The 114781-nt window shown below is 47.5% G+C and carries 119 protein-coding genes, 1 tRNA gene, 1 other RNA gene and 2 riboswitches (2 of these 123 running past the window's edge); of the genes, 94 read left to right on the forward strand and 27 right to left on the reverse strand.

The features are described from left to right. Positions 1 to 346 carry the 3' portion of a FixH family protein gene (locus BBI11_RS05390; RefSeq protein WP_068461284.1) on the forward strand. 107 nt of this gene lie to the left of the window's left edge, so only the last 346 of its 453 coding nucleotides appear in the window; its start codon lies beyond the left edge, outside the window; it ends in the stop codon at positions 344 to 346. Positions 347 to 439: 93 nt separating this feature from the next. Here the strand turns inward: BBI11_RS05390 and yhfH are convergent, their stop codons facing one another. Next, positions 440 to 565 carry a protein YhfH gene (gene yhfH / locus BBI11_RS16230; protein WP_069577479.1) on the reverse strand — a complete coding sequence of 42 codons (126 nt, stop codon included), beginning with the start codon at positions 563 to 565 and terminating at the stop codon, positions 440 to 442. Between the two features lie 141 nt (positions 566 to 706). On the opposite strand from yhfH, the gene BBI11_RS05400 reads away from it, so the two are divergent. The 7 genes from BBI11_RS05400 to BBI11_RS05430 all read left to right on the forward strand — a co-directional run bounded on the left by BBI11_RS05400 (position 707) and on the right by BBI11_RS05430 (position 9994). Beyond that, positions 707 to 1699 (forward strand): lipoate--protein ligase, encoded by a 993-nt coding sequence (locus BBI11_RS05400; RefSeq protein ID WP_068461288.1) that lies wholly within the window; start codon positions 707 to 709, stop codon positions 1697 to 1699. Positions 1700 to 1770: 71 nt separating this feature from the next. Beyond that, positions 1771 to 2475, forward strand: a complete 705-nt coding sequence (locus BBI11_RS05405; protein ID WP_068461289.1) for a response regulator transcription factor — start codon at positions 1771 to 1773, stop codon at positions 2473 to 2475. Further along, a complete protein-coding gene (locus BBI11_RS05410; RefSeq protein WP_068461291.1) occupies positions 2475 to 3482 on the forward strand; it encodes a sensor histidine kinase in 1008 nt (335 codons plus the stop codon). The genes BBI11_RS05405 and BBI11_RS05410 overlap by 1 nt, the downstream gene beginning before the upstream one ends. Beyond that, positions 3479 to 4252 (forward strand): ABC transporter ATP-binding protein, encoded by a 774-nt coding sequence (locus BBI11_RS05415; RefSeq protein ID WP_068461292.1) that lies wholly within the window; start codon positions 3479 to 3481, stop codon positions 4250 to 4252. Before BBI11_RS05410 ends, BBI11_RS05415 begins: the two co-directional genes overlap by 4 nt. Continuing rightward, positions 4224 to 6161 (forward strand): FtsX-like permease family protein, encoded by a 1938-nt coding sequence (locus tag BBI11_RS05420; RefSeq protein ID WP_068461294.1) that lies wholly within the window; start codon positions 4224 to 4226, stop codon positions 6159 to 6161. Before BBI11_RS05415 ends, BBI11_RS05420 begins: the two co-directional genes overlap by 29 nt. Before the next feature lie 139 nt (positions 6162 to 6300). Next, the gene (locus tag BBI11_RS05425) at positions 6301 to 7854 is read left to right on the forward strand and encodes a fatty acid--CoA ligase family protein (RefSeq protein ID WP_068461296.1); all 1554 of its coding nucleotides are present in this window, start codon (positions 6301 to 6303) and stop codon (positions 7852 to 7854) included. Positions 7855 to 8014: 160 nt separating this feature from the next. Further along, positions 8015 to 9994: a S9 family peptidase gene (locus tag BBI11_RS05430; protein ID WP_068461298.1), complete on the forward strand. Its 1980-nt coding sequence runs from the start codon at positions 8015 to 8017 to the stop codon at positions 9992 to 9994. A 43-nt stretch (positions 9995 to 10037) separates the two neighbouring features. On the opposite strand, the gene BBI11_RS05435 is transcribed toward BBI11_RS05430, so the two are convergent. Next, a complete protein-coding gene (locus tag BBI11_RS05435) occupies positions 10038 to 10814 on the reverse strand; it encodes an enoyl-CoA hydratase-related protein (protein WP_068461300.1) in 777 nt (258 codons plus the stop codon). Between the two features lie 100 nt (positions 10815 to 10914). On the opposite strand from BBI11_RS05435, the gene BBI11_RS05440 reads away from it, so the two are divergent. Then, on the forward strand, positions 10915 to 12531 hold the full coding sequence (locus BBI11_RS05440; RefSeq protein WP_068461302.1) for an ABC1 kinase family protein: 1617 nt from the start codon (positions 10915 to 10917) through the stop codon (positions 12529 to 12531). A gap of 205 nt (positions 12532 to 12736) precedes the next feature. After that, positions 12737 to 13102 carry a YhjD family protein gene (locus tag BBI11_RS05445; protein WP_068461304.1) on the forward strand — a complete coding sequence of 122 codons (366 nt, stop codon included), beginning with the start codon at positions 12737 to 12739 and terminating at the stop codon, positions 13100 to 13102. Here the strand turns inward: BBI11_RS05445 and BBI11_RS05450 are convergent. Then, positions 13099 to 13653 carry a competence protein ComK gene (locus BBI11_RS05450; protein ID WP_068461306.1) on the reverse strand — a complete coding sequence of 185 codons (555 nt, stop codon included), beginning with the start codon at positions 13651 to 13653 and terminating at the stop codon, positions 13099 to 13101. The genes BBI11_RS05445 and BBI11_RS05450 overlap by 4 nt on opposite strands. Positions 13654 to 13829: 176 nt before the next feature. Here BBI11_RS05450 and BBI11_RS05455 point away from each other — a divergent pair, with 176 nt between their 5' ends. The 4 genes from BBI11_RS05455 (at position 13830) to BBI11_RS05470 (ending at position 20400) form a co-directional block, all read left to right on the forward strand. Further along, positions 13830 to 14069 (forward strand): IDEAL domain-containing protein, encoded by a 240-nt coding sequence (locus BBI11_RS05455; RefSeq protein ID WP_058381274.1) that lies wholly within the window; start codon positions 13830 to 13832, stop codon positions 14067 to 14069. A gap of 201 nt (positions 14070 to 14270) precedes the next feature. Further along, a complete protein-coding gene (gene uvrB / locus BBI11_RS05460; protein ID WP_068461309.1) occupies positions 14271 to 16253 on the forward strand; it encodes an excinuclease ABC subunit UvrB in 1983 nt (660 codons plus the stop codon). 6 nt (positions 16254 to 16259) lie between these two features. Next, positions 16260 to 19142 carry an excinuclease ABC subunit UvrA gene (uvrA, locus tag BBI11_RS05465; protein ID WP_068461311.1) on the forward strand — a complete coding sequence of 961 codons (2883 nt, stop codon included), beginning with the start codon at positions 16260 to 16262 and terminating at the stop codon, positions 19140 to 19142. An 82-nt stretch (positions 19143 to 19224) separates the two neighbouring features. Beyond that, positions 19225 to 20400, forward strand: a complete 1176-nt coding sequence (locus BBI11_RS05470) for a DUF4097 family beta strand repeat-containing protein (RefSeq protein ID WP_068461313.1) — start codon at positions 19225 to 19227, stop codon at positions 20398 to 20400. Positions 20401 to 20443: 43 nt separating this feature from the next. On the opposite strand, the gene BBI11_RS05475 is transcribed toward BBI11_RS05470, so the two are convergent. Further along, positions 20444 to 20992, reverse strand: a complete 549-nt coding sequence (locus BBI11_RS05475) for an N-acetylmuramoyl-L-alanine amidase family protein (protein ID WP_068461315.1) — start codon at positions 20990 to 20992, stop codon at positions 20444 to 20446. Between the two features lie 165 nt (positions 20993 to 21157). On the opposite strand from BBI11_RS05475, the gene hprK reads away from it, so the two are divergent. The 20 genes from hprK (at position 21158) to BBI11_RS05575 (ending at position 38020) form a co-directional block, all read left to right on the forward strand. Then, positions 21158 to 22084 carry an HPr(Ser) kinase/phosphatase gene (gene hprK / locus BBI11_RS05480; protein ID WP_068461317.1) on the forward strand — a complete coding sequence of 309 codons (927 nt, stop codon included), beginning with the start codon at positions 21158 to 21160 and terminating at the stop codon, positions 22082 to 22084. Between the two features lie 21 nt (positions 22085 to 22105). Beyond that, positions 22106 to 22918 carry a prolipoprotein diacylglyceryl transferase gene (gene lgt / locus BBI11_RS05485; protein WP_068461319.1) on the forward strand — a complete coding sequence of 271 codons (813 nt, stop codon included), beginning with the start codon at positions 22106 to 22108 and terminating at the stop codon, positions 22916 to 22918. Positions 22919 to 22937: 19 nt separating this feature from the next. Further along, on the forward strand, positions 22938 to 23873 hold the full coding sequence (locus tag BBI11_RS05490) for a nucleoside recognition domain-containing protein (protein WP_068461321.1): 936 nt from the start codon (positions 22938 to 22940) through the stop codon (positions 23871 to 23873). Next, positions 23870 to 24523 (forward strand): pyrophosphatase PpaX, encoded by a 654-nt coding sequence (gene ppaX, locus BBI11_RS05495; protein ID WP_068461324.1) that lies wholly within the window; start codon positions 23870 to 23872, stop codon positions 24521 to 24523. The genes BBI11_RS05490 and ppaX overlap by 4 nt, the downstream gene beginning before the upstream one ends. After that, entirely contained in the window at positions 24520 to 25032 is a 513-nt protein-coding gene (locus BBI11_RS05500) for an acyltransferase (RefSeq protein WP_068461327.1), read from the forward strand. The genes ppaX and BBI11_RS05500 overlap by 4 nt, the downstream gene beginning before the upstream one ends. 139 nt (positions 25033 to 25171) lie before the next feature. Then, the gene (locus BBI11_RS05505; RefSeq protein ID WP_068461328.1) at positions 25172 to 26335 is read left to right on the forward strand and encodes an ATP phosphoribosyltransferase regulatory subunit; all 1164 of its coding nucleotides are present in this window, start codon (positions 25172 to 25174) and stop codon (positions 26333 to 26335) included. Further along, positions 26328 to 26954, forward strand: coding sequence for an ATP phosphoribosyltransferase (gene hisG / locus BBI11_RS05510; protein WP_068461330.1), 627 nt, complete (start codon positions 26328 to 26330; stop codon positions 26952 to 26954). The genes BBI11_RS05505 and hisG overlap by 8 nt, the downstream gene beginning before the upstream one ends. Beyond that, a complete protein-coding gene (gene hisD, locus BBI11_RS05515) occupies positions 26951 to 28234 on the forward strand; it encodes a histidinol dehydrogenase (protein ID WP_068461333.1) in 1284 nt (427 codons plus the stop codon). Before hisG ends, hisD begins: the two co-directional genes overlap by 4 nt. Next, positions 28231 to 28818 carry an imidazoleglycerol-phosphate dehydratase HisB gene (gene hisB / locus BBI11_RS05520; protein WP_416383654.1) on the forward strand — a complete coding sequence of 196 codons (588 nt, stop codon included), beginning with the start codon at positions 28231 to 28233 and terminating at the stop codon, positions 28816 to 28818. Before hisD ends, hisB begins: the two co-directional genes overlap by 4 nt. Further along, positions 28815 to 29444: an imidazole glycerol phosphate synthase subunit HisH gene (gene hisH, locus BBI11_RS05525; RefSeq protein WP_068461334.1), complete on the forward strand. Its 630-nt coding sequence runs from the start codon at positions 28815 to 28817 to the stop codon at positions 29442 to 29444. The genes hisB and hisH overlap by 4 nt, the downstream gene beginning before the upstream one ends. After that, positions 29437 to 30165 carry a 1-(5-phosphoribosyl)-5-[(5-phosphoribosylamino)methylideneamino]imidazole-4-carboxamide isomerase gene (hisA, locus tag BBI11_RS05530; protein ID WP_068461336.1) on the forward strand — a complete coding sequence of 243 codons (729 nt, stop codon included), beginning with the start codon at positions 29437 to 29439 and terminating at the stop codon, positions 30163 to 30165. Before hisH ends, hisA begins: the two co-directional genes overlap by 8 nt. Then, entirely contained in the window at positions 30159 to 30911 is a 753-nt protein-coding gene (gene hisF, locus BBI11_RS05535; protein ID WP_068461338.1) for an imidazole glycerol phosphate synthase subunit HisF, read from the forward strand. The genes hisA and hisF overlap by 7 nt, the downstream gene beginning before the upstream one ends. Then, positions 30908 to 31531, forward strand: a complete 624-nt coding sequence (hisIE, locus tag BBI11_RS05540) for a bifunctional phosphoribosyl-AMP cyclohydrolase/phosphoribosyl-ATP diphosphatase HisIE (RefSeq protein WP_068461341.1) — start codon at positions 30908 to 30910, stop codon at positions 31529 to 31531. Before hisF ends, hisIE begins: the two co-directional genes overlap by 4 nt. Positions 31532 to 31616: 85 nt before the next feature. Further along, a complete protein-coding gene (locus BBI11_RS05545) occupies positions 31617 to 33143 on the forward strand; it encodes a tetratricopeptide repeat protein (RefSeq protein WP_068461343.1) in 1527 nt (508 codons plus the stop codon). Positions 33144 to 33210: 67 nt separating this feature from the next. Further along, positions 33211 to 34170, forward strand: a complete 960-nt coding sequence (trxB, locus tag BBI11_RS05550; protein ID WP_068461345.1) for a thioredoxin-disulfide reductase — start codon at positions 33211 to 33213, stop codon at positions 34168 to 34170. Positions 34171 to 34376: 206 nt separating this feature from the next. Further along, a complete protein-coding gene (locus BBI11_RS05555; RefSeq protein ID WP_068461347.1) occupies positions 34377 to 34862 on the forward strand; it encodes an NUDIX domain-containing protein in 486 nt (161 codons plus the stop codon). Then, a complete protein-coding gene (gene rapZ, locus BBI11_RS05560) occupies positions 34855 to 35736 on the forward strand; it encodes an RNase adapter RapZ (protein WP_068461349.1) in 882 nt (293 codons plus the stop codon). Before BBI11_RS05555 ends, rapZ begins: the two co-directional genes overlap by 8 nt. A 4-nt stretch (positions 35737 to 35740) precedes the next feature. Continuing rightward, positions 35741 to 36733, forward strand: a complete 993-nt coding sequence (locus BBI11_RS05565) for a gluconeogenesis factor YvcK family protein (RefSeq protein WP_068461351.1) — start codon at positions 35741 to 35743, stop codon at positions 36731 to 36733. Between the two features lie 21 nt (positions 36734 to 36754). Then, positions 36755 to 37705 carry a DNA-binding protein WhiA gene (gene whiA, locus BBI11_RS05570; RefSeq protein WP_068461353.1) on the forward strand — a complete coding sequence of 317 codons (951 nt, stop codon included), beginning with the start codon at positions 36755 to 36757 and terminating at the stop codon, positions 37703 to 37705. Between the two features lie 57 nt (positions 37706 to 37762). Further along, positions 37763 to 38020, forward strand: coding sequence for an HPr family phosphocarrier protein (locus BBI11_RS05575; protein WP_068461355.1), 258 nt, complete (start codon positions 37763 to 37765; stop codon positions 38018 to 38020). A 58-nt stretch (positions 38021 to 38078) separates the two neighbouring features. On the opposite strand, the gene clpP is transcribed toward BBI11_RS05575, so the two are convergent. Next, a complete protein-coding gene (gene clpP, locus BBI11_RS05580; protein ID WP_068461357.1) occupies positions 38079 to 38690 on the reverse strand; it encodes an ATP-dependent Clp endopeptidase proteolytic subunit ClpP in 612 nt (203 codons plus the stop codon). 165 nt (positions 38691 to 38855) lie between these two features. Here clpP and BBI11_RS05585 point away from each other — a divergent pair. The 15 genes from BBI11_RS05585 to ssrA all read left to right on the forward strand — a co-directional run bounded on the left by BBI11_RS05585 (position 38856) and on the right by ssrA (position 52732). Continuing rightward, positions 38856 to 38927 (forward strand) — tRNA-Arg (locus tag BBI11_RS05585). 157 nt (positions 38928 to 39084) lie between these two features. After that, the gene (locus BBI11_RS05590; RefSeq protein ID WP_068461359.1) at positions 39085 to 39663 is read left to right on the forward strand and encodes a LemA family protein; all 579 of its coding nucleotides are present in this window, start codon (positions 39085 to 39087) and stop codon (positions 39661 to 39663) included. Further along, the gene (locus BBI11_RS05595; RefSeq protein ID WP_068461362.1) at positions 39660 to 40445 is read left to right on the forward strand and encodes a TPM domain-containing protein; all 786 of its coding nucleotides are present in this window, start codon (positions 39660 to 39662) and stop codon (positions 40443 to 40445) included. Before BBI11_RS05590 ends, BBI11_RS05595 begins: the two co-directional genes overlap by 4 nt. Positions 40446 to 40459: 14 nt before the next feature. After that, positions 40460 to 40690, forward strand: coding sequence for a glutaredoxin family protein (locus BBI11_RS05600; RefSeq protein ID WP_068461364.1), 231 nt, complete (start codon positions 40460 to 40462; stop codon positions 40688 to 40690). A gap of 104 nt (positions 40691 to 40794) precedes the next feature. Then, the gene (locus tag BBI11_RS05605) at positions 40795 to 41838 is read left to right on the forward strand and encodes a sugar-binding transcriptional regulator (protein WP_068461366.1); all 1044 of its coding nucleotides are present in this window, start codon (positions 40795 to 40797) and stop codon (positions 41836 to 41838) included. Further along, entirely contained in the window at positions 41839 to 42846 is a 1008-nt protein-coding gene (gap, locus tag BBI11_RS05610; protein WP_068461368.1) for a type I glyceraldehyde-3-phosphate dehydrogenase, read from the forward strand. It abuts the gene before it with no gap. A gap of 110 nt (positions 42847 to 42956) precedes the next feature. Next, positions 42957 to 44141: a phosphoglycerate kinase gene (locus tag BBI11_RS05615; protein ID WP_068461371.1), complete on the forward strand. Its 1185-nt coding sequence runs from the start codon at positions 42957 to 42959 to the stop codon at positions 44139 to 44141. A gap of 13 nt (positions 44142 to 44154) precedes the next feature. Next, positions 44155 to 44916, forward strand: coding sequence for a triose-phosphate isomerase (tpiA, locus tag BBI11_RS05620; protein ID WP_068461373.1), 762 nt, complete (start codon positions 44155 to 44157; stop codon positions 44914 to 44916). After that, positions 44909 to 46441 (forward strand): 2,3-bisphosphoglycerate-independent phosphoglycerate mutase, encoded by a 1533-nt coding sequence (gpmI, locus tag BBI11_RS05625; protein ID WP_068461374.1) that lies wholly within the window; start codon positions 44909 to 44911, stop codon positions 46439 to 46441. Before tpiA ends, gpmI begins: the two co-directional genes overlap by 8 nt. A gap of 76 nt (positions 46442 to 46517) precedes the next feature. Further along, on the forward strand, positions 46518 to 47813 hold the full coding sequence (eno, locus tag BBI11_RS05630) for a phosphopyruvate hydratase (RefSeq protein ID WP_068461376.1): 1296 nt from the start codon (positions 46518 to 46520) through the stop codon (positions 47811 to 47813). Between the two features lie 545 nt (positions 47814 to 48358). Further along, positions 48359 to 48586, forward strand: coding sequence for a preprotein translocase subunit SecG (secG, locus tag BBI11_RS05635; protein ID WP_058381240.1), 228 nt, complete (start codon positions 48359 to 48361; stop codon positions 48584 to 48586). Between the two features lie 105 nt (positions 48587 to 48691). After that, positions 48692 to 49438, forward strand: coding sequence for an alpha/beta hydrolase (locus BBI11_RS05640; RefSeq protein WP_068461379.1), 747 nt, complete (start codon positions 48692 to 48694; stop codon positions 49436 to 49438). 71 nt (positions 49439 to 49509) lie between these two features. Next, complete coding sequence (rnr, locus tag BBI11_RS05645) at positions 49510 to 51786, forward strand: ribonuclease R (RefSeq protein ID WP_068465622.1); 2277 nt, start codon at positions 49510 to 49512, stop codon at positions 51784 to 51786. Between the two features lie 47 nt (positions 51787 to 51833). Beyond that, a complete protein-coding gene (smpB, locus tag BBI11_RS05650; protein ID WP_068461381.1) occupies positions 51834 to 52298 on the forward strand; it encodes an SsrA-binding protein SmpB in 465 nt (154 codons plus the stop codon). 79 nt (positions 52299 to 52377) lie between these two features. After that, positions 52378 to 52732, forward strand: a transfer-messenger RNA (tmRNA) gene (gene ssrA, locus BBI11_RS05655). A gap of 355 nt (positions 52733 to 53087) precedes the next feature. On the opposite strand, the gene BBI11_RS05660 is transcribed toward ssrA, so the two are convergent. Together BBI11_RS05660 and BBI11_RS05665 are read right to left on the reverse strand one after the other, a co-directional pair. After that, positions 53088 to 54560: an aldehyde dehydrogenase family protein gene (locus BBI11_RS05660; protein WP_068461383.1), complete on the reverse strand. Its 1473-nt coding sequence runs from the start codon at positions 54558 to 54560 to the stop codon at positions 53088 to 53090. Between the two features lie 23 nt (positions 54561 to 54583). Continuing rightward, positions 54584 to 55324, reverse strand: a complete 741-nt coding sequence (locus tag BBI11_RS05665; protein ID WP_068461385.1) for an SDR family oxidoreductase — start codon at positions 55322 to 55324, stop codon at positions 54584 to 54586. Positions 55325 to 55715: 391 nt separating this feature from the next. Between BBI11_RS05665 and BBI11_RS05670 the strand changes: the two genes are divergently transcribed. Together BBI11_RS05670 and BBI11_RS05675 are read left to right on the forward strand one after the other, a co-directional pair. After that, positions 55716 to 57212, forward strand: a complete 1497-nt coding sequence (locus BBI11_RS05670; RefSeq protein WP_068461387.1) for a glycine betaine uptake BCCT transporter — start codon at positions 55716 to 55718, stop codon at positions 57210 to 57212. A gap of 109 nt (positions 57213 to 57321) precedes the next feature. Beyond that, a complete protein-coding gene (locus BBI11_RS05675; RefSeq protein ID WP_083389140.1) occupies positions 57322 to 58200 on the forward strand; it encodes a 5'-3' exonuclease in 879 nt (292 codons plus the stop codon). Here the strand turns inward: BBI11_RS05675 and BBI11_RS05680 are convergent. From BBI11_RS05680 to BBI11_RS05690, 3 genes are read right to left on the reverse strand one after another with little or no spacing between them, the layout of a single operon-like run. Next, entirely contained in the window at positions 58189 to 58713 is a 525-nt protein-coding gene (locus BBI11_RS05680) for a C39 family peptidase (protein ID WP_237150326.1), read from the reverse strand. The two genes, BBI11_RS05675 and BBI11_RS05680, sit on opposite strands and share 12 nt — an antisense overlap. A gap of 21 nt (positions 58714 to 58734) precedes the next feature. Next, entirely contained in the window at positions 58735 to 59193 is a 459-nt protein-coding gene (locus BBI11_RS05685; RefSeq protein WP_068461393.1) for an STAS domain-containing protein, read from the reverse strand. A 46-nt stretch (positions 59194 to 59239) separates the two neighbouring features. Continuing rightward, entirely contained in the window at positions 59240 to 59560 is a 321-nt protein-coding gene (locus tag BBI11_RS05690) for a thioredoxin family protein (protein WP_068461394.1), read from the reverse strand. A gap of 207 nt (positions 59561 to 59767) precedes the next feature. Here BBI11_RS05690 and BBI11_RS05695 point away from each other — a divergent pair, with 207 nt between their 5' ends. The 19 genes from BBI11_RS05695 (at position 59768) to BBI11_RS05780 (ending at position 78677) form a co-directional block, all read left to right on the forward strand. Continuing rightward, complete coding sequence (locus BBI11_RS05695) at positions 59768 to 62152, forward strand: 3-hydroxyacyl-CoA dehydrogenase/enoyl-CoA hydratase family protein (protein ID WP_068461396.1); 2385 nt, start codon at positions 59768 to 59770, stop codon at positions 62150 to 62152. A gap of 29 nt (positions 62153 to 62181) precedes the next feature. Next, positions 62182 to 63354 (forward strand): acetyl-CoA C-acetyltransferase, encoded by a 1173-nt coding sequence (locus BBI11_RS05700; RefSeq protein ID WP_068461398.1) that lies wholly within the window; start codon positions 62182 to 62184, stop codon positions 63352 to 63354. Between the two features lie 291 nt (positions 63355 to 63645). After that, positions 63646 to 65427 carry an acyl-CoA dehydrogenase family protein gene (locus BBI11_RS05705; protein WP_068461400.1) on the forward strand — a complete coding sequence of 594 codons (1782 nt, stop codon included), beginning with the start codon at positions 63646 to 63648 and terminating at the stop codon, positions 65425 to 65427. Positions 65428 to 66087: 660 nt separating this feature from the next. Then, positions 66088 to 66441 carry an arsenate reductase family protein gene (locus BBI11_RS05710; protein ID WP_068461401.1) on the forward strand — a complete coding sequence of 118 codons (354 nt, stop codon included), beginning with the start codon at positions 66088 to 66090 and terminating at the stop codon, positions 66439 to 66441. Positions 66442 to 66518: 77 nt separating this feature from the next. Then, on the forward strand, positions 66519 to 66899 hold the full coding sequence (gene gcvH, locus BBI11_RS05715) for a glycine cleavage system protein GcvH (protein ID WP_068461403.1): 381 nt from the start codon (positions 66519 to 66521) through the stop codon (positions 66897 to 66899). Positions 66900 to 66959: 60 nt separating this feature from the next. Next, positions 66960 to 67301 (forward strand): ribonuclease M5, encoded by a 342-nt coding sequence (locus BBI11_RS05720; protein WP_068461405.1) that lies wholly within the window; start codon positions 66960 to 66962, stop codon positions 67299 to 67301. Position 67302: 1 nt separating this feature from the next. Then, positions 67303 to 67626, forward strand: a complete 324-nt coding sequence (locus BBI11_RS05725; RefSeq protein WP_068461407.1) for a thioredoxin family protein — start codon at positions 67303 to 67305, stop codon at positions 67624 to 67626. 35 nt (positions 67627 to 67661) lie between these two features. Then, a riboswitch (SAM riboswitch) is annotated at positions 67662 to 67766 on the forward strand. Between the two features lie 90 nt (positions 67767 to 67856). After that, the gene (locus tag BBI11_RS05730; protein ID WP_068461408.1) at positions 67857 to 68882 is read left to right on the forward strand and encodes a methionine ABC transporter ATP-binding protein; all 1026 of its coding nucleotides are present in this window, start codon (positions 67857 to 67859) and stop codon (positions 68880 to 68882) included. Then, positions 68875 to 69543: a methionine ABC transporter permease gene (locus tag BBI11_RS05735; protein WP_068461410.1), complete on the forward strand. Its 669-nt coding sequence runs from the start codon at positions 68875 to 68877 to the stop codon at positions 69541 to 69543. Before BBI11_RS05730 ends, BBI11_RS05735 begins: the two co-directional genes overlap by 8 nt. Positions 69544 to 69635: 92 nt before the next feature. After that, positions 69636 to 70463 (forward strand): MetQ/NlpA family ABC transporter substrate-binding protein, encoded by an 828-nt coding sequence (locus BBI11_RS05740; protein ID WP_068461412.1) that lies wholly within the window; start codon positions 69636 to 69638, stop codon positions 70461 to 70463. 235 nt (positions 70464 to 70698) lie between these two features. Next, entirely contained in the window at positions 70699 to 71865 is a 1167-nt protein-coding gene (locus BBI11_RS05745) for a dicarboxylate/amino acid:cation symporter (protein WP_068461415.1), read from the forward strand. Positions 71866 to 71967: 102 nt separating this feature from the next. Then, positions 71968 to 72498: a hypothetical protein gene (locus BBI11_RS05750; protein WP_068461417.1), complete on the forward strand. Its 531-nt coding sequence runs from the start codon at positions 71968 to 71970 to the stop codon at positions 72496 to 72498. 199 nt (positions 72499 to 72697) lie between these two features. Then, complete coding sequence (locus BBI11_RS16460) at positions 72698 to 72853, forward strand: YuzK family famiily protein (RefSeq protein ID WP_167358148.1); 156 nt, start codon at positions 72698 to 72700, stop codon at positions 72851 to 72853. A gap of 335 nt (positions 72854 to 73188) precedes the next feature. Next, on the forward strand, positions 73189 to 73968 hold the full coding sequence (gene sufC / locus BBI11_RS05755; RefSeq protein WP_068461419.1) for a Fe-S cluster assembly ATPase SufC: 780 nt from the start codon (positions 73189 to 73191) through the stop codon (positions 73966 to 73968). A gap of 18 nt (positions 73969 to 73986) precedes the next feature. Further along, positions 73987 to 75291 carry a Fe-S cluster assembly protein SufD gene (gene sufD / locus BBI11_RS05760; RefSeq protein ID WP_068461421.1) on the forward strand — a complete coding sequence of 435 codons (1305 nt, stop codon included), beginning with the start codon at positions 73987 to 73989 and terminating at the stop codon, positions 75289 to 75291. Next, on the forward strand, positions 75291 to 76517 hold the full coding sequence (locus tag BBI11_RS05765; RefSeq protein WP_068461423.1) for a cysteine desulfurase: 1227 nt from the start codon (positions 75291 to 75293) through the stop codon (positions 76515 to 76517). Before sufD ends, BBI11_RS05765 begins: the two co-directional genes overlap by 1 nt. Further along, a complete protein-coding gene (gene sufU, locus BBI11_RS05770; RefSeq protein ID WP_068461425.1) occupies positions 76507 to 76947 on the forward strand; it encodes a Fe-S cluster assembly sulfur transfer protein SufU in 441 nt (146 codons plus the stop codon). The genes BBI11_RS05765 and sufU overlap by 11 nt, the downstream gene beginning before the upstream one ends. A 20-nt stretch (positions 76948 to 76967) precedes the next feature. Beyond that, positions 76968 to 78365 (forward strand): Fe-S cluster assembly protein SufB, encoded by a 1398-nt coding sequence (gene sufB / locus BBI11_RS05775; RefSeq protein WP_068461427.1) that lies wholly within the window; start codon positions 76968 to 76970, stop codon positions 78363 to 78365. Between the two features lie 129 nt (positions 78366 to 78494). Beyond that, on the forward strand, positions 78495 to 78677 hold the full coding sequence (locus BBI11_RS05780) for a hypothetical protein (protein ID WP_068461429.1): 183 nt from the start codon (positions 78495 to 78497) through the stop codon (positions 78675 to 78677). Between the two features lie 53 nt (positions 78678 to 78730). On the opposite strand, the gene BBI11_RS05785 is transcribed toward BBI11_RS05780, so the two are convergent. After that, a complete protein-coding gene (locus tag BBI11_RS05785; RefSeq protein WP_068461432.1) occupies positions 78731 to 79408 on the reverse strand; it encodes a DNA alkylation repair protein in 678 nt (225 codons plus the stop codon). A gap of 115 nt (positions 79409 to 79523) precedes the next feature. Between BBI11_RS05785 and BBI11_RS05790 the strand changes: the two genes are divergently transcribed. From BBI11_RS05790 to BBI11_RS05825, 9 genes are all read left to right on the forward strand, one after another. Beyond that, positions 79524 to 80384, forward strand: a complete 861-nt coding sequence (locus tag BBI11_RS05790) for a DUF72 domain-containing protein (RefSeq protein WP_068461434.1) — start codon at positions 79524 to 79526, stop codon at positions 80382 to 80384. Further along, entirely contained in the window at positions 80384 to 81214 is an 831-nt protein-coding gene (locus BBI11_RS05795; protein WP_068461436.1) for a sulfite exporter TauE/SafE family protein, read from the forward strand. The genes BBI11_RS05790 and BBI11_RS05795 overlap by 1 nt, the downstream gene beginning before the upstream one ends. A gap of 12 nt (positions 81215 to 81226) precedes the next feature. Further along, positions 81227 to 82570 carry a bifunctional metallophosphatase/5'-nucleotidase gene (locus tag BBI11_RS05800; RefSeq protein WP_068461439.1) on the forward strand — a complete coding sequence of 448 codons (1344 nt, stop codon included), beginning with the start codon at positions 81227 to 81229 and terminating at the stop codon, positions 82568 to 82570. Positions 82571 to 82641: 71 nt separating this feature from the next. Further along, positions 82642 to 82823: riboswitch (Lysine riboswitch) on the forward strand. Positions 82824 to 82933: 110 nt separating this feature from the next. Continuing rightward, entirely contained in the window at positions 82934 to 84508 is a 1575-nt protein-coding gene (locus BBI11_RS05805) for a Na+/H+ antiporter NhaC family protein (RefSeq protein ID WP_068461441.1), read from the forward strand. Positions 84509 to 84708: 200 nt separating this feature from the next. After that, positions 84709 to 86253: a sodium-dependent transporter gene (locus tag BBI11_RS05810; RefSeq protein WP_068461444.1), complete on the forward strand. Its 1545-nt coding sequence runs from the start codon at positions 84709 to 84711 to the stop codon at positions 86251 to 86253. 12 nt (positions 86254 to 86265) lie between these two features. Further along, positions 86266 to 86388 carry a methionine/alanine import family NSS transporter small subunit gene (locus BBI11_RS16340; protein WP_141705936.1) on the forward strand — a complete coding sequence of 41 codons (123 nt, stop codon included), beginning with the start codon at positions 86266 to 86268 and terminating at the stop codon, positions 86386 to 86388. 173 nt (positions 86389 to 86561) lie between these two features. Beyond that, the gene (locus BBI11_RS05815; protein WP_068461446.1) at positions 86562 to 86885 is read left to right on the forward strand and encodes a YutD family protein; all 324 of its coding nucleotides are present in this window, start codon (positions 86562 to 86564) and stop codon (positions 86883 to 86885) included. Between the two features lie 83 nt (positions 86886 to 86968). Then, positions 86969 to 87427 (forward strand): type VII toxin-antitoxin system HepT family RNase toxin, encoded by a 459-nt coding sequence (hepT, locus tag BBI11_RS05820; protein ID WP_068461448.1) that lies wholly within the window; start codon positions 86969 to 86971, stop codon positions 87425 to 87427. Continuing rightward, positions 87414 to 88187: a TIGR01457 family HAD-type hydrolase gene (locus tag BBI11_RS05825; RefSeq protein WP_083389018.1), complete on the forward strand. Its 774-nt coding sequence runs from the start codon at positions 87414 to 87416 to the stop codon at positions 88185 to 88187. Before hepT ends, BBI11_RS05825 begins: the two co-directional genes overlap by 14 nt. A gap of 22 nt (positions 88188 to 88209) precedes the next feature. On the opposite strand, the gene BBI11_RS05830 is transcribed toward BBI11_RS05825, so the two are convergent. Further along, positions 88210 to 88446 (reverse strand): YuzB family protein, encoded by a 237-nt coding sequence (locus BBI11_RS05830; protein WP_068461450.1) that lies wholly within the window; start codon positions 88444 to 88446, stop codon positions 88210 to 88212. A 151-nt stretch (positions 88447 to 88597) separates the two neighbouring features. On the opposite strand from BBI11_RS05830, the gene BBI11_RS05835 reads away from it, so the two are divergent. Continuing rightward, on the forward strand, positions 88598 to 89665 hold the full coding sequence (locus BBI11_RS05835) for an NAD(P)/FAD-dependent oxidoreductase (RefSeq protein ID WP_068461452.1): 1068 nt from the start codon (positions 88598 to 88600) through the stop codon (positions 89663 to 89665). Between the two features lie 257 nt (positions 89666 to 89922). Here the strand turns inward: BBI11_RS05835 and BBI11_RS05840 are convergent, their stop codons facing one another. Further along, positions 89923 to 90249 carry a YuzD family protein gene (locus BBI11_RS05840; protein WP_068461454.1) on the reverse strand — a complete coding sequence of 109 codons (327 nt, stop codon included), beginning with the start codon at positions 90247 to 90249 and terminating at the stop codon, positions 89923 to 89925. Positions 90250 to 90332: 83 nt separating this feature from the next. Here BBI11_RS05840 and BBI11_RS05845 point away from each other — a divergent pair, with 83 nt between their 5' ends. The 6 genes from BBI11_RS05845 (at position 90333) to BBI11_RS05865 (ending at position 93758) form a co-directional block, all read left to right on the forward strand. Beyond that, a complete protein-coding gene (locus BBI11_RS05845; RefSeq protein ID WP_058381195.1) occupies positions 90333 to 90569 on the forward strand; it encodes a NifU family protein in 237 nt (78 codons plus the stop codon). 79 nt (positions 90570 to 90648) lie between these two features. Beyond that, positions 90649 to 91011 (forward strand): HesB/IscA family protein, encoded by a 363-nt coding sequence (locus BBI11_RS05850; protein WP_068461455.1) that lies wholly within the window; start codon positions 90649 to 90651, stop codon positions 91009 to 91011. 184 nt (positions 91012 to 91195) lie between these two features. Beyond that, the gene (locus BBI11_RS05855; protein ID WP_068465626.1) at positions 91196 to 92410 is read left to right on the forward strand and encodes an NAD(P)/FAD-dependent oxidoreductase; all 1215 of its coding nucleotides are present in this window, start codon (positions 91196 to 91198) and stop codon (positions 92408 to 92410) included. Between the two features lie 59 nt (positions 92411 to 92469). Next, positions 92470 to 92970 carry an NUDIX domain-containing protein gene (locus BBI11_RS05860; protein WP_068461457.1) on the forward strand — a complete coding sequence of 167 codons (501 nt, stop codon included), beginning with the start codon at positions 92470 to 92472 and terminating at the stop codon, positions 92968 to 92970. Between the two features lie 179 nt (positions 92971 to 93149). Beyond that, entirely contained in the window at positions 93150 to 93278 is a 129-nt protein-coding gene (locus tag BBI11_RS16465) for a YuiA family protein (RefSeq protein WP_167358149.1), read from the forward strand. 150 nt (positions 93279 to 93428) lie between these two features. Beyond that, positions 93429 to 93758 carry a YuiB family protein gene (locus tag BBI11_RS05865; protein ID WP_068461459.1) on the forward strand — a complete coding sequence of 110 codons (330 nt, stop codon included), beginning with the start codon at positions 93429 to 93431 and terminating at the stop codon, positions 93756 to 93758. 49 nt (positions 93759 to 93807) lie between these two features. Here the strand turns inward: BBI11_RS05865 and BBI11_RS05870 are convergent, their stop codons facing one another. Beyond that, the gene (locus BBI11_RS05870; protein WP_058381190.1) at positions 93808 to 94281 is read right to left on the reverse strand and encodes a divergent PAP2 family protein; all 474 of its coding nucleotides are present in this window, start codon (positions 94279 to 94281) and stop codon (positions 93808 to 93810) included. Positions 94282 to 94415: 134 nt separating this feature from the next. Here BBI11_RS05870 and BBI11_RS05875 point away from each other — a divergent pair, with 134 nt between their 5' ends. After that, the gene (locus BBI11_RS05875) at positions 94416 to 95909 is read left to right on the forward strand and encodes a leucyl aminopeptidase (RefSeq protein WP_068461461.1); all 1494 of its coding nucleotides are present in this window, start codon (positions 94416 to 94418) and stop codon (positions 95907 to 95909) included. Positions 95910 to 95941: 32 nt separating this feature from the next. Here the strand turns inward: BBI11_RS05875 and mnhG are convergent, their stop codons facing one another. The 8 genes from mnhG to BBI11_RS05915 form a co-directional block, all read right to left on the reverse strand. Then, the gene (gene mnhG / locus BBI11_RS05880; protein WP_083389019.1) at positions 95942 to 96322 is read right to left on the reverse strand and encodes a monovalent cation/H(+) antiporter subunit G; all 381 of its coding nucleotides are present in this window, start codon (positions 96320 to 96322) and stop codon (positions 95942 to 95944) included. Then, positions 96306 to 96584 carry a Na(+)/H(+) antiporter subunit F1 gene (locus BBI11_RS05885; protein WP_068461465.1) on the reverse strand — a complete coding sequence of 93 codons (279 nt, stop codon included), beginning with the start codon at positions 96582 to 96584 and terminating at the stop codon, positions 96306 to 96308. Before BBI11_RS05885 ends, mnhG begins: the two co-directional genes overlap by 17 nt. Further along, on the reverse strand, positions 96581 to 97060 hold the full coding sequence (locus tag BBI11_RS05890) for a Na+/H+ antiporter subunit E (protein ID WP_068461467.1): 480 nt from the start codon (positions 97058 to 97060) through the stop codon (positions 96581 to 96583). The genes BBI11_RS05885 and BBI11_RS05890 overlap by 4 nt, the downstream gene beginning before the upstream one ends. A 6-nt stretch (positions 97061 to 97066) precedes the next feature. Then, positions 97067 to 98548 carry a Na+/H+ antiporter subunit D gene (locus BBI11_RS05895; protein ID WP_068461469.1) on the reverse strand — a complete coding sequence of 494 codons (1482 nt, stop codon included), beginning with the start codon at positions 98546 to 98548 and terminating at the stop codon, positions 97067 to 97069. Further along, positions 98541 to 98888: a Na(+)/H(+) antiporter subunit C gene (locus BBI11_RS05900; RefSeq protein ID WP_068461472.1), complete on the reverse strand. Its 348-nt coding sequence runs from the start codon at positions 98886 to 98888 to the stop codon at positions 98541 to 98543. The genes BBI11_RS05895 and BBI11_RS05900 overlap by 8 nt, the downstream gene beginning before the upstream one ends. Beyond that, entirely contained in the window at positions 98888 to 99310 is a 423-nt protein-coding gene (locus BBI11_RS05905; RefSeq protein WP_068461474.1) for a Na(+)/H(+) antiporter subunit B, read from the reverse strand. Before BBI11_RS05905 ends, BBI11_RS05900 begins: the two co-directional genes overlap by 1 nt. Then, a complete protein-coding gene (locus BBI11_RS05910; protein ID WP_068461476.1) occupies positions 99297 to 101711 on the reverse strand; it encodes a Na+/H+ antiporter subunit A in 2415 nt (804 codons plus the stop codon). The genes BBI11_RS05905 and BBI11_RS05910 overlap by 14 nt, the downstream gene beginning before the upstream one ends. A gap of 224 nt (positions 101712 to 101935) precedes the next feature. Continuing rightward, the gene (locus tag BBI11_RS05915) at positions 101936 to 103168 is read right to left on the reverse strand and encodes an MFS transporter (RefSeq protein WP_068461477.1); all 1233 of its coding nucleotides are present in this window, start codon (positions 103166 to 103168) and stop codon (positions 101936 to 101938) included. A gap of 130 nt (positions 103169 to 103298) precedes the next feature. Here BBI11_RS05915 and BBI11_RS05920 point away from each other — a divergent pair, with 130 nt between their 5' ends. Then, on the forward strand, positions 103299 to 103952 hold the full coding sequence (locus BBI11_RS05920; RefSeq protein WP_068461479.1) for a peptidylprolyl isomerase: 654 nt from the start codon (positions 103299 to 103301) through the stop codon (positions 103950 to 103952). A 41-nt stretch (positions 103953 to 103993) separates the two neighbouring features. Here the strand turns inward: BBI11_RS05920 and BBI11_RS05925 are convergent, their stop codons facing one another. Then, positions 103994 to 105163, reverse strand: coding sequence for a MalY/PatB family protein (locus tag BBI11_RS05925; protein WP_068461480.1), 1170 nt, complete (start codon positions 105161 to 105163; stop codon positions 103994 to 103996). A 90-nt stretch (positions 105164 to 105253) separates the two neighbouring features. On the opposite strand from BBI11_RS05925, the gene BBI11_RS05930 reads away from it, so the two are divergent. Then, a complete protein-coding gene (locus tag BBI11_RS05930; RefSeq protein WP_068465628.1) occupies positions 105254 to 105499 on the forward strand; it encodes a DUF1871 family protein in 246 nt (81 codons plus the stop codon). 43 nt (positions 105500 to 105542) lie between these two features. Here the strand turns inward: BBI11_RS05930 and BBI11_RS05935 are convergent, their stop codons facing one another. Together BBI11_RS05935 and BBI11_RS05940 are read right to left on the reverse strand one after the other, a co-directional pair. Continuing rightward, positions 105543 to 105758 carry a helix-turn-helix domain-containing protein gene (locus BBI11_RS05935; protein ID WP_171900955.1) on the reverse strand — a complete coding sequence of 72 codons (216 nt, stop codon included), beginning with the start codon at positions 105756 to 105758 and terminating at the stop codon, positions 105543 to 105545. Between the two features lie 101 nt (positions 105759 to 105859). Next, complete coding sequence (locus BBI11_RS05940; protein ID WP_068461482.1) at positions 105860 to 107197, reverse strand: sodium-dependent transporter; 1338 nt, start codon at positions 107195 to 107197, stop codon at positions 105860 to 105862. A gap of 118 nt (positions 107198 to 107315) precedes the next feature. Here BBI11_RS05940 and BBI11_RS05945 point away from each other — a divergent pair, with 118 nt between their 5' ends. Both BBI11_RS05945 and yugI read left to right on the forward strand, forming a co-directional pair. Further along, positions 107316 to 109877, forward strand: a complete 2562-nt coding sequence (locus BBI11_RS05945; protein WP_156889042.1) for a hypothetical protein — start codon at positions 107316 to 107318, stop codon at positions 109875 to 109877. A gap of 86 nt (positions 109878 to 109963) precedes the next feature. Continuing rightward, on the forward strand, positions 109964 to 110338 hold the full coding sequence (gene yugI, locus BBI11_RS05950) for a S1 domain-containing post-transcriptional regulator GSP13 (protein ID WP_068461486.1): 375 nt from the start codon (positions 109964 to 109966) through the stop codon (positions 110336 to 110338). Positions 110339 to 110364: 26 nt separating this feature from the next. On the opposite strand, the gene BBI11_RS16710 is transcribed toward yugI, so the two are convergent. Beyond that, entirely contained in the window at positions 110365 to 110514 is a 150-nt protein-coding gene (locus tag BBI11_RS16710) for a helix-turn-helix domain-containing protein (protein ID WP_335645552.1), read from the reverse strand. Further along, positions 110451 to 111674, reverse strand: a complete 1224-nt coding sequence (locus tag BBI11_RS05955) for an AAA-type ATPase lid domain-containing protein (RefSeq protein WP_335645543.1) — start codon at positions 111672 to 111674, stop codon at positions 110451 to 110453. The genes BBI11_RS16710 and BBI11_RS05955 overlap by 64 nt, the downstream gene beginning before the upstream one ends. A 139-nt stretch (positions 111675 to 111813) precedes the next feature. On the opposite strand from BBI11_RS05955, the gene pruA reads away from it, so the two are divergent. The 3 genes from pruA to BBI11_RS05970 all read left to right on the forward strand — a co-directional run. Continuing rightward, positions 111814 to 113358, forward strand: coding sequence for an L-glutamate gamma-semialdehyde dehydrogenase (gene pruA / locus BBI11_RS05960; RefSeq protein WP_068461488.1), 1545 nt, complete (start codon positions 111814 to 111816; stop codon positions 113356 to 113358). A 126-nt stretch (positions 113359 to 113484) separates the two neighbouring features. Then, complete coding sequence (locus tag BBI11_RS05965; protein WP_068461490.1) at positions 113485 to 114678, forward strand: ornithine--oxo-acid transaminase; 1194 nt, start codon at positions 113485 to 113487, stop codon at positions 114676 to 114678. 81 nt (positions 114679 to 114759) lie between these two features. Next, a protein-coding gene (locus BBI11_RS05970; RefSeq protein ID WP_068461492.1) for a Glu/Leu/Phe/Val family dehydrogenase crosses the window boundary here: on the forward strand, positions 114760 to 114781 show its 5' end (the start). Its footprint extends 1223 nt past the window's final position; the window shows 22 of its 1245 coding nt (coding positions 1-22); its start codon is at positions 114760 to 114762; its stop codon lies beyond the right edge, outside the window.

Here is a 114781-nt window from a genome sequence, read left to right on the forward strand (position 1 = left end):
CAATACACCAGAAACCGTTGAGCCAGGACAATCGGTTCTCTTGTCTGCCACCGTTACACAAGGCGAAGAAGCCGTCGAAGATGCAGGTGAAGTGGTCTTTGAAGTATGGCAATCGGGTCATCGGGAAAACAGTGAAATGTTAGAAGGCGCCCATACAGAAGACGGGGTGTATGAACATGGCTGGACCGTCGATGAAGAAGGGCTGTATTTTATCCAAGCCCACACGACGGCTCGCCGTATGCACGTCATGCCGAAAATGGAATTGACAGCCGGTAACCCGGATCCTGAATCAATTGTGCCTGATGACGGGGAAGATGGAGACGCCATGGAAAAAATGGGGCATTGAGGCTGGTGTCCATTTCTTTGTTGTATGTGTTGTACAACAGTTGACAGGCATAAAAAAACGGCCGGGGAAATTCTCCGGCCGTTTCGTCTTGTTTTAAAGTTCGTTACAGGTCTGGCAGTGATTGCCGTAGCACTCATGCTGCTCTTCGATTTTCTCTCCGCAAGTGGCACATTGTTTCGGGGGCAAGTTCTTGAAGAATTCGACTACGTTCTCAATCATTTCTACCAGCTCCTTTTTGTTATAGTACTGTAAGTGATAAACACAGTGTATTATAACAGTTTCTATCCGTCAACCCTAAACCGTGATTATTTTGAAAATTTCCGTTAAAATAAAGAGAGTCAATTCAAAAGGAGAGAGATCATGTATTTCGTAGACAATAAAGGCATTACCGATCCACGTATCAACTTGGCCATAGAGGAATATTTATTGAAAACGATGGATGTCGATCAAAACCCATTTTTGCTGTTTTATATCAATGAACCGTCCATCATCATTGGGAAAAACCAAAATACGGCAGAGGAAATCAATACGGATTACGTCGATTCAAACGGCATCCACGTCGTACGCCGGCTGTCAGGCGGAGGCGCGGTCTATCATGACCACGGCAATTTGAACTTCAGTTTCATCACTAAAGACGATGGCAATAGCTTCCGAGATTTCCGCAAGTTCACCGAGCCGGTCGTCAAAGCTTTGCAAGACATGGGCGTTAATGCCGAATTATCAGGGCGCAACGATTTGCTTGCTGAGGGGCGCAAGATTTCTGGCAACGCGCAGTTTGCGACAAGAGGCCGCATGTTTAGCCACGGTACGCTATTATTCGATACAAAAATGGACGAAGTCGTCTCAGCATTGAAAGTAAACAAAGAAAAAATCGAATCCAAAGGCATCAAATCGATTCGCAGCCGTGTGGCGAATATTTCGGAATTTCTGGACCAGGAAATGTCGGTAGAGCAATTCCGTGAAGCTGTGCTGCATTCAATTTTTGCTGGTGAGGAAAATGTCCGATTCTGGGAACTCACTGAGGAAGATTGGGACAATATTCACGAATTGTCGAAAGAACGCTACGCCAATTGGGACTGGAATTACGGCAAATCTCCTAAATTCAACATCAAGCATTCCCATCGTTTCCCGGTTGGAGGAATCGATGTCCGTCTGCAAGTGGAAAAAGGGCTTGTGCAGGAAGCGCATATTTATGGCGATTTCTTCGGCGTCGGCGATGTCTCAGAAATTGAACAAGCAATTACGGGTGTGAAGTACGAACGCGCAACATTGGCTGAAGCGATTGAAGGCATCGACATCCCGAAATTGCTCGGCGGCATCACGACAGAAGATTTCCTGAAGTTGATTTATTAAGATTTTTTGTGGAGCCTGCTTTCGAGCAGGCTCTTTTGTTAGAATAGAAAGAAACGAAAGGGGGAGGGAATATGAGTGAACAGCGGATATTCATCGTAGAAGATGACACGAAAATCGCGTCGCTGTTATCGGATACTTTGCGCAAATATCATTATCATGTCGAAACCGCGAAAGACTTCGACCGCATCTTGGAGGAATTCGCTGCCTTCGACCCCCATTTAATTCTTCTGGATATCAATTTGCCTTCTTATGATGGTTATTACTGGTGCCGACAACTAAGGCAGCAGACCACTTGCCCGATCTTGTTTATTTCGGCACGTTCTGGCGAGATGGATCAAGTGTTTGCTTTGGAAAACGGCGGCGACGATTTCATTACGAAACCTTTCCATTACGAAATCGTCCTTGCCAAAATAAGAAGCCATTTAAGAAGGGCTTACGGGGAATATGCACCGAAACAAGAAGAGCGTACCGTACGCGCAGGACGACTTATCTTATATATGGAGCGGCTTGAATTGCATTGCCGGGAAACGGAAATTCCGCTCCAGAAAAAAGAAAGTACGATTTTGGAATTATTAATGGCCGCTTACCCAAAAGTGGTCACTCGCGAGCAATTGCTCGAAGAATTATGGGATGACCAGGCCTTTGTCGATGAGAACACCTTGAATGTCAATATGGCCCGCGTGCGCAAAAAATTGACGGATTATGGCATCCAAAGCTTTGTTGAAACGGTCCGTGGCGCTGGTTATAGGCTGATTCTTGGCAGGGAGGAGCAATGATGCTGCGTTTGTTTCTGCGTGAACATGCCGCATTTATCGTCTTTCAACTGCTGCTTGTCGGATTCATTCTCATGCTCTACTGGCTAGATGGCTTCCGCAATACGGATACTGCCGTCTATTCATTCATCATCAGTTTATTGCTGCTCGCAAGCTTTCTCGGTGTGCGTTTTGCGATGCGCTACCGTTATTACGAACGTTTGCTCAGCGACCCACCGAATATGGAGCATGCCCTGCAGCGTGAAGGGCGCTCTGCTGAAACCGTTCAGACAGAGTTGTATACGCAAAAGCTATACCGCCTGTACCAATACGAAGTTCAGTCGCTTTATGCAGGACAGGCACGCCACCTGCAGTTCATCAATCAATGGGTGCATCAGATGAAGACGCCGCTGTCGGTCATGCACTTATTATTGCAAGAGCCCGAAGAATTGGATAAGGCCAGCATCCGCGAAGAAGTGGACCGTTTGCGGGCAGGTCTCGATACGGTTTTGATGAACGCGCGTCTTGACACATTTGAACAGGATATGCAAATCGAACAAGCATCGCTGCGCGGCATGGTGTCAGAAATGGTGACAGAAAACAAGCGCTTGTTCATTTCGCGCCGCGTTTATCCTGATATTGACATCGACGAGCGCTTTCAAGTAGCGACTGACCGTAAATGGATGAAATTCATCATCGGGCAATTGCTGACAAATGCGGTGAAATATACATTTGAAGAAAACAAGAAGTTGTACATTCAGGCCAGTTGCTCGGAAGGCACCATTACGCTGTCGGTCCGTGATGAAGGCATCGGGATTCCGCCATCGGATTTGCCGCGAGTCACCAAAGCTTTTTTCACCGGGGAGAACGGGCGCCTGAGTGGCGAATCGACGGGAATGGGGCTGTATTTGGCTCAGGAAGTGTGCAACCGGCTCGGCCATGAATTGGAAATTACTTCATCGAAAGGCCAAGGGACAACCGTCTCAATCGTCTTTCCTTATCAGGAACAGAATGTAGGGGGATCAACATGACAGTAGTGAAAATCGATGAAGTGACCAAAGTCTATGAAGGAAAAGTGACGCATCGCGCGCTGAACCAATTGAGCTTCGAAGTAGAAAAAGGAGAATTTCTTGCCGTGATGGGTCCTTCCGGAAGCGGCAAGACAACGCTTTTGAACTTGATTTCAACAATCGATTCTTTGACTTCCGGCACGGTCCTCATCAATGGCATCAATCCGCATTCTTTGGATAAAGACGAGCTGCCCTTATTCCGGCGTCGCCAACTCGGCTTTGTGTTCCAGGATTTCAATTTGTTGCAAATGCTGACGGTGGAGGAGAATTTGGTGCTGCCATTGACACTCGACGGCATGCCGATCAAAGAAATGGAGAAGCGCGTCCAGGAATTGGCAGGCAGGCTCCATTTACAACCGTTTCTCCATAAGAAGCCAAATGAAATTTCCGGAGGGGAAGCGCAGCGTACGGCAATCGGCCGCGCCCTCATCCACCGCCCGACGCTCATTCTCGCAGATGAGCCGACTGGCAACCTCGATTCAAAAGCTTCTAAAGATGTGCTCGAGCTATTGAGCGGTTTGAGTCGCGAGGAAGGGACAACCATCATCATGGTGACGCACGACCCGATTGCTGCGAGTTATTGCGACCGTGTGCTGTTCATCAAAGACGGCGAATTCTTCAACGAAATTTACGGAGATGACCGCCGACAAACTTTCTATCAAAAAATTCTCAACGTGTTATCTCTATTGGGAGGCTCCGTCAATGACCTTTCGCCAACTCGCCTTCCGTAACGTTTTCAGGAATTTGAGAAGCTATGCGGCCTTCTTATTGGCTAGCGTGTTTTCGGTTATGGTGTTTTTCATTTACTCGATGTTCATCTTTCATCCGTTATTCGAAGAAGAAGGATTCCGCGTATTAGCTGTTCGCGGCATGTTCATTGCAGAAATTGTGCTGTATATTTTTACGCTGTTTTTCCTGTTCTATTCGTTGAGCGCATTTTTACAGGCACGAACCAAAGAATTCGGGGTCTTAATGCACCTCGGGATGAGTAAGAAGCAGCTCAATAAGTTGGTGTTTTTCGAGACGATGATCCTTGGCGGCTTGTCGACCGCTGCCGGGATTGTCTTTGGCTTTGCGTTTACGAAATTCTTTTTCATGATCGGCCGCGAAATCATGCAATTGGAACAATTGCCGCTGTATTTCTCTTGGAAGCCGTTTGTGTTGACCATTGGCGCTTTCGCCAGTTTGTTCATCATCATTTCAATCATCAGTGTGTCTTTTATCCGCACAAAACGTGTCGTCGATTTGTTGGTGGGCTTTTGGAAAACTGAAGAGGAAGCGGCGTATTCACCAGCTTTATCGGCATTCGGGCTCGTGTTGCTCGGAGTTGCCTATTTTCTCGCGGCGACTGTGTCTGATCGCACCGTCTACATCATGGTCTTTATCGTTCCTCCGCTTGCGACGATCGGCACGTATTTGTTTTTTACCCATTCGATTCATACTTTTCTTCAATTGTATAAAAAGCGCCGCAGTATTTATTGGCATAAAACACGTCTCGTATCGCTAGCGGAAGCGGCGGTTAAATTAAAAGACAGTGCGCAAATGTTCTTTATCGTGACCATCGTCTCGACCGTAGCCTTCCTGACAGTCGGCACGCTTGCTTCGTTTACGTCCTATACCGCAGAATTTCGCCAAAGCAACCCGCTTGGCTTAATCTATGTGTCATTCGAGGGCAATACACTCGAACAGCAGCAAGTAAATCAATTAAAGCGTGAGCTCGAACAACAACAGCTGGCTTATACCTTGGTGCCTTTGGAAGTCAGGAGGCAGACGTCGAGCGCAAGCGGCAATGACGTCGACATCATGTCTTTGTCAGAGTTCAACCGCCTTGCAATGGCACTAGGCTATGAAGCGGCAGATCTCCAGGATGGGGAAGCGATGTTCGTGCCGTTTTCACAAGAATCGCTCCGGGAATTACAAAAAAGCTATGCAGAGACGGAATTGCTCGAAAGTGGGGTGGAGTTGAAGATTGACCGGACTTACCCGCAAGTGCTGTTCCCAGCCCATACTTTGAATGCCAATACGATTATCCTGAACAACGAAGATTTCAGTGAAATTGATGAACCGTTAATGGGCTATCCGCAAGATGCATCAGATTTCCGCTATTATGCTTTCCATGTTCCAAAGTGGACGGAGACGGTATCGATCGGCGAAAATGTCCGCTTTCCGATTAGTGAAGCGATGGTCAGCGGCAATTTTGCCGGCATTAACTATTATTTTGAGAATCCGGGATACGAATACCGTTGGTTCAAATCATCTTTCGCGCTATTGTTATTCATCGGTTTAATGGTGGCGGCAGTGTTCTTGCTCGCGGCAGGGAGCTTTATTTACTTCAAATTGTATACAGGGCTCGACCGCGATCGCAGACAATATCAATTGATGGTGCGTCTTGGCATGACCGAACGCGAACTTGGCAAAATCGTCAACCGACAGCTTGTTCCGCTGTTTTTCTTGCCGTGGGCGCTTGCACTGATTCACAGTGCGTTTGCGTTTATCTCGCTTCAGGTTGTATGGGATGAGTTTGCGGAGCTGTCTATTTTATCGGAGATGGCAATCGTTCTCGGCGGTTTCACGCTTATGCAAATCCTTTATTTCTTCTTGATCCGTTGGCGTTATGTTGCTCATTTAAAAGCTTCTTGATCTTTAAAGCCGCCAGTGGAAAATCTGGCGGCTTTTTACTGGGGATTTTTGGTGGGCAGTTGTATTGTCTGAAGATTTATTTTATAATGAAAAAAGTAAATATGAATGAGTATTCATTCAATAGAAAGAGGGATATTCAATGAATTTGGGAGAACGTGTTCACGAAATTGCACAACAGGAAGCTGGCCGAATTGCTTATACGTTCATGGGCAAAGATACAAGTTACGGCGAATTTGACCAATCGGTATCGAAATTCGCCGGGGCCTTGCAGGAACTCGGCGTGGAAAAAGGGGACCACGTCGCATTTCTTTTAAGCAATACCCCGCATTTTCTCATTTCTTTATACGCCACTTTGCGTCTCGGGGCGACAGCTGTTCCGGTTAATCCAATCTATACTCCGGATGAAATCGCTTACATCATCAACAATAGTGATGCCAAAGTGGTCGTAGCGCTCGATGCCCTATTACCGCTAGTGGAAAAAGCGCATCAAGCCTTGCCAGCAGTGGAAACGTACGTTATTTGCGAGACCGACCCATCGACTGCCGAAAAAATGGCGCAATTGCCTGAAGCAGTCAAAGGAAAAGTCCGGTCATTTACACAGCTTCTGGCAACTTCCAATGCATTCAATAAAACCGCTGAAATTGTCGAGGATGATAATGCGGTCATTCTCTATACATCCGGGACAACCGGTAAACCGAAGGGCGCGATGCTAACCCATGGCAATCTTTACTCTAACGCGCGGGACGTCGCGGAGTATCTCCAAATCTCCCCGGATGACCGCGTCGTGGCGACGCTGCCGGTGTTTCACGTATTCGCCTTAACGGTCGTCGTTAATGCACCACTTATGCAGGGTGCCACTATCGTTCTTGTGCCACGCTTTACGCCGCAAGAAGTATTCGCCGCGACAAAAGCATCCCAAGCGACGGTCTTTGCCGGAGTGCCGACGATGTTCAACTTTATGTACCAATTGCCGGATGTCGACCCGGCGGACTTTGCTTCTGTTCGCTTGGCCATTTCCGGCGGTTCCGCGATGCCTGTCGCTTTGCTGCATAATTTCGAAGACAAATTCAATGTCCGCATTTCCGAAGGCTACGGCTTATCAGAAGCTTCACCGGTCACTTGCTTCAACCCGATTGACCGCGACCGCAAAGCAGGGTCGATCGGCACTTCGATCATCAATGTCGAGAACAAAGTCGTCAATGAACTTGGTGATGAAGTGCCAGTCGGGGAAGTCGGCGAGTTGATTGTCCGGGGCCCGAACGTCATGAAAGGCTATTATAAAATGCCAGAAGAAACGCAAGCCGCGATCAAAGACGGCTGGCTGTATACAGGGGATCTCGCAAAAATCGATGAAGAAGGCTATTTCTTTATCGTCGACCGCAAAAAAGACATGATCATCGTCGGCGGTTATAACGTCTATCCGCGTGAAGTGGAAGAAGTGTTGTTCGCCCACCCGGGAATTGTCGAAGCGGCGGTCGTCGGCTTGCCGGATGCTGATTTTGGCGAATCGGTCAATGCCTATGTGGTTTTGAAAGATGATGCCGTATCTATCGAAGAGCTGCAGGAGTATTGCGCAGAGCATCTGGCGAAATACAAAGTACCGCGCCATATCGAAGTTCTCGATGAACTGCCGAAAAATACGACCGGTAAGATCTTGCGCCGTTCGCTGAAAGACCAAGCCTCGAAAAAATAATCTTGAACCGCTTTCCGCTGTTGCCGGGAAGCGGTTTTTATATGGAGAAATCCGATATCCATGTTTTAGGAGAGATTTGATTGAAAAGACAGACAATTATCGATATAGTGAAAAGGCAACTGTTCCGATAATCGAAATAGATACCCAGGAGGCTGAGCATGTGTCAAAAAAAGCTGTGGAAATAGAAGATTTACTTGAACTGGTGTCCGTGACAGACCCGAAGATTTCACCGGACGGGAAACGGGCCGTATTTATCGAGACAAAGATGGACGAAGAAGAAAATACATACCATTCCCATGTGCACCATATTTCGCTGGAAACCGGAGAAGCGACTCCATGGACCTACGGCAAAAGCCGCAATAGCCAACCGGCCTGGTCAGCAGACGGCCGCCATATCGCCTTTCTATCCGACCGCAGCGGCAAAAATCAATTGCATGTCCTGCCGGCAAGCGGCGGGGAAGCGCGCGCTGTGACGGATTTTGAAAAAGGGGTAAGCAGTTTCCGCTGGTCGCCTTGCAATAAGAAAATCTGGGTCAATGCGCTGGCACAAGACGGGAAAACATTTACCGATGCAGAACCGGATGAAGAAGAGAAGAAAAAGCCGGAACCTTACCGCACAAAGTCCATGAAATACAAAATGGATGGCAACGGGCTGGTCAAGCAAGACTTTCACCGTCAAATCGGCGTTGTGGACCTGGAAACAGAAAAAGTGGAGCAGTTGACGGAAGGGCCCTATCATTCCAGTTTGGAAGCCATTTCCCGTGACGGGACGAAATTGGTCTACGGATCGGCGAAACAACAAGATCAGGATTTCGTTTTCCGCCAGTCGCTTTATATGCGCAATTTGGAAACGGGAGAAGACACCGCCATCATCGAACAAGATGGATATTACGGGGACGCCGTATTTTCATTTGATGATGCGCGCTTGGCATTTGTCGGGCAGTCACGCATTTATGAAAATGCCACGCACACGGAATTGCATGTCTACGATACGGCCGCGCAAACGACGCAATGCCTGACAGAAGGCATCGATGCGCCGATCGGCGATTATGTCGTCGCGGATCATCAGCAAGGCGCACAGGCACCGGGTGTCGTGTGGACGAAAGACGACCATTTATACTTTCAAGTATCTACAGAAGGCGATGTGCGCCTTTATTTCGCGTCGCTTGACGGCGCGGTATACCCAGCATCACCGGAAGACGAGCATGTCTATGGGTACGATATCGCACAAGACGGCAGCTTTGCGCTGGCTGCGATCAGCGACCCGGTGTCTCCCGGTGAACTATACAAACTCGCCATTTCGACAGGAGAGCGCGTTGCACTCACTTCATGCAATGCCTCCTATTTAGAACAAACGGAATTGATTGCGCCGGAAACGGTCTCGCATATGACCGAAGACGGCTTTGGCGTCCAAGGCTGGCTCATGAAACCAAAGGGCTACGAACCAGACAGCAAATATCCGCTAGTCGTCAATATCCACGGCGGGCCCCATGCCATGTACGCGAATACATTCGTCCACGAAATGCAATTGCTCGCAGCAAACGGCTACGGCGTTTTATACGTCAACCCGCGAGGCAGCCACGGCTACGGCCAACACTTTGTCGATGCGGTACGCGGCGATTACGGCGGCGGAGATTACCGGGATATCTTGGGGGCGCTTGATAGCGTTATCGAAGGCAATGCCTGGGTGGATACAGAGCGGCTCGGCGTAACCGGCGGCAGCTACGGCGGTTTTATGACCAACTGGATTGTGTCACATACCAACCGTTTTAAAGCGGCTGTTACGCAGCGTTCAATCTGCAACTGGATTTCCTTTTTCGGGGTTTCGGACATCGGCTATTATTTCAGCGAATGGCAGCACGGGGCTGCCATGGACAATGTAGACAAATTGTGGGAGCATTCCCCGCTGAAATATGCGAAAGATATCGAGACACCGCTGTTGATCTTGCATTCGGAAAACGATTATCGCTGCCCGATTGAGCAAGCTGAGCAATTGTTCATTACGTTGAAGAGCATGCGTAAAGAAACTGAATTCGTTCGTTTTCCAGAAGCCGACCATAATTTATCGCGCACAGGAAAACCGAATTTACGTTTTGCAAGATTACAAGAGATTGTCGAGTGGATGAAACGCATCCAATAAAAAAAGCCAAACGGAGAAATATTTTCCGTTTGGCTTTTTTTGGTTAACGCCCTTTGAACTGCGGCTTGCGTTTTTCGCCGAATGCGAGCAATGCTTCTACCCGGTCTTCAGTCGGGATGGTGATTTCATAAGCTTTTCGCTCGATTTGCAAACCTGTCTGCATATCGGCGTTCATGCCGTGTTTAATCGCAAATTTGGCTTGCTGCAAGGCGATTGGGCCGTTCGCCAGAATCGAATCTGCAAATTCGCCGGTCACTTGCGCCAAATCTTCACTTTTTGCCATGCGGGTGATGAGCCCATAATCGAGCGCTTCTGCCGACTTCAGGCGACGTGCTGTCAAGATCAGCTCCATCGCTTTTGCTTCCCCGATCAATCTTGGCAAACGCTGCGTGCCGCCGGCGCCTGGAATGATTGCAAGACTCGTTTCGGTCAAGCCAAGAAGTGTATCGTCTGTGGCAATGCGGAAATCACATGCCAAGGCGAGTTCCATCCCACCGCCAAAGGCATAGCCATTGATCATGGCGATGGTCGGCTGCGGCAAGTTTTCGATGGTCGTGAACACTTCGCCAATTTTGTAAATATTACGCTTGACCTGGTCTTGCGTTAAGGTCTTGCGTTCTTTCAAATCAGCCCCGACACTGAAGGCCTTGTCGCCAGCGCCCGTGAAGATGACGACACGGATATCCGGATTGATGCGGATTGCCTCTGCCACTTGCCCAAGTTCCGCAAGCATATCGTAATTGAATGCATTCATTGCATCGGGCCGGTTCAACGTAATGAAGGCCAAATTTCCTTTTTGTTCATAATGAATCGTTTCCATATCCATCCCCCTTTGATAATCCATCCGTTAAAAACATACCACTTTTTGGACTAATCTGTCACCAAACTCTATAATGGGAACAACAGGGGGGAGCTCATTCATGAACCAGGTTACATATCTGCGTATTTACCGCATCGTTTCCATGGCGATCCGATTTTATTTGCAAGTGGCGCTTTTCCAAAGGCGCAATAGGGGCAAGTGGACTCCAGTTGTCGAACAGCGCTGGAATGAGCTCGTCACCCGCCAGGCGAAAGAATACAAGGAATTGGCGCTCAAACTGGGCGGCTTGATGATCAAATTGGGCCAATTCCTGTCAACCCGCGCGGATATCATGCCGCCGAGCTTTTTGGCGGAGCTCGAGGGATTGACCGACCGCGTGCCATCCGTGCCGCGAAAAGACATCATTGAAGTGCTCGAGCAGGAATGGAATGTCGAGCATGGCAATTATCTGGATGAACTTTCGGACCAGGCCGTCGCGTCCGCCTCCATCGGCGAAGTGTTCAAAGGGCGCTTGAAAAACGGCACCGAAGTCGCAGTCAAAGTGCAACGGCCGGGAACGGACCGCATCATCCGTGCGGATTTCCAGGCGATGCGCATCGTCATCTGGCTTGCCAAGAAATTCACCCCATTCACCAAGCAAGTTGATTTTGACCAGCTATACGTCGAAATGACCGAAACGATCGGCGCGGAACTGAATTTTGTCGGCGAACTCCAGAACGGCCGTGCTTTTGCAGACCGCTTCGCGGAAATGAACGGCGTCCACATCCCGGTGTATTACGATGAATACACGACGCGCCGCGTGCTGGTGATGGAATGGATTGAAGGGGCAAGAATTACCGATGTCAGTTTTATCGAAGAGCATGGCCTTGACCGCCATGAAATTTCGGAACGGCTGTTTATCCTGTTTTTAGAGCAAGTGCTTTATGGCGGACAGTTCCATGCTGATCCGCACGGCGGCAATATCCTATTGAAGCCCGATGGTACCATTGTGTTGATCGATTTTGGCATGATCGGCACGATTTCCGAACGCGATTCGCAGGCGATCCTGCTGATTGCAGAAGGCATCTTGTTCAAGAACTATGAACAAGTGCTCGACGGTTTGGAAGACTTGCGCTTCCTGCTGCCGAACGCAGACCGCAATCTATTGGCAGATGCTGTCGAGCGGCTCGTCGCCGCATACGAATCAAACGAATTGATGCAGATGGACAGCTTTGTCGTCGAGCGCCTGCTGCAGGACATGCAGAATATTGTCCGCACACAGCCCGTGCAGCTGCCGGCGGAATTCGCCTTTTTCGGCCGTGCCACATCGATTTTTGTCGGCGTCTTGCATGTTTTGGACCCGAAAGTCGACCTATTCGCCCTGGCGCGTCCGCGCGTACTGGAATGGGCTTCGACTAAGCGCGAAGGCAAAGGGATTTTCGGCAAGGAAGATGTCTTTCGCTGGATCCTCAATTCGACAGGGCCGGCGCGGGCATTCCCGCAAAAACTCATCAACTTTCTTGATGAGCCAGAACGCATCCGTCATTACTTAGAAAATAAGGAAGGCAGAGAACGGGAACATCAGCGAAATTTACAAAGTCGGATGTTCGCCGGCATCTTCTCGCTGCTATCATTTTCCGGCATTTCACTATCCGTATGGTTCTGGCAAGAACCGTTCCTATGGGTTTCGTCAGTCTTTTTCGTCGGGTCGCTATGGGCGTTCCGAGCTATCAGATAAAAAAACGCCTTATCGGCATGCAGGTTTCGAACCCGTATGCTGAAAAGGCGTTTTTAATATGGACATAACAGGCGGCCGGTCCTTCTGACATAGCAAAAAAGCAAACAAAATCGTTCTTTTTTAACTAGCGCCTCTTGCAATTTGCAGATTCCCGAGTAAAATAAAAATAAGAACACTTGTTCCTAATTATTGGGGGGGTGAGGATATGCCCCTGATTTCAAGGGCGGAAATAGCCGTTTTTGAGAAGCGGGTGCAATTGCCGATGGTACTCCTCATTTTAGAGCGGGATCGCGAATGGGTAAAAAAAAGTCCGTTCAAACTGAAAGCCCCCTATGTGGAATTGCTGGACCGGGCAATCGAGCAGGTAAGGGGAGATCTGGCTGAGATCATCGAATTGATGAGGGCCAATGGCATGAAGGTTAGGCGGGGAAGTAAAGACGACAATTTCTCGGAATATGTGTTTTGCTACGGCGGTTATGAAGACCATCGCCGCTATTTGAATATTCGTTTGAAAAATGCCGTTGAAGATCAATTGAGGCTTTATCTGACAACAGCCGCTCAAGCATTTTAATCGAGTGGCTGTTGGCTGCGAGGTGGAAATGCCCGTTTTGTCACATAGTTCATTCGGTGGTTGTGGACGCGCTGTGCTTTTTTGAAATAGCGGCGCAAAGAACCGGTAAATGAATGCTGGTTTCGAAGCGCAATGGGAGAGATATCAGCAGGAACGACGACACCATTGCTAAGTGATACCAAACTGCCCCGACCGCTGTCATCCGCGGCAATCAAATCGATGGCATCGAAATTGAACCAGATGGAATCCTTGTTTTTCGGAGAGTGAGTAGGAAAGAAAATCAGCGGGTTGCCGTAATACTCGCCAACAATGATCGGCGGTTTGTGTTTTACGCCAATGGCTTTTTGTGCGTAGAGTGTAGCGCTAGCGAGGGAGCCTCGATAGAAAGAGCATGACTTTGCCACGATTTTATAGACCGATTCCTCGACCAGAAATTCACTGCGGTCTTCAATGACTCGAGTCAAGAGCCGTTGGCCATCCATATACGGGAGCAACGCATATGTGTTGCTGCAAATTGTATAAGAGATAGGATATTGATTCTTCTTACCCATGAATATTTACCCCCTAAATTTACTTTACATAAATTATTATAATAAAAAATGGAAAATACACAATAATTATTTTTAGAAATAATTATTTTTTCAATCTCGTTGTAATTTTCAAAAAACTATTGCTTCTTTCTTGTTTCTTCGTGTATACTAATGAAAAGCATTCGGGGTGAAGAAGAATGGAAAACTATTATTCTTATGCTGACTTCATGAAAGCGATGGCTCAAACAAAAAAGATCACGGAAGCGGAAAAGCTATTGAATGAGATTTATTTGGATCTGTTCTTGAAGCATGTACACCGCGAACAACAGGAAACGCAATTGCTGGCACTTATCGATGAAGCCCTGGATCATAACGACCGCAAATCTTTCGACACATATACTGCTCAACTGCAAGAGTTGAAGCGGGAAGAAGAATAACAAGACCGCCCGGAGATGACTCCGGGCGGCTTTTCTATGTCTTCATTAGGTAAATGGCTCCATGAAAGAACGGGAAATTCGCCAGTTAAGGAGAGACTAAACTGAAAATCCTTAGAAAAAAACATACGTTCGCTTTTTGTTAGGGGAATTTTAGGGCATATGTTAAAGTAGAAGTAGCGAAAAACACAGGAGGACCTATCCATGAAAAAGGAATTTAACTTGCAAGCTCCTTATGAACCGGCTGGCGACCAACCGGAAGCCATCTCCCAATTGACCCAAGGCGTCATCGATGGCAAGCGGTTCCAGACTCTGCTTGGTGCGACCGGTACAGGGAAAACGTATACGATGTCGAATGTCATCCAAGAAGTAAAAAAACCGACCTTGGTCATGGCCCATAACAAGACCTTGGCTGGACAGCTTTATAGCGAATTCAAGGAATTTTTCCCCGATAATGCCGTCGAATACTTTGTCAGTTATTACGACTATTATCAACCTGAGGCTTATGTGCCGCAGTCGGATACTTTTATAGAAAAAGATGCCAGCATTAATGACGAAATCGACAAATTGCGCCACTCGGCGACCAGTTCTTTGTTTGAGCGAGACGATGTCATTGTTATTGCCTCAGTGTCTTGCATTTACGGTCTAGGTTCTCCGAAAGAATACCGGGAACTAGTCGTTTCACTGCGCAAGGGGATGGAGATCGAGCGCAATCAGTTGCTGAGAAAATTAGTCGATGTGCAGTATGAACGCAACGACATCAACTTTATCCGCGGGACATTCCGCGTACGTGGCGATGTGGTCGAAATATTCCCGGCTTCACGCGATGAGCGCTGTTTGCGTGTGGAATTTTTCGGTGATGAAATCGACCGCATACGGGAAGTCGATGCTTTGACTGGGGAAATCATTGGCGACCGCGAACACGTCGCGATTTTTCCGGCTTCTCACTTTGTGACGCGGGAAGACAAAATGGTCAGAGCGATTGAAAATATCGAAGCGGAACTCGAAGAGCGCTTGAAAGAAATGAGAGCAGAAGATAAATTGCTCGAAGCGCAGCGGCTCGAACAACGTACGCGCTATGATTTGGAAATGATGCGTGAGATGGGCTTCTGCTCCGGTATCGAAAACTACTCACGCCATTTGACCTTGCGTCCGGCAGGCGCACAACCCTACACCTTGATTGATTATTTCCCGGATGATTTCTTGTTAGTGGTCGACGAAAGCCATGTTACGCTGCCGCAAGTCCGCGGCATGTTCAACGGTGACCAAGCGCGTAAAAAAGTGCTGGTCGACCACGGTTTCCGCCTACCATCAGCGATGGACAACCGTCCGTTAACATTTGATGAATTCGAAGAACATATTGACCAGGCCGTATTCGTTTCTGCAACGCCCGGCCCTTATGAACTCGAACATACTCCGGAAATGGTAGAGCAGATCATCCGGCCGACAGGCTTGCTGGACCCAGAAATCGAAATTCGGCCTATTGAAGGACAAATTGATGATCTCATGGATGAAATTCAGCAGCGCAAAGAACGCGGTGAACGCGTCTTGGTCACAACTTTGACGAAAAAAATGTCGGAAGACTTAACGAATTACCTGAAAGAAGCAGGCGTCAAAGTCAATTACCTGCACTCTGAGATCAAGACACTCGAGCGCATTGAAATCATTCGCGAATTGCGGATGGGTGTCTACGATGTGCTGGTCGGCATCAACTTGCTTCGTGAAGGACTTGATATTCCTGAAGTGTCATTGGTGACCATACTCGATGCAGATAAAGAAGGATTCCTGCGTTCAGAACGTTCCCTGATTCAAACGATGGGACGCGCTGCCAGGAACGAAAACGGCCATGTCATCATGTATGCTGACCGCGTGACGGATTCCATGCAAAAAGCAATGGATGAGACGACACGCCGCCGGACCATCCAAGCAGCTTATAATGAAGAACATGGCATCACGCCAGTAACGATAAAGAAAAAAATCCGCGACGTCATTCGTGCAACAGAAGCAGCGGAAGAAGCGGAAGAGTATGTCAGCAAAGCGGTCGAAGGAAAGAAACTCAAAAAAGAAGATCGCGTGAAGCTCATTACTTTACTCGAGAAAGAGATGAAAGAAGCGGCAAAAGCGCTCGATTTCGAACGGGCTGCAGAGCTTCGTGATACAGTGTTGGAATTGAAAGCGGAAGGATGATAGGACTTGAAAAACCAAGAGATACGCATACAAGGCGCGCGTGCCCATAATTTAAAAAACATCGACGTGAAGATTCCCCGCGACAAACTCGTCGTCATGACCGGTTTATCCGGTTCTGGAAAATCATCACTGGCGTTCGATACGATCTATGCAGAAGGCCAGCGCCGCTACGTCGAGTCCTTGTCGTCTTATGCACGACAATTTCTCGGTCAAATGGACAAACCAGATGTCGATTTAATTGAAGGTTTGTCTCCAGCGATTTCGATCGACCAGAAGACGACCAGTAAAAACCCGCGGTCGACCGTAGCGACGGTTACAGAAATTTACGATTATATCCGACTTATGTATGCGCGGATTGGCAAGCCAATCTGCCCAAATCACGGCATTGAAATCTCGTCGCAAACAGTCGAGCAAATGGTCGACCGTTTAGTCGAATATCCGGAGCGGACACGTATGCAAGTGCTGGCACCACTCGTATCAGGGCGCAAGGGCACACATGTGAAACTGCTAGAAGACATCAAAAAGCAAGGCTATGTAAGGGTACGTGTCAATGGCGAACTGATCGACTTGGATGATAATATTTCACTCGACAAAAACAAAAAGCATTCTATTGAAGTGGTTATTGACCGCGTCATCATGAAAGAGGGAATCGCCCCGCGCTTGAGCGATTCGTTGGAGTCTGCCTTGCGCCTCGGTGAAGGACGCGTACTGGTGGACGTTATGGACGAAGAGGAATTGTTGTTCAGCGAACATCATGCTTGTCCCATTTGCGGATTTTCCATCGGTGAATTGGAGCCACGCATGTTTTCTTTCAACTCGCCATTTGGGGCTTGTCCGGAATGTGACGGGCTCGGGATGAAACTGGAAGTTGATCCGGAGCTAGTCATTCCCGATTGGGACGTTAGCCTCGCGGATCATGCCATCGCTCCGTGGCGCCCGACCAGTTCCCAATACTACCCTCAACTGCTGCAAGCGGTATGCAGTCATTTCGGAATTGAAATGGACGTACCGATGAAGGAATTGCCCGAAGACCAGGTCAACATCATCCTGCACGGATCCGATCGTGAAAAAATTCGCTTCCGTTATGAAAACGACTACGGCAAAATCCGCGACAGCCATATTTTCTTTGAAGGCGTGCTCGCGAATGTCGACCGCCGTTACCGAGAAACCAGTTCAGATTATATCCGCGACATGATGGAGAAATTTATGGGCCAGCAGCCGTGTCCGACATGCTCAGGCTACCGGTTGAAGCCAGAATCGCTTGCCGTTAAAGTGAATGACCTGCACATCGGTCAAGTGGTGGAGTATTCGATCACGGAAGCGCAAGCGTTTTTCGATAGCTTGACGCTATCCGAAAAAGACCGCCAAATCGCTAATATGATCCTCCGGGAAATTCAAGAACGTGTCGGTTTCCTCATCAATGTGGGGCTCGATTACCTGACACTGAACCGCGCATCCGGTACTTTGTCAGGCGGGGAAGCCCAGCGTATCCGTCTTGCCACGCAAATCGGTTCACGGCTGACAGGCGTCCTCTATATTCTTGACGAACCTTCCATTGGCCTTCATCAGCGTGATAATGACCGATTGATTAACACGTTAAAAAACATGCGTGATATCGGCAATACGCTGATCGTCGTAGAACACGATGAAGACACCATGATGGCAGCGGATTACTTGATCGACGTTGGACCTGGAGCGGGTGTACACGGAGGCGAAATCATCGCTGCCGGGACTCCCGAAAAAGTGATGAAAAACAAGAAGTCGTTAACCGGCCAGTATTTGAGCGGCAAGAAATTCATTCCGCTGCCAGTCGAACGCAGACAGCCGAACGACCGCAAGATTTCCATCCGGGGAGCATCCGAAAACAATTTAAAAAATGTCGACGTCGATATTCCAATCGGTTTGTTTACAGCGGTCACAGGAGTCTCCGGTTCTGGAAAAAGTACATTGATCAATGAGATCCTTTACAAATCATTAGCTCATAAATTGAACCGTGCACGCGCCAAACCGGGCCGGCATAAATCGGTAGAAGGCATTGGCGAATTGGAAAAAGTCATCGATATCGACCAGTCACCGATTGGGCGTACGCCACGTTCTAACCCAGCCACCTACACAGGCGTGTTCGATGATATCCGCGATGTTTACGCGACAACTAATGAAGCGAAAGTGCGCGGCTATAAAAAAGGGCGCTTTAGTTTCAACGTGAAAGGCGGTCGCTGTGAAGCCTGCCGCGGCGATGGCATCATCAAAATCGAGATGCATTTCTTGCCGGATGTTTACGTGCCATGTGAAATTTGCCACGGCAAACGCTATAACCGCGAAACATTGGAAGTGAAATACAAAGATAAAAACATCGCAGACGTATTGGAAATGACGGTGGAAGACGCGTATGGATTCTTCGAAAACATTCCAAAGATCAACCGCAAACTGAAAACCATTGTCGATGTCGGACTTGGTTATGTGACGCTCGGACAACCGGCGACCACGTTATCGGGCGGTGAAGCACAGCGTGTTAAACTGGCTTCGGAGCTTCATAAACGTTCTAATGGGAAATCGTTTTATATTCTGGACGAACCGACGACAGGTCTTCACGCCGATGATATTTCACGTTTGTTGAAAGTGCTTCAACGGCTAGTGGACAATGGCGATACGGTATTGACGATTGAGCACAATCTCGATGTAATTAAAACGGCCGATTACTTAATTGATCTTGGTCCAGAGGGCGGAGACAAAGGCGGTACAATCTTAGCGACTGGTACACCTGAAGACATCGCCAAAGTTGAGGGATCTTATACAGGGATGTACTTGAAGCCGATTCTCGAGCGAGACCGCGCACGCATGGAAGAATTGGTCGGAAAGGCAAGTGCCAAGAAAAGAAAGGCAAAGTGAAACTTTCCGCATGGCCAAACGTATCATTAAAGTAGACAGGAATTTCTGCTGAGGCAGGAATCCGAAGAGGAGGCCAAACGATATGCAAAGTGAAAAAGAACGCATTTTGGACATGGTTGAAAATGGCACGATCTCGGCACGTGAAGCAGTTGAGTTATTGAAAGCGGTCGACAGCGGGGAATCAGCCAATACATCGAAAGATTACAGTCGCGAAACCTACCGCAATCCGCGCGGCAAACGTGGATTCTTCCGTCCTGAGGACATGTTCAAGAAGTTTTCCAAAGACTTTTCAAAGGATTTCTCCAAGAACTTTTCCAAAAACATGTCCAAGGATTTCAACGAACTTGGCGACCGAATGATGCATTTCATGCAGACGTCCGCTGATAAGCTGAAAACGATGGAATTTGATTCGCCATTCGGTGAAGCAAGCCGTTTTGAACATACCTTTACGGAAGAAAGTGCAGATTTGCATACCATTATTGCGGATATTGCGAATGGGCAACTAGAAGTATTTCCTTCACAGGACGGGTCAATCCGTGCAGAATGCAGCATTAAAGCATTCCGTTCAGAATCACCAGAGCAAGCTAAACAGGACTTTCTGGAGAAATTCGTTTTCATTGCCGATGACCGCAAATTGCGCATCATCAGCGATATGAAAACAACGCAAGTAAATATTGTCTTGTACGTGCCAGCAGCGACATTCGAGCAAATTGTCGTTCGTTTATTCAATGGTGGTTTCACTATGAAACGCATCGATTCCGCATTGATCAAAGTCAAAACCGCCAATGGGAAAATTGACTTGAAAACGATGCAATTTGAAGAAGCTGAGCTTGAAACGGCCAATGGCCCGATTCAGATGATGGAAGTGAAGGGCCGTGAAGTTGAAGCGGAAACTTTAAATGGTCGCATTTATATCGATGGAGACATCGAAGACATTGACGCGAAGTCCTTAAACGGCAATGTCGTCGCGACGACGCGCAGCAAAGAAGCGAAGAAACTCGAAGCGAAGACTTTGGCCGGCAATGTGGAAATCTACATTCCGCAGCATTTGGCGCTGAGAGGGGAAGTCTCTTCTAATCTTGGTCGTATGGACGTTATGCTGTCGGACATCAATAGCAGTCATGAACAAGGCCAGTTTATGCAGAAAAAAATGCATTTCACGAAAAATGGGGATGTTGAGTCTGCTGCTGGGCCATTGCTCGTTTACGGTGAAACGAAAACAGGATCGATCCTGGTGCGTTATTTAACGATCGACTAAACAAAGAAAAAAGCCCAGTGGAGAATTTTCTCCACTGGGCTTTTTAGCGTTCTAGTTCCATGCAAGTGATTGCAAAACTGATGGCGCGTGCACAACGCATGCGGTAATCGGCAGATTGCAGTAGAGCTGCTTCATGACGGTGGGTCATAAATCCGCACTCGACCAAAACAGCCGGCATAACAGTATCTCGCAGCATGGCGAAATCTGCAGTTTTCAGTCCGCGGTCTTTCCGTTGCGTCGAGGCAATTAGCGAGTTTTGGAGTAGTCGGCCGAACTTCTGAGTGCGCTGTGGTGCAGTCGGGTAAATGAAAGTTTCAATGCCTTGCGCCGGACTATAGTTATTTCCGGAGGCATTCGCATGAATCGATACTAACAGCTCTGCGCCAGAGCTGTTAGCCAAGCGGGTCCGTTCTTTTAACGGGACATCGCGGTCTAATTGGTGGCTAAATAACACGATGTATCCTTCTGCTATCAGCCGCTTTTTGACTTCTTCCGCAACAGCGCTGTTAAAATGAAACTCACGCATCCTGCCATCTGGTGTCCGTTTGCCGATTGTCCCTGGCCCGTGTCCTGCATCAATGATAATCTTCATCACATATCTCCCCTTTCATTCTTTATATAGAAGGAAAGGGTGAGAAAGGGGACGAAATTCTTCAATTTCTTTTTTTCCATGTTAAAATGAAAACAAACCGACCGCAAAACAGAAGGGCTATTTGGAAGACCGAATTTTGCGCAGCAGGGGGAATGAGGGAAAACTATGGGACAAGTAACAGTGAAACAAGTGATGGAGATGTTCGGCTTGAAACTCATCAGCGGCGAAGAAGGCATCGGGCGGCATATTGCCATCAGCGATATTTCGAGACCGGGATTAGAGATGGCAGGCTATTTTACTCATTATCCAGCAAATCGCATGCAATTGCTCGGGAAAACAGAACTATCATTTTTTGCGATGCTTAAACCTGAGGAACGTCTTGACCGGATGATGAAATTGTGTGCAGAAGATACACCTGCTATCATCGTATCCCACGGCGTCGATGTGCCGGAAGAGTTGGTCATTGCCTCTTCTGAAAAACATGTGCCGGTACTCGGGACGAACATGACCACTACCCGCTTTTCCAGCTTATTAACAAACTTCCTGGAAAGCCAGCTCGCTCCGACGACAGCTGTGCACGGGGTATTGGTCGATATTTACGGAATCGGTGTGCTCATTACCGGAAAAAGTGGCGTCGGTAAGAGTGAAACGGCTTTGGAACTAGTTAAGAAAGGCCATCGCCTTGTAGCGGATGATTGTGTGGAAATTCGTCAAGAAGGCGAAAGCACGCTCGTTGGGCATCCACCAAAGCTAATTGAATACCTGCTGGAGATCCGCGGTGTCGGCATCATCGACATCATGACTTTATTCGGAGCGAGTGCCGTACGTAACTTCAAGCGTATTTCACTTGTCATTGATCTCGAGATTTGGGATCAAGACAAAACTTACGATCGTCTCGGCCTTGAGGAAGAGACCATGAAAATCATTGATACGGATGTGACGAAGTTGACGATTCCTGTACGTCCAGGACGTAACCTTTCTGTCATTATCGAAGTAGCGGCGATGAACTACCGCCTGAAACGGATGGGGGTCAACGCTGCTGAGGAATTCTCCAAGCGACTTGATGATGTCATCTCGCAAGATACAAATTAAGCGAATGGGAAGGTGCACTATATGTATTCAGTTTTAGCAGCGATCGATCCGACTGCATTTTCACTCGGGCCGATCGATGTCCGTTGGTATGGCGTCATTATTGCAACGGGCATCGTCATTGCCTTTCTTGTCGGGCAAAAAGAAATGGTCAAACGTGGGCTTCACCCAGATTACCTCACCGACTTATTGATTTGGGCGGTGCCGCTTGCCATTGTCGGCGCCCGTATTTATTATGTTCTGTTCGAATGGGAGAATTACCGGGATCAGCCCGCTCAAATCATCGCCATTTGGAACGGCGGAATCGCGATACACGGCGCGTTGATTGCTTCGGTCATTGTCGCATATGTGTTCACAAAACGACGCAATACGCCATTTTTAAAAGTAGCTGATATACTCGCACCGAGTATTTTAATCGGTCAGGCGATCGGGCGTTGGGGCAATTTTATCAACCAGGAAGCACATGGCGGGGAAGTGTCGCGTCAATTTCTGGAGAATTTATTCCTTCCTGACTGGATCATCAATCATATGTACATAGATGGCGCTTATTACCATCCGACCTTCCTTTATGAATCATTATGGAGCTTGGTTGGAATCATTATTTTGCTGCTGCTGCGCAAAGTCAATTTGGTGCGCGGGGAAATGTTCTTCTTCTATATGATTTGGTATTCGGTTGGGCGTTTCTTCATCGAAGGCATGCGTACCGATAGCTTATACGTCATCGGCGAATTGCGCGCTGCACAGCTTGTGTCGGTCATAGCAATCATCATCGGGCTCGCGTTCATCATTTACCGGCGAGTGGCCATCAAAAACCCGCCGCGCTATTTGGATAAATAACGAGGAAAGAAGAGATCGAATGTCGACAGTGAAAAATGGCTTGAAAGCCGGATTAAAGACTACGTGGTCACTCGGGAAAATCATTTTTCCGATCACTTTGCTTGTCACCATGCTGCAATTCACGCCAGTGCTGCCGTTTATCATCGACTTGGTGGCGCCGGTCATGGGGATTTTTGGACTCAGTGGCGAGGCGGCCGTACCGCTCGTGCTCGGCAATGCACTCAATCTGTATGCAGGAATTGCTGGGATTCTATCGCTTGAACTGACCGTCAAAGAAGTATTCATCTTGGCGGTTATGTTATCGTTCTCGCATAACATCTTTATCGAAACCGGCGTTGCCTTGAAAGTTGGTGTCCGGTTATGGATTGTTCTGGTGGTTCGTTTTGGTTTGGCTGCTTTGTCCGGCCTCTTGATCAATCTATTCTGGTCCGGTGGCGGAGAAGTTGCGCAATATGGATTTACACCTGAAGTCGCTGCTGCTCCAGAAACCTGGCTAGGTATTTTTATGCTGGGATTGGAAAAAGCGAGCTTTGGTGTACTCCAACTAGCGATGATCGTCATCCCGCTTATGCTGATGATTCAAATATTGAAAGATCGCCAGTATTTACAGAAAATCTCGAATATGATGGGGCCGCTCACCCGGCTGATTGGCGTCGAGAAAAATACTTCTTTGACGCTCGCTTCCGGACTGATTTTCGGGTTAGCGATGGGAGCTGGGGTCATGATCCAGGCTGTCCAAGAAGATGGCGTCAGCCGCAAAGACGCGACGCTCGCTTTTATTTTCCTGGTGGCGTGCCATGCAGTAGTTGAAGATACATTGATCTTCATCCCGCTCGGCATCCCAATCTGGCCATTATTATTAATTCGGGTCATTACCGCCCTCGCTTTAACGATATTCATTTCTTATCTATGGCGGCGGGCTGAAGACAATCGGAAGGAAGTGCTCTCTACATGAACAAAGAAATAAACACATTATTATTTGATTTTGACGGAACGTTGCTGGATACGAATGAATTAATCGTTCAGACGTTCCTAACGGTGCTCGGCGAACATTTTCCTGGTGAATATGGCCGGGAGGATGTTTTGCATTTTATCGGGCCATCACTCGAACAAACTTTTACAAATATTGCCCCGGACAAGGTCAATGAACTGAGCGACCAATACCGCCGGTTGAACCGCACACTCCATGACGATCTGGTGTCGGAATATGACGGGGTCACAGAAACTTTGCGTATGCTGAAGTCGAGAGGCTTGAAGATGGCGATCGTTTCCACCAAGCGGGAAGAAACCATTTTACATGGCTTGCGTTTGATGGGCGTTGATGATGTGTTTGATGTGTTAGTAGCATTAGATCATGTACAAAACCCGAAACCGCATCCAGAACCGCTTGAGTTGGCCCTACGTTTACTGGAAGCGGATCGGGAAGATGCTTTAATGATTGGTGACAATTCACATGATATCGAAGGTGGGAAAAATGCCGGGGTTCGCACAGCTGGCGTTTCTTGGACTGCCAAAGGAGAAGAGTTTTTAGCGAGCTTTGAACCGGACTTCATGCTGCAACATATTTCCGATTTATTGGAACTGACAAAAGAAGGCGTTAAATGAGACGCACCGAGCGTTATCCGGTCGAAGGGGCGAATTCGCTTTGGCACATCTACAAGACAGTGCCGTTCTGGAAAGTAGCAAAGAACTTCCTGGTCATCCAGACCGCTCGCTACACGCCATTTTTGCCATTGAAAAACTGGCTGTATCGGAAGTTTCTTGGCATGACTGTCGGCAAAGAAACTTCGTTTGCGCTCATGGTCATGCCGGATTTGATGTTTCCGGAACGCATAGAAGTCGGCGCTAATACCGTAATCGGTTATAATACGACTATACTCGCACATGAATACTTGATCGAAGAATATCGGCTCGGCGACGTCTTGATTGGCGACCGTGTCATGATCGGAGCAAACAGTACGATTTTGCCCGGCATCAAGATTGGAGACGGTGCTATTGTCTCCGCTGCCACGCTCGTCCATAAAGATGTACCGGCTGGAGCTTTTGTCGGCGGCAATCCGATGAAAATCATCTATACAGCCGAAGAAATGGCCGATCGACAAGCAAAATCCTGAAAGCTCAGCGCTTTCAGGATTTTTTCTGTTCTCCTTGCTTGACGGGCCAAAGCGGCTTGCGCTAAAATAAGAATCACTTTAACGATTCATCACTCTAGCGAACTAAAGTGAAATAACCGATAATAGGAAGTGTTCAACGATGACCATCGAAATGTTTGAGAAACCATTAGGCATGCGTGACGATTTTCCTGTAATTGCAAAACAAAAAGCGAATTTGAGAAAACAAGGCACTGAGCTGATTGAGCAAGCAGGCTACGAATTATTGCAGACGCCGACTTTGGAATATTACGAAACAATTGGAAGAATTTCTGCTATCTCAGATGATGCTTTGTTCAAGCTGCTCGATAGCCAAGGAAAAACGCTCGTCTTGCGACCAGATATGACTTCTCCGATCGCGCGAGTTGCAGCATCAAAACTATTGCGCGAGAAAATGCCGATTCGTCTCGGCTACTATTCTAATGTATTCCGGGCTCAAAAACGCGAAGGCGGCCGCCCTGCGGAATTCGAGCAAATGGGCGTCGAGTTGATTGGCGACGATTCCTTATACGCGGATGCGGAAGTGATCAGTTTGGCTTGGGATATTCTGAAGCAAGTAGGTGTTGGTTCCGCCCGCATTGTCGTCGGTCACACGAGACTACTTGAACTGATCTTGGCTGATTTCGGGCTGGACAGTGAACAAAGCAGCAAAGTGCGCGAACTTTTTGTCGCCAAAAACGGGGTAGGGGTGGAACAACTTTCGAGAGAACTGCCCATTTCATCAAACAAATTAGCATCGTTCTTGGCATTGATGCAGGCGACAACAGTAGCCGATTGGAAACAATGGATCAACAATGAAAATGAAGAACAAATTAAGCTCTACCACGATATGGAGCGTCTCGAAGAGTTATTCAAACGCAATGGGCTCGGGGATGCAATCACTTTTGATATCTCCTTCAGCAGCCATATGACGTATTATACAGGCTTAGTATTTGAATGTTACGGAGCAGGCAGCGGCTTTCCGCTCGGCAGTGGCGGGCGTTATGACGGCTTGATGGAGCAATTTGGCTTGCAGGTCGGTGCGACCGGGTTCGGTTTGCGGGTTGACCGTCTGCTCGAATCGGTATCACCTGAAAAAATCGAAGAACCACAAACGCTGATTTTATTCGACGAACAAAGCGAGCAGCGTGCATTTGAGAAAGCTCAGCAAATGAGGGCATCAGGAAAACGAGTGACTTTACAGTATGCACCAGCGGTACAAGCACTCGAGCCGTTTACGGACTTGTTCACCGAAGTCATCAGAGGGGAGGCGCTGGATAATGGATGAATTAACGATTGCCATGCCAAAAGGCAGAATTTTTGAGGAAGCCTATGAACTATTGGTCGGAGCTGGTTATGATTTGCCAAAAGAGCTCGACGACTCGCGCAAACTGATTGTCGAAGCACCAAACGAGAAATTCCGCTTTATCCTCGCGAAGCCGATGGATGTGCCGACTTATGTCGAGCATGGGGTTGCGGATATCGGAATTGCAGGAAAAGACGTCTTGTTAGAGCATGACCGAGACGTCCACGAATTATTGGACCTCGGCATCAGTGCTTGTTATATCGCGACAGCCGGCTTGCCGAATACCGAAATGGATGAAGTCACGCCGCGTATTGCGACGAAATATCCAGCCGTCGCTTCCCATTATTACCGCAGCAAAGGCGAGCAAGTCGAAATCATCGAACTGAATGGCTCCATCGAATTGGCACCACTGATCGGTTTGTCCGACCGCATCGTCGATATTGTTTCGACTGGGCGGACTTTAAAAGATAATGGCCTTGTGGAATATGAAAAAATTGCAGACATCACCTCTCGCCTTATCGCAAACCCGGTAAGCTATCGCTTGAAGCAGCAGCGCATCACAGAACTAGTCGATAAATTGCGGGAGCAGGTGGAGAAATGAACATCCAAAACCTGACAGGCGAATTGTCGATCCGGCGCCAATTAGCCGACTGCACCCAGCAGCAACTGCAGGCAGTAAAAGAAATCATTGAAACGGTACGGACCGAAGGCGATAGCGCTTTATTGCGCTTTGCAAAAAAATGGGACCAGGCAGACTTGTCTGCCTTAAAAGTGACCGAAGATGAAATTAAAGAAGCGGTTGAACGCTTCGATCCCCAATTGCTTGCTGACCTGACAGAAGCTGCAGACAATATCCGCAACTACCACCTTGGGCAAAAGCAACAGGGCTACCGGCATGACCGTGCGGATGGATCGTACGTTGCACAGCGCGTCACGGCCATCGAATCAGCTGGATTGTATGTTCCAGGTGGCACAGCGGCCTATCCATCATCTGTTTTAATGAATGTTATTCCAGCGCAAGTTGCTGGTGTGGGGCGCATTGTTGTGACATCCCCACCAAATAGCGAAGGTAAACTATCAGACGGTGTGCTCGCAGCCGCCCACATCCTCGGGATTACTGAATTGTACAAAGTCGGTGGAGCGCAGGCGATTGCCGCACTCGCTTATGGCACTAAGTCGATTCAGCCGGTCGACAAAATTACAGGTCCTGGCAATATCTTCGTAGCGCTTGCTAAACGCGAAGTGAACGGGGATGTGGCGATCGATATGATCGCAGGCCCAAGCGAAATTGCGATCATCGCCGATGACAGCGCGTATGCGGATGAAGTGGCGGCAGATCTTTTGTCTCAAGCAGAACACGATCCGCTGGCCAGTGCTGTATTATTGACAGAGAGCCGCGAGCTTGCTGAACAAGTCGCGGCGCAAGTGGCCAGCCAATTAGCCACTTTGCCGCGCGAGGCAATTGCGGCCGCGTCGATTCGCGACCACGGAGCTATCTATATCGCAGACAACCGCACAGACCTCATCAACGCAGCCAATCAATTGGCTCCGGAGCATTTGGAAATTATGACGGAAGATGCAGAAGAGATGGCACAAGAAATCGATCACGCCGGAGCAATTTTTATCGGCCGTTATTCATCGGAACCGGTCGGCGATTATTTTGCCGGCACGAATCACGTCTTGCCAACCAATAGCACAGCACGCTTTTCCAGTGCCTTGTCTGTCTATGATTTTGTCAAACGGACGAGCATCGTTCATTATAGCGAGCAGGCATGGCGTGAAAACCAAGAGAAAATTGCCAGGCTCGCAAGGCTAGAAGGCCTCGAAGCACACGCACGTGCAGTCGAATCGCGCGCTTGGAAAAAGGGGAGTCAATCATGAGAAAATCGGACATTACACGTAAAACCAATGAAACGGAAATTGCCGTCAGTTTTTCACTGGATGGAAAAGGGCAGGCAGATATCAATACAGGTGTGCCATTTATGGACCATATGCTGGACCTTTTCATTAAGCACGGACAATTTGATGGCCGCATCCATGCAAATGGCGACACCCATATCGACGACCATCACACGACCGAAGACATCGGCATTGTCCTTGGCCAAGCGGTGCTTGAAGCGTTAGGCGATAAAAAAGGCTTGCGCCGCTATGGCAATGCATTTGTGCCAATGGATGATGCACTCGCGCAAGTCGTCATCGATTGCTCAAATAGACCTCATCTTGAATTCCGTGGAGACATCCCGAACGCCAAGGTGGGCTCATTTGATACGGAACTGGTGCATGAATTCTTGTGGAAATTCGCGTTGGAATCACGTATGAACGTTCACGTCATTGTCCACTACGGCCGCAATACGCATCACATTATTGAAGCGGTCTTCAAAGCGCTTGCTCGCGCACTAGACGACGCAACGATGATCGATCCGCGTGTAGAAGGCGTTCCGTCGACGAAGGGGCTGTTGACATGATTGTCGGCATCATCGATTATGGCATGGGCAATTTGTTCAGCGTGGAACAGGCATTGAAAAAACTGGAATGCACCGTCATCACTTCAGACGATGTGGAAGTTTTGGCTGAAGCGGATGCGATTTTGCTTCCGGGTGTCGGGGCATTTCCGGATGCGATGAGACGATTAGACGAAAAGGGTTTAGCCGGATTTATCCGCTCCCTCCCAGAACAAGGCATTCCGCTGCTCGGCATTTGCCTCGGCATGCAATTATTGTATGAAGACAGTGAAGAAGGACGCGCGGTTAAAGGACTTGGCTTACTGAAAGGCCATATCCGGCGTTTTCCATCCGGTACATACCGCATTCCGCATATGGGATGGAACCGGCTGAATTTCATTCAGCAGCCGTATTGGCTAGAAGATATCCATGAGGACACACATGTCTACTTTGTTCACTCGTTTTTGGCGACAGAGACAACTAGCGAACAAGTGTTTGCTTCGGCTGAATATGGCGGACTTGAAGTGCCGGGCGTTGTCGGCGGAGGATCGATCACAGGAATGCAGTTCCACCCAGAAAAGTCTGGGGAGTTCGGGCATTATTTATTAGCGCAATGGATTGCAAATGTCAGGGGGGATTTACATGAATGAGTTTCAAATTTATCCGGCCATCGATTTAAGAGGCGGAAAATGTGTTCGGTTGTTTCAAGGAGATTATGGCCAGGAGACCGTTTATGCGGATTCGCCTGTTGAAATGGCGAAAAGTTTTGTAGACGCTGGAGCCAAATGGATTCATATGGTCGATTTGGATGGCGCGAAAGACGGCAGCCGCATTAATGATCAAGTGGTTATTGAAGCCGCTAAACTGGATGCCAACATTCAAGTAGGCGGCGGTATCCGGAGTCGTGAAGACATCAGCCATTACTTGTCGAACGGCGTTTCGCGGGTCATTATCGGCAGCTTGGCGGTAAGGGAACCGGAACTCGTCGCGACCTTCATTGAAGAATTCGGCGCAGAACGCATCGTTATCGGCATCGATGCCAAAGATGGCATGGCCGCGACAGAAGGATGGATTGAAACTTCGCATAAGCCAGCAGCTGAAGTAGCCGCTTATTTTGCTTCAAAAGGCGCGAAACATTTCATCTATACCGATATTTCGACAGACGGCACGCTTGCCGGGCCGAATATCGACGCCAACCGGCAATTAGTGGCAGATGATGTCTCGCAAGTCATCGTCTCCGGCGGCATCGGCACACTCGATGATGTGAAGAAAGTCAAACAAGCGGCAGCCGATAGCCCGATAGCCGGATTGATCATCGGTAAAGCTTTGTATGAAAACCGCTTCACGCTCAAGGAGGCGCTATCATGCTGACGAAACGCATCATTCCTTGCCTGGATGTCAAAGAAGGACGAGTCGTTAAAGGTGTGAGTTTTGTAGAACTTCGGGATGCAGGCGACCCGGTGGAACTTGCAAAATTCTACGATGAACAAGGCGCGGATGAATTGGTCTTTCTGGATATTTCCGCATCGCATGAAGGCAAAGAGACGATGGTGGAAGTGGTGCGCATTGTGGCGACTGAATTATCGATTCCCTTTACTGTAGGCGGAGGGATCCGCACCTTGGACGACATGAAACGGATGCTGCGTGCGGGGGCGGATAAAGTCTCCTTGAATACGGCAGCGCTTGATCGTCCGGAATTGATCAAAGAAGGTGCGGATTTCTTTGGGTCGCAGTGCATCGTCGTTGCTATCGATGCCAAAAGAAATGGCGATAGCTGGGACGTCTACACGCACGGAGGCCGCAACCAAACTGAATGGGATGCGGTCGAATGGGCGAAACATGCGGTCGCTTTAGGTGCTGGGGAATTATTATTGACCAGCATGGACAGCGATGGCCAAAAAGACGGATTTGACGTCGCGCTGACGAAAGCGGTACGTGACGCTGTAGAAGTGCCGGTCATTGCAAGTGGCGGAGCGGGGAACCGCGAACATTTCAATGAAGTATTCGAACAGGCGGATGCGGATGCAGCGCTTGCGGCATCGATTTTCCACTACAAAGAAACGAGTATCAAAGAAGTGAAACAGTATCTGCATCAAGAAGGAGTGAATGTCCGGTGACCAATGTGAAATATGATGAAAATGGATTAGTGCCTGTTATCTTGCAAGATGCATCCACTAAACAAGTATTGACTTTGGCATATGCCAATGAGGAAGCGGTCAAGCGTACGATCGATACGAAAGAAACCTGGTTATACTCAAGAAGCCGCAAAGAATTGTGGAACAAAGGGGCAACCAGCGGCAACACGCAGCGCGTCCAATCGGTCCAAATCGATTGCGATGGCGATTCTTTGATTTATGAAGTGATTCCAAACGGTCCAGCTTGCCATACGGGAGAGACAAGTTGTTTCCATGAAACCTTGGCAGGTGAACGTTCGTCTTCTGCTTCGGATATGATTACAGAACTGAGCGCTTTGATCAAACAACGCGAAATCGATATGCCAGAAGGTGCGTATACGACGTATCTATTTGAAGAAGGCGTCGATAAAATCTGCAAGAAAGTCGGAGAAGAAGCGGCGGAAGTCATCATTGCAGCGAAAAATCGCGATGCGCGTGAACTGGCAACAGAAAGTGCAGACTTGCTATACCACTTGCTTGTTTTGTTACAAGAGCAAAAAGTGGATTTCAAAGAAGTGACCGGTGTGCTCGAAGAACGCCATGCGGCGAAAAAGGACAAGTAAATAATAGGGAAATATGCTATAATAACAGCACATTTAGGGAAAGGAGCGATTCAGGTCGCTCCTTTTCCTGTTACGGAGGCATATTTTGGAGAAAAACAAAAGAAACAATTTTGACAATGTCGTATCATTCATTCCGACTGGGGAATTTTATTATCAGAAAGCCCTTAAGGAGCTGCAGCGCGAACATTATGATAAAGCGCATAAGTATTTGCAGCGGGCAAAAGAACTAACTCCGGATGACCCGCTCATCCTGATGCATTACGGAGTGGTGCTGATGGAGCGGCAGGAGTTTGAACTGGCGATGGATGAGTTGCGTACTGCCCATGAGCTCGATCCGGAAGAACCGAATATTTTATTCTTTTTGGCGGAAGTCCATGCACATTTGGGCTCGTTTTTTGATGCCCGGAAATATGCCAAGGATTATCTCGAAAAGGATGCCAGTGGAAGCTACGCGGCAGAAGCGATGGAAATCATCGATTTTGCCGAGCAGGAAGACTGGCAGTTGTTTGACAACGATGGGGAGTCTCATAATAGCGAGCATTATTATTTGCAGGAAAAAGCGCGTCGCTTGATGGAACAAGGGGAATTCCCGGAAGCAATCAAGTTACTAGAAGAAGTTATCGAAGAAAAGCCCGATTTTTGGGGAGCTTATAATAATCTCGCGCTAGCGTATTTCTATATTGGGGAAACGGAAATGGCGAAATCGCTACTACATGAAGTGCTTCGTAAAAACACCGGCAACCTGCACGCCTTATGCAATTTGGCAGTGTTCCATTATTATGAGAAAAACGATGAATTAGATGACATCTTAGGTTTGCTGAAGAAAATCCAGCCCTATGTTTTCGAACACCGTTACAAATTAGGCGCGACCTTTGCTTTGGTCGGAAAATACAAAGAAGCCTATCGCTGGCTGAAAAGCCTGCAAAAACGAGGGTTCGATGGAGATCCGGCATTTTATTTTTGGTTGTCGCACGCCGCGTACCACTCGGGCCATGAGGAGACAGCTAAGCACGCGTGGGAGCAATTAAAACGGATGGACCCCGCGAAAGAAGGCTATGAGCCATGGGGAGAGCAAGCGGTGATGCCGCATGCAGATGCATTAGAACACGATCGTGATTTTCTGATCGGCAAACTCGACCATATCCATTTAAGCGAGCGGATCTACGGATTGTTCCTTCTTGGGAAGTCTTCTCATAAACAGGAAATCATTTCGCACCCGAACTGGCTTAAATCCGAGCAGCCTTCAGTCTTGGAAACGTATATGCTTGGCTATGCGCTTGGCCATCCTTTCCGTGAATCAGTCAAAGAGGAAAAAGCCTTCTTGCGCGCGATGGAAACAGCAGAGCGCTTGTATTACCAAAAAGGAATGGTCGACCGTGAAAATGATACGGTCTTTCAATTATGGTTTCTATTGGCGGAACGAGCTTTCGACGCCGATTACATGTTCCGCAATCCTGCTGCGCTTGCTGCTGCCGTCAGCTATATGGTGGAATCGGCGGAAAAACAGGAAACAACCAAAAAAGCCGTTGCAGCGAAATTCGGCACGTCTGTTGCGACGATGTCCAAATATGTTGACGAGTTAAGCGGATATTTGCCGAATTTTGAAGCCTAGGCATAAAAGTTGAAGACGACCGTTTATTGCTTTACGATTTAGCTAGTGATTAAGAGGAGGGCCTACAATGACAGAAACAACTAATATTTATGATGTGTTAATAATCGGTGCGGGGCCTGCCGGCATGACAGCCGCGGTCTATACATCGCGAGCCAATCTTTCGACGCTCATGCTCGAGCGTGGAATTCCAGGCGGCCAAATGGCCAATACCGAAGAAATTGAAAACTACCCAGGATTCGACCATATCCTTGGTCCTGACCTATCTACTAAAATGTTTGAACATGCGAAAAAATTTGGGGCCGAATATGCTTACGGCGATGTGACTGAAATCATCGATGGCGATGAATTTAAAACTGTCAAAGCTGGCTCGAAAGAATACAAAGCCCGTGCTATCATTTTGACAACCGGAGCCGAGTACAAAAAAATGGGCATCCCGGGTGAAACCGAACTTGGCGGACGCGGTGTCAGCTATTGCGCAGTATGCGATGGTGCATTTTTCAAAGGCAAAGAATTGGTCGTCGTTGGCGGCGGAGATTCGGCAGTTGAAGAAGGGGTTTACTTGACTCGTTTCGCGGACAAAGTAACCATCGTTCATCGCAGAGACGAATTGCGTGCACAGAAAATCCTTCAAGACCGCGCCTTCGCAAATGACAAGATCGACTTTATCTGGAGCCATACCGTAAAAGAAATTCACGATAAAGATAGCAAAGTCGGAAGCGTTACTTTGGTATCGACCAAAGACGATTCAGAACGGGAATTCGAAGCAGACGGCGTGTTCATTTATATTGGCATGCTGCCACTAACGAAACCATTTGAATCACTGGGCATCTTGAATGACCTTGGTTATATTGAAACGAATGAAGAAATGCAAACGGCAGTGCCGGGAATATTCGCAGCTGGCGATGTGCGGGACAAAACTTTGCGTCAAGTCGTCACGGCGACTGGCGACGGCAGCATCGCCGCGCAAAGCGTCCAACATTACGTGGAAGAACTGGCAGAAAAAATTGCTTCCAAAGCGCAAGCTTAACGCGTTCTTAATCGCTTTGTAACAGCATTGTCATGCAAAAGAGGTATAGTAAGTAACGTATAACAACCCCCTTTTTATATAGTTATTTTTGACAGGCTGCTTTCCGGATTGTCCGGGGAGTGGCCTCTTTTTTTGTATTTTTTTGCATGACACGCCAGGATAGATGTATAATGAACATAGTTTATATTAGATGCGGAGTGGCAAATGTGCAGCGAATCGCGAATTTATTGCTAGTAGAAAATGGCAAAGTACTATTGATGAAAAAGCCGCGCAGGGATTGGTATGTAGCTCCCGGCGGAAAAATGGAAAGCGGCGAGTCGATTTATGACGCGGCTATCCGAGAGTTCATAGAAGAAACGGGTGCAGAGCCATTCGGCGTTCACTTGAAAGGCGTTTACACCATGATGATCCAGGAAAACAAGGAGACGGTAGATGAATGGATGCTATTTACGTTCCGGGCTACACAGCTCCGGGGAGTGCCTTTTGAAGATACGCGCGAAGGCATTTTGGAGTGGCATCCTGTGGAAAGTTTACGCACCTTGCCAATGGCAGAAGGAGACCGGACAAACCTATTGTTTGCGGCCTATCAGGAAGGCGTTCAATACGGGACCTTTTACTATACGCCGGAATTCGAATTGCTAGAAGAGAACATCCAATCATCGACCGAAGAGGTGAATCGCCAACATGGATAAGCATACAGAAGAAACCGAATTAATCATTATCACCGGCATGTCCGGTGCTGGGAAAACAGTGGCCATCCAAAGCTTTGAAGACCTCGGTTTTTTCACCATCGACAATCTTCCGCCGGCGCTGCTTCCAACATTTATCAAATTGATGAGGGATTCTGGCAAATCAATGAAGCGTGTTGCGGCGGTCATGGACCTGCGTGGAGGCGATTTTTTCGACAGCCTCGTTGATGCCATTGACGATTTATCGAAAGAGCCAGAAGTGGCGATTACCATTCTGTTTCTCGATGCAGAGAACCAAACGCTCGTGAGCCGTTACAAAGAAACTCGCCGTTCGCATCCCTTGTCTCCAGGCGGGCTAGTACTTGGCGGGATTAAAAAAGAACGGGACATGCTGAAAGACTTGCAAGGGCGTGCGCATTATATGTACAATACCTCGGAAATGAGCCCACGCCAGTTAAAGGGTAAAATCACCTCGGATTTTGCTTCAAAAACGAGCAATGTCTTCACGGTCAATTTGATGTCATTCGGCTTTAAACATGGCATGCCGATTGATGCTGACCTTGTGTTCGATGTTCGCTTTTTGCCGAACCCTTATTATATAGAAGAATTGAATCCACAATCAGGCTTAGATCAGCCGGTGTCCGATTACGTATTAAAATGGCAGGAAACGCAGACACTGGTGCAAAAACTGGAGGAATTATTCGATTTCATGATTCCCCAGTACAAGCAAGAAGGCAAAGCGCAATTGGTCATCGCTTTTGGCTGCACAGGCGGCCAGCATCGATCCGTGACGCTTGCTGAGTATTTCGGGAAATACCTCTCCAAAAACAATAAAGTCAGCATTACACATAGAGATGTAAAAATCAGAAAGGGTTGAGCATATGGAAAAAAGTCTCCAGCAAAAACGAGTCGTAATCATCGGGGGCGGGACCGGTCTGTCCACTTTGCTGAGGGGCTTAAAAACTTTTCCGCTCGATTTGACGGCGATTGTCACGGTAGCAGACGACGGCGGAAGCTCGGGGCGTTTGCGCGATGATTTGGATATTCCACCACCTGGTGACATTCGCAACGTCATGGCCGCATTGTCGGATGCCGAACCTTTAGTAGCTGAAATGTTCCAATACCGCTTTAAGCATTCGCTTGATTTGGAAGGGCATTCACTAGGTAATTTAATGCTTGCAGCGTTGACCGATTTAACGGGTGATTTCTCGCACGCTGTTCGGGAGATGAGCCGCGTCTTGAACGTCAATGGTACTGTTCTGCCCGCTGCCAATCAATTGGTGACATTGAACGCCGAACTTGAAGATGGAACCATCATCAAGGGCGAATCCAAGATCCCTGCCTATATGCAGCCTATCAAGCGCGTATTTCTGGAGCCGGCTGGTGTCAAGACATTGCCGGATACTATACAGGCCATCCAATCAGCCGATGTCATCGTTATCGGACCGGGTTCTTTGTATACAAGCATCTTGCCGAATTTGCTCGTGAAAGATATTAAAAAAGCGCTGCTTGAAGCGAAGGCGAGAAAAATTTATATTTGCAATTTGATGACCCAGGCGGGTGAGACTTACGGGTACACAGCCTCGGATCATGTGAAAGCTCTTTACGACCACGTAGGCGTGAACTTCCTCGATGCCATTTTGATCGATAAAGTCCAAATGCCGCAAGGAGTGGCCGAACGTTACAAGAAAGAAAAAGCATGGCCGGTGGAATACGATGAAGAACGCCTGAAGAAAATGGGGCTCGAAGTATACCGCCACGACATCGCGAACATTTTCGGGGAGGCCGTCCGGCACGAACCAATGAAAGTGGCGAATTGGCTTTTTGAATACACCAGCAGCGAAGTGGAAGCATCGCAACGCCGGTATTCCTGAAGCTCGAAAGGGGGGGCGTAATTGTCTTTTGCATCAGAAACAAAAAAAGAAATGACACAAATTGAAGTGGATGATTGTTGCGGAAAAGCAGAGCTGTCGGCGATGATTCGCATGAACGGTACCTTGTCCTTTTCGAACCGCCAGCTGAGCCTGGATATCCAAACAGAAAACGCAGCCATTGCGAGAAGAATCTATACATTGCTTAAACGCTTTTACAAAGCGTACCCGGTGGAATTATTGGTCCGCAAGAAGATGAGGCTGAAAAAGAATAATGTTTATATTTGCCGCTTGCGTGATGGCGCGAAACTAGTACTCGAGGATTTACTGATCTTGTCGGAAGGTTTTCAGTTTCAACAAGACATATCTCCCGAACTGATTTCCACTACTTGCTGCAAGCGCTCTTATTTGCGCGGTGCCTTTTTGGCTGGAGGATCGGTGAATAATCCCGAAACCTCCTCTTACCATTTGGAGGTTTACTCTTCCTACAAAGACCATGCGGAAGCGTTGGTCATCCTGATGAACCATTTCCAATTGAACGGAAAAATGATCGAACGGAAAAAAGGCTTTGTTACCTATCTAAAAGAAGCAGAGAAAATTTCTGATTTCCTTAGCCTGACAGGTGCCCATTCAGCATTGTTGAAATTCGAAGATGTCCGGATCCTCCGCGATATGCGCAATAGCGTCAATCGTTTGGTCAATTGCGAAACGGCTAATTTGAATAAAACAATTGATGCAGCTCTCCGGCAAATCGAAAATATCCGTTTTATCGATCAAGTGATTGGAATCGACCAGTTGCCCGACCGCCTGAAAGAAATCGCCCGCTTGCGGGTGGAATATCAGGACGTCACATTGAAAGAGCTGGGTGAGATGGTATCGACAGGGAAAGTTAGTAAGTCAGGTGTTAACCACAGGCTCCGGAAAATCGATGAGATTGCCGAGTCATTGAGAAAAGGCGAAACGATCAGCCGGTAACAAGGTTGCTCTTTCCTATAGATTGCGTGAGAGTCGAGTTTTCGGAGGAGGATATACATGGTAGAAAAACAAGTAGAAGTGCAATTGAAATCAGGATTACAAGCGAGGCAAGCGGCGTTATTCGTACAAGAAGCCAACCGCTACAGTTCGGATGTTTATTTGGAAAAAGGCAATAAGAAAGTAAACGCTAAAAGCATCATGGGAATCATGAGTCTCGCTGTCAGCAAAGGCACGAACGTCACGATTTCAGCCGATGGTGCAGACGAAGAGGCAGCAGTTGGCGCGCTGGCCCAATTGATCGATACGGAAGCTTAAAAAACGTAAAAAAAAAGCTGACCTCCATGCCCATGCATGGAGGTCAGCTTTTTTGAACTTACTCTTCTTTTTCGTGATTTTCAGGCAATTTATTGCGCGTGATGATTTGGTCGATTAAGCCATATTCCAGTGCACGTTCTGCTGTCATGAAGTTATCGCGGTCTGTATCGCGCGAAATGACTTCTAGAGACTGGCCAGTCCGTTCAGATAGAATCTGGTTGAGTTTTTCGCGCAAGAACAAGATGCGTTTTGCTGCGATTTCAATTTCCGTTGCTTGCCCTTGAGCTCCGCCAAGTGGCTGGTGGATCATGACTTCAGCATTTGGCAATGCGTAGCGTTTGCCTTTTGTACCAGCTGCCAAGAGGAATGCTCCCATGGATGCAGCCATGCCGATGCACACGGTTTGGACATCAGGTTTGATGAATTGCATCACATCATAAATCGCCATACCGGCCGTGATGCTTCCGCCTGGGCTGTTGATGTAGATGGAAATATCCTTTTCTGGATCTTCAGCTTCAAGGAATAGCAATTGTGCGACGATGGAGTTGGCGACATTGTCGTCGATTCCGCTGCCGAGCATGATGACACGGTCTTTCAAAAGACGAGAATAGATATCGTATGCGCGTTCGCCTCTGCTTGTTTGTTCGATTACTGTAGGGATTAAATTCATGGATCATTTCCTCCTTCAGGTAAATGTAAGTGTTGCTGAACACTGTTCAGCCGTACATTCATCATACACATCTTGGTCAATGAAGGTCAAATCTAACGAATTGAAAATCGGCGCTTGAAATAACAGGAAAGCTTTTGTATAATAGAAAAGTCGTCAACAATATTTGCCCTCGTAGTGTAAAGGATAACACGTAAGATTCCGGTTCTTGAGATGGGGGTTCGATTCCCTCCGAGGGTGTAAAAATGATAAAACCGCACAGTCTAACAAAGACTGTGCGGTTTTTTTGTTGAATCTTTTCGGCGTTTGAAACGTAGAATCCGGTAGAGCGGGTTTCAAGTCAAGCTTGGTCAGGGAAGACAGAAAATATTATTGTAAAAGAAAAGGGGATTGGAAAATGAAAAAAATACTTATACCGTTGCTATTGGTAGTAGGGCTTATTGTCATTGCTGCAGTCGTATTCGGTTCTAGCTACAATAATTTCGTTCAATTGGAAGAGGATGTCAATGAATCTTACGCTCAACTAGATAGCCAGCTTCAGCGCAGGTTAGACTTGATTCCAAACTTAGTCGAGACCGTAAAAGGTTTTGCCGATCAAGAACAAGAAGTTATCGATAGTGTAACAGAAGCTCGCTCAAGCATGGCGGGTGCTGGGTCGGTTGAAGAACAGGCAGCAGCAGACGCTGAATTGAGCGGAGCACTCAGCCGCTTGCTCGTCGTCGTTGAGAACTATCCGGAAGTTCGATCGAGCGAAAATTTCCAGCAATTGTCCGATGAACTGGCTGGAACTGAAAATCGCATCGCCGTCGCCCGCCAGGATTACAACGGTGCGGTAACAGAATTCAATCGCAAAGTCCGTAGTTTCCCTGGCAATATGGTAGCGGGCATGTTCGGCTTTGATGAGAAAGAGTATTTCGAAGCAGACGCTGGAGCGGAAGATGCACCGGATGTGGACTTTGGGACTGACGAAGAATGACCCGCAAAATTTTTACTCTGTTAATACTGCTATTGCTGATTCCCGCTATGGTACAAGCGGCAGAATTTCCGGAGTTGACGGATGATATTTACATCCAGGATATGGCCGGCGTTCTGAGCGAGGAACAAGAAACTGAAATCAAGAATCTGGGAGCCGGCTTGGAGGATGCTACTACCGCTCAGATTGCCGTTATGGTGATCGATTCCTTGGACGGTGAGCCGATTGAAAGCTATGCCAATGAAGCGTTGCGTCATTACGGTGTGGGTTCAGCGGAAGAGAATAACGGCGTGTTGGTTGTCTTGTCCATGACGGACCGCGAGATATACATTGAAATCGGCTACGGCCTTGAAGGGGCACTTCCGGACGGCAAAGTCGGACGCATCCTTGATGATTATGCCGTCCCGTATTTGAGTGAAGACCAACCCGACGGGGCGATCCTCAACACGTATCAAGCACTTTATAACGAGGTCGCTGCGGAATACGATTGGGATGGTGAAGCGGTCAGTCCGCAGCCACTCAATAAAGTGAACGCTGGCAACGAGGGCGAAGGCGGCATCATGCAGCCGATCGTGACTTTTCTAATTGTTCTGGCTGTCTTGTTCTTCTTTACAGGAGGAGGCGGCGGACGCGGACGTCGCGGACGCGGGAATACCATGAGGCGTGGCGGGTTTTTCGGCCCAGGTAGTTTTGGCGGCGGCTTCGGGGGCAGTTCCGGCGGAGGCGGTTTCCGCGGCGGCGGAGGCGGTTCTTCAGGAGGCGGCGGAGCAGGAAGAGGCTTCTGATAAGGAGGAATGGCATGTATACACTTTATACACGGCCGAATTGCGGCCTTTGCGAAGAAGCGAAGGCTGCACTGCGGCTGATGCAGGAAGATTACCCGATAAACTTTCGAGAAGTTAATATTGAAGAAGATGAACTATTGCACGAACAATATATGCTGATGATCCCCGTGCTCGCACAACAACAAGATGTGCTGCTCTACGGAAAGTTCGGCTATGGGGAACTCCTGGAAGCGTTAATTCTTTAACGCTTCTTTTTATTTGCATAAATCTAATAGCTCGGCTACAATGAATCTAGTGGGACGTAATTATATGTAGTGGGACAAAAAACGTCCAACAAAGGGGTGGGGCGATGGATCCAGTTCTGCAAGCGCAAGTGCATTTATTGCCTGAACTGCCAAGCTTGCTGAAAAAGCGCTATAGTATCCTCGAGCTGATTCAAACTGAACAGCCCGTCGGAAGGCGTACGCTCAGCGAGATGACAGGCGCAGCTGAAAGGGAAATCCGCAAAGAAACCGACTTATTGAGAGACCAAGCATTGATCGAGATAAGCAAGAGCGGCATGAGCCTGACGACACTCGGGAACGATGTCCTCGACCAACTCCGTGATTTGGTGAAGGAACTATCGGGAACAGCTGAACTTGAAGCCGGGCTGAAAGCTAAACTTGGCATCAAACAAGCAGTCGTCCTCCCTGGTGACAGTGACAGGCTATCATCAGCCAAAGCTGCTATCGGCAGGCAAGCTGCTCGCATCGCGGAAGAAATGTTCGAAAACTGCCGAACGATCGCTGTTACTGGCGGCAGTACGATGGCCGCTGTGGCAGCAGAGATTCGGACGGCGAGAAAAAATCAAGCCATGCAGTTTATCGCTGCACGCGGCGGTCTTGGTGAAGAAATGCTTCACCAGGCGAACACCATCGCTTCATCCTTTGCCGAAAAAACAGGCGGAGCTGTCCGCACGCTTTATCTGCCTGAGCATTTGAGTGCGGAAGCGCTCGAAATGATGATGAGAGAACCCGTCATTAAAGAAATGATGGAGCTGTATGACCGGACGGATTTAGTCATCCATGGAATCGGCGATGCAGAAGAGATGGCCATCAGGCGCCGCTCTTCAGTGAACGAAGTCGACAAGATCAAAACAGGCGGAGCTATTAGTGAAGCCTTCGGTTATTATTTCGATAAAACCGGAAAAATAGTTTATCGTATCCCAACAGCGGGCATTCAATTAGAGCAGGTCCAAAAAGCACCGCGCATTATGGCGGTCGCTGGAGGACGTACGAAAGCGCGTGCCATTGAATCTTATTTCCAGGCCGCGCCTGAACGCACCATCCTCGTTACAGATGAAGGTGCAGCCAGAGCAATTCTAAAACCAACAACAAAATTGGAGGAATTATAAATGACAATCAAATTAGCAATCAACGGTTTTGGCCGTATCGGCCGTGTAGTTTTCCGCCAAGCACTTTTAAACGACGAAGTGGAAGTAATAGCAGTTAACGACCTAACGGATGCATCTATGCTTGCGCATCTATTGAAATACGATTCTGTGCACGGCACTTTGGATGCAGACGTTTCAGCTAAAGACGGTTCAATCTTTGTCGATGGCAAAGAAGTAAAAGTATTTGCTGAAAAAGATCCTGCTCAATTGCCATGGAAAGAAAACAACATCGATATCGTCGTTGAATCAACAGGAATCTTCACTACTGAAGAAGCTGCTTCAAAACATATCGAAGCTGGCGCTAAAAAAGTTATCGTTTCTGCACCTGGTAAAAGCGGCATGAAGATGCTTGTCATGGGCGTAAACGAAGAAACGTATAACCCTGCAGAACACCACGTCGTGTCAAACGCATCTTGCACAACAAACGGCTTGGCTGGAATTTCTAAAGTTTTGAACGAAAAATTCGGCATCAAGAAAGCTATGATGACAACAATTCACTCATACACAAACGACCAAGCATTGCTTGATGCACCTCACTCTGACTACCGTCGTGCACGTTCAGCAGCTGAGTCAATGATCCCGACAACAACTGGCGCAGCGAAATCTGTTTCACAAGTATTGCCTGAACTTGAAGGCAAAATCGATGGTATGGCTATCCGCGTTCCAACGCCAAACGTTTCGTTGATCGACCTTGTCGCTGAACTTGACAAAGATGCTTCTATCGAAGAAGTAAACCAAGCGCTTAAAGAAGCAAGCGAAAACGAATTGAAAGGTTACTTGCAATACAGCGAGTTGCCACTTGTTTCACGCGACTATAACGGCAACACTGCTTCTGCTACTGTGGATGCACAATCTACAATGGCTCTAGCTGGCAACATGGTGAAAGTTCTTGCTTGGTACGATAACGAGTCTGGCTACTCATCACGCTGCATCGACTTGGCTGTACACATGTCTAAAAAAGGCTTGTAAGCTGAAAATCATAGCTTAATTACCAATGAACCTCTATAATAAAGAGGGTAAAAGGGGTGGGGAATTTACCCCACCCCTTATTTTTTTGAATATAAATAGGAGGTATTTTCATGCTGCAGAAGATGACCATGAAAGACTTGGATTTGAAAGAAAAACGCGTATTTTGCCGTGTAGATTTCAACGTACCGATGGAAGACGGAAAAGTAACCGATGACACGCGCATCCGTGCGGCGATACCGACAATTGAGTATTTGGTCGAACAAGGCGCAAAAGTGATCTTGGCAAGCCATCTCGGGCGTCCAAAAGGCCAAGTTAACGAAGACATGAGACTTGCTGCTGCAGGTGCACGCTTGTCCGAATTACTCGGCAGTGACGTGAAATGCCTAGAGGAATCTGTAGGGGAAACCGTAAAGCAAGAAATCGCTTCTCTGGACCCAGGCAGCATTCTATTGCTTGAAAATGTCCGTTTCCACGCGGGCGAAGAACAGAACGATCCAGAACTTGCCAAACAATTTGCGGCGCTTGCGGACGTGTTCGTCAATGATGCGTTTGGTGCAGCACACAGAGCCCATGCTTCAACGGCAGGGATTGCCGAACATCTTCCAGCAGTCTCAGGCTTATTGCTTGAAAAAGAGCTGGATGTGCTTGGCAAAGCCTTATCAGAGCCGGACCGCCCGTTTACTGCTATTATCGGCGGTGCGAAAGTGAAAGACAAAATCGGCGTCATCGACCACTTGCTCGATGTGGTTGATAACTTGATCATTGGCGGCGGATTGTCGTATACCTTCCTCAAAGCGCTTGGCCACGAAATTGGCAATTCGCTTGTTGAAGAAGACAAGCTGGACCTTGCCAAATCGTTCATCGACAAAGCGAAAGAAAAAGGCGTGAAGTTTTATCTGCCTATCGATGTGACAATTGCCAACGAATTCTCGAAAGACGCCGAGACCAATACGGCGAAAATTGAAGAAATTCCGTCTGATTGGATGGGACTCGACATCGGGCCAGAAACAGCGAAGCTGTATGCCGATGTTATTAACGAGTCTAAGCTGATTATCTGGAACGGGCCAATGGGTGTATTTGAAATGGAAGCATTCGCAAACGGCACGAAATCGGTTGCCCAAGCAATGGCAGAAACAGCTGGCTACACGGTCATCGGTGGCGGCGATTCCGCAGCAGCCGTTGAGAAATTTCATGTGGCAGATAAGATGGACCATATTTCAACAGGCGGTGGAGCGTCGTTGGAATTCATGGAAGGCAAAGAGTTGCCAGGCGTTACCGCTTTAAGTAATAAATAAAGGGAGTGTTTTTGTGAGAAAACCGATCATTGCAGGAAACTGGAAAATGTATAAAACAGCATCACAAGCAAAAGAATTTGTGGAACAAGTAAACGGCTTGGTCCCAGATGCAGACAAACTAGATTCTGTTATTTGTGCTCCAGCTCTATATTTGACTCAATTAATCGAAGCTGCTGAAAACAGCGCATTGAAAATTGGTGCACAGACGATGCACGAAAAAGGCGAAGGTGCCTTTACCGGTGAAATCAGCCCTGTGCAATTAGCTGATATCGGCGCAGATTACGTTATTATCGGGCATTCCGAGCGTCGCCAGTATTTCAATGAAACCGATGAAACGGTCAATGCCAAAGTGAAATCAGCATTCTCACATCAATTGACACCAATTCTTTGTGTCGGTGAAACCGACGAACAGCGTGAAGCGGGCCAAATGGAAAGCATCGTGGAAGCGCAAGTCGAAAAAGCGGTAGAAGGTTTGACTGATGCACAAATCGCAGAATTGGTCGTTGCCTATGAGCCAATCTGGGCAATCGGAACTGGCAAAACAGCAACAGCTGAAGATGCCAATGAAGCTTGTGGCATTGTCCGCAAGAAAATCGCTTCTCTTTACAGCGAAGACACGGCTGAAAAAGTGCGCGTCCAGTACGGCGGAAGCGTAAAGCCTGCCAATATCCAGGAATTGCTTTCCATGGAGCATATCGACGGCGCGTTAGTCGGCGGCGCAAGCTTGGAAACGGAATCGTTCGTCAAGCTGTTGGAGGCGGGTTCACATGCGTAAAACGGCCAATCCGGCTGCCTTGATCATCCTTGATGGTTTTGGCTGCCGCGAAGAAACCGCTGGAAATGCAGTTGCCCAAGCGAATAAACCGAATTTCGACAGACTTTGGAACGACTATCCGCATGAATTATTGACGGCTTCAGGCGAAGCGGTCGGTTTACCAGACGGGCAAATGGGCAATTCCGAAGTCGGTCATTTGAACATCGGTGCAGGACGTATCGTTTACCAAAACTTGACGCGTATCCATAAGTCGATCAAAGACGGCGATTTCTTTGAAAATGCCGCGTTTTTGGATGCAGTTATGAACGCGAAAGACAATGGTAAAGCTTTGCATGTCATGGGCTTGTTAAGCGACGGGGGCGTTCATAGTCATTATGAGCACCTCTTCGCGTTATTGCGCCTTGCAAAACAGCAAGGATTGAGCGAAGTCTATGTACACGGATTTTTGGACGGCCGCGATGTGGGACCGAAAACCGCTCTTGGTTATATAGAAGAAACCGAAAAGCATATGCAAGAAATCGGCATCGGGCGTTTTGCTTCGATCAGCGGCCGCTATTATGCGATGGACCGTGATAAGCGCTGGGAACGCGTAGAGCTCGCTTACCGTGCGATGGTTGACGGAACTGGGCCAAGTGCCCGTTCAGCTGCAGCTGGTGTAGAGGCATCGTATGCAGAAGGAATTGTGGATGAGTTTGTTATGCCGTTTACGGTTACAAAAGAAGGGGAAGCGCCTGCTGTCATTGAGTCAGGCGACTCCATCATCTTCTTCAATTTCCGTCCAGACCGTGCCATCCAATTGACTAGCGTATTGACACGTTCTGATTTCGATCAGTTCCAACCGAGCTCAAAGCATCCGACAGACTTGGTGTTTATCAGCTTCACGACGTACAGTGAAGAACTGGAGACCCGTATTGCTTATGGCAACGTCAATCTAGTCAATACTATCGGTGAAGTATTATCGGCGAACGGCATGACGCAATTGCGCATTGCCGAAACCGAAAAATACCCGCATGTGACCTTCTTCATGAGCGGTGGCCGAGAAGAAGTGTTCCCTGGGGAAGACCGCATTCTCGTGTCGTCACCGAAAGTGGCGACTTATGACCTGCAGCCGGAAATGAGCGCGTATGAAGTGACGGACCGCCTCGTTGAACAAATCGATGCAGGCGCACACGATGCGATCATTCTAAACTTCGCCAATCCAGATATGGTCGGCCATAGTGGCATGCTGGAGCCGACGATCAAAGCTGTCGAAGTTGTCGATGAATGTCTCGGGCGCATTGTTGAAGCCTTGCACCGTCAAGGCGGTTCGGCGCTGATTACAGCCGACCACGGCAATGCAGACGAAGTGTTGACAGAGGACGGTTCGCCGATGACGGCACATACGACCAATCGTGTGCCGGTGATTTTGACGAAACAAGGCGAAACCTTGCGAAGCGGCGGAATTCTAGCGGACCTCGCACCGACCATTCTCAAACTGCTTGATGTCGAGCAGCCGGAAGAGATGACTGGAAAGCCGTTGTACTAAAAAAAATAAAATCTGTACATTTCGAATTACTTATAAACGAAATTGACCAAACCATTTGAAAAGGGAGCTGTTGATATTGCCAATTATTACACACATCCAAGCACGCGAAGTACTCGATTCTAGAGGGAACCCAACTGTAGAAGTTGAGGTATTCACAGAAAGCGGCGCATTCGGCCGTGCCATCGTGCCATCTGGCGCATCTACTGGTGAACACGAAGCGGTTGAACTTCGCGATGGCGATAAGAGCCGTTACCTTGGTAAAGGCGTCTTAAAAGCGGTTGATCACGTAAACAATGAAATCGCTGACGAGTTGGAAGAAAACTATTCAGTACTTGACCAAGTATCTATCGACCAAGCGTTGATCGAGCTTGACGGAACTGAAAACAAAGGCCGCCTTGGCGCTAACGCGATTCTGGGTGTTTCTATGGCAGTTGCCCATGCAGCCGCAAACTATTTGGACTTGCCATTGTACCAATACCTTGGTGGATTCAATGCCAAGCAATTGCCAGTACCAATGATGAACATCCTAAACGGCGGTGAGCATGCAGATAACAATGTCGACATTCAGGAATTTATGGTTATGCCAGTCGGCGCTGAGTCGTTCCGTCATGCGCTTCGCATGGGAGCAGAAATCTTCCATAACTTGAAGTCTGTACTGAAAGACAAAGGCTATAACACTTCTGTCGGCGACGAAGGCGGATTTGCACCGAACCTTGGTTCAAACGAAGAAGCACTTGAAACAATCATGATCGCTATCGAAAAAGCAGGCTTTAAGCCAGGCGAAGATGTCTTGCTGGCGATGGACGTTGCCGCATCTGAAATCTACGACAAAGAAAAAGGCGTCTACACATTGGCTGGCGACAACACAGTGAAAACTTCAGCTGAAATGGTTGACTGGTACGAAGAGTTGGCGAACAAATATCCAATCGTCTCTATTGAAGATGGATTGGACGAGAACGACTGGGATGGCTTTAAGCTATTGACAGACCGCATCGGCGAAAAAGTACAATTGGTCGGCGATGACTTGTTCGTTACCAACACGAAGAAATTGGCACAAGGCATTGAGCAAGGAATCGGCAACTCGATCCTAATCAAAGTGAACCAAATCGGTACATTGACTGAAACATTCGATGCAATCGAAATGGCAAAACGTGCTGGCTACACAGCGGTCATCTCCCATCGTTCAGGCGAGTCGGAAGATGTCACGATCGCAGACATCGCAGTCGCGACAAACGCTGGGCAAATCAAAACAGGCGCACCGTCACGTACGGACCGTGTAGCGAAATACAACCAATTGCTTCGCATCGAAGATCAATTGCACGATACAGCGAAATACTTGGGCGTTAAAACGTTCTACAACTTGAAGAAATAATAGCCAATAAGCGAGGAAGAGCTGCCGGAGATTTTTTCCGGCAGCTTTTCTGTTAGAATGTGTGAGGAATATAGAGGCTGCGTTCCAGGGGACGCTTTCCGCGGAGTGGGCATCGAGCCTCCTCGGCTTGCTCCACTTTCGCTATGCTCAAGCGTCGCAAATGAATGAACTCAGCGAAGCTTCGCTCATTCATTCCCTGCGGGGTCTCTCAAACCCACTTTTTCCGCAGGAGTCGCCCCTTACACTCCGCCTATAGGATAGGTACTATAAAAAATCGTTTATAATTTCATTTGTGATGCTTGAACTTAGTAAGAGCTGAATAAAACTTTTGTAGCGATTTTGTGGAGTGACGTCAAAATGAAATCTTGTTCTACTCTTTACTAAGAAAGCAAATGCTACTCATCAAGAGATTTTAAAAAAGAGTGAACAAGAAAATATTGAAATGGTCTAAACTATTTGTATTTTTTAGGGGCTCTATTGCTTGAGGTTTCAATTTTTGGTAAACTAGAGTTTGTTGTGAAGGTTCTTTTCAGGAGGTGGTATTTATGCATACATTGTTAATGACATTACTTCTTATCGTTTCGATCGCTTTGATTGTTGTCGTTCTATTGCAATCAGGGAAAAGTGCAGGCCTTTCAGGAGCCATCTCCGGTGGAGCAGAGCAACTTTTCGGCAAGCAAAAAGCCCGTGGGTTGGATCTTGTCCTTCATCGGGTGACGATCGTTCTTGCTGCCTTATTCTTTATTCTGGCTATCGCCGTAACGAAAGTATAATGTAGAGTACACCGCCTGACCATTTAGTGGTTGGGCGTTTTCTTTTAGGGAAAAATGGGCACAAGCCTATATAATAGTAAGCAAATGTAGTTGGAGGGAAAGTTTATGCGTATTTCACAACCAAAACCATTCTTCTTTGAGCAAGGGCCGCGTGCCGTTCTGCTATTGCACGGCTTTACCGGCAATTCTGCAGACGTCCGGATGCTTGGACGCTTCTTGGAAACGAAAGGTTATACGAGCATCGCGCCTCATTATGCGGGACATGGTGTAGCGCCTGAGAAATTGGTGGAAACGGGTCCTGAGGATTGGTGGCAAGATGTCGAAGAAGCTTATCAAACGCTGATCGATAAGGGCTATCAGGAGATCGCAGTGGCTGGCTTGTCACTTGGCGGCGTATTCAGCTTGAAATTAGGGTATACAAAGCCTATGAAGGGTATCGTGACGATGTGTGCACCGATGCATATGAAATCGACGGACCTAATGTATCAAGGGGTTTTGGACTATGCCCGGGAATACAAGAAATATGAAGGAAAAGATGATAAGCTTATCGAAGAAGAGATGAAGAAGTTCCAGGAAAAGCCGATGGAAACACTTGCAGCACTGCGCGAATTAATCGGTGAAGTACGGAATAATGTCGATCATGTCTATTCGCCACTTTTCGTCGTCCAAGGCTCACTTGACAAAGTCATTAACCCTGAGTCTGCCAACATCATTCACGACGAAGCGGAGTCGACTGACAAGCGCATTAAATGGTACGAGAAATCGGGCCATGTTATCACGCTAGATCAGGAGAAAAAGCAATTGCATGAAGATATATACGAGTTTCTCGAATCGCTCGACTGGAGCGTGTGAGACGGTCTCAAAAGGAGGAGTTAGGATTGAGCAAGAATGAACAGTCATTGGATCAGCGGTTATTAGCCTTTATGCGCGATGATGCATACAAGCCACTAACCGTTACAGAAATAGAAGAACAGTTCGGCTTTGAAGACGCCGATGAATTTAAAGAATTGGTAAAAACGCTCGTTAAGCTTGAAGAAAAAGGCGAATTGGTGCGCTCGCGTGCGAATCGCTACGGTGTGCCGGACCGCATGAACTTGATGCGCGGCAAATTCATCGGCCACGCCAAAGGCTTCGGCTTTTTTGCGCCCGAGGAAGCGGGCCTTGATGATGTCTTTATCCCACCGAATGAAGTAAACAGTGCGGTAAACGGCGATACGGTCATGATCCGCGTTTCCGAAGGATCGTCCGGAGACCGTCGTGAAGGATCGGTTATCCGCATCTTAGAACGCGGCACAACCAAAGTTGTCGGCACGTTCCAGGCGAACAAAGGCTTCGGCTTTGTCGTCACAGACGATAAAAAAATGAACATGGATATCTTTATCGCAAAAGGCGACACACTCGGTGCGGTCGATGGCCATAAAGTCGTCGTTGAAATCACGGGCTGGCCAGAAGGGCGTTTGTCCGCAACGGGCATGGTCACGCAAGTGCTCGGGCATAAAAACGACCCGGGCGTCGATATCTTGTCGATTATCCATAAATACGGCATCGAAGTCGAATTCCCGCAAGATGTGTTGGACCAGGCAAATGCAGTGCCGGACCAAATCGATCCTGAAGACCTGAACGACCGCCGCGATTTGCGCGAGGAGCAAATTGTGACGATCGACGGGGCGGATGCGAAAGATTTGGATGATGCCATTCAAGTCAAGAAGTTTGAAGATGGCACATATAAACTTGGCGTCCATATTGCAGACGTCAGCCATTACGTGACAGAAGGTTCTGCTATCGACCGTGAAGCTTACGACCGGGCGACCAGTATTTACTTGACGGACCGTGTTATCCCAATGATTCCGCACCGCTTGTCGAACGGAATCTGCTCTCTGAACCCACAAGTCGACCGCTTGACTTTATCTTGCGAAATGATTTTCAACGACAAAGGGGAAGTATTGTCACACGATATTTTCCAGAGCGTCATCAACACGTCGGCCCGCATGACCTATACTGACGTCTATGAAATTCTTGAAAAAGACAATCAAGAACTAAAAGAACAATACGCTGAACTAGTTCCAATGTTCGAATTGATGAAAGAACTTTCAGCTGTCTTGCATCAGCGCCGCATGACACGCGGAGCGATCGATTTTGACTTTAAAGAGTCCAAAGTAATCGTCGATGACGAAGGGTACCCGATTGATATCGTTGTTCGTGAGCGCACTGTTGCTGAGCGTTTGATCGAAGAATTTATGCTCGCAGCGAACGAAACCGTCGCGGAGCATTTCCATCGCATGGATGTACCGTCTCTATACCGTATTCACGAAGAGCCAAAAACGGAAAAATTACAGCGCTTTTTCGAATTCATTACTAATTTCGGTATTACCGTAAAAGGTTCTGGGGACGAAGTTTCTCCGAAAGCATTGCAAGAAATCATCGAATCTATCGCAGGCAAGCCTGAAGAGCCAGTTGTTTCGACAATGATGTTGCGCTCGATGCAGCAGGCAAAATACTCTTCAAATAGCCTTGGCCATTTTGGCTTGTCGACGGAATTCTACACGCATTTCACGTCACCGATCCGCCGCTATCCGGATTTGATCATCCATCGTCTGATTCGCACATATTTGATCGAAAAAGACTTGTCGAAAAAGACCATTCGCCATTGGGAAGCGGAAATGGATGATATCGCCACTCACACATCTGACCGGGAGAGACGGGCTGTGGAAGCGGAGCGCGATACGGATGCACTGAAGAAAACACAGTATATGGCAGATAAAGTCGGAGAAGAATTCGACGGCATCGTGTCATCTGTCACGAACTTCGGCATGTTTATTGAACTGCCGAATACCATCGAAGGATTGGTCCACGTGTCCAATTTAACAGATGATTATTATCAGTTTGATGACCGTCAGATGATCATGATGGGCGAACGTACGAAGCGCCAATTCCGCATCGGCGATGAAGTCAAAGTGCGCGTCATCGGTGTTAAACCGGAAGAATCGTCAATCGATTTCGAAATCGTCGGCATGACTCAAAATACGCGACGCAGCTCGCGCAAAGAAACCCCGAAAGTGATTCGCAGCGGCCGTAGCGGCGACAAGCCGAAAGACGGCAAGAAGCGCGGGCAGGGCAGCGACAAACGCAAGCCGAAGAATGACAAGAAAAAGTTTTATGAAGGGGCTGCAAAACAACAGCAGCGCCGCAAGAAGAAATAAAAAAGCGGCCACGTGCCGCTTTTTCCAACAGTTTGAGGTGAATAGATATGGCCAAAGGAGAAGGCAAAGTAATTGCCCAGAATAAAAAAGCGGGATTTGATTTCGCGATCGAAGAAACGATCGAAGCGGGGATTGTGCTACTTGGCACGGAGATTAAATCCGCCCGTAACGGCAAAGTGCAGATCAAAGATGCATTCGTCCGCATCCGAAACGGCGAAGCTTGGATTTCCAATATGCACATCTCGCCGTATGAGCAAGGCAACCAGTTTAACCATGACCCGTTGCGCTCGCGCAAGCTCTTGCTCCACAAAAAGCAGATCAACGAACTGGTCGGCAAATCGAAAGTCGACGGTGCGGCAATCGTCCCGCTCAAGATGTACTTGAAGGACGGATATGCCAAAGTGCTGCTCGGCGTCGGTAAAGGGAAGAAGAAATACGACAAGCGCGAAGACTTGAAGAAGAAAGATGCGAAGCGGGCAATCGACCGCGCGCTCAAAGAGAGAAGCCGTTAAACTTGAACTCTGACCTGTTTTGTCCTATACTGGTAACAGTACACCGAAGCTAAACCACTTCCGTGTTCTCTTTTAATGAGGGGACGTTACGGATTCGACAGGGATGGTTCGAGCTTGGGTTGCGCGTCGGAGGATCGGCTCCGTCATCAACGTAACTTATAACAACTGGCAAAACTAACAACAACCTAGCATTCGCAGCGTAAGCTCGGATCTGCTTTATGTAACCATCGCCCATGTGGCTGCATAGAGCTCACTTTTAGTGGGATACGGCAGTCAGTGCCGTTTGAGCTGACTGCAAGAGATTCTCGAACTAGCCCTCATGACGCCTGCTTGTCGGCAGATTGAGCGGCGAAACTCCAATAGATAAGCTACACGCGTAGATGCTCAAGTAACGGAGTCTCTGGACGCGGGTTCGACTCCCGCCGTCTCCATAGAATTTTATGGAGTTGAAGAAACGCCAAAATCCTTTGTTAAGGGTTTTGGCGTTTTTTGTTGTCTTTAAAACGGCTGAGTTCCGTTTCGGGAGACGCTTTCCGCGGACGAGGTGCTGAGCCTCCTCGTCATTATAAAATTGCTCCCACATCTGCAAGCAGATGCGTCGCAAATGAAAGAACTCAGCTATGCTTCGTTCTTTCATTTCCTGCGGGGTCTCATCACTCCGTTTTTCCGAAGGAGTCGCCGCCTGCACTTCACGCAGCTGTTATTGAAAGATCACAATCTGTATTAAGATTTTCTATCGCCATCTAAAAAAACCGGCAGCTCCATTACAGGAGCTGCCGGTTTCGCATATTATTTCTTCGTATTATCCACAAATGCCCCGTACTGTCTGCGCTGATGTTGCACGGACAGCCATTTCAAGGTAGTGAATTCCTCGAGCACCCATTCGCCGTTAAAGCGGCCGAGGCCGGAGTCTTTTTCGCCACCGAATGGCATGTGCGCTTCGTCGTTGACCGATTGGTCGTTGACGTGGATCATGCCAGTCTCGATTTGGTGGGCGATATTCGTACCGTGTTCGATATTCGCTGAATGCACAGCACCACTTAAACCGAACGGATATTTATTGGCCTGTTCGATGACTTCTTCATCGCTTTCAAACGGGATGAGAATCGCGACAGGTCCGAAGATCTCGTTCTCTGCAAGCGGCATGTCGTTTGTAACGCCAGTCAAGACGGTCGGCTGGAGGACATTGCCGTCTGCTTTGCCGCCGAGGCGGATTTTCGCGCCTTGCTCGACCGTCGCATCGATGTCTTTTAGGATGCGGTCGACTTGGTCGCGGTTGATGAGCGGACCGACTTGTGTATCGTCTTCCGCAGGATTGCCGTATTTCAAGTTGCCAGCGCGTTCAATGAACTGCTCGGCAAATTCGTCGTAAATGTCTTTATGGACAAAGATGCGGTTGATCGACATGCAGATCTGTCCTTGATGATAAAATTTGCCGAATAGGGCAGAATCGACAGCCTGGTCGATGTCGGCATCGTTCAACACGATAAAGTTGTTGTTGCCGCCAAGTTCTAAAGCGGTTTTCTTCAATGCGCCACCAGCTAATTCTCCGATGTGTTTACCAACAGGTGTTGAGCCCGTGAATGAGATCAAACGCGGTGTCGGGTGGGTAACGATATCATCGCCGATTTCAGAACCTCGGCCAACGACAACGTTTAATAGTCCTTTAGGCAAGCCAGCTGCTTCAAATAGGCTCGCAAACAGGAGGCCGCCAGTTACTGGCGTATCGGTTGCCGGCTTGATGACGACAGCATTGCCAGTGGCAAGTGCGGGTGCAATCGAGCGGACCGCCAAATGGAACGGGAAGTTCCACGGGCTGATGATGCCGATGACGCCAAGCGGGTTACGGTAGACGCGGTTTTCTTTACCCGGTTGTTGGGAAGGCATGATTTTGCCTTCCATGCGGAATGGGAAAGTTGCCGCTTCTTTTAAGATGTTCATGGAAGCGCCGAATTCGACGGTCGCTTTGATCTTCGTGCTGCCGGCTTCTTTGATAAGCCATTCGATGATCAATTCTTTGTTTTCTTTCATGACTTCGATGGCTTTTTCCATGACCGCTTGTTTCGCTTGCGGCAATTCCTTCGCCCATTCGAGTTGTGCGGTTTCTGCTGCTTTGTAAGCAGCATCCAAATCGTTCTTATCGGCTGCTTGAGTCGTAACCAGTTCTTCACCGGTGAACGGGTTGGTATTTTTCATTTGGCTATCGCTGGACCCTGTTGTCCATTCGCCATTTATAAAAATCTTGGAAAAATCGGTTTTCATTTGAATCGTCTCCATTCTATTTCTTAAGGTTGTTGTCTAGGGCGGATCAAGATTTCGTTAACGTCGACGTGTGATGGCTGTTCCACAGCATAGCCGATGGCATTCGCGATGTCTTGTGCTTGCAGTGGCTCCATGGAATCGGACATGCTCTTGAAGCTGTCGAGTACGTCATCATCAGTGATGGTATTCGTCAATTCGGTTGCGACCGCACCCGGCGATACGATGGTCACGCGGATTTCATGCGATGGGTCGATCTCCTGGCGCAATCCGTCTGAAATGGCACGGACTGCGTATTTTGTTCCACTGTATACTGCGCTGCCTTTCATGACTTGATGGCCTGCAACAGAAGAAACGTTCAGGATATGCCCTGATTTTTGTTCTTCCATGATTGGGAGGACGGCGGCGATTCCGTAAAGAACGCCTTTAATGTTGACGTCGACCATTTGGTCCCATTCATCGAGTTTTAATTTATTCATATACGATAAAGGCATCAATCCGGCATTGTTGACGAGGATGTCAATCTTCCCAGTCTGCTCAATTGCGGCTTGAGCCAAGGCTTTCATTTCTTCCGCTGAAGTCACGTCGGTTACCCGGTAATCGGCTTTACCGCCTTCAGCTTCAATTTCTTTCTTCAGTTCTACTAGGCGTTCTTCGCGCCGAGCAGCGAGTAGGACGGGATAGCCTTTTGCTGCCAGTTCCTTTGCAGTAGCTTGACCGATACCACTGCTAGCGCCGGTAATAATTGCGGTATTTTTCTGTGTCATATCTATTCAGCTCCAGTTCTGATTTAGTGTTGGCTAAAATGTCCTGAAATAAAGACATCTTGTTTCTTTACCCCCATTGAGGGGTCATTTAAACAACTGAAAATCATTTAACGAAAAAATGATGACACGCATTATGGAGAGCAGGGAAGGCTCAGTAATCAGAAAATGACAATAAATTGTTTCCAAAAAGCCTAGTAATCTTTTTTTTGCTGGATATCGGCTAGTTTTGTCTGGGCAATTGGTCTTAATTTCCATTGTTTCGCGGCATACATTAGCGGGTATTTGATATTGAAGCTAAGCACTTTAGTTGATACATAATTCAGACAGTTGACAAGCGCGCCAATGTTCCGTAGCGTTATATCTTGTGAACAAATTAAAAGGAGGAGACTATATGAAGAAAGTAACAAACGTGTTTTGGATCGCGATTGTTCTAATTGCCTTGGCAGTTGGTTACGGTGCGCTTGCTCCAGAACATTTCGCGGAAGTTACCGGCAATATGGAATCATTCCTGACGACTTCGTTCGGTTGGTATTACTTATTAATCGTCTCAGTAATGGTTATCTTTTGCTTGTACTTCCTTGTCAGTCCAATGGGGCAAATTAAACTAGGGAAAGATACAGATAAACCAGAATACTCATTCGCAACATGGATTGCAATGCTGTTTTCAGCGGGCATGGGTATCGGGCTCGTATTCTGGGGTGCGGCAGAGCCGCTATCGCATTTCGCGATCGACCCGGCGACAGCTGAGCCGGGATCTCAGGAAGCGTTCCGGGAATCCATGCGGTTTACATTTTTCCACTGGGGCATCCATGCCTGGTCGATTTACGCAGTAGTTGCGTTATCGCTGGCATATTTCCAATTCCGCAAAGGCGAACCTGGACTTATTTCTTCTACACTTCGCCCGTTGTTTGGCGATCGCATGAGAGGCCCATGGGGTGTTCTTGTCGACGTTATTGCCGTGTTCGCCACAGCAGTCGGTGTAGCAACAACGCTTGGCTTTGGTGCCATCCAAATCAATGGCGGACTCGCTTATTTGTTTGACGGTATTCCTGGAGACAGCTTGATCACGCAAGTCATCATCATCGCGGTCGTTACCGTACTGTTCATGATTTCGTCTTGGTCAGGCATCAGTAAAGGGATTAAGTACCTGTCTAATACGAATATGGTATTGGCTGTCGCATTGCTCGTCATGGTCATCATTCTCGGACCGACCTTGTTGATTTTCAACATGTTCACCGATTCACTCGGCAGCTATTTCCAAAACTTGATCAACATGAGCTTCCGTGCCGCTCCGATTGATGGAGAAAACCGCTCATGGATTGATGGCTGGACCATTTTCTATTGGGCTTGGTGGATTTCATGGTCACCATTTGTTGGTATTTTCATCGCTCGCGTTTCAAAAGGCCGCACAATCCGTGAATTCCTGTTTGGCGTCTTGCTCATTCCGACGTTTATCAGCTTTATCTGGTTCGCTGCCTTTGGTACAACAGCGATCGATGTCCAAAGCAGCGGTGTCGATTTGACTGGATTGTTGACGGAAGAAACCTTGTTTGCTGTATTCAATGAATTGCCGCTTGGCATGTTATTGTCAATCGTCGCTGTGTTGTTGATCTCGACGTTTTTCATCACATCCGCTGACTCGGCAACATTCGTACTCGGCATGCAAACGTCTAACGGCTCGTTAGACCCAGCGAACGCCGTCAAGCTGACATGGGGGATTGCGCAATCGACCATCGCAGTCATCTTGCTTTTCGCAGGCGGGCTCGGCTCCTTGCAGACGGCATTAATTATCGCCGCCTTCCCGTTCTCATTCATCATGCTATTGATGATGGCGTCGTTCTACAAAGCTTTGACTCTTGAATACAAAGCGATCAAGCGCAAACGATAAACGATAAACGATAAACGATCTAAAAGGGTGCCGGAAATCCGGCACCCTTTTTCTATGGTAAGTCGCGTATAATGAAGAATGGAAATCGTCTTGAATGGGGGAATACTTTTTGGAAAAACCACATATTATGCTAATCGACGGAATGGCCGTGTTGTTCCGCTCATACTTTGCCACAGCGGGTGTCGGGCAATTTTTCCGCACGGAAAGCGGGCTTGCAACAAATGGGGTACAAGGCTTTGCGCGCCACGTGTTGACTGCTAAATCTTTGATGAAACCGACGCATATCGCCGTGTGTTGGGATATGGGTGCGCATACGTTCCGAACAGAAATGTTCGACGGCTACAAAGCAAACCGGCCCGCGCCGCCTGAAGACATGCTGCATCAATTCGACCAGGCACGTGAAGTGTCCGAGTTGCTGGGTTGGAAAAACTACGGTGAAAAAGGCATCGAGGCGGATGATTTTATCGGTTCGTTTACAAAGAAATGGCCGGATGAGGCAGATTATACGATCATTACGGGGGATAAGGACATGCTTCAACTACTGAATCCATCGGTCAAGATCGCCTTCATGAAAAAAGGCTTCCATATTTACGATCTCTATACCGATGCGCGATTCGGCGAAGAATACGGCATCTTACCAGAGCAATTCGCCGATGTGAAAGCATTTATGGGCGACCCAAGCGATGGGTATCCGGGCGTGAAAGGCATCGGGCCGAAGACGGCACTTCAATTGATCCAGCAATACGGCTCGGTTGAAGGTGTTCTCGGGCACATCGAAGAATTAAAACCAGCACAGAAAAAGAAAATCGAAGAACATCAGGATATGCTCGCATTATCAAAAAAACTAGCGGTCATCAAAGATGACCTCCAGCTGGATGTGGCACTCGAGGAAATTGCAGTGCCGGAATATTCTTCTGATTTGGTAAGGATTTGCGACGAGCGGGAATTCCACTTGCTCGCAAGGCTCCTAGAAAAATCATTCGTTTGATCGTTGTACCGGAGAAATCCGGATAAAACTCAAGACGTTTCGGTTCTTTCGGAATGACACCGCCCGCAAATTGCTCGGGCGGTTTTTTTGTCCATTGTCGTGGACATACAGCAGCAAATCGTCCTCGGTTTCTTCATAGCCAATCAGCGGCACCCAGTGATAGGCGAAAGTAGTTTCTTGTCGCCAGCGCAATGAGAAATAACGATCGAATTTCACTGCGAGCGGATTACCGGCATCAAGCTCTTGCTTGATCTGTCCGATGGAGCGCACCCGTTTGATTTCATACCGCGGGCCCAGCCATTTTTTCAGCCGCCGGATAAAGCAAAATGCACTCAAGCCAAGCGAAGTCGTCCCGAGAAATCGATAAAGCTGTCCGATTCCTGGTGTAAGCTCTTTGTGATAGCGGAGGATGGAAGCTGCAGTGATCGGCCCGCAAGCAGAAGCGCGGTAAGAAGCCGGTACCTGGTCAGCATATTGGTTCATGGCTTGAAAAGGAAGCAGCACTTTCATCATCCATCCTCCTGTCAAAATAGATTAACGCAGTTTCGCTTCGCGTTCATCGAGCAAAGTTTGCAAGGCGCTGCGGAATGTCGTATACACTTCCAAGTCGACTTGGATGCCAGCGTGAACGATTTCACGGACGAAGCGGGGATTGAAGCCCACGTAAATGCCACGCAGCCCCATCAATTTCAATGCGCTATTCAATTGCGTCAATTCCAAAGCGAGCTCATTGAAATCAAACGATTGTACATCTTGCATCGTGACGCCGGTAAAATCGAAAATGACTTGCTCCGTATCGCGATGATCCGCTGCGTATTCAAGCACTTTGGTCCGGATCGTTTCAAAACGGTCACGGAAAATATAGCCGGCAATCGGCGCAAGAATAGTATTCGGTACAATTGACGGAATGATTGGTGCAGACATATTGTGAATGACATCTTGGTAATGCGCGACAAGTTCTTTCAGTTCTTTTATTTCCTGCTGTGGATCCATATGTGCACCTCGACTTCATTTACTAGACGATATTTAAATGGTGGGATTAAGCGTTTTGTTCTTCAAGAAAATGAATGACAGAAGCCGGAGTTTTAGCGTTGGCGCTGTGCAAATGTGCTTGCTTTTCACCATTTTTGAAGATCAACAAGCTCGGGATGCCCATGACATCGTATTGCTCAGCGATTTCTGGCAGCTCGTCGCGATTGACGTCAAACCATTGGTAATTATCGTATTGTTCAATGATCGGGTCGATAAACATATCCATGCGTGTGCAATCCGGGCACCAGCCAGCTTGGAATTTTACGATGACCGGAGCATCGTTGTTAATAGTATCGTTAAATTGTTCAGTAGTGTTAAGCGATTTCATGAAATTGCCTCCTTCTATATAATCTTTATCAGTTTACCCTTTTTTTCCTGTCACTCCAAGCACTTGATTTGAAGTGCTTGAAAAATCTTCCGATTAAATATTGCGAAAATAAGAAATATAATTTACACTAAGAACAAGAAGGACAGCATTTCTTTTTTTTATCCAGAAAATGAATGAGTGTTCATTCAAAAACAGGAGGGTTTGCTCGTGTCATATAAAATTAAAAAAGCAGCCGTGCTCGGATCAGGCGTCATGGGATCTGGAATCGCAGCGCATCTAGCCAATATTGGAATTCCGGTCATGCTGCTTGACATCGTCCCGAAAGAAACAACACAAGAAGAACTAGCGAAAGGGCTGACGCTAGAAGACAAAGCAGTCCGCAATCGCATGGCCCAAACGGCTACTCAAAAATTATTGAAACAAAAACCTGCTCCACTGACACAAAACAAAAATCTGCAATTGATTACACCTGGTAATTTCGAAGACGACCTCGACAAATTATCTGATGTGGATTGGGTCATCGAAGTCATCGTGGAAAACTTGGAGATCAAAAAATCGCTTTATGAAAAAATAGATGCCGTTAGAAAACCTGGCACCATCATCTCGTCCAATACATCGGGCATCAGCATCAATGCGATGGCAGAAGGGCGCTCGGAAGATTTCCAGAAACATTTCCTCGGCACTCATTTCTTCAATCCGCCGCGCTATCTGAAACTGCTCGAAATCATTCCGGCGCACAAGACAGCTCCAGAAGTGGTCGAGTTCATGCAGCAATTCGGGGAGGACCAGCTCGGAAAAGGCGTCGTCTTAGCAAAAGACACACCGAATTTTATCGCCAACCGCATCGGAACGTATGGCTTGCTTGTCACAGTACGTGAAATGCAAAACCGAGGCTATTCTATCGGTGAAGTGGATTCGGTTACCGGACCTTTGATCGGCCGCCCGAAATCGGCGACATTCCGCACGCTCGATGTTGTCGGACTTGATACGTTTATGCATGTTTCGAGAAACGTCTATGATCAAACGGAAGGCGAAGAACAGCAAGTGTTCAAAACGCCTGACTTTATGACGCAGATGGTCGAAAACGGCTGGATTGGCGCCAAAGCGAAGCAAGGCTTCTTCCAGAAAAAAGACAAAGAAATCCTAGAGCTCGATCCAGAGACGATGGAATATCGCCCAGCGCAAAAATTGAAAACGCCTTCACAGGAAATGGCCAAGCAGCAAAAAGGCTTATCCGCCAAAATGAAAACACTCGTTTATGCAGATGATCGCACAGGTGAATTGCTATGGAGCATCCTCGCTCCAACGCTTGCCTATTCTGCACAATTACACGGTGAGATCGCAGACGACATCGTTGCCATCGACAATGCCATGAAATGGGGCTTTGGATGGGAGCAAGGGCCGTTTGAAGTATGGGATGCAATCGGGGTCAAGCAATCCACTGAAAAAATGACCGCGCAAGGTTTGGAAGTACCAACATTTGCACAAAGCTTATTGGATAAAGGATTCGATTCTTTCTATAAAGAAGAAAACGGAGACTTGTATTATTTCGATGGTTCGGATTATCAGTCGGTCCCGGTCAATGATAAAGTGATTGACTTAAAACGCTATAAGAAAAAGCACGGTGTCATCAAATCAAATTCTGGCGCAAGCTTGATCGATCTTGGAGACGGCATCGCATTGCTCGAATTCCATTCGCGTTCGAATGCGATCGGGCTCGATATTATGCAAATGATCAATTTTGCAGTGGATGAAGTCGAGAAAAACTATAAAGGGCTTGTCATCGGCAACCAAGGCAAGAATTTCTGTGTCGGCGCCAACCTTGGCATGATTTTGATGGAAGCGCAAGACGACAATATCTTTGAACTGGATTTGACGATCCGCACGTTCCAGAATGCAATGCTGAAATTGAAATACAGCTCGAAGCCGGTCGTTGCGGCACCATTCGGCATGACGCTTGGCGGCGGGGCCGAAGTCATCTTGCCAGCGGCACGCGTCCAAGCTTCGATGGAAACGTATATGGGCTTAGTTGAAGCAGGCGTCGGGCTTATTCCTGGCGGCGGCGGAAATAAAGAACTTTATATGAAGCAATTAAAAGGCTTGCCAAATCATGTGACAGCCGATTATGTCAACGTGGCAGCGGGTGTATTCGAATCGATCGCGACCGCTAAAGTGTCCACTTCAGCAGATGAGGCACGTCAAAACAACTTCCTGAACTTTGTCGATCACATCAGCGTCAATAGCGACCATTTGATCTATGATGCGAAGCAATTGGCGTTAGCGCTCCATGATAGCGGTTATCAGGCGCCGAGAAGAGAAAAAGTGCCGGTCGCAGGGGAAGCGGGCTATGCAGCCATGCTACTCGGCGCGGAAGGTATGCTATTGTCCGGCTATATTAGCGAACACGATATGAAAATCGCCAAAAAACTGGCTTATGTTTTGTCCGGAGGCAAATTGCCATACGGCACAAAAGTGGATGAACAGTATTTGCTCGATTTAGAACGTGAAGCATTCTTGAGCCTCGTTGCGGAACCGAAATCACAGCAACGCATGCAGCATATGCTCGTCAAAGGAAAACCATTACGCAATTGATCGCCGATTAGTATAGAGGAGGAAATGAAATGCGCGAAGCAGTTATTGTGGCCGGTGCTAGAACACCGGTCGGAAAAGCGAAGAAAGGTTCTCTCGCCTCGGTGCGCCCGGATGATTTCGGGGCACTGGTCGTGCGGGAAACATTGAAGCGGGCAGGATATGACGGCCCGATAGATGATTTGATCATGGGTTGTGCAATGCCAGAAGCAGAACAGGGCATGAACATCGCCCGCAATATCGGGGCGCTTGCGGGATTGCCGGATACAACGCCGGCTGTTACCGTCAACCGTTTTTGTTCATCAGGCTTGCAATCAATTGCGTATGCCGCGGAACGGATCATGGTCGGCCATGCAGAAGCAATTATTGCCGGAGGCGTCGAATCGATGAGCATGGTGCCAATGATGGGCAATGTGCTGCGGCCAAACGCCAAAATCGCTGAAACTGTCCCGCAATATTATATGAGCATGGGCCATACAGCAGAACAAGTCGCCACGCAATACGGCGTGAGCCGGGAAGACCAGGATGCGTTTGCGGTCCGTTCCCATGACAATGCAGCTCGGGCGATTGAAAAAGGCCATTTCGTCGATGAAATCGTGCCGGTCGAAGTGATCCAGCGCTATGTCGATAGCCAGAACAAATATCAGCAAAAATCATTTATGTTCGAAATGGATGAAGGAGTGCGTCACGGCACTTCTATCCAGACACTCAATAAATTACGCGCTGCGTTCTCTGCGCGCGGCACGGTGACTGCAGGGAACTCTTCCCAAACTTCTGATGGTGCTGGTTCAGTGCTCGTGATGGACCGGGAAAAAGCGGAAGCGTTAGGCCTAAAGCCAATCGCGAAATTCCGTTCATTCGCGACAGGTGGTGTCCCACCAGAAATCATGGGAATCGGTCCGGTCGTCGCAATTCCAAAAGCGTTAAAACTTGCGGGTCTGACAAAAGACGATATCGATGTTTGGGAACTGAACGAAGCATTTGCGTCTCAATCGCTCGGCGTCATCCGCGAGCTCGGCCTGGATATGGATAAGATCAATTTGAACGGAGGCGCCATCGCACTCGGCCATCCGCTCGGCGCGACAGGTTCAATTTTGACTTTGCGCATGCTTAGTGAATTAAAGCGTCAAAACAAACAATTCGGCGTCGTCACAATGTGTATCGGCGGCGGCATGGGCGCAGCTGGCGTCTTCGAAATGTTGTAAGAAGAATTTTACAGAGCGTGAAAGTAATGAAAGCTTTTTCAGTCATACAAACATAATATTCAATGCATAAAACGGAGAGATATCTAGTAGTTTGGAGAAGAGTCCGCTCGACTCCTGTGGGAAAGCGAGACGGCCGAGACCCCGCAAGGCGCGAAGCGACTGAGGAGGCTTGGACGCGAGCCCACGGAAAGCGAGCGGTACGCTTCGGAAAACTATAGGTACTACAAATCTTTCTAAAGTTAGCGTTTTCTAGAAGGGGTCAATCAAAAGATAAATTGGGAGGAATGGAAAATGGAACAACAAAAAACATTGATCAAAGGCGGAAGCTTCTTGATCGAAGATGCAGACTTATCGCGTGTGTTCACGCCGGAAGATTTCACAGAAGAGCATAAAATGATCGCTAAGACGACAGAGGATTACGTTAACACAGAAGTTATGCCTTTAGTTGAAAAGTTGGAGAACCATGAATTCGAGCATTCCGTAAACCTCTTGAAAAAAGCCGGGGAACTCGGGTTGCTTGGCGCAGACGTTCCGGAGCAATACGATGGTCTCGGGCTCGACAAAATCGCTTCAGCCTTGATCGCGGAGAAAATGTCTAAAGCAGGCGGCTTTTCTATCACGCACGGCGCTCACGTCGGCATCGGCTCGCTTCCAATTGTCTTGTTCGGTAATGACGAGCAGAAAAAGAAATACTTGCCAGTACTGGCCACAGGTGAGAAAATCGCAGCATATGCTTTGACTGAGCCAAGCTCCGGTTCGGATGCTTTGGGCGCGAAAACAGTCGCGAAACTAAACGAAGCAGGCACGCATTACGTTTTGAATGGTGAAAAGCAATGGATCACAAACGCAGGATTTGCGGATGTCTTCGTCGTTTATGCAAAAATCGATGGCGAACAGTTCTCGGCCTTTATCGTCGAGCGCGATTTCGGCGGCGTATCGGTCGGCCCGGAAGAAAAGAAAATGGGCATCAAATCATCTTCTACGCGTACATTGATTTTGGAAGACGCAGAAGTGCCGGTGGAAAACCTTCTCGGCGAAGCAGGGCGTGGGCATATCATTGCCTTTAACATTTTGAACATCGGGCGCTACAAACTGGGCGTCGGCACAATCGGCGCATCCAAGCGAGCAATGGAATTGACGATTCCTTATACAAACCAGCGCCAGCAATTCAAGACGCCAATTTCTTCTTTTAACCTGACAAAAGAGAAACTAGCGACAATGGCATCCAAATTGTATGCAGTTGAAAGTTCGGTTTACCGCACAGTCGGCTTGTTCGAGGACCGCATGAGCGGCTTTACGGACGAGCAGCAGGCAGATGGCAAACTGGTTGCGGATTCCATTGCGGAATTTGCCATCGAATGTTCGTTGAATAAATTCTTCGGGACAGAAACTTTGGATTATATTGTGGACGAAGGCGTTCAGCTGCACGGCGGTTACGGCTTTATGCAGGAATATGAAATTGAGCGCATCTACCGCGATTCCCGCATCAACCGGATCTTTGAAGGGACAAATGAAATCAATCGCTTGCTCGTGCCTGGTACGCTGCTCCGTAAAGCGATGAAAGGCGAATTGCCTCTTTTAGAGCATGCACAAGCTTTGCAAGAAGAATTGTTGATGATGATGCCGGAAGAAGTCGGTACAGAAGCTTTGGCGCAGGAAAAAGTATTGGTGAAAAACGCTAAGAAAATTGCCATTCTTGCAGCCGGGCTTGCCGCGCAAACTTACGGCAAGAAATTAGAAGCTGAGCAAGAAGTATTGGTTAACATCGCCGATATCGTCAGCAATGTATTCGCAATGGAATCCGTTGTTCTTCGTACAGAAAAAGCGATTGCAGCAAGCGGAGAAGAAAAAGCGAAGCAGAAACTTCTCTACACGCAAATTTTCTGCCAGGAAGCGTTAGAAGCTATCGAAAAAGATGCGAAAGAAACGCTCATCGCAGCAATCGATGGCGACAACCAGCGCATGATGCTGTCCGCGCTCCGCAAGTTGACGCGCTCTACGCCGTACAACTTGATCGCGAAAAAACGCGAAGCATCCGAAAAATTGATCGATGTGGAAAAATACGTCGTGTAATAGATTGGACAGAACAGGAAGGGGAAGCCCTTCCTGTTTTCAGGCTGTCGAGAAAGGTAATAAATCGCATTTTCCGAAGCTTATCGCACGACTCCGTGGGCTCGCGCCCAAGCCTCCTCGGTCGCTCTGCTCCTTGCGGGGTCTCGGTCGTCTCGCTGTTCCACTGGAGTCGAGCGAACGCTTCTCCAAATACTTAAATAGGTCTTTGATTTTTAAATGTCGAAAAGATGGTCCGATTTTAATTCGTAACTGTTTATTAAACTTCTTCAACAGTCTGAGAAAGGGAAGGAAAAACCTTTCCTTTTTTGTTTAAGACATGCAAGAAGAGGAAATTTTATAATTTTTGTATAAAGTACTTTTCTGAGCAATAGAAACGGTAAGGTTTCTTTAGTATTTAAGGTCTTTCCTTCGTTCAATACACAATAACGGATGGGAATGGAGACGGCGACTCCTGCGGAAATAGCACGAGCTGAAGACCCTGGACTGAGCGCAGCGAAGGAAGCGAAGGAAGCCGTGTCCGCGGAAAGCGTCCGTCGAAATGGACATCCGCTTTTTAATACAGGACAACCTTATTTTAAATTTAATTTGCATAAACTCCCTTCCAGTCGACTGCTCCGGGGCATTTTGATATGCTTGATTGACAAGACAGGAGGAGATTGAATGATCCAGTATTATGCTTACCCGAAATGCTCGACCTGCCAAAAAGGCAAGAAATGGCTCGAGGCGAATGGTGCGGAATTTGACTACATCGACATCGCACAAAATCCGCCTTCCGCAACACAACTAAAAGAAATCCAAGAGACAAGCGGCATCGAACTGAAAAAGTTTTTCAATACGAGCGGCAAGAAATACCGCGAACTGGAATTGAAGGAAAAACTACCGGAGATGACTGCAGACGAACAATACGAATTGCTCGCCTCAGACGGCATGCTGATCAAACGCCCGCTTGCTTGGGACGGAACACAAGCGACACTCGGCTTCAAAGAAGAAACCTATACAAATACCTGGGGCTAACAAGTCTGTCATCTTGTTTTTCATTCAGGGTTGTGGCAAACTAAAATTGAGTCAATTACATATTTGGAGGGGTTTGGATGAGCACACCACAAGAGCTTCGTTATTCAAAAGAACACGAATGGGTCAAAGTTGAAGATGGCAAAGCCACGATCGGCATTACTCATTTCGCGCAAGATGAACTTGGAGACATCGTATTTGTCGAGCTTCCGCAAGTCGGCGACGAGCTGAAAAAAGACGAGCCGTTTGGCAGCGTCGAATCCGTTAAAACGGTATCGGAATTGTATGCGCCAATCAGCGGGAAAATCGTCGAAGTCAATTCTGAGCTTGAAGACAGCCCGGAATTCGTCAACGAATCCCCTTACGAACAAGCGTGGATGGTCGTTGTGGAAGCCCCTTCCGAAGATGAGGTCAATGCCTTGATGTCAGCTGACGAATACAAAGAAATGACTAACGAGTAAGTTCCAGAAGCGCCTTTTTTTGGCGCTTTTTTTCATCTATCGTTTTCTGGGGGGATACGTATGGAGAAAGTAATAGTGGTTGAAGGGATTAGCGACAAAGCCCGCATCGCGCCATTGATTGCAGAACCCGTGACGATTCTTTGCACAAATGGTACAGTAAGTGCTACAAGACTCGAGGAGATGCTTTTGCCATTTGAAGGGCAGGATATCATCATCCTGGTCGATGCGGACGCTTCGGGCGATAAGCTGCGCAAGCTCATCAAGCGCGAGTTTCCTGAAGCGCGCCATTTCCATATCGACCGAAGTTATAAAGAGGTGGCGACGACGCCGCTGCGCAAGCTGATCGATGTGCTCATCGCAGCCGATGTACGGGTCTTAAATCCAGTAGCAGGGAATGACTAACATGAACGAATGGACACATAAAGAATGGCTGAAGGAAAAAAACACGCAGCCCGTTTCAGCATATTATTTGTATACGCCGATGTGCGGCACTTGCCAAGTGGCCAGTAAGATGCTCGGTGTGGTGGCGGAACTATTGCCGGACCTTCCGATGGGCAAAGCCAATTTGAATTATGTACAGGAAGTAGCGGAACTCTACGAAGTGGAAAGCGTGCCGTGTCTGTTGATTTCACAAGATGGCCAAGTGACGGATAAGGTCTATGCGTTTCAGTCAGTGCCTTATTTATACGAAAAATTAAAAACGGTTGACGAATACAGCCAGCCATGATAGATTTAATTTCTGAAATTAACTAAATAGCGTAGCTCTTATACAGAGAGGTGGAGGGAAGTGCCCGATGAAGCCCGGCAACCGTCATGAAAATGAAATGGTGCCAAGTCACTCAAAGTGAAAACTTTGAAAGATGAGAGAACGGTTTATTGTGTTTACACATGTGCCTTTCTGCTTATCTGAGCAGAAAGGCTTTTTTATTAGCAAAAGATTTAGGAGAGTGCCCAAACATGATTGAGTTAAAAGGATTAACAAAAGTGTTCGATACGGGAAAAGCGCGTTTAACGGCTGTCGACCATGTCGATTTAACGGTGCCATCCGGTGAAATTTTTGGCATTATCGGCTATAGCGGAGCAGGGAAAAGTACCTTGATCCGCCTGCTAAATGGCCTAGAACAGCCGAGCGAAGGATCCGTAGAAATCAATGGCCAAAACATCACGGCGATTTCAGGCCCGAAGCTCAGAAAAGCCCGTCAAAAGGTCAGCATGATCTTCCAGCATTTCAACTTGCTATGGTCACGCACCGTTCGTGAAAATATCGAATTCCCGCTGGAAATTGCCGGTGTAGGGAAGGAAGAGCGGCGCAAACGTTCTGCAGAGTTGATCGAATTGGTCGGCTTAGAAGGACGCGATAATGCATATCCGTCACAACTTTCCGGTGGGCAAAAGCAGCGCGTCGGCATCGCACGCGCACTGGCCAACGATCCAGAAGTTTTGCTTTGCGATGAAGCGACTTCAGCACTGGACCCACAAACGACCGATGCCATTTTGGATTTATTGGTCGACATTAACAAACGATTGGGCTTGACGATTGTGTTGATCACTCACGAAATGCACGTCATCCGGAAGATCTGCCACCGGGTGGCGGTCATGGAAGGCGGGCGCGTCGTCGAATTGGGCGAAGTGCTGCATGTCTTCCAGCATCCGAAAGAGAACATCACCAAAACTTTCGTCGCTCAGGTGACCGAGACGGAGGACTCAGCAGAAACCGTCCGCCATTTGCGCGAGCAATATCCGGAAGGCCAATTGGTCAAACTGATTTTCGTCGGAGACCAAGCAGAACAGCCAATCTTGACGCAGCTCATCCGGGAATATGCAGTGGAGGTCAATATCGTCCACGGCAATATCTCTCACACCCAGCGCGGGGCGTATGGTACGCTGATTCTTCAATTGAAAGGCTCTGCAGACGAAATAAGCAAAGCGATCGCTTTCCTCGGTGCACATGATGTACAGACGGAGGTGATGGGCAATGCTTGAGACTTTATTCCCGAACGTGGATTGGGCAGATATGTGGGAAGCGACACTTGAAACCATCTACATGACAGCGATGTCCACATTCTTCACTTTCGTCATAGGCTTGGTTCTAGGAATCGTTTTATTCCTGACCGCACCTAATCAATTATGGGCCAATAAAATCGTCAACTGGCTGACCGGCGCATTCGTCAATATCTTCCGGTCGATCCCTTTTATCATTTTGATCATCTTATTGATCCCGTTCACGAAATTCTTGATCGGCAGCATACGCGGACCGAACGCGGCGCTCCCGGCACTAATCATCGGAGCTGCTCCTTTTTACGCCCGAATGGTGCTCATCGCCTTGAAAGAAATTGATAAAGGCGTTATCGAGGCAGCCCGTTCGATGGGAGCGACAACGTGGACCATCATTCGCAAAGTATTGCTTCCTGAATCAAAACCGGCATTGATTTCCGGTATTACGGTAACAGCAATCGCTTTGGTTGGGTATACGGCAATGGCCGGCATTATCGGTGCTGGTGGCTTAGGAACACTAGCTTTCTTGGACGGTTTCCAAAGAAGCCGTGAGGACGTCACGTTGATGGCAACTATCGCGATTCTCGTCATTGTATTTATCGTCCAATTCATCGGCGATTATTTGACCGGAAAAGCAGACAAGCGCTAAAATCCGGATTGTCTTTAGATCATGAAAAAGATTGGGCTTTACAGTCCATGAAATAAAAAATACATTCAATAGTAGAAAAGGGGAAATTTGTAATGAAGAAACTAGTATTTGGTTCATTTGCAGCAGTATTGGCATTATCCGCTTGTGGTGCAGAAGATAGCGGCAGCGGTTCATCAGAAGGAGAAACAAGCACGCTAAAAGTTGGCGCTTCTAACATTCCGCACGCTGAAATTCTGGAACAGGCAAAACCGATTTTGGAAGAACAGGGCATCGAGCTTGAAATCGAAACGTACCAAGATTACATTCTCCCGAACCAAGACCTTGAATCAGGCGATTTGGATGCAAACTATTTCCAACACACACCTTATTTGGAATCACAAATTGCTGATCATGGTTACGATTTCGCCAGTGCTGGAGGCATTCACATTGAGCCGATTGGTGTTTACTCGCAAGACTTTTCGTCTCTAGAAGAGTTGCCGCAAGACGCAACAATCCTCATGAGCAATTCTGTCGCTGACCATGGCCGCATCCTGGCTATGCTTGAAGCAGAAGGATTGATTACGTTAGAAGAAGGCATTGACAAAACAACGGCTGAAACGAGCGATATTGTAGAAAACGAGAAAAACTTGCAGTTTGATACAGAGTACGAAGCGGCTCTACTCGTACAAATGTACGAATCAGGCGAAGGGGATGCGGTCTTGATCAACTCAAATTATGCGATCGATGCTGGCTTGAGCCCGATGGAAGATGCTATTGCGCTGGAAAGTTCAGATTCTCCATACGCTAATATCATCGCTGTGCAAGCTGGAGATGAAGAAAACGAAGATATTCAAGCTTTGGTGGACGTGTTGACATCACAAGAGATTCAAGATTTCATTTTAGAAGAATGGGACGGATCAATCGTTCCAGTTGAACAGTAAAATTTTTAACCAGCCTATTCCATGAGAATAGGCTGGTTTTTATATTGCGCAAAGTGGGGGACTAGGCAAACAGCTTACAAGTATAGACCTGAACAAATGTCAGTCTTCCTCTTTTTGTTTTATCGGAATAATAAAAATATTACGTGATTTCGTAAAAAGCTATTAGCTTTTCGAAAACTGTGGTAATTTCACATAATACACAATAAACATCTGTTTACACAGGGAGGACAAGATCATGAAAATTCAATTCGGTTTATTGCCGCGGATTGTGCTGGCCATTGTGCTTGGCGTACTCATCGGTTCGTTTGCTCCAGAAGCGCTCGTTCGTGTATTTGCAACATTTACAGGAATCTTTGGCGGGTTCTTGAATTTTATCGTGCCCTTAATCATTCTTGGCTTTATCGCACCAGGTATCGCGAAGCTTGGGAAAGGCTCAGGGAAATTATTAGGCCTGGCAACTGCGATCGCGTATTTATCAACGGTAGTGGCAGGGGTTCTAGCGTTTGTTGCGGCATCATCGATTTTGCCTAGTTTGATGGAAGGCGGTTCACTGAGTAATCTGGATGATCCTGAAAATGCACTTGCTGAAAGTTTTATCGCTTTAGAGATCCCTCAATTGTTTGGGGTCATGAGCGCTTTGATCTTGGCATTCCTGCTTGGTATCGGAATGGCTTCTACAGGAAGCAAGACGATGGCATCGTTTTTTGAAGAGTTCCAACAGATCATTGAAAAAGTTATTTCATACATCATAATCCCGCTATTGCCTTTTCATATTTTCGGTATTTTCGCGAATATGGCACACGGTGGGGCGGTGTTTGAAATCCTTTCGCTCTTTGCGGTTGTCTTTATTCTCATCATCGTCATGCATTGGCTGATGTTGACAGGACAATACACAACGGCAGGCCTATTACGAAAGAAAAACCCGTTCACTTTAATCCGTACGATGCTGCCGGCATACTTTACAGCGCTTGGCACACAGTCTTCGGCAGCGACAATTCCAGTAACATTGCGCCAAGCACGGAAAACAGGCGTGAAAGAACGCGTAGCGGACTTCACAGTTCCGTTATTTGCCACTATCCATTTGTCGGGCAGCACGATTACGCTCGTTACATGTGCAATTGGTGTCATCTTATTAACTGGTCAATCGCCTTCATTTGGCAACTTCTTCCCGTTTATTCTGATGTTGGGCGTAACAATGATCGCAGCTCCCGGCGTTCCGGGCGGTGCTGTCATGGCAGCCATCGGATTGCTTGAAGTGATGCTCGGCTTTGATGAAACGATGGTCGCGTTGATGATTGCTCTATACTTGGCGCAGGACAGCTTTGGAACAGCGGCAAATGTAACTGGAGATGGAGCGCTCGCGAATATCGTCGACCGTTTTACTCCTTCTCAAAAAGTATGAATTGTGCCGGAATTCAATGAATTCCGGCTTTTTCACGCTCTCTATACGGATAAATCTGGCTATGCTATCATATGCTGGATATGAAAACCAGGAGGCACGAACATGAAAAAAATCACAATTCTCGGCTTGTCTGCGGCGTTATTGCTAGCGGCATGCGGAAACGAACAATCTACTGATACAACTGAAACGACATCGGGGTCTGACACGATGGAATCTGGAAAAGAAAGCATTAAGAGCCAATTGATGCAATTTTATCTATCCGTTTCCAAAGAAATAAATTCAGAAGATGCACCATTAAACGACTTTGAAATTGCGCAAGCTGAAGAGGCATTGCCTAGTGGTACAGAGCTTTCAGAGATGAAAGAAGCGGCTGCTACAGCTGCTGAACAAGCCAAGCAAGCGGTGGAAACGATTGAAGTACCCGAATCGCTAAGCGACTATCAAGAAGAGATCGATGGAGCGCTTGCTTCGATTGCTACATCTTACGAGATGAAAATCGAAGAACTTGGAAAAGAGACAGTTGACTTCCAAGCGGCTGCTGAAAAATTTGCGGAGGCTGACGAAGCACTCAATGAATTATTGGAAGAAAACGGCTTAGTTGCTTCTAACTTATACAACGAAGTAAGCCAATAAATTATGAAAGCTGTCCGTCTAGCGGGCAGTTTTTTCTATATATTCCCAATAACTATGACGATAGGTCTATTTTCAGATAAATTAGATTATTTTTGTTGTTTAACCCTCAATCAGTCGGGTATACTATTAAAAGTAAAATACGAAAACTCGAAAGGGATGGTTTATTATCGATTCTCAAGGTATTGAAAAGACGGAAAAAATGGAACAGGCATTCAGAGACGTACACGGGTACGGACTGAACGAATACCAAAACGACCCGCAAAAAATCCTTGAAGTTGAACAGCGCCGTGAGCAAGACTACCGTCAAGGCCAATCGGTCGCATCACAGATCGAGCGCCAAGCGCACCGCGAATAGTAAAATCCCTACACACGATTTTGACATGAAGCTGCCGGACAGAGTGATTTCTCTGTCCGGTTTTTTCTATGTCCAGACGGGTAGAATCAGCCAATTTAGGAGAGCTTCACTGAAATGCATTCTCATTTAGACTGACTTTATTGAAAATGCAGGCAATCGCCGCGATTTGTTAGAAATGGCTTCCTGACAGCAGAGAATACGGATTTCAAAATGGTTTTAATCCAAGGTTTCTAGCCGATTTTAACATTTGCTACTGAAGTGAATATAAGTTAAGATTAGAATGATACTAATTAAGAGTGCGCGGCATTCTTTAATAACATTATGGAGGTATTTACATGTCAACTTTGGTCATTAAAGATCTGCACGTTGAAATCGAAGGAAAACAGATTTTAAAGGGTGTAAACTTAAGCATTAACACAAGCGAAATTCATGCCATCATGGGGCCGAACGGAACAGGGAAATCAACCTTGGCGTCTGCTATCATGGGGCATCCTAAATATGAAGTAACACAAGGTACGATTGAATTGGACGGGGAAGATGTGTTGGCGATGGAAGTCGACGAACGTGCCCGTGCAGGCCTATTCTTGGCTATGCAATACCCAAGCGAAATCTCAGGTGTTACAAACGCTGACTTCATGCGTTCTGCAATGAACGCACGCCGCGAAGAAGGCAACGAAGTTTCTTTGATGAAGTTCATCCGTGAACTTGACAGCAAAATGGAAACTCTTGCGATGGACCAGGATATGGCTCAGCGTTACTTGAATGAAGGATTCTCAGGCGGCGAGAAGAAACGCAACGAAATTCTTCAGATGATGATGATCAAACCAACATTCGCTGTACTTGATGAAATCGACTCTGGACTTGATATCGATGCATTGAAAGTTGTTTCAGAAGGCATCAACCAAATGAAGGGCGAAAACTTCGGCTGCTTGATTATCACTCACTACCAGCGTCTCTTGAACTACATCACTCCAGATCACGTCCACGTGATGATGCAAGGCCGCGTCGTAAAATCCGGCGGACCTGAACTTGCTCATAAACTGGAAGCAGAAGGCTATGACTGGATCAAGGCAGAGCTCGGCATCGAAGACGAGACTGTTGGACAAGAAGCATAATTGGAAGGAGAGACTAACGTGACGGTTGAAACAAAACTAACGATGACCGAGCAGGATGTACGCTCCTTCTCGGCTTTGCACTCAGAACCAGAAGCATTTACAGATTTGCGCGTACAAGCATTGGCAGCTGCTGAAGCGTTGCCGCTCCCAAAACCTGATAAAACGAAAATTATCAACTGGAACTTCACGGACTTTCCGGCGCATACAGTAGATAGCTCTACGTATGAATCGCTTAACGAACTGCCAGAACAAGTGAAATCTATTGTTGATTTGGAACAGAAAAACTTATATATCCAGCACAATAATACGCCAGCTTATATTTCCTTGGATAAAAACTTGGAACAGCAAGGCGTCATTTTGACGGATATCCAAACAGCGATCCGTGAGCACAGCGAATTGGTCGCTAAATATTTCATGACAGAAGCGGTTAAAGCGGAAGAGCACAAATTGACAGCCCTTCACGCTGCATTATTGAACGGCGGGGTTTTCCTCTACGTGCCAAAAAATGTGGTAATCGAAAAGCCGGTACAAGCGGTTTTCCTTCATGATAATGAGGAAGCATCTTTGTTCAACCATGCGCTGATCGTAGCGGATAAGAGCAGTTCTGTCACTTACGTTGAAAACTATATTTCTACAGTGCCGCATGCAAAAGGCCAAGCGAATATCGTGTCGGAAGTATTTGCTGAAGACAACGCGTCTGTCACTTATGGTGCAGTCGATGTACTCGCTGAAGGTTTTACAACTTATGTGAACCGCCGCGGTGTCGCACAGCGCGATGCACGCATTGAATGGGCGCTCGGCATGATGAACGACAGCAATACCATTTCTGATAATACGACATTCTTAATCGGTGACAATTCAGTCGGCGATACAAAAACAGTCGTAGTCGGAAGAGGCACGCAAAAGCAAAACTTCACGACACAAGTCATCCATTGGGGCAAAAACTCCGACGGCCAGATCTTGAAGCACGGCGTCATGAAAGATTCCGCTTCTTCGATCTTTAACGGTATCGGCAAAATCGAACACGGTGCAACGAAATCTAACGCAGAACAAGAATCACGTGTTCTGATGTTGAGCCCGAAAGCGCGTGGCGATGCAAACCCGATTCTCTTAATCGACGAAGATGATGTAACGGCAGGACACGCGGCATCAGTCGGACGCGTTGATCCGGTTCAATTGTATTATTTGATGAGCCGCGGTATCACAAAACAAGAAGCTGAACGTCTTGTTATTCACGGCTTCCTGGCACCGGTTGTAAACGTGTTGCCAATCGAAGGCGTTAAAAAGCAATTGACGGAGGTTATCGAAAGGAAAGTCCGCTAATGAATCCAGAGATCAAGAGCTATTTCCCGATACTCAACCAGGAAATCAATGGACACCCCTTAGTCTATTTGGACAGTGCAGCTACTTCACAAAAACCGACTTCGGTCATTGAAGCGCTGAAAGAATATTACGAGTTTGATAATTCCAATGTCCACCGTGGCGTTCATACGCTAGGAAACCGGGCAACAGAGAAGTATGAAGGCGCACGCGAAAAAGTGCAGCAGTTCATCAAGGCGAATTCGACGCAGGAAATTGTCTTTCTCCGCGGCACGACCACAGCGATCAACCTGGTCGCACAAAGTTATGGGCGTGCAAACGTGGAAGAAGGCGACGAAATCGTCATTACGTATATGGAACATCACTCCAACATCATTCCTTGGCAGCAGTTGGCAAAAGAACGCGGCGCTGTCTTGAAATACATCGAGCTTGAAGAAGATGGCACCATCTCTCTTGAGAATGTCCGTGCAGCCATTACTGACCGGACCAAAATTGTTTCGATGGTTTACGTTTCCAATGTACTTGGCACGATGAATCCGGTGAAGGAAGTCGCGAAGATTGCCCACGAACATGGCGCTGTCATGATGGTGGACGGAGCCCAGGCTGCCCCTCATTTGAAAATTGATGTCCAGGACTTGGATTGCGATTTCTTTGCATTTTCTGGCCATAAGATGGTCGGACCGACCGGTATTGGCGTACTCTACGGTAAAAAGCATTTGCTTGAAGCGATGGAGCCTGTCGAGTTCGGCGGCGAGATGATCGATTTTGTCGGATTATACGATTCGACATGGAAAGAACTGCCTTGGAAATTTGAAGGCGGTACGCCAATCATTGCAGGAGCAGTCGGCCTCGCTGCGGCCATCGACTTCCTGCAGGAAATCGGATTGGACGAGATCGAAAAACACGAACACCATATGGCTGCCATGGCCATGGACAAGATGTCGAAAATTGAAGGGCTCGATATCTACGGCCCGACCGATCCTGCGAAACGAGCAGGAATCGTCACCTTCAATTTGAAGGAAGTCCATCCCCATGACGTGGCAACCGTGCTCGATATGAGCGGCATCGCTGTCCGCGCAGGACACCACTGCGCACAGCCATTGATGAAATGGCTTGACGTGACAGCGACAGCACGCGCAAGCTTCTATCTTTATAACGATGAATCGGATATCGATCGTCTAGTGGAAGGCTTGCGTTCTGCAAAGGAGTATTTCAGCGATGTCTTTTAATAACTTAGACCAGTTGTATCGACAAGTGATCATGGATCATTACAAGACGCCCCGCAACAAAGGGACGCTTGAACAGGATAGTGTTAATATCGAGATGAACAACCCGACTTGCGGCGACCGAATTCAATTGACGTTGCAAGTAGAAGACGGCATCGTCAAAGATGCCAAATTTGACGGGGAAGGTTGCTCAATTTCTATGGCTTCTGCCTCTATGATGACGCAAGCCGTCAAAGGGAAAGACGTAGACTCGGCATTGAAAATGTCTGAAATCTTTTCAGACATGATGCTTGGGAAAGAGTACGACGATTCAGTGGACCTTGGGGATATTGAAGCCTTGCAAGGTGTATCCAAATTCCCGGCGCGTATCAAATGCGCGACCTTAGCGTGGAAAGCCATGGAAAAAGGTGTGCACGAGGAAGAAAAATCGTAACAGAGAACGGAGGAACGACGATGGCGAAAAAAATGCCGGATATCGGAGATTATAAATATGGGTTCCATGACAAGGACGTTTCCATCTTCAGATCCAAACGCGGTCTGACAGAAGACATTGTCAGAGAAATTTCGAAGATTAAAGAAGAACCGGAATGGATGCTTGAATCACGCTTGAAAGCGTTGAAACTATTTTACTCCATGCCGATGCCACAATGGGGCGGAGATTTGAACTCGTTGGATTTTGACGAAATCACGTATTACGTGAAACCATCAGAAGCGAGCCAGACTTCTTGGGATGAAGTTCCTGAAGAAATCAAGCGTACGTTTGATAAATTGGGAATTCCTGAAGCGGAGCAAAAATACCTCGCGGGTGTTTCTGCACAGTATGAATCTGAAGTGGTTTACCACAACATGAAAGCGGACCTTGAAGACATGGGCATCATCTTTAAAGATACAGATGCAGCGCTTCGTGAAAACGAAGACCTCTTCAGAGAAAACTTCCAGACGGTCATTCCAGCAGCAGACAATAAATTCTCTGCCTTGAACACGGCTGTTTGGTCGGGTGGTTCGTTCATCTACGTACCAAAAGGCATCAAAGTGGAATCGCCGCTGCAAGCTTATTTCCGCATCAACTCGGAAAACATGGGCCAATTCGAGCGTACGATGATTATCGTCGACGAAGGCGCAAGCGTTCATTATGTAGAAGGTTGTACAGCACCGGTTTACACGACCAACTCATTGCACTCTGCTGTTGTTGAGATCATCGTGAAAAAAGATGCTTATTGCCGTTATACAACGATCCAGAACTGGGCGAATAACGTCTATAACCTAGTGACTAAGCGTGCTTTTGTTGACGCGAACGGCACAATGGAATGGATCGATGGCAACATCGGTTCGAAATTGACAATGAAGTACCCTGCTGTCTTCCTTAAAGGCGAAGGCGCACGCGGCATGACCTTGTCAATTGCAATTGCTGGTAAAGGCCAGCACCAGGATGCAGGCGCGAAAATGGTCCACTTGGCACCAAATACGTCTTCATCCATCGTATCCAAATCGATTTCGAAACAAGGTGGGAAAGTTTCCTACCGCGGAATCGTGCATTTCGGTCGTAAAGCGGACGGCGCACGTTCGAACATCGAATGCGATACATTGATTATGGACAATCAGTCCACATCCGATACAATTCCTTATAACGAGATCATGAATGACAACGTTTCGCTTGAACACGAAGCGAAAGTGTCGAAAGTCTCTGAAGAGCAATTGTTCTATCTGATGAGCCGCGGCGTTTCTGAACAAGAAGCGACGGAAATGATCGTCATGGGCTTCATCGAGCCATTCACAAAAGAATTGCCGATGGAATACGCAGTCGAAATGAACCGTCTCATCAAGTTCGAGATGGAAGGCTCAATCGGTTAATAGTTTTCCCCCGGCATTTTCATGTCGGGGATTTTTTATGCCGATTACGAGTGTGCCTAACTCTTGTTTTATGGATTTCCTACTGGGTATATAGAAGGGGAAGCTAAAAATTGAGGAGGGACCTTTTCAATGAGCCAAACTTTTGACGCGTTAAAAGAGAAGATCAGCAATGCCGATATGGGAGAAGCAAAAGAAATCATCACCCAAGTCAAGCAGGCATACGAAGACGGCAAAATCGATGAAAACGAAAAGAACGAATTGATGGACCTTGCCAAATCCAAAATTGGCGGCGGGCTCGGCGGGCTATTCTAAGAGCCTCTAGCCCGGTGAAAAATAAGCTTTGGCTCCCTTATGGAAGCCAAAGCTTATTTTTTCATGTGTTTCAAGGCTTCCCGCCTGCTCGATGGGCGCAGTGAATGGGCCGCTGCGAAATCCAGCACCCACTCCGGGTCGGTTTTTGCGTATTCCCGCAAAGCCCAGCCGATGGATTTCTGAATGAAGAATTCATTCGATTCCACATGCTGTGTCAAGATGTCGCTGAGCAAATGAGTATCGGTTTGCTGCTTAAACTTCAATTGGTGCAAAATGGCTGCCCGGTTAGTCCAGAAATTGTCTGCTTGCGACCATTCGAGCATCACCGGCGCCGCAGCTTTTCGGTCGAGCAGAACAATAGCCCCAGCAAGTTTCGGGGAGATGGCATCGACGCTGTCCCACCAGGAATTGGACTCGATCAATTGACGTAAAAACGGCAAGTCGCCTTGTGTCAATTCCGCTTTCGCTTTTTCAAGCAAGTCGATGGCAGCGTAATGATATTCCCGCTCTGGCAGTGCATATAGCGCTCGAACGGCGTTTTTTAATTCTGCTTTACGGGGGAGGCAGTATTCCGTCAGATGTGCTTTCATCAAAACAGTACGGAGAGGTTTTTGGATTCCTAAAAATGGGAATTTGTGTTTCATATAGGCGGCCATCTGAATGGCCAACTCTTCATTGCGGTGGCCTTCAAAGCGGGCAATAAGTGCCGTGGTATTCCAGGCCTTATTCATGTCAATACCTCCTCACCGATTGTAAACTAAGCCTAAAGCGGCGCACGCACCTCAAAAAGGACGCCTGTTTTGTTCTATGCTATCATAAAATAATAACGAAAATGGAGGCAGGACGATGATTTATGTTGGATTGACGGGCTGGGGCGATCATCCGGATGTGTATAGCCCCGGGTCGAAACAAAAAGATAAACTGACCGATTACAGTGCACATTTCCCGATTGTCGAGTTGGACTCTTCGTTTTATGCAGTCCAGCCTGAACGCAATATCCGTAAATGGATCCGCGAGACGCCTGATAACTTCCAATTCGTCGTCAAAGCCTATCAAGGCATGACAGGGCATCAGCGCGGCGAAAATCCGTTCGATAGCCGGGAGGAAATGTTTGAAGCCTACCGGTTATCGGTCCGGCCATTAAAAGAATCTGGCAAACTCGCGATGGTATTATTGCAATTTCCGCCATGGTTCGACTGCCAGAAAGAACATGTCGATGAAATTCGCAGCATTATCGGAGAACTGCAGGAATTTGATTTAGCGGTCGAATTCCGCCACCAGTCTTGGTACGCAGAGGGCATGAAAGACAAAACTTTAGCGTTTCTCCTTGAAAATGATTTAATCCATTCAGTATGCGATGAACCGCAAGCGGGGGATGGCTCGATTCCGCTAGTGCCGGAATCGAGCCGCAAGGATAAAGTGCTGCTGCGCTTGCATGGCCGCAATGTCCACGGGTGGCTAAATCCGGGAAATGCTGAAAAATGGCGAGAGGTACGCTATTTATACGATTACAATCAGCAAGAGCTGGAGCAAATCAGCCAGGCCGTAAAACGCCTCGAGCAACAAGCGGAGCAAGTTTATGTCATCTTCAATAATAATTCAGGCGGGCATGCCGCGGGAGACGCCAAAGAATTCCAGGAATTGAACAGTTTGCAGTTTGAAGGCCTGTCGCCGAAACAGCTGGACTTGTTCGAAGGCGATTTTTGATGGTCTTCCTTATCCTTCTGGCGGCCGGTCTGGCTTCCGGCATTGTCGGCGCGCTGATCGGCTTGGGCGGAGGCGTCATCTTGGTGCCGGCCCTGTTGTTTCTCAGCTCATCGGTCAGTCTATTCCCGGACTTGTCCCCTCAACAAATTGTCGGCTTGTCGGTCGTCATGATGATTTTTACCGGCTTGTCTTCGACGATTGCCTATATGAAAGTGGGAACTGTTGATTACCGGAGCGGCTTTATTTTCTTTCTTGGCAGTGCGCCGGGAACGGTAGTGGGCGCCTACGTCAACCGCAGCCTCGATGTGCCGTCTTTTCAATTGTATTTCGGCTTGTTGTTAGTGTGTTTGTCGCTTTTGTTATTATTAAGAGACCGCTTGAAGGCAGTCAGCTGGTTTGTGGACAACGGCACAAGGAGAAGCTTTTATGACCGCAAAACGGATCAGGAATACATCTACGGCTATCCAATATGGTTTGCGCTCGCATTGACTTTTTTCATCGGCTTTGCATCCGGCCTGTTCGGTATTGGCGGCGGATCGATTCTTGTGCCGGCCATGATCCTGCTGTTTTTATTTCCTCCCCATGTCGCTGTTGGAACGTCGATGCTCATGGTTTTCTTATCGGCCATTGTCAACTCTATTACACATGTCTCGCTTGGGAATGTGCCATGGATTTATACTTTAGCCATTATCCCTTCTGCTTATATCGGAGCAAAGTTAGGGGCAAGGCTGAACCGCAACATCCAATCTGAGACACTAGTTGTCGTGCTGCGGATTGCGTTATTATTATTCGGGCTCCGATCGATTTACGAAGGAATCTTCAGTTCATAAGAGGTGTTTGACATGAGTGAAATCATTCATATTTATCATACAAACGATTTGCATAGCCATTTCACGCATTGGCCGCGTATTCAATCCTTGCTGAAGGGACGCAGGCAGTGGCATGAGGAAGCTGGTGATATGTGTTTGGTGCTCGACATCGGGGACCATGTAGACCGCTCACATCCGTTTACCGAAGGTTCAGCAGGAAAGGGCAATATCGAGCTGCTCAATGAAGCAGGATACGATGCCGTGACGATTGGCAATAACGAAGGGATCACATTATCGAAATCAGAACTCGATGAGCTGTACGATCAAGCTGATTTTTCCATAGTGGTCGCTAATTTAATGGATATGGATGGCAAGCAGCCACCATGGGCCAGCCCAAACAAAATCATTGAAACAACAGATGGCACGAAGATCGGACTCGTCGCTGCTACCGCTGAATTTACGCCCTTTTATCGTCGTCTCGGCTGGCAAGTGACGAGCGGCAGGGAAGCGATCAAGCGTGAGGCGGCAGAAATCCGCCAATCAGTCGATTTGATTATCTGCATGTCGCATCTTGGCATCCGTGAAGATGAGCTTTTGGCTGTCGAATGTCCGGAGATCGATATCATTTTAGGGGCGCATACCCATCATCTATTCCATCAAGGAAAAGAAATCGGCAATACATTGCTCGGGGCTGCCGGCAAATTCGGCTATTATGTCGGCCATATCGAAATTGACCTCGAAACGCGCAAGATGACCGCAGAAGTGATCGAGACTGACCAATTGCCAGAAGCCGATGAAGGGTTCAATGAATACTTGGTCGGTGTTGGTAAACAGCAGATGGCTGAGACTGTCTTCTATAACGAACGCCCCATGAAAGCCGAGTGGTTCAAGCACTCCGCGATGGCCGAGCTGTTCGGCGATGCCTTGGTTTCTTTTGCCACAGCGGATTGCGGGCTCTTCAACGCCGGCATATTTATGGAAGATATGCCGGAAGGCGAAATGACGCGCTACGATTTTCATCGTATGTTGCCGCATCCAATCAATCCGTGCGTTATTGACCTGAGCGGCGCAGAACTGAAGGAAATTTATTTGCAGTCTTTGAACGAAGACTGGCCACAGCTTGAGCTGAAAGGGATGGGCTTTCGAGGAGCGGTATTTGGCCGCATGATCCATAGCGGGATGAACATGCATAACCATCAATTGATGGTGGGCGGCGAACCGGCAGACCCGGATCGCATTTACCGGCTTGCGACTCTCGACCTCTTCACATTCGGTTATTTTTTCCCTGCACTTAAGCGTGCACCGAAGAGTTATTTCATGCCGGAGTTTTTGCGAGATGTGTTCGGTGACTATTTCCGCATGAAAACCGTGAAATAGAACAAACATTCAAAATGGACTGTTAGTTGATTTTCTGTGCATTTTGGGCTATGCTTTTTATGAATTAGATATCGATGGGTAGAGGCTGCAGCCTCCATCAGTAGGATGTGCGAGTTGACCGCGTTGACCACATCTGAAAGGGGAGCTTGCCGAAATTTCCGTCTCCAGGTCAAGGAGTCGGCGATTGGGGACATTTCGAAGAGGAATGCCACTGTCATTTGCAGGTTGCTGCAGATGGAGAGCTACAGGGTTGTTTGATGCTTGTGCACACAGACGAATTGTAGGAAGCCGGTTTATCCATTGGATGAGCCGGCTTTTTTTAGTCTAGGCCTTACCATCAAAATGAATAGGAGGAATCTAATTATGGAAAACACGATTTTTTCGATACTGCCGCCAATCATCGCGATTGCGATGGTGTTGTTGACGCGGCGTGTATTGCTGTCACTCGGTGTGGGTATTGTCGCGGCTGCGCTGATCCTGACTTCGTTTGCGCCAGTAGAGGCCCTGAATGAATTATTCACTTCGTTTGCGGTCATTTTTTGGAACGAGGGCTTTAATGCTTACAATGTCTTTATCATTTTGTTCTTGTTATTGCTAGGCGTCATTACCGCATTCGTTAGCTTGTCTGGCGGTAGCCATGCCTTCGCCGACTGGGCTTCAGCACGCGTGAAAACACGCCGCGGGGCGAAATTGGTTACGGTATTTCTTGGTATCTTGATCTTCATCGACGATTATTTCAACGCGTTGGCGGTCGGGCAAGTTGCACGGCCGATTACAGATCGCTATAAAGTATCACGGGCAAAACTTGCCTATTTCATCGATTCTACAGCGGCTCCAATTTGTGTTGTGTCTCCGGTATCAAGCTGGGGCGCAGCGATCATCGGCATTATCGGCACGATTCTGGCAGGCCAGACTTTCTTGGAGTATTCAGCCTTGGAAGCCTTTCTCTGGATGGCCCCGATGAACTTTTATGTCATCGCGGCATTGGCCATTGTTCTTTTCGTCGCTATCCGTGATGTCGATTTTGGGGAAATGAAAAAGCATGAACGTTTGGCAATTACAGAAGGCCAACTGTTCAATCCGGACAAAGTAATTCCGGGTGAGATGAAAGAAGATTTCCCGAGCCATTCACACGGGCGTGTGCGTGATCTGTTATTGCCGATCTTGCTATTAATCGTCGGAACGGTTGCCGCAATGATCTGGACAGGTTATGTAAACGCGGGAGAAGTATTCGACATCTGGCTCATTTTTGAAAACACGGATGTGCCATTGTCCTTGATCACAGGCGGCCTTATTGGTGCGCTTGCTGCAATTATCCTGTACGCCCTTCAAATCAAACGCAACGAAGTGGCAAAAGTGCAGTGGATCGGTAGAGGCATCTGGGCTGGTATTCAATCGATGGCTGGCGCAGTGTTTATCTTGATCTTTGCCTGGTCGCTGACTTATTTGATCGACGCGCTGCAAACTGGGACTTATCTTGCCGATGCAGTGGCACGCGGCAATGTACCGACTAGTGTACTGCCGGTGTTACTGTTTGTGCTAGCAGGCGTCATGGCCTTTTCAACGGGCACTTCTTGGGGCTCGTTCGGGATCTTGCTGCCGATCGCTGGTACGATCATGATCCAGGCGGAACCTGAGTTATTGCTCGCTTCGTTATCGGCAGTTTTGGCAGGGGCTGTATTCGGAGATCATTGCTCGCCGATTTCGGATACGACCATCTTGTCATCGACAGGTGCAGGGAGTAACCATATGGACCATGTCGTGACACAGCTTCCTTATGCATTGACCTCGGCTGCCATTGCAGCGATAGGGTATATCGTCATAGGCTTTACCGGCTCCTTGCCTTTAGCTCTTGGAGCGGTAGCTATTGTATTGGCAATACTATTCGTTTTCTGGTCTAAGCGTACAACCTTAATGGAAAAACATGAACAGAACTAAGATTTCAAAGGTGGAGATAAACTATCTCCACCTTTTTATTATTGTTATAATAGTTTTTTTGAAAAATTTTCAGAAATTATCTTTACTTTGCACAAGGCCCTAGTTATACTAAATTTAGATTCCAAAATAATCTGAATATAAACAAACTTCCTATTTTTCTGTTAAAAAATTGGAAGTTACAAACAAAAGGGGGAAGAGAAATGGAACGTTCTACATGGGGAACGAGAGCCGGTTTTATTATGGCGGCAGTCGGTTCAGCAGTAGGGTTAGGGAATATTTGGCGATTCCCGTATGTAGCTTATGAAAATGGTGGGGGCGCATTTTTTATACCGTATTTGTTTGCTCTTTTAACTGCCGGGATTCCAATTCTCATATTGGAGTTCACTATCGGCCATCGTTATCGCGGATCCGCACCACTTTCATTTTTTAGAATGAGCGGCAAGAAAGCAGAATGGCTTGGTTGGTGGGCGATGTTCGTATCGTTCGTTATATCCGTCTATTATGCCGTCATCATCGCTTGGGCGATGCGTTACACGTTGTTCTCATTCAATCAGGCATGGGGCGAAGATACAGAAGGCTTCCTATTCAGTGATTTTCTTCAACTGACTGTATCGCCAGGCGAAACCGGGGGAATCGTCTGGGGCATTTTCATTCCGTTAGTAATTGTTTGGGCCATCACGCTTGGCATCTTGCTTGCTGGGGTCAAAAAAGGAATCGAATTGGCCAACCGGATTTTCATTCCAACTTTGGTGCTTATCTTCATTGTCATTGTTATTCGCGCAGTGACGCTTGACGGGGCAGCAATGGGCTTAGAAGCATTCTTCAAGCCGAACTTTGACGCCATTATGGACCCGACCGTTTGGGTTGCGGCCTATGGGCATATCTTCTTCAGTTTATCGGTCGCTTTTGCGATCATGATCACTTACTCCAGTTACCTTCCGAAAAAATCGGATATCACGAATAACGCATTCATTACTGGATTTGCGAACTCAAGTTTTGAGTTACTTGCCGGTATCGGGGTATTTGCAGTACTTGGGTTCATGGCAGCGCAATCAGGCGTAGAAGTGGCGGATGTAGCATCTGCCGGCGTTGGTCTTGCCTTCGTTGTATTCCCGGCGATCATCAATGAATTCCCAGGATTTAATGGACTCTTCGGATTCCTATTCTTCTTGTCATTGACGCTTGCGGGACTCACATCGCTTATGTCGATCACTGAAACCTATGTCGCTGGATTCACCGAGAAATTCGGGATTTCACGCCGTAAAGCAGTCGCAATCGGCGGGGGCCTTGCAGCTTTGATTTCCATCCTTTTCGCTACTCAAGGCGGTTTGTTCTTCTTGGATATCGCCGATTACTACATCAACCAATTCGGTGTCGCGGCTGTCGGTCTTGTGGAAGTCGTCATGGTCGTTTGGATCTTGCGAAAAGCAGGTGCTTTGCAAGACCATGCAAACGAAATCTCGGACATCCGTCTCGGCGGCTGGTGGAAGTTCAGCCTAGGCGTCATCACGCCAATCGTTCTTGGCTATATGATGTTCGGCTTACTGCGCTTGAACATTTTCCAGCAATTCGAAACGGATACTGGTAACTATGAAGGCTATTCCAATATGTTCACCTTGTTCGGCGGCGTAGCCGTCGCAGCAGGAGCCTTGATCTTCGGCATCTTGTTCTCGCTCGGCAAATGGCATAAAAACTACCGCTATTACGACGAGCATTCCGAACATCCAGCAAAAGAAAAAGAATAAGGGGGAATCGGCATGTCAGTTAGCGCGATTGTAGTCATGATCATCGGGATGGTCCTCCTCTGGGGTGGCCTTGCAGCGAGTATTTTCCACGCTGTAAAATCCAGTAAAGCAAATAAAGCAGAAGACTTAGGATAGAAACAAAAACCTCTGGCACAAGAGTCGCCAGAGGTTTTTGTTTGTACCTAGGCCAATAGCACAGCTTGTCCACAAAGCCCTGTTGTGATACATTTGAAGCAGGATTCAAGCACGTAAAGCAGAATGATGCGGGCCCAGGCTTTTGTCATTACTAGGTATGGATGGTGAGGATATTGATCACAATTGAGAAATGGAATTACGAGGTGATCGAGGATCATCGCGAAGGGTTTCAGCAAGAAGCGTTCGAGAACAGGTACAGCGATATTCTGGCCAAATACGATTACATCCTGGGCGACTGGGGATACGGGCAGCTTCGTTTAAAAGGATTTTTTGACGATACCAATAATAAAGCAAGCTACGATACGAAGATTAGCACGCTTCAAGATTATTTATACGAATACTGTAATTTTGGATGCTCTTATTTTGTTTTGAAAAAGGCAGGAAAAGCGCCTGAACCGGAAGTGCAGGAACACCTGGAAACCCCCGAGGCGGATTGAGCCGCTGGGGGTTTTTTTGTGTCTGTATGATATGATAGAGAAGAAAAGACACAGCGAGAAACAGCTAAATGGAGGGACTTATTATGTACTTTATCGACCGTGGAAACATCAAGCAAGCCATCACCTATATGGATGCACTCATCGCATTATATGAAGAGAACGGCAGCTGGGAAACTTTAAAAGACCAATTGGCTTTGGAGCGTCTCGCACTCGGGGCGATTGAAGCGGTGATCGACGTCGGAAATTCCATGATCGATGGTTTTATTATGCGCGATCCGGGTAGTTACGAAGATATCATCGATATACTCGTGGATGAAAAAGTGATCACTGAAGAAATGGACCAACCGTTAAAAGAGCTTGTTGGACTGCGCAAGATGCTGGTGCGTGAATTCATTGCGGTCGACCATGCCGAAATCAAGCGGGTGCTGGATGCCCACCTGGACAGCCTGAAGCAATTCGGCCCTAAAGTGGCCCATTATCTTGAGCATGAACTCGGCCCAGTTTCTGCGTTTATCCCGGAGAACGAAAATGGAAAAAATTAAACGCTACAAAGCTTATTGTTTGGATTTGGACGGCACTGTGTACCGGGGCGAGGCACCGGTACAAGAAGCTGCCCAATTCGTCAGCCGCTTGCAAGAAGACGGCATTGAAGCTTTTTATGTGACGAACAACGCTTCTAAAACACAGGACCAATTATACGAAAAACTGAAACGAGTTGGGGTCCAGGCCGATAAATCGCGTATTATGTCTTCAGCGGTAGCGGCAGCGAAATACATCAAGCGCTGGTATCCTGGACGCACAGTTTACTTGATCGGTTCAGATGGCTTGAAAGAGGCACTTGATGCAGAAGGAATTGAGCGCGTCGAACAGCAGGCGGATATCGTTTTGATGGGCCTTGATCTGCAGATTTCGTATGACAAGCTATCCCGTGCTTGTCTTGAAGTGCAAAAGGGAGCTGTCTTCTTGTCGACCAATAAGGATTTGGCATTCCCTTCAGAACAAGGGTTTCTGCCAGGCAACGGATCTTTTACGGCCGTGGTATCAAAAGCGACAGATATTGACCCAGTATATATCGGCAAGCCAGAAATCCATATGCTCGAAGCGATTCAGCAGGAATGGGGATTTGAAAAAGAAGACATGGTGATGATCGGGGATAATTACGATACGGATATACAAGCCGGTATCCGTTTTGGTATCGATACGGTCCATGTCAACACGGGCGTGACCTCGATGGATGCCGTGATGCAAAAAGATCATCCTCCGACACATCTGCTTGAAAATCTTGGTTTTTGGAAACATTAAAAAAAGCCGCTTAACAGGCGGCTTAAAACAAAGGATTTTCCTCTATGAATGTATATATTTTCTGGGTTAGCTCTTCAGGGGTGTCCGCTTCCACAATTTCACCATTAACGAGTGCAAATAAGGATTCAGCGCATTGGCTACAATAGCTTAAACAACCATATTCGAGTACATCCAGATTCGGGTCTTGCTCTAATTTTGCAAAAGACTCTTCTGAACCATTGGCAAGATTGCTCATGCAAAATTCAATAATCGGATTCATTCCAGCTCACCTCACTACTAGAAAATCCTACCGTGTTTCCGTTCAACCGTCAATTAATTGATTTTGCCGAGAAATGATTGTGAAAGTTATCACAATCAGCTATACTCATATTTGGAATCTACAGCAGAATGACGGGCTAAAGGAGAATTATATGAAGAAACTAGTCTTATTAGGCGGCGGCTATGGAAATATGAGGGTCTTGCTTCGGCTTTTGCCGAATAATTTCCCGCAAGACATGGAAATTATCCTCATCGACCGTACGCCTTTTCACAGTATGAAAACGGAATTTTACGCACTCGCGGCAGGCACCGAGTCTGACCATGAGGTACGTGTGCCGTTTCCGGAGCACGAACGCCTGAAAATCGTCAATGGGGAAATACGCGAAATCGGCCTGGAGGAAAAGTGCATCTTCTTGGAAGATGGCCAGCGCATCGCATACGATGACTTGGTCATTGGGCTTGGCTGCATCGATAAATATCATGGCGTGCCGGGGGCGGATGAGTTCACCTACAGCATCCAGACCATCGGTAATTCCCGGAAAACCTACGAAGCCTTACTTGGTTTAAAATCAGGAGCTACTGTTGGTGTCGTCGGTGCAGGGCTTAGTGGCATCGAGCTTGCGAGCGAATTACGCGAAAGCCGGAAAGATCTGCAGATCAAGCTGTTTGACCGCAGTCCGCGGATTTTGCGCGACTTCCCGGAACGGCTCAGCAATTTTGTGAAAAAGTGGTTCGATAACAATAACGTCGATGTCGTCTCTAATTCAAACATCACAAAAGTAGAGCCGAACTTGCTCCACAACCATGAAGAAACGATTCCCGTAGATGCTGTCGTCTGGACAGCCGGGATTCAGCCGGTTAAACCAGTGCGCGATTTGAATTTGGATAGCGACAGCAGCGGGCGCGTCGTCATCAACCAATACCACCAATTGCCAAACGACGAGAATGTTTATGTTGTTGGGGATTGTGCGGCACTTCCAATGGCGCCTTCTGCACAATTAGCTGAAGAACAAGCGGAACAGATTGTCAAAGTGCTGCGCATGAAGTGGAAAGGCGAAGCATTGCCTGAAACGATGCCAGAGATTAAGCTGAAAGGTTTCCTTGGTTCCCTTGGGAAAAAACAAGGCTTTGCTTACCTCGCAGACCGCACCGTCACGGGTCGAATTGCGCGTCTGATGAAGTCGGGCGTCTTGTGGATGTATAAATGGCATAACGGATAAAGAAAAAAGCGCTCCTCGGAGCGCTTTTTTAGTACGAAAATATCAGTTTCATTTTTTAAACACGGGATCATTTTTGCAAAATAAATATATAGCATTATTCATAAATCTTTTTGAGGAAAACGACTCAATATCAGTGAAGTGGAAGCCGGCGACTCCTGCGGGAGCGTCAGCGACGAAGCGGTTGAGGCCGTGCCCGCGGAAAGCGTCCGGCTGGAACGAAACGTGAAAAAATGAACTCCCCGGAGCGCTTTTTTTATTTACTCAGAAGCGGTAAAGCCGTGTTTCTCGAGCTCCCGGTAGACGGGTTTCAATTGAATATAGCCTTCACCGACCACTTCACCTTCGACCAGCACGAGCGGGTAGAAAAATTCATCTTCTAAGATGCGCTCCGCATAGTCTTGTTGCTTGGCATCTTGCAGCGGTTTCTCAATATCGATATAGCTTATTGAAAATGGCTGGTCTTTGTATTTTCGTGAGATGGCCGCCTCGAGCCATTCGTAGGTATCTTTAGACGACGGGGCATTTACACAGCTGGCGCAGATCTGGTCGGTTCCGTAAACTTCGATGTTCGGTTTTTTTGTCATGGATAATGGCCTCCTGAAAATTCATTATTGGCTTTTTGTGCTTATTCACATTATAATGATTGTAATGAAAGGAGTCGATAGAAATGACTGAAGCTATGATGGAAGATCAAGTAATGGAAGTCTTAGATAAATTACGGCCATTCCTTTTGCGCGACGGGGGAGACTGTGAATTGGTAGATGTAGAGGACGGCATTGTGAAATTGCGCCTACTCGGAGCTTGTGGCAGCTGCCCAAGTTCGACGATCACATTGAAAGCGGGCATCGAACGCGCGCTCGTTGAAGAAGTTCCTGGCGTTGTTGAAGTGGAACAAGTCTTTTAATGTCCAGGGGCCTGCTACAGGTCCCTTTTTATGTCTGCCCCATGCGGGTAGCAAAATGGAAAAGAAAGGGTGAACGTAGATGACACAAGTTGTAGAAATTACAGAAGCCGCTTCTTTCCAAGTGAAGGAAATGATGCGCCATAACGAAGAGGAAGGGTCCTTCCTGCGCGTCGCTGTTAAAGGCGGCGGATGCAGCGGTTTGACTTATGGCATGGGTTTCGAGCCGGAAGCTTCTGATAAGGACGATCAATACGAACAACACGGTATCCGTATTTTGATCAATAAAGAAGATGCCCCGATTTTGCAAGGAACAATCGTGGATTACAAACAGTCCTTGATGGGCGGAGGCTTCACGATCGACAATCCGAACGCCATTGCCTCATGTGGTTGCGGAACGAGTTTCCGTACTGCGAAAAAAGCAGGGACTCCTGAAAACTGCTGATGCAAGAACCCGCTTTGTGACAAAAGCGGGTTTTTTTATTTTCGTTTCTATGACGCATCTCGTGCTGAGGCATTCAACTGTTGAAAAGCTTTTGCAAAAGGGCTAATATAGAGGATAGGTGTTTACTGGATTCGGTTTTATTATTTCCGGTACATAAAATGACTTGAAGGTGGTTGCGATTGTGTTGAAAAGACCGTCAATATTAGTATTAGGTGCAGGCTATGGTGGCTTGACTACTGTAGTGAACTTGCAAAAAGAATTTGGGACAGACGCTGCGGACATTACGCTGATCAACAAAAACGAATATCATTACGAAAGCACGTGGCTTCACGAAGCGGCAGCAGGAACATTGCTTCCGGAACAAGTGCGCTACGATATCGCAGACGTCATCGATACGGGCAAAGTCAATTTTGTCCAAGCTACTGTTGAAGGCATCGACGTTGACAGCAAAAAAGTTTCGACTGACAACGGGGAATTCACTTATGATTACCTTGTGATCGGACTTGGCTTTGAAGGGGAAACATTCGGAATCGAAGGCCTTGACACATATGCATTGTCGATTGCCAACGTAAAAGCGGCGCGTTATATCCGCGAGCACATTGAATTCCAATTTGCGACTTGGTCGACTGAAGACGTGAAGAACGACAGCCGTTTGACGATCGTTGTCGGAGGAGCTGGCTTTACGGGAATCGAATTCCTTGGGGAACTTGCGAACCGTGTGCCTGAACTATGTAAAGAATATGATGTGCCACGTGAAAAAGTGCGCGTTATCTGCGTAGAGGCTGCACCGATGGTCTTGCCAGGATTCGATCCTGAATTGGTAGATTATGCTGTTGGCCATCTTCAGGCGAAAGGCATTGAGTTCTCTATCGGAACGCCTGTCGTAGAAGCGACTCCAGAAGGCGTGAAGATCAAGAAGAATGATGATGAGTTTGAATTCATCTATGCTGGCACAGTTGTTTGGGCAGCTGGTGTCCGCGGAAACCGCTTGATTGAAGAAACATCGATCGAGAGCATGCGCGCACGTATTAAAGTCGAAAAAGACATGCGTGCACCAGGCTACTCCGATGTGTTCATCGTCGGTGACTGCGCATTGATGATCAATGAAGAAACGAATCGTCCATATCCGCCAACTGCACAAATTGCGATGCAGCAAGGCGAACGCATTGCGAAAAACATTAAAGCACTTGCGGGCGAAGGGTCGACTGAAGAGTTCGTACCGGACTTGAAAGGAACTGTTTGCTCACTAGGCGATGAAGATGCAATTGGCGTCGTATTCGGCAAAAAGGTAACAGGAAAACGCGCGTCATTCATGAAGAAAATGATCGACAACCGTGCCTTGTATATGATTGGTGGACCTGGACTTGTCCTGAAAAAAGGTAAATTCAAGGTACTATAAGAACGAAAGCCTCCCAGTGCGGGAGGCTTTTTTTCACATGGCGAGAAGGAGGGACCTCTATGTCAAAAAGCAAAAGAGGAGACGTCTGGCTTGGTGCTGCCGGGCTAGTCGTAAATCAAAAGAATGAATGGCTCGTTGTCAAAAAGCGTTACGGCGGGCTACATGGCAAGTGGTCATTGCCAGCGGGATTCGTCGAAAAAGACGAAACCGTGGATCAAGCAGCCTTAAGGGAGGTTAAGGAAGAAACCGGTATTGATTGTCGCTTGCTCGGTATGATCGGCTTTCGCTCAGGTGTTATTAAGGGGAGAATTAGCGATAACATGGCAGTTTTTTTGTTGAGCCCAATTGAGGATGGTCAAGCCATTCAGGCACAGCAAGAAGAGCTGTACGAAGCTGCCTGGCGTACCCCTGCAGAGTTATCAATCGATGAAGACGCTTCAGTCATGCTGCACGAGATGGCTTCCTATATCGTTGAAGAGGGCTTCGAGCCGATAGAAGATGTCGACCCTGGACATATCTTTGGTTATACCGACTACAAATTATTTTTCCGACATAAATAGCCTTGAACTAATTAACAGATTATTTTGAAATAATAAGAAAAAAGAAGTATAGAAGAGAATAAATGAGAAAAAGGCGTTTGTATCCGTTTACAAATAGCCTTTTTCATTTGCGGCCTTTTGCGATACGTGATATATTACCAATTATCAGAATATTAAAAACAACAGAGGAGGTGTTTCGTATGACAGTCTTCAAGAAAAGAGCAACTAGCAACCATTGCCCTTACTGCGCGGGCCAAGGATATTTCCAATTGCGATTGGGCGGCTCCGAAACGTGCTCCTGCTGTTCAGGATCTGGAAAAAACAAATAAACTATGAACACACAAAAGAGCAGCTATGCAGCTGCTCTTTTTTCATGGACTGCGCTCTTCTGTGACAAAGTCATGAATACTGTTCCTCCACATTGAAAGGGGCTTGGGTTTCGGGTAAACTGAGGAAAGGAATAACGGAGGTTAGAGTCCATGAACAGTTCATTTACTATTGTCCAATTGATCATTTCCATCTTACTTTTTTATGTAATGTTTTTCGGCATCGGCTTTCTGTTGAACATGCTGCTGCGTATGACGTGGCTCATGGCAGTTGTCTATCCGGTTGTCATTTTGCTCGTAATAGACGATGTCGGTGTGTTTGATTATTTTACGGCTCCAGGCGAATCCTTTGCCATGCTCGGAGATACAATCCGTTCGTTGACGGGCAGCGATATTGCGGTCCTGACAGCCGGTTTTCTCGGGGCAGTTACTTCGGGATTTGTCATGAAAATATTGCGCAAGATGGGGTATCAAATGTTTTGAGCCCGATTATCAAAAAAGCCGGTCCGCAAATTTGCGGGCCGGCTTTTTTTTAGAGCATGCTATAGAAGACGACGGACAGCGCAATTCCTGTCAGTGCCCCCATGAACACTTCACTCGGTTTGTGGCCGAGCAGCGTCTTGAGTTCCTCTATTTTCTCTTCCTCTTTTTTGGATGGCCATTTGCGGGTTTCTTCCATAAAGTTATTCAAATCCTGGCGCAAGCGATTGATGGTCAATGCCTGTTGCCCGGCCTGAAAACGAACCCCTGTCGCATCATACATGGTGATGACCGCGAAAAGGGCGGATACCGCGAAGACAGTCGACGAAATGCCTGCCTCATAGGCGACTGCTGTCGTCAATGAGGTCACGGCAGCAGAATGTGAACTCGGCATTCCGCCGGTCGATGTGAAAAGCCCCCAATTCAATTCTCGTGTAACTGCATATTGAATGGGAATTTTAACGAATTGGGCGAAAAAAATCGCAAACAACGCGATCATTAATGGCGTATTTGATAAGAGTTCCATTTGGCCAACAGCCCCTTCCACATAAATTCCGTACAGAAAGTATATCATATGCCTGTCCTGGCACGCGCTTCATGCCACTATTCCGGAAGCCGAAGGAATGATACACTGAAGATGCAGCTAAAAGGAGGATACCTATGGAAATCAATGTATTGAAATCAACTGAACACAACGAAGCCGAAATTTTGATTGTCGGCTTAAGCCGTCACCCTGAAAATGCGGAGGGCTGGAAAGAATTAGAGAAGCGCTTTGATGGCCGATTGGCACAATGGATCAAAGCCGGCTTGTCATTCGATTCGAACTCGCTGAGCATTTACCCGACCTTGACAGGCGACATCCCGCGTGTGTTATTTGTCGGCATCGGCGACCGGAAAAAATTGACCGCAGACGATTTGCGCCGTTCTTTTGGCATCGCAGGCAAGCGGCTCGTCAAAGAAAAAATTCGCCATGCCGCCATCTACACCGCTTCTTTCGAAAATGGGGAAGTGAACGGGGAACAAGTCGCGCATGCTGCGGCTGAAGGTATTCAAATGGGCGCTTACCGATTTGCCGATTACAAAACCAATTCCAATGAAGTAGATCATCGACTTGAATCACTGAGCTTTTTGACGGATCAGTCGGTAGATGCGATCCGCCAGGCAGCATTTGTCGGAACAGTTCATGCAGAGGCCGTCAACGAAGCAAGAACGCTCGTCAATATGCCGGCTAATATTCTGACGGCAACGGCAATGGCTGATTACGCACGAGATCTCGGTGAGACTTACGGTTTTGAAACAGAAATTCTTGGCGGCAGCGAAATCGAAGAGCTTGGAATGGGCGCACTTTTGGCCGTCAACCAAGGTTCTGTTGAAGAGCCGCGACTGATCGTCATGAAATACAAAGCGACAGATAAGTTTGAAGCACCGATAGCTTTGGTCGGAAAAGGCATCACTTTTGATACGGGCGGCTATTCGCTCAAGCCGAAAGACGGCATTGTCGGCATGAAAGGGGATATGGGCGGAGCGGCCGCTGTGCTCGGCGCCATGCGTATTATCGGTGAATTAAAGCCTGCTAAAGATGTGGTAGCGGTCATTGCTTCTACCGACAATATGGTATCAGGCGATGCCTTCAAACCGGATGATGTCATCACATCGATGAGCGGCAAGACAATTGAAATTCTGAATACTGATGCTGAAGGACGTCTCGTATTGGCGGATGCCGTCACGTATGCCAAACAGCTCGGAGCAAGCCAAGTGGTGGATGTGGCGACGCTTACAGGCGGTGTTATTGTTGCGCTCGGTAAAGACAAAACGGGCGCATTGACGAACGATGAGGCGTTTTACAGCAAACTAGTAGATGTCTCAAAGCAGGCTGGGGAGTTTGTTTGGCAATTGCCGCTTACTGAAAGCGATAAAAAGCGGCTGCGCAAAAGCGATGTCGCAGACTTGAACAATTCACCCGGACGCGATGGGCATATGATATTCGGTGGTGGTTTTGTCGGTGAATTCGTTGGGGATACCCCGTGGATCCATCTCGATATCGCCGGAACATCCCACGCTGATGGAGCGTACGATCTGGGCCCTGCTGGAGGCACTGGCGCCATGGTCAGAACGCTGGCATTATTTGTGGAGAAGTTGGGTCACAAGGAATAAAAAAAACTGCAGCCAAATCGGCTGCAGTTTTTTTATTCGTTTTCTAGTTCTTCCTGCTGGTTGTTTTTGCGTTTTTCAATTGCTGTGCCCATATCGTCGCGCACGGTTTCTTCTGCGACTTTGATGCCTGTCATATAAGCAGCGCGGCCGATCAAATGGCCGGCGACGGGCTGTGTGATGAACAGAAAGGCGATAGCAATGACCATCTGGGTGTTGAAAATATCTTCCTTAAACCAAAAATGGACGAAGGTTCCGAGTAAGATGGACAATACACCAAGTGTCGAGCTCTTAGAGGCTGCGTGTGTCCGCGTATAGACATCCGGGAGTCTGATGAGCCCGAGGGCGGTGACGGCGCTAAATAGGACGCCAGTGCCGATTAAAACGATAATTAAGATATCAACGAGAATCTCGATCGAAAATCTCCCCTCTCTCTAGGAATTTCGCAAAGGCGGCAGTTCCGATAAAGGATAGAATACTCATCAGCAGAATGACCTCGAGGAAAAATTCTGTCTCAATGATCATCGACAATAAAGCAACAATCGATACGAGCGTCACGCCAATTGCATCGAGTGCAACAACGCGGTCTGCAACTGTCGGACCTTTAACGAGGCGGAACAATAAGCCAGCAAACGATATGCTGACGATGAACAGGGAAACCCAATAAAACATCATCATGTCCGGCTCACCTCCTGTATTGCGCGCTCAAACGTGTTCTTGATAGATGACACAGCGGAATCGATGTCCTCAAAATCCAAGGCATGGATGTACAGGCGTTTTTGGTCTTCGGAAATTCCGATGACCAAGGTCCCTGGTGTCAAAGTGATTAATGCTGACAGCAAAGTTACTTGCCAGTCGTTATTGAGTTCGGTTTCCATTTCAAAAATGGCCGGTTTGATGTTCATATTCGGGCTGATGACGATGGATAGCACCTGAATACTTGATTTGAAAAGCTCACGTAAGAATAACAAGAACAGCGAAATCACTGCCCAGATACGCAGGACGTATAGCCGTTTTGAAAAGAAGCGGCGCATCAGGATGATGATGCCAAGGCCGACCAAAAAGCCGATAACGAAGCCGGAAGGAGTGAACGACACGGTCATAAACATCCAGACGAGCGCCAGGAAAAAATTCAATAGAACTTGTAAAGACATATTGACCTACTCCTTTAATACCGCGTCAATATAGAGCGATGGGTTCAGCAGCACTTCACCTGCGTCCGAAACGAACGGCATGAAGAGTTCCGCGCCGGCGCCGAGCACAACGGTCAAGGCGACGAGTATAGCTGTCGGGACGAACATGGATAGATAATGTTTACGGTCAATCGAAACAATCTTCGCTGGCTCGCCCCAGAATGCATAGATGAAAATGCGCACGACACTGAGCAAGACCAGCAAGCTAGTCGCCAGAATCACCAGGCTGCCCCAAAAGTGGGTGCCTTCAAATCCACCTTGGACAATCAACAGTTTGCCCGGAAACCCGCTAAGCGGGGGAATGCCGGCAAGGCCGAATGCCGCAATGAGGAAGGTCCAGCCAAAGAGCGGATAGCTCTTGATCAAACCACCCATCTTGCGTAAATCGCTAGTACCGAAAATGACTGTCAAGATGCCCACCAACAAGAAAAGAGCCGCTTTGATCAGCATGTCGTGCACCAAATAGAAAATGGACCCTTCGACACCCGCCTCGTTCATTTGCGAGATGCCGAATAAGATGACGCCCACTGCGATAATGATGTTGTAGATAATAATCTTTTTGACATCAAAATATGCAAGGGCGCCGATGCAGCCAGCAAGGATTGTCAAAATGGCGATGATCGCCAGCAACTCATGGGTAAATCCAATATTCATCGTGAAGAACAGTGTATAAGTTCTCATGATGGCATAGACGCCGACTTTCGTCAGCAACGCGCCGAACAAGGCAAGAATGGCCATAGGCGGGGCAAAGTAAGATCCAGGCAGCCAGAAGTACAATGGGAAAATCGCCGCTTTAAAGCCGAAGACGACCAAGAACAAGACAGCAATAACTGTCAGGATGCCGACAGCTTCAATTTCTGGAATCTTGACAGCCAAATCGGCCATATTGAGTGTGCCGGTGACTGAGTACAGATAAGCGACAGCGGAAACGAACAATGCAGATGAAATGATGTTCACGAGCAAGTATTTGATGGATTCGCGCAGCTGTGGCTTTTCACCGCCGTGAACGATCAATGCATAAGAAGCCATCAACAACACTTCGATAAAGACGAATAAGTTGAAGATATCGCCTGTCGTGAACGCACCATTGACGCCGGTCATCAAGAACAAGACAGCTGGATAATAGTACGATTGCTCCCGCTTTACACCAATCGTTGGGATGCTGTAGAACAGCACGAACAACGTGACTAGTGTAGAACTGAGCACCAATAGCACCGACAACATATCGGATACCATGGAAATGCCGAACGGGGCAGGCCAGCTGCCGAGCGTCACGGCTTGAATGCCATCAGTAGAAACTTTTGAAAACAAGAACAGTGCCGAAACGAGTGTCGCACTAACACCGACAATCGCCACAGTGCGCTGCATGGACAATTTTTTCGGGAATAGCATCAAGATAGCGGCAAAAATCAACGGGATAACTATTGGGAATAAGGCTAAGTTACTCATAATCTTCTGTACCTCTCAATAGCTCCATATTGTCAGTGCCAAGTTCCTGATACGCTCGATAGGCGAGCACTAAGAAAAATGACGTGACCGCGAACGAGATGACAATCGCTGTCAGGATAAGTGCCTGTGGCAGGGGATCGGCATAATCACTTACCGAAACCCCATCCGCCACAACAGGCGGCGCCGTGCCGCCAAGGCCACCCATTGTTAACAACAATAGGTGCGCACCATGGCTCAAGAGGCCAGTGCCGATAATGATGCGGATTAAACTTTTCGATAGCATTAAATATACAGCCGCCATAAACAATAAGCCGATGGCAACCGACATGACTATTTCCATTATTCATCCTCTCCAATCGTTTGAATAATGGTCATCGTTACTCCTACAACAACCAAATAGACACCTAAATCAAATAACATTGCCGAGTGCAGAGAAGTTTTCCCAAACAGCGGCAAATCGAAATAATCGTAGGCATGTGTGAAAAATGGAACATCAAAAACGATCGATGCGCTGGCAGTTGCGATAGCAATCAACAAGCCGACCGCAGTCAGCACGACGTAATTGATCGGTACAATCTTTTTGACGGTCGGAAGGTCAAACGCCAGCATCAATAAGACGATGGCACTAGCGGTTAACAACCCTCCGACAAACCCTCCGCCAGGCGTGTAATGACCGGCGAAGAAAATATGGACAGCAAACATCAAGATGATGAAGGTCACCACTTTCGTGGCGGTTTGAAGCATGACATCATTTGTTCTCATGCTGACCCTCCTTTTTTGTGAGGCGAAGGCGGATCATGGTAATAATCCCAATGCCCGCAATGCCAAGCACGGCAATCTCGAACAAAGTATCAAATCCGCGGTAATCGACAAGGATGACGTTAACAATATTGCCGCCACCTGCTTCTTTGTACACGGTTTCTTTGTAGAATTCAGAAATCGATGGCAAAGCTTTTTGTGAATGTGCCGACAAGGCAACTAAGGTCATCGTGACCCCGACGCCAAGTGCGACAAGTGCATTGCCGAAACGGAATTTCATGCGTTCTTCTTTGCGGCTGATTTGCGGCAAATGATAGAACGCCAGCAAGAACAAAGCGACTGAGATGGTTTCGATGACAAGCTGTGTCAGCGCCAAGTCAGGTGCGCGGAAGATAACAAACAATAAGGCAACAGAATAGCCGACGGCCCCAAGTGCGATAATCGCAGTCAACCGGGACTTGGCACCAAGAATTGTCAAAGTGGCACCGACCATCGCCAGTAAGATGACGATTTCGTAGACGCCAATTGGCGCTAAATTACTAAAATCGACTTGGAACGCTTCGGTCAAGAACAGTGTCAGCAAAACGATGAATGTCATAAAGCTGAACATATAAACGAGATAGGACCGGATAAATCCTGTCATGTAAATGCGGGAGAAGCGGTTGGCCCCTCCGCCGCTAAGCAGCATCATTTCATCATAAAGACGATTCAGTGACACAGCGTCCGGATACAAGTCGTAAAGGCGCTGCCATTTGCGCAAGGTCCAGAACATCAAGCCGCCGATCGAGAAAATACCGAGTGCCATGAACAACTCTGTATTGAATCCATGCCAAGCTGCAACGTGAATGTCGACGTTTTGCGGCGAGTCATAAAGGAAGGGCTGGATAGCCGCAACGGCTGGCTTCACGAGCCAATCGCCAATCAAGTTCGGAATAAAGAAGATCAAGACGACAAGCGCGGCCAAGAACACTGGCGAAATGAGCATGCCGATTGGCGCTTCGTGCGCTTGTTTTGGCAATTCTTCCGGCTGATGTTTGCCGGCAAATGTATGGAATACGAAATACAAGCTATAGATGAACGTGAAGACCGATCCAATCCAAGCGACGATCGGGAACAACACCCACCAGACGTCCATCGAGAACATCTCGAATTCCTGAAGCGACAGCATCGCCGTCAAGAACATTTCTTTACTGAGGAATCCGTTGAACGGGGGAAGACCCGCCATGGACAAAGAACCGATCAAGGCGACCGTGAAACTAACTGGCATCAAACTCATCAAACCGCCGAGTTTTCGGATGTCGCGTGTTCCTGTCTCATGGTCGACAATGCCTGCAATCATAAACAGGCTGCCTTTGAACGTTGCGTGGTTGATTAAATGAAAAATCGCCGCGAACGCTGCGTATTTTAAGTAGGTTTCAGCCGCATCTTCGACATGGTAAGCCGCTGCAGCGACACCGAGCAAGGACATGATTAGCCCGAGCTGGGAAACAGTCGAGAATGCCAAAATCCCTTTCAGGTCTTTCTGCTTTAAGGCGAAGAATGAAGCCCACACCATCGTGAACAATCCAACACCAGCGACGAGCCACATCCAAACTTCAGATAAAGCGAAGACAGGGGTCAAGCGAGCGACCAAATAAATGCCCGCTTTAACCATCGTCGCCGAATGGAGATAGGCGCTGACAGGCGTCGGTGCTTCCATCGCGTCCGGCAGCCAGATATAGAACGGAAATTGTGCAGATTTCGTAAATGCGCCGAGCAGCACAAGAACCAATGCCCAGATGAAGAAATCATGCTGTGCAAGCTCAGGTGCCTGTGCGATCAATTCGCGGATGGAATACGTGCCGCCCATGATGCTGAGAAGAACAAATCCACCGAGCATCATCAAGCCGCCAAAGACGGTAATCATCATCGACTTTAATGCGCCGAAACGAGAACGGTCGCGCGTATACCAATAGGCGATCAATAGGAATGAGGAAATCGAAGTCAATTCCCAGAACAAGTACAGTGTTATCAAGTGATCCGATTGCACGACGCCGAGCATGGCGCTCATGAAGATCAAGAGATACACATAGAAATTATGTAATTGTTCGCGGTGCTTGTCCAAATAGAAAATCGAGTAAAGTACGACAAGCGCGCCAATTCCAGTAATCAGCAAAGTGAACAATAAACTCAACCCATCGAGATATGCAACAAAGGCGATATCGAGGGAAGGGATCCAGGAAAATTCAGATACATAAGTGCCACCTTCCATAACTGAAGGAAGGCGAGTGGCGTAGTATGAGAACAGAGCTGCCGGAACCAGCAAAACGAACCAGCCTGTATGAATCTGGCCGAGTCGTTTAAATAGCAGCGGAATAAATAGCGCTGCAAGGATCGGTATGAAAATTAGAAATACAAGAGACAAATGAATCCTCCTTCCAAAGTGATACGTGATGAGTTTCTAATTAAAAAGTATAACGCATTCAGAGCGGATTTGCACCGCACACCCTTGCGATGATTGAAAGCGTGTCTTTTGATTTTGGTGTTTTGTAATAGGAAGAAACTCTTCGATCTGAATATTGCGAATATAAAAAGAGGCTAAAAAACCGGTTAAAGGCAACTGCCTTTAACCGGTTTTTTCCAGTTGGTTTATGAATGTTTCAATTCCTGCTCCAATAACACATCCTCAAAATCTTGGTCAGGTTGTTTTTTCGTATACCATAAAAAGACGAAAGCCAAGATGAATAAGGTACCTGTCACGATAAAGACAGAAGAAATGCCGATAAAGCCACTGACGATTCCGCCGAACATCGGCCCGACGATATTGCCAAGAAAACGGAAGCTCGTATTATACCCCATGACTTCGCCTTGGATATCAATCGGCGCTTCTCGGCGCATCAAGGCGGTGGTGGTCGGAATCATGCCGCCAACTGCGATACCGAAGAACAAGCGTAGAACAATGAGCTGCCACAATTCGGTAACAAAAGCTTGCGGGATGATGAAGACAAACGCAAGGAGCAATAGCAAGCCGAGAATTTTCTCATAGCCGACTGAGTCTCCAAGCCGTCCCCAAAGCCTTGCGAACAGTAAATTGCCGACGCCTGTCGCACTAAAGGTGACACCTGCGAGAAAAGCGACTTGTGCCGTGCCTTCCGTCAATTCCGCGACATATAAAGACAATAAGGGCTGAATGCTGAAATTGCCGATTTGAATCAACGCAGTAATGATCATGACATTGAGCAGCAAGCGGTGATGCAAAATGCCATGGATGACGGTGCTGCGTGCATAGACGTGCGCACCTTTTCGTTTCGGTTTGCGGATTTCCTTTAGACCGAAGACAACGAACAAGGCAGCGATGCCGATGATCGTAGCGGTAATGAGAAACGTATAGGTAAAGCCGAATGCATCTGCCATCAAACCGCCGATGACCGGCCCGAACAAAGTGCCTGACACACTGCCCATCTGGAGCGTGCCAAGTGTTTTACCGGCTGTTTCTTTTGTTGTCTGGGAACTGACAAATGCAAGCGAAGTCGGGATGAATCCCGTCACGACGCCCATAAACAACCTAATCATGAACAAACCTAAGACGGAGTCGGCTGTCCCCATCAAGAAAATGCTAGTAGCGATTCCGAAGCCGTTAATTATTAAAATAGGCTTGAAACCGTATTTGTCCGCAATGCGCCCCCATACCGGCGACATGAACAATGCCGCAACAAAGGTCACACCGAACACCAGCCCCGACCAGCGCTGCACGTATTCATCCGAAAAGTTGCCGAGCGATTCGATATACAAGGATAAAAACGGCATGATCATTGTGGTGCTTCCAGCGACTAGGAAATTGGTGAACATAATGATGTAGAAATTTCTTTTCTGAGTATCCAGTTGGAACCCCTTCTTTCTGAAACCGAAACTCTTCCTATATTATATAATAGTTCGTTACCCGAAAAAAGCAGAATTAATTACCGCTGTATTCTGAAAAATTCTATGCTAGAATAAAGCGGGGTGAAACGAAATGAAAAAGAGTATATGGTCAGGACTACTTCTAGTCTGTGCAGTTGCGTTAGCGGCTTGCGGGAATTCTGAAGAAGAGCCACAAGGCTATCCGCAGCTTGAAAAAGGTATTACGGAAGAAACTGTAGTAGAGATGACGACATCGGAAGGCACGATGCGCATCCGCCTATTCCCAGAAATTGCACCGAAAGCGGTAGAGAATTTCCTTGGGCATGCCGAATCGGGGTATTATGAAGGCATCATTTTCCACCGTGTCATCGAGGACTTCATGTTGCAGACCGGTGACCCGACCGGCACAGGGGGCGGCGGCGAAAGCATTTACGGCGAGCCGTTTGAAGACGAATTCAGCGATCGGCTGTTCAATTTCCGCGGCGCCTTGTCAATGGCGAATGCCGGCCCTGGGACAAATGGCAGCCAGTTCTTTATCGTCCAGGCTGATGGAATTGAAGCAGGCAGCGCCTCTGATTATCCAGAGGAAATCACGGCCGCTTACGAAGAAATGGGCGGGACACCTTGGCTAGACGGGATGCATACCGTCTTTGGACAAGTTGACGAAGGCATGGAGGTCGTTGATAAAATTGCCGCTGTCGAAAAAGGAGCAAATGACAAACCACTTGAAGACATCGTCATCGAATCAATCGAGATCATCGAATAATAAGAAAAAGCTATCGCTTCAAGCGATAGCTTTTTTGTGTTTCAAGTGAACGCGCGGACGATCCGGCTGATGCCATCTTCTAGGGTTTTTGTAGGGCAGGCAATGTTCATGCGCAAGAAACCACGCCCGGCTTCACCGTATTTCGATCCCGGCTCAAGCGCCACTTTTCCTTGTTCGAGCAGGCGCTTCATGGCTTCGTCTTCCGTGAGGCCAAGTGAACGATAATCAATCCATAATAAATACGTCGACTGAGGCTTACGGATTTTCAAACCAGGCACTTCCCGTTCGAGCCGATTAACCGCATAATCGATGTGATGAGCTAATACCTCTAGCAATTCATTCAGCCACGGTTCGCCTTGCTCATACGCCGCTTTCCATGCCACAGGCGCAAACGCATTCAAAGACCCGGTGCCATGGGCTTGCATATGTTGCTCTAAACGGCTGCGTTTGTCTGGGTCTGGAGTGACAATCATGGCGGCTTGAATACCGGCTAAGTTAAAGGTCTTCGTCGGGGCAATGCATGTGAAGACGCGATTCCGTTCGTTCCCAGCAAGTGATAAGAGCGGCAGGTGGGTTTCGCCTGTATGGATCAAGTCGCTATGGATCTCATCCGACAAAATCAAGACTTCGTGGCGTGCACATAACTCGATGATGTGCTGCAAATCTTCCGCAGTCCAAAGTTTGCCGCCAGGGTTATGCGGGTTGCATAAGATAAACAAACGAGATTGTTGGAGCTTGGCTTCGAAATCAGCCCAGTCGATCGAATAATCGCCGCCCTGTTCGATGAGTTCGGAATACAAGACTTCACGCCCCAGGTTTTTCGGGATGGAGAAAAACGGCGGATAGACAGGCGGTGTCACTAATACAGAATCGCCTATTTCTGTAAAGACATCGATGATACTGGCCATGGCCGGGATGACGCCCTGATGGAACAGCATCCAGTCGGTTTCAAGTGTTAACCCGTGGCGTTTTTTAAACCAATCCGAAGCCGCCGTCTTGCACTCCTCGCATATATATGAGTAACCGAAAATCGGATGTTCCAATCGCTCTCGCAAAGCGGCAGTCACTGGAGGGGGAGCCGGAAAGTCCATATCCGCCACCCACATAGGCAAGATATCGGATGCATCTTCGATTCCATAAACACTCTCCATACGCCCCCATTTTACCGAACGGGTTTTTTTGCGTTCATGCACTTGTTCGAACAAATTCAAAACAATCTCCTCATTTCTTTTTGGTTTCTATGATATTATAGCTGGTAATGATACAGGAATGATAGGTGAAGGCGATTGAATACGGTGGAGATGGATAAAAGAGCGCTAAGGATTATCGAGGGATGGGATCCTTTCTCGCTCAAGACAATCGAATACCAGGCAGAAGCGGCTCAAGTCATTAATAAGCTGCACGATATTGACCACCCGTCAGATTTAGGGAAGGCGATTCAAGGGATATACGAATCATCTTTTAAATTGTGGATTCCACTGGAAAAGTGCGTGGAAGTCTCATATAAGTTACTCGCTGTAAAATACGAAGCGAAGCACATTATTTAAAAAGGCCAAAATAAAAAAGCTCCGGCACATTGCCGAAGCTTTTTTATTTGGTAGTTTCCAGCCCATCTAGCAAGTTGGAAGCAGGTACTTCGAGTGCATTCGATAGCACGAGGATCGTTTGGACGGATGGTACTTCTTCGCCACTTTCATAGGATTCAAGGCGTGCTGTGCCGATACGTGTCTTCAAGGACAAGTCATCGAGCGACAAATTGCGTTCTTCCCGCAGCATTTTCAATTGGGTGTGCAAATCTTTTTTCAAAGTCATACACTCCTTTTCTTAGAGACTTCCTTCTAGCTCCATCATACCACGGGGAAGTCAAATGTTGCATAAAGAGTTGTGGCATTTTTCGAACAAAGGGCTCACGAAAAGATATTAATGATGCCATTGATGAATACGACGATAATGGCAGCTGGCGCTACATAGCGCACAAGCACGCGCCATACTTCCACCCACGACTGTTGCTGGGTCAATTCGTTGTGCGCATCTTTATTGCTCAGAACATATCCCGCAAACAGGGAGGTGAATAATGCGCCGAGCGGCAAACCGATACGGCTCGTCAAGATGTCGACAAAGTCGAAGAAGGTATATCCGAAGAATACAGGTTCGCTCATGACGCCGAACGACAATGCGCTCGGAATGCCGACGACGAAAATGGCCAAGCCGATAATGAATGCCAAACGGCGGCGGCGATCGTATTTGTTTTTGACGGCGATCGATACAGTGATCTCAAGCATCGAGATGGATGAGGTCAAAGTCGCGAACAATAGCAGGATAAAGAAGATGATGATCAGGAATTGCCCCATGAACAATTGGTCGAAAATGGCCGGCAAAATAATAAAGACGAGCCCGGGCCCCTGATCCGGTAAATAATCAAGTGCGAATACGGCCGGGAAAATGATTAAACCGGCCATGATGGAAATGACGATATTCAAGGTGACGACACTGACGGCCGAACGCGTCAAATTCTCGGATTTCTTCAAGTAGGAAGCGTAAGTGATCATGCCGGCAACACCGACACTCAAAGAGAAGAACGCTTGACCGAGTGCCACTAGCGCCGTTTCGAAATTGAAAAACGACCAGTCAGGCACGAACATGAACCGCACGCCTTCCATCGCCCCGTCGAGTGTCAAGGAACGAATCATCAAGATAACGAAGAATACGAGCAATGCCGGCATCATGATTTTGCTGGCACGTTCGATGCCGCCTTTAATGCCGCCTTGGACAATCCAAATGGTTAAGGCCATGAACGCTGCCTGTGCAATCAGAACTTCCAATGGACTGCTGATGATGCTGCCGAACAGCTCGGCGAAATCAGCATCGCCAAGCCCAGATAATTGTAAAGTGATGGCTCGGACTAGATACGATAGCACCCAACCTCCGACGACGCTGTAGAAAGAAAGGATCAAGAAAGAAAAAATAAATCCGGACCAGCCAATCAAATACCACGGCTTTCCGGGTGCTTGTTTTTTGAGTCCGCTGACGGCGTCTGCTTGGCCGCGGCGCCCGATGACAAATTCAGCAAGCAGGACCGGCAAACCGATCAAGACGGTGCTAAGGATGAACAGCAAAATAAAAACGCTGCCTCCGTTTGCGCCGGTTTCATATGGGAACTTCCAGATCGCCCCGAGGCCGATAGCGCTGCCGGCTGCTGCGAGAATGAAACCGATCTTGGATGTCCATTGTTCACGTGCTTTCATAATTGGTTCCTCCTAAATCGATTGGATTTCACTATTTTACACGAGCCCCCCAGAAAAAAATAGAATTATTTAAGAAGGGATTGATTTTCTTCTGTATAATAGAAATAAAAGGAAATTCATGAGAAAGAGAGCTGATGGGGAGATGGACGAAAACAACAATCCGGTAAGTGGAACGAACGAACCAACGACACAGCTAGCAGAAGAGCTTAGGCGGTTCGCTTACCAAAATGGCATGTCTGCGGACCGCACGAATGCCTTTATTCAAAATGTCTGGGAATCTGTGGGAAACCTGGATGCAGCGGACGATACGGAGTTGTATTTCTACCGGGCTGCCGCAGAACAACTGGCACAATTTCCCGATTTGCAAAACGATGGGAGTTTGATCGGCTTTCAAGAAGATCGGGAAAGTCATTTTGCGCTGCAATCATTGCCGTTCAATCAACGGATAGCGACCGTTCTCTATTTGGTGAATGGGAGAAATCTATCTTTTGCCGCACAGGTACTACAACTAAATGAACCCGAAATGCTCAGTTACATAGACAGCGCAAAAAGCGAATTAGCAATGAAGTTGGCCGTTGCAGATCAACAAGAACTTCTCCAACGGCTTGAATTCCTGGAGAAATCTATCAAACGGCTCAAGCTGCCGGATAGGGAAATGCTGATGGAAGATCATATCAGCCCGGCCGAAGCTCCGCAACCACAAGTGCCAACAGCGAAAAAGCCGGCTATTTGGATAGTGGCAGCTGCGATCGCCATGCTTGCCGGAGTCGTCGGCGCGTCTTTTTTCTTCGACAGCTTCCGCCTGCCATCCGCCTCTGAAGCAACAGCAGGGCAATTGACACAGGAGATGGCAGAAGAGATGGAACAGCAGTATGAAGAAACGCGGGAAAATGCCAAACAACGTCTCGGCTTGGAAGAAGAGGAATTCGTCGAGTTTGCTTACGTCGCTGACGCGGACGAAGAAAAAGACCGTTTATTCAGCCGCAGCGAGCTAAAGCAGCACGAAGATGATGCGGAACTTTTTACTCAACAGGTGGAAGAACTGCTGTGGAGGATTGAAACTCCGAAAGGAATGACCGAATCCTTGGTGAACTCTGGTCATATGCAGACCGACGAAATAGACCGATTTATGCAAGTGTACTTGGAGAAAACAAATGAACTGCAAGGTTTTGCGGAGGGCATTTTAAAAAATAATGAAGATCAATTGCCCGCTGCATCTGAGCATTACGGAGAACCCCAGTTATTAATAGAAGATATTCCGGATGCATCAGCTGAATTGCAGCAATTGCTTACTGGCTGGAGTGAATACGGGTTGCGCTTTCGTCTGACAGAGCCTGATAGAATGTACTTATTGATCAAGGATACCGAATCATTGCAGTGGCTACCGCAATTCCAGACGCATCCATTTGCGCATATGTATCTAGAAATCTTTGCCGTCTATCCCTATTTTGATGAGCAGGGCTGGCTAGTGGAACCGTTCCAGCTCTCCAATGAATTTTACAAAATGCTTTACCTATTGGTTGAAGAACCGACCGATAGCAAACTAAAAGCTGAAATCGAAGTCATATATGAACAAACCGTTTGGCAAATCTTGAAAGGCGCAGAACAAGATATTTATGCGGATGGTGTCGTTAAACCTGAAATCCGCGAGTTTTGGAAAACGCTGACTTACCATGACGCATTGGCGGCCATCCTGATGCCGGTGATTAACGAAATGGAAGACAGCGGCTGGCAACATTCCGCTTTCTTGGACAACTTAGAATACGGCGACAGTCTGGAAATTCTTAAGCTCGCACAGCAGGGAGAGCTCGGTGAAACTTTGCCAAATGGCGATTTTCAAGTGGAATCGGAAATGGTGGACTTGGCAGATTTCGATTACAATCGTGTGAAAGAGCTGTATACGCGTTTCAAAAAATCGCATGATACGAATTTACTAGCCGGTGTTCACCCCTTAGACATTTACTTTCTTTATTTCTACGCCAACCATGAGAAGGACCCAGAAACGATGTACCATCTTTTAGCTGACAGTGAGCTCAAGCCAAGCTTAGAAGAGTATATGGTTGATTGGGAACCGATTCCTGAATTGACGGAAACTGCATTATGGGTAGAGATTCGGGAAGAAATGACACAGCGCATCTACGAGAAAGTGATGATCCACCCGTCGGTGATGTACGAAGAGCAGGATATTGGATTTCACCAATCCAATCCGCTTCAGCCAGCATTGGTGACTGAACGTGACCAGATTTGGCTGATCCAATACGAACTGCAAGAATTTTCACAGGGATCGAACCCTGAACTGCAAAAACGTGGCTTGGAAGCCTATGAATTGTTGGCAAACAATAAAGCGCTGCCGGATGACACACGCCCATTTGTCATCGCTTATGCTTTATTGCACGCGATTGATAACGAGAACATAGCGGTTGCCAATAAATTGCTCCAACCAGGAGTGGAAGAAAGGGAAGCAGAGTTTTGGCGTAATTTTGCCAGTAGCCATATGGTCGCCGGATTCGAAAATATGACAAGTATGTCGTTTGCTGCGACAGATTTAAATGTTCTCGACCAAGTGGATGCGAATTTGCAAATTAGCTACGAAACGGAGGAATCCGAAGTCTGGCACGAACAACTGATGATGGTCTTGACGCCTGAAGGCTGGCGCTTCGAGCTATTTCCTAACTACTGATTTTACTCTTACAAGGAACCTGTGCTATAATATACAGATGCCAATAGGTGTACAGTAATTTAGATAAAGACTAGGAGCGGTTAACTATGACAAACACGTATCAAACAGGAGATAAAGTCTCCGGCAAAGTAACAGGAATCCAGCCATACGGTGCATTCGTTGCACTTGACGACCAAACACAAGGACTTGTCCACATTTCAGAAATTACGCACGGTTATGTGAAAGAAGTCAGCGAATACTTGTCTGTTGGACAGGAAGTAGACGTAAAAGTATTGGACGTCGATAGCAAATCGAAAAAAATCAGCTTGTCGATCCGCGCGTTGCAAGAACAGCCGCCGGCAGCTCAAAAAAGTGAAAAGCCACGCCAATCACTTCAGTCTCACGTGAACGAAAGCGATTCTGAAGGCTTTAACACATTGAAAGATAAGATGCAGGAATGGATCAAACGTTCTGGCCAATAAGTCTATAGCAAAACGCCCAATCGACCTTACGTCGATTGGGCGTTTTTTTTGATTTTCCGCAGGCGGTATTGAAGATTCTGTCGGCTCATGCCGAGTGCCTGGGCGGCTTTTGTTACATTGCCCCGAACAGGTCCATCGCCTTTTCCAAGTAATACATTTCCGCCTCCTGCAAGTATTCCTCTAAAGGCAGCAAATCCTTGTCGGTGCGGACCAGGAAATCCTCCGGCTGCAGCGACCCGCTTTGTGTTTTCAGTTTAAAATGGTGGGGCAGCATCGAAGCTGTCACCGTTTCCTGTGTCGTCACAAGCGAGGTAATCTCATCGAGCAGCAATTCGAGTTCTTTCAAATTGCCTGGCCAATCATACCCGAGGAATAATTTCTTCACTTCGTCTGATAAGGAGCGAATGACTGATCCGACTTTCATTCGGTGCCGTGAGAAATAATCATCGACAAAAGGAAGGATGTCTTCTTTTCTATGGCGTAATGGTTCCACTTGAATGGTCATCGCCGAGAAGAAATAATACAAATCTTTCACCAATGTATTGGAAGAAACCAATTCGACAGGATCATCCCCGACACTTGCCACAAAATAACACTCACCGGCCATGTGTCGCTCGACTACCTCAAGCAATTGCAGTTGCAATGCGCGGGGCAACAAATCGATGCGTTCACAATAAATCGTTCCGTGCTGCATGCGTTCAATTTCCTCACCCAATTCATCGATCAATCGGCCGTCAGTGCCATGGCAATACAAAATATGCATCGGAAGTTCAGAATCGTGTGCAGAATGGATAGCTTCTGCGAGCAGTTCTTTTCCTGTGCCGGATTCGCCTACTAATAATACGGGGAGTTTAGCCGCAGCCGCTTTTTCTGCGCGGGCAATGATGTTTTTCATACTGGCAGATACGGCAGTCAGACTAGCAAACGTGATTGGCTCTTCGTATTTTTTCAAAGGTTGATAAATGACCCGTTCGAGTGTCGTCACATCACGCGCCAACTCAATTGCCCCGATTAGTACATCATGATCGAATACCGGATAACTATCGTTAATCGTAGTGATTTCTTGTCCCTTACGGTTCCAATAGGTTTGCTTAATGTTCAAAATCGGCGTTCCGCTTGTCAGCGCTTTTAGCAAGGTGCTCTGCGTTTGATCAAAACGAAACATCTCTAACAGCGAACGGTCGGTTAATTCCTGAAAATCGAAACCTTCAATCTCTCGCATCTTGCGATTATATAAAATGGTTTTCCCTTTGCTGTCAATAGCATGTATCCCTACTGCCACATGGTCTCCAGCGAATTTATAAAAAGGGGCCAAGTCTATTTGCTGTTCGTTCATAGCCTTCACTCCAAAATTTTTTTGACTTTTTAGATTAAAACACTTGAAAAACGCAATAATCTTTTGCATTATTATAAGTGGAAACAGATTAAGAGTGCAAATTTTTTTTGCACTCGCTCAACTACAAGGAGGATTCCCAATGATTCCCTACAAACATGAACCATTCACAGACTTCTCGATCGAAGAGAATCGCAATGCATACTTGGAAGGCCTGAAAACGGTAGAAGGATACCTCGGCCAGGATTACCCGTTAATCATCGGCGGAGAACGCGTAACGACTGAAGATAAAATCGTTTCATTCAATCCGGCGGATAAAGAAGAAATCGTTGGGCGCGTCTCCAAATCAAATAAAGAACTAGCAGAAAAAGCCATGCAAGAAGCAGACGCTGCATTCAAGACATGGAAAAAAGTGAAATCAGAAGTACGTGCTGACGTGTTGTTCAGAGCAGCAGCGATCATTCGCCGCCGCAAACACGAATTCTCAGCACTTTTGACTAAAGAAGCAGGCAAACCATGGAACGAAGCGGATGCAGATACTGCAGAAGCGATCGATTTCCTTGAATACTACGGCCGCCAAATGCTACGCCTGAAAGACGGCATGCCAATGGAAAGCCGCCCAGGCGAATACAACCGTTACGACTATATTCCACTTGGTGTCGGCGTTGTCATCTCTCCATGGAACTTTGCGTTCGCAATCATGGCAGGAACAACTGTCGCAGCAATGGTAGCAGGCAACACGGTGCTCTTGAAGCCGGCATCCACAACTCCGGTCGTCGCTTACAAATTCATCGAAGTATTGGAAGAAGCAGGCATGCCAAAAGGCGTCGTCAACTACATTCCAGGACCGGGCTCAGAAGTCGGTGATTACTTGGTCGACCACCCGAACACTCGCTTCATCTCATTCACTGGTTCAAAAGAAGTCGGTCTGCGCATTGCAGAACGTTCTTCTAAAGTGAACGAAGGCCAGATCTGGATGAAACGCTTGATCGCTGAAATGGGCGGCAAAAACACGATGGTCGTTGACAACAACGCGGACCTCGAGCTTGCTGCACAATCGATCGTCAAATCGGCTTTCGGTTTCAGTGGGCAGAAATGTTCCGCAGGTTCACGCGCAGTGATCGTTGAAGATGTTTACGATGAAGTACTAGAGCGCGTTGTGGAATTGACTAACGAACTCACGATCGGCAACACGGTCGAACAATCCAACTTCATGGGTCCTGTCATCGATGGCAACTCATACAAAAAAATCATGGACTACATCGAAATCGGCAAAAACGAAGGGCGTCTTGTAGCAGGTGGCGACGGCGACGATTCAACTGGATTCTTCGTCAACCCAACGGTCTTTGCTGACTTGGATCCACAAGCCCGCATCATGCAAGAAGAAATCTTCGGACCGGTTGTTGGTTTGATGAAAGCAAAAGACTTTAAAGAAGCAATCGACATCGCTAACAATACAGAATACGGCTTGACAGGCGGCGTAGTTACTAACAACCGTGAGCACCTCGAGTACGCGCGTGAGGAATTCCATGTCGGGAACTTGTACTTCAACCGCGGCTGCACAGGCGCAATCGTAGGTTATCAGTCATTTGGTGGATTCAACATGTCCGGTACTGACTCGAAAGCAGGCGGACCAGACTACTTGGTGCTTCATATGCAAGCACAAACAACTTCTGAAATGTATTAATTATTCATTTAATGGTATAATGATGCACAAAAGGCAGACTCCGTGTCTGCCTTTTTTAAAAAGGGCACCGTTAAGCGCTTCCAACAGGATTAATGGATAGGGTCTAAATTTAAGGAGGAATTTGGAATGACACAAACACAGTCAATCATTGAAAAAACAGAACAATACGGGGCGAAGAACTATCATCCACTGCCAATCGTTATCTCAAAAGCAGAAGGCGTTTGGGTAACGGATCCAGAGGGCAATAAGTTTATGGATATGTTGTCTGCCTATTCTGCAGTCAACCAAGGCCATCGCCACCCGAAAATCATCCAGGCATTAAAAGATCAAGCAGACCGTGTCACATTGACGTCTCGTGCTTTCCACAACGACCAATTGGCTCCGTGGTACGAAATGATTTGTGAAATTTCAGGAAAAGAAATGGCCTTGCCGATGAACACCGGAGCGGAAGCTGTGGAAACAGCTATCAAAGCTGCCCGTCGCTGGGCATACGACGTCAAAGGTGTCGAAGAGAACAAGGCAGAAATCATCGCATGTGAAGGCAACTTCCATGGCCGTACAATGACAGCCGTTTCCCTTTCATCTGACCCGGAATACCGCAGAGGCTTCGGCCCGATGCTGCCAGGTATCAATATTGTTCCATTCGGTGATTTAGATGCGCTGAAAAATGCCATCACGCCAAACACAGCAGCTTTCCTCATCGAGCCGATTCAAGGCGAGGCGGGCATCATCATGCCATCGGAAGGGTTTTTAAAAGCAGCGCGTGAGCTTTGCCGTGAGCACAATGTCTTGTTCATCGCTGATGAAATCCAATGTGGGCTTGCACGCACAGGAAAAATGTTCGCTTGCGAATGGGAAGATGTAGACCCAGATATGTACATTCTCGGAAAAGCGCTTGGCGGCGGAGTATTCCCAATCTCTTGTGTTGTCGCAAACAATGAAGTACTTGGTGTCTTTAACCCAGGATCGCACGGTTCGACATTTGGCGGAAATCCGCTTGCTTGTGCCGTATCCATTGCTTCTATGCAAGTGCTTCAAGAAGAGAGCCTCCCGGAACGTTCATTAGAGCTTGGCACATACTTTATGGAAGAGTTGAAAAAACTCGACCATCCAGTCATCAAGGAAGTTCGCGGACGTGGCTTGTTCATCGGAATGGAACTGACAGAAGCAGCGCGTCCATACTGCGAACAACTAAAAGAACTTGGGCTATTGTGCAAAGAAACGCATGACACAGTCATTCGTTTTGCACCGCCATTGATCATCACAAAAGAAGAATTGGACTGGGCACTTGAGCGCATTCACCAAGTGTTCACAAAATAACAATCGTTATGGCAAATGGAAGTTTGCCATGTTACACTAGATGCGAGTAATTACTAAAACACAAAGAGGCGAAACTAAACAATGGCTGAAAACTTGAACTTGT

It is taken from the genome of Planococcus maritimus, from assembly GCF_001687625.2.
GTDB classification, from domain to species: domain Bacteria; phylum Bacillota; class Bacilli; order Bacillales_A; family Planococcaceae; genus Planococcus; species Planococcus maritimus.

What these genes read in the sequence shown, in the direction of transcription:
- yhfH (WP_069577479.1), bottom strand. Translation starts at nt 565, where the DNA reads ATGATTGAGAACGTAGTCGAATTCTTCAAGAACTTGCCCCCGAAACAA.
- BBI11_RS05400 (WP_068461288.1), top strand. Translation starts at nt 707, where the DNA reads ATGTATTTCGTAGACAATAAAGGCATTACCGATCCACGTATCAACTTG.
- BBI11_RS05405 (WP_068461289.1), top strand. Translation starts at nt 1,771, where the DNA reads ATGAGTGAACAGCGGATATTCATCGTAGAAGATGACACGAAAATCGCG.
- BBI11_RS05410 (WP_068461291.1), top strand. Translation starts at nt 2,475, where the DNA reads ATGCTGCGTTTGTTTCTGCGTGAACATGCCGCATTTATCGTCTTTCAA.
- BBI11_RS05415 (WP_068461292.1), top strand. Translation starts at nt 3,479, where the DNA reads ATGACAGTAGTGAAAATCGATGAAGTGACCAAAGTCTATGAAGGAAAA.
- BBI11_RS05420 (WP_068461294.1), top strand. Translation starts at nt 4,224, where the DNA reads ATGACCTTTCGCCAACTCGCCTTCCGTAACGTTTTCAGGAATTTGAGA.
- BBI11_RS05425 (WP_068461296.1), top strand. Translation starts at nt 6,301, where the DNA reads ATGAATTTGGGAGAACGTGTTCACGAAATTGCACAACAGGAAGCTGGC.
- BBI11_RS05435 (WP_068461300.1), bottom strand. Translation starts at nt 10,814, where the DNA reads ATGGAAACGATTCATTATGAACAAAAAGGAAATTTGGCCTTCATTACG.
- BBI11_RS05440 (WP_068461302.1), top strand. Translation starts at nt 10,915, where the DNA reads ATGAACCAGGTTACATATCTGCGTATTTACCGCATCGTTTCCATGGCG.
- BBI11_RS05445 (WP_068461304.1), top strand. Translation starts at nt 12,737, where the DNA reads ATGCCCCTGATTTCAAGGGCGGAAATAGCCGTTTTTGAGAAGCGGGTG.
- BBI11_RS05450 (WP_068461306.1), bottom strand. Translation starts at nt 13,653, where the DNA reads ATGGGTAAGAAGAATCAATATCCTATCTCTTATACAATTTGCAGCAAC.
- BBI11_RS05455 (WP_058381274.1), top strand. Translation starts at nt 13,830, where the DNA reads ATGGAAAACTATTATTCTTATGCTGACTTCATGAAAGCGATGGCTCAA.
- uvrB (WP_068461309.1), top strand. Translation starts at nt 14,271, where the DNA reads ATGAAAAAGGAATTTAACTTGCAAGCTCCTTATGAACCGGCTGGCGAC.
- BBI11_RS05470 (WP_068461313.1), top strand. Translation starts at nt 19,225, where the DNA reads ATGCAAAGTGAAAAAGAACGCATTTTGGACATGGTTGAAAATGGCACG.
- BBI11_RS05475 (WP_068461315.1), bottom strand. Translation starts at nt 20,992, where the DNA reads ATGAAGATTATCATTGATGCAGGACACGGGCCAGGGACAATCGGCAAA.
- hprK (WP_068461317.1), top strand. Translation starts at nt 21,158, where the DNA reads ATGGGACAAGTAACAGTGAAACAAGTGATGGAGATGTTCGGCTTGAAA.
- lgt (WP_068461319.1), top strand. Translation starts at nt 22,106, where the DNA reads ATGTATTCAGTTTTAGCAGCGATCGATCCGACTGCATTTTCACTCGGG.
- BBI11_RS05490 (WP_068461321.1), top strand. Translation starts at nt 22,938, where the DNA reads ATGTCGACAGTGAAAAATGGCTTGAAAGCCGGATTAAAGACTACGTGG.
- ppaX (WP_068461324.1), top strand. Translation starts at nt 23,870, where the DNA reads ATGAACAAAGAAATAAACACATTATTATTTGATTTTGACGGAACGTTG.
- BBI11_RS05500 (WP_068461327.1), top strand. Translation starts at nt 24,520, where the DNA reads ATGAGACGCACCGAGCGTTATCCGGTCGAAGGGGCGAATTCGCTTTGG.
- BBI11_RS05505 (WP_068461328.1), top strand. Translation starts at nt 25,172, where the DNA reads ATGACCATCGAAATGTTTGAGAAACCATTAGGCATGCGTGACGATTTT.
- hisG (WP_068461330.1), top strand. Translation starts at nt 26,328, where the DNA reads ATGGATGAATTAACGATTGCCATGCCAAAAGGCAGAATTTTTGAGGAA.
- hisD (WP_068461333.1), top strand. Translation starts at nt 26,951, where the DNA reads ATGAACATCCAAAACCTGACAGGCGAATTGTCGATCCGGCGCCAATTA.
- hisB (WP_416383654.1), top strand. Translation starts at nt 28,231, where the DNA reads ATGAGAAAATCGGACATTACACGTAAAACCAATGAAACGGAAATTGCC.
- hisH (WP_068461334.1), top strand. Translation starts at nt 28,815, where the DNA reads ATGATTGTCGGCATCATCGATTATGGCATGGGCAATTTGTTCAGCGTG.
- hisA (WP_068461336.1), top strand. Translation starts at nt 29,437, where the DNA reads ATGAATGAGTTTCAAATTTATCCGGCCATCGATTTAAGAGGCGGAAAA.
- hisF (WP_068461338.1), top strand. Translation starts at nt 30,159, where the DNA reads ATGCTGACGAAACGCATCATTCCTTGCCTGGATGTCAAAGAAGGACGA.
- trxB (WP_068461345.1), top strand. Translation starts at nt 33,211, where the DNA reads ATGACAGAAACAACTAATATTTATGATGTGTTAATAATCGGTGCGGGG.
- rapZ (WP_068461349.1), top strand. Translation starts at nt 34,855, where the DNA reads ATGGATAAGCATACAGAAGAAACCGAATTAATCATTATCACCGGCATG.
- BBI11_RS05565 (WP_068461351.1), top strand. Translation starts at nt 35,741, where the DNA reads ATGGAAAAAAGTCTCCAGCAAAAACGAGTCGTAATCATCGGGGGCGGG.
- BBI11_RS05575 (WP_068461355.1), top strand. Translation starts at nt 37,763, where the DNA reads ATGGTAGAAAAACAAGTAGAAGTGCAATTGAAATCAGGATTACAAGCG.
- clpP (WP_068461357.1), bottom strand. Translation starts at nt 38,690, where the DNA reads ATGAATTTAATCCCTACAGTAATCGAACAAACAAGCAGAGGCGAACGC.
- BBI11_RS05590 (WP_068461359.1), top strand. Translation starts at nt 39,085, where the DNA reads ATGAAAAAAATACTTATACCGTTGCTATTGGTAGTAGGGCTTATTGTC.
- BBI11_RS05595 (WP_068461362.1), top strand. Translation starts at nt 39,660, where the DNA reads ATGACCCGCAAAATTTTTACTCTGTTAATACTGCTATTGCTGATTCCC.
- BBI11_RS05600 (WP_068461364.1), top strand. Translation starts at nt 40,460, where the DNA reads ATGTATACACTTTATACACGGCCGAATTGCGGCCTTTGCGAAGAAGCG.
- BBI11_RS05605 (WP_068461366.1), top strand. Translation starts at nt 40,795, where the DNA reads ATGGATCCAGTTCTGCAAGCGCAAGTGCATTTATTGCCTGAACTGCCA.
- gap (WP_068461368.1), top strand. Translation starts at nt 41,839, where the DNA reads ATGACAATCAAATTAGCAATCAACGGTTTTGGCCGTATCGGCCGTGTA.
- BBI11_RS05615 (WP_068461371.1), top strand. Translation starts at nt 42,957, where the DNA reads ATGCTGCAGAAGATGACCATGAAAGACTTGGATTTGAAAGAAAAACGC.
- gpmI (WP_068461374.1), top strand. Translation starts at nt 44,909, where the DNA reads ATGCGTAAAACGGCCAATCCGGCTGCCTTGATCATCCTTGATGGTTTT.
- secG (WP_058381240.1), top strand. Translation starts at nt 48,359, where the DNA reads ATGCATACATTGTTAATGACATTACTTCTTATCGTTTCGATCGCTTTG.
- BBI11_RS05640 (WP_068461379.1), top strand. Translation starts at nt 48,692, where the DNA reads ATGCGTATTTCACAACCAAAACCATTCTTCTTTGAGCAAGGGCCGCGT.
- rnr (WP_068465622.1), top strand. Translation starts at nt 49,510, where the DNA reads ATGCGCGATGATGCATACAAGCCACTAACCGTTACAGAAATAGAAGAA.
- smpB (WP_068461381.1), top strand. Translation starts at nt 51,834, where the DNA reads ATGGCCAAAGGAGAAGGCAAAGTAATTGCCCAGAATAAAAAAGCGGGA.
- BBI11_RS05660 (WP_068461383.1), bottom strand. Translation starts at nt 54,560, where the DNA reads ATGAAAACCGATTTTTCCAAGATTTTTATAAATGGCGAATGGACAACA.
- BBI11_RS05665 (WP_068461385.1), bottom strand. Translation starts at nt 55,324, where the DNA reads ATGACACAGAAAAATACCGCAATTATTACCGGCGCTAGCAGTGGTATC.
- BBI11_RS05670 (WP_068461387.1), top strand. Translation starts at nt 55,716, where the DNA reads ATGAAGAAAGTAACAAACGTGTTTTGGATCGCGATTGTTCTAATTGCC.
- BBI11_RS05680 (WP_237150326.1), bottom strand. Translation starts at nt 58,713, where the DNA reads ATGATGAAAGTGCTGCTTCCTTTTCAAGCCATGAACCAATATGCTGAC.
- BBI11_RS05685 (WP_068461393.1), bottom strand. Translation starts at nt 59,193, where the DNA reads ATGGATCCACAGCAGGAAATAAAAGAACTGAAAGAACTTGTCGCGCAT.
- BBI11_RS05690 (WP_068461394.1), bottom strand. Translation starts at nt 59,560, where the DNA reads ATGAAATCGCTTAACACTACTGAACAATTTAACGATACTATTAACAAC.
- BBI11_RS05700 (WP_068461398.1), top strand. Translation starts at nt 62,182, where the DNA reads ATGCGCGAAGCAGTTATTGTGGCCGGTGCTAGAACACCGGTCGGAAAA.
- BBI11_RS05705 (WP_068461400.1), top strand. Translation starts at nt 63,646, where the DNA reads ATGGAACAACAAAAAACATTGATCAAAGGCGGAAGCTTCTTGATCGAA.
- BBI11_RS05710 (WP_068461401.1), top strand. Translation starts at nt 66,088, where the DNA reads ATGATCCAGTATTATGCTTACCCGAAATGCTCGACCTGCCAAAAAGGC.
- gcvH (WP_068461403.1), top strand. Translation starts at nt 66,519, where the DNA reads ATGAGCACACCACAAGAGCTTCGTTATTCAAAAGAACACGAATGGGTC.
- BBI11_RS05720 (WP_068461405.1), top strand. Translation starts at nt 66,960, where the DNA reads ATGGAGAAAGTAATAGTGGTTGAAGGGATTAGCGACAAAGCCCGCATC.
- BBI11_RS05725 (WP_068461407.1), top strand. Translation starts at nt 67,303, where the DNA reads ATGAACGAATGGACACATAAAGAATGGCTGAAGGAAAAAAACACGCAG.
- BBI11_RS05730 (WP_068461408.1), top strand. Translation starts at nt 67,857, where the DNA reads ATGATTGAGTTAAAAGGATTAACAAAAGTGTTCGATACGGGAAAAGCG.
- BBI11_RS05735 (WP_068461410.1), top strand. Translation starts at nt 68,875, where the DNA reads ATGCTTGAGACTTTATTCCCGAACGTGGATTGGGCAGATATGTGGGAA.
- BBI11_RS05740 (WP_068461412.1), top strand. Translation starts at nt 69,636, where the DNA reads ATGAAGAAACTAGTATTTGGTTCATTTGCAGCAGTATTGGCATTATCC.
- BBI11_RS05745 (WP_068461415.1), top strand. Translation starts at nt 70,699, where the DNA reads ATGAAAATTCAATTCGGTTTATTGCCGCGGATTGTGCTGGCCATTGTG.
- BBI11_RS05750 (WP_068461417.1), top strand. Translation starts at nt 71,968, where the DNA reads ATGAAAAAAATCACAATTCTCGGCTTGTCTGCGGCGTTATTGCTAGCG.
- BBI11_RS16460 (WP_167358148.1), top strand. Translation starts at nt 72,698, where the DNA reads ATGGAACAGGCATTCAGAGACGTACACGGGTACGGACTGAACGAATAC.
- sufC (WP_068461419.1), top strand. Translation starts at nt 73,189, where the DNA reads ATGTCAACTTTGGTCATTAAAGATCTGCACGTTGAAATCGAAGGAAAA.
- BBI11_RS05765 (WP_068461423.1), top strand. Translation starts at nt 75,291, where the DNA reads ATGAATCCAGAGATCAAGAGCTATTTCCCGATACTCAACCAGGAAATC.
- sufU (WP_068461425.1), top strand. Translation starts at nt 76,507, where the DNA reads ATGTCTTTTAATAACTTAGACCAGTTGTATCGACAAGTGATCATGGAT.
- sufB (WP_068461427.1), top strand. Translation starts at nt 76,968, where the DNA reads ATGGCGAAAAAAATGCCGGATATCGGAGATTATAAATATGGGTTCCAT.
- BBI11_RS05780 (WP_068461429.1), top strand. Translation starts at nt 78,495, where the DNA reads ATGAGCCAAACTTTTGACGCGTTAAAAGAGAAGATCAGCAATGCCGAT.
- BBI11_RS05785 (WP_068461432.1), bottom strand. Translation starts at nt 79,408, where the DNA reads ATGAATAAGGCCTGGAATACCACGGCACTTATTGCCCGCTTTGAAGGC.
- BBI11_RS05790 (WP_068461434.1), top strand. Translation starts at nt 79,524, where the DNA reads ATGATTTATGTTGGATTGACGGGCTGGGGCGATCATCCGGATGTGTAT.
- BBI11_RS05795 (WP_068461436.1), top strand. Translation starts at nt 80,384, where the DNA reads ATGGTCTTCCTTATCCTTCTGGCGGCCGGTCTGGCTTCCGGCATTGTC.
- BBI11_RS05800 (WP_068461439.1), top strand. Translation starts at nt 81,227, where the DNA reads ATGAGTGAAATCATTCATATTTATCATACAAACGATTTGCATAGCCAT.
- BBI11_RS05805 (WP_068461441.1), top strand. Translation starts at nt 82,934, where the DNA reads ATGGAAAACACGATTTTTTCGATACTGCCGCCAATCATCGCGATTGCG.
- BBI11_RS05810 (WP_068461444.1), top strand. Translation starts at nt 84,709, where the DNA reads ATGGAACGTTCTACATGGGGAACGAGAGCCGGTTTTATTATGGCGGCA.
- BBI11_RS16340 (WP_141705936.1), top strand. Translation starts at nt 86,266, where the DNA reads ATGTCAGTTAGCGCGATTGTAGTCATGATCATCGGGATGGTCCTCCTC.
- hepT (WP_068461448.1), top strand. Translation starts at nt 86,969, where the DNA reads ATGTACTTTATCGACCGTGGAAACATCAAGCAAGCCATCACCTATATG.
- BBI11_RS05825 (WP_083389018.1), top strand. Translation starts at nt 87,414, where the DNA reads ATGGAAAAAATTAAACGCTACAAAGCTTATTGTTTGGATTTGGACGGC.
- BBI11_RS05830 (WP_068461450.1), bottom strand. Translation starts at nt 88,446, where the DNA reads ATGAATCCGATTATTGAATTTTGCATGAGCAATCTTGCCAATGGTTCA.
- BBI11_RS05835 (WP_068461452.1), top strand. Translation starts at nt 88,598, where the DNA reads ATGAAGAAACTAGTCTTATTAGGCGGCGGCTATGGAAATATGAGGGTC.
- BBI11_RS05840 (WP_068461454.1), bottom strand. Translation starts at nt 90,249, where the DNA reads ATGACAAAAAAACCGAACATCGAAGTTTACGGAACCGACCAGATCTGC.
- BBI11_RS05845 (WP_058381195.1), top strand. Translation starts at nt 90,333, where the DNA reads ATGACTGAAGCTATGATGGAAGATCAAGTAATGGAAGTCTTAGATAAA.
- BBI11_RS05850 (WP_068461455.1), top strand. Translation starts at nt 90,649, where the DNA reads ATGACACAAGTTGTAGAAATTACAGAAGCCGCTTCTTTCCAAGTGAAG.
- BBI11_RS05860 (WP_068461457.1), top strand. Translation starts at nt 92,470, where the DNA reads ATGTCAAAAAGCAAAAGAGGAGACGTCTGGCTTGGTGCTGCCGGGCTA.
- BBI11_RS16465 (WP_167358149.1), top strand. Translation starts at nt 93,150, where the DNA reads ATGACAGTCTTCAAGAAAAGAGCAACTAGCAACCATTGCCCTTACTGC.
- BBI11_RS05865 (WP_068461459.1), top strand. Translation starts at nt 93,429, where the DNA reads ATGAACAGTTCATTTACTATTGTCCAATTGATCATTTCCATCTTACTT.
- BBI11_RS05870 (WP_058381190.1), bottom strand. Translation starts at nt 94,281, where the DNA reads ATGGAACTCTTATCAAATACGCCATTAATGATCGCGTTGTTTGCGATT.
- BBI11_RS05875 (WP_068461461.1), top strand. Translation starts at nt 94,416, where the DNA reads ATGGAAATCAATGTATTGAAATCAACTGAACACAACGAAGCCGAAATT.
- BBI11_RS05885 (WP_068461465.1), bottom strand. Translation starts at nt 96,584, where the DNA reads ATGATGATGTTTTATTGGGTTTCCCTGTTCATCGTCAGCATATCGTTT.
- BBI11_RS05890 (WP_068461467.1), bottom strand. Translation starts at nt 97,060, where the DNA reads ATGTCTTTACAAGTTCTATTGAATTTTTTCCTGGCGCTCGTCTGGATG.
- BBI11_RS05895 (WP_068461469.1), bottom strand. Translation starts at nt 98,548, where the DNA reads ATGAGTAACTTAGCCTTATTCCCAATAGTTATCCCGTTGATTTTTGCC.
- BBI11_RS05900 (WP_068461472.1), bottom strand. Translation starts at nt 98,888, where the DNA reads ATGGAAATAGTCATGTCGGTTGCCATCGGCTTATTGTTTATGGCGGCT.
- BBI11_RS05905 (WP_068461474.1), bottom strand. Translation starts at nt 99,310, where the DNA reads ATGAGAACAAATGATGTCATGCTTCAAACCGCCACGAAAGTGGTGACC.
- BBI11_RS05920 (WP_068461479.1), top strand. Translation starts at nt 103,299, where the DNA reads ATGAAAAAGAGTATATGGTCAGGACTACTTCTAGTCTGTGCAGTTGCG.
- BBI11_RS05930 (WP_068465628.1), top strand. Translation starts at nt 105,254, where the DNA reads ATGGATAAAAGAGCGCTAAGGATTATCGAGGGATGGGATCCTTTCTCG.
- BBI11_RS05940 (WP_068461482.1), bottom strand. Translation starts at nt 107,197, where the DNA reads ATGAAAGCACGTGAACAATGGACATCCAAGATCGGTTTCATTCTCGCA.
- BBI11_RS05945 (WP_156889042.1), top strand. Translation starts at nt 107,316, where the DNA reads ATGAGAAAGAGAGCTGATGGGGAGATGGACGAAAACAACAATCCGGTA.
- yugI (WP_068461486.1), top strand. Translation starts at nt 109,964, where the DNA reads ATGACAAACACGTATCAAACAGGAGATAAAGTCTCCGGCAAAGTAACA.
- BBI11_RS05955 (WP_335645543.1), bottom strand. Translation starts at nt 111,674, where the DNA reads ATGAACGAACAGCAAATAGACTTGGCCCCTTTTTATAAATTCGCTGGA.
- pruA (WP_068461488.1), top strand. Translation starts at nt 111,814, where the DNA reads ATGATTCCCTACAAACATGAACCATTCACAGACTTCTCGATCGAAGAG.
- BBI11_RS05965 (WP_068461490.1), top strand. Translation starts at nt 113,485, where the DNA reads ATGACACAAACACAGTCAATCATTGAAAAAACAGAACAATACGGGGCG.